General features: G+C 70.0%; 44 protein-coding genes and 1 pseudogene (2 of these 45 cut by a window edge). 22 read left to right on the forward strand and 23 right to left on the reverse strand.

Annotated features, from left to right (window positions below):
- Positions 1–603, forward strand: partial view of a phytase gene (locus OG230_RS03025; RefSeq protein WP_328908561.1) — the 3' portion only. Its footprint begins 714 nt before the window's first position; 603 of the gene's 1317 nt are visible here — the last part of the coding sequence; the start codon falls outside the window, past its left edge; the stop codon is at positions 601–603.
- A 60-nt stretch (positions 604–663) separates the two neighbouring features.
- Here OG230_RS03025 and OG230_RS03030 read toward each other — a convergent pair whose 3' ends face one another.
- Positions 664–1257 (reverse strand): TetR family transcriptional regulator, encoded by a 594-nt coding sequence (locus tag OG230_RS03030; RefSeq protein WP_328908562.1) that lies wholly within the window; start codon positions 1255–1257, stop codon positions 664–666.
- Positions 1258–1378: 121 nt separating this feature from the next.
- On the opposite strand from OG230_RS03030, the gene OG230_RS03035 reads away from it, so the two are divergent.
- The 3 genes from OG230_RS03035 to OG230_RS03045 are packed head-to-tail and all read left to right on the forward strand — an operon-like array spanning position 1379 to position 2903.
- Complete coding sequence (locus tag OG230_RS03035) at positions 1379–2548, forward strand: alkane 1-monooxygenase (protein WP_328908563.1); 1170 nt, start codon at positions 1379–1381, stop codon at positions 2546–2548.
- Positions 2545–2733, forward strand: coding sequence for a rubredoxin (locus tag OG230_RS03040; RefSeq protein WP_328908564.1), 189 nt, complete (start codon positions 2545–2547; stop codon positions 2731–2733). Before OG230_RS03035 ends, OG230_RS03040 begins: the two co-directional genes overlap by 4 nt.
- Positions 2730–2903, forward strand: a complete 174-nt coding sequence (locus OG230_RS03045; RefSeq protein ID WP_328908565.1) for a rubredoxin — start codon at positions 2730–2732, stop codon at positions 2901–2903. The genes OG230_RS03040 and OG230_RS03045 overlap by 4 nt, the downstream gene beginning before the upstream one ends.
- A 19-nt stretch (positions 2904–2922) precedes the next feature.
- Here OG230_RS03045 and OG230_RS03050 read toward each other — a convergent pair whose 3' ends face one another.
- Positions 2923–6420, reverse strand: a complete 3498-nt coding sequence (locus tag OG230_RS03050; RefSeq protein WP_328908566.1) for a hypothetical protein — start codon at positions 6418–6420, stop codon at positions 2923–2925.
- A gap of 358 nt (positions 6421–6778) precedes the next feature.
- Between OG230_RS03050 and OG230_RS03055 the strand changes: the two genes are divergently transcribed.
- Entirely contained in the window at positions 6779–7741 is a 963-nt protein-coding gene (locus OG230_RS03055; RefSeq protein ID WP_328908567.1) for an LLM class flavin-dependent oxidoreductase, read from the forward strand.
- Positions 7742–7834: 93 nt separating this feature from the next.
- On the opposite strand, the gene OG230_RS03060 is transcribed toward OG230_RS03055, so the two are convergent.
- Together OG230_RS03060 and OG230_RS03065 are read right to left on the reverse strand one after the other, a co-directional pair.
- Positions 7835–9208: a ricin-type beta-trefoil lectin domain protein gene (locus OG230_RS03060; RefSeq protein ID WP_328908568.1), complete on the reverse strand. Its 1374-nt coding sequence runs from the start codon at positions 9206–9208 to the stop codon at positions 7835–7837.
- Positions 9205–10476 carry a ricin-type beta-trefoil lectin domain protein gene (locus tag OG230_RS03065; protein ID WP_328908569.1) on the reverse strand — a complete coding sequence of 424 codons (1272 nt, stop codon included), beginning with the start codon at positions 10474–10476 and terminating at the stop codon, positions 9205–9207. Before OG230_RS03065 ends, OG230_RS03060 begins: the two co-directional genes overlap by 4 nt.
- A gap of 386 nt (positions 10477–10862) precedes the next feature.
- On the opposite strand from OG230_RS03065, the gene OG230_RS03070 reads away from it, so the two are divergent.
- From OG230_RS03070 to OG230_RS03115, 10 genes are all read left to right on the forward strand, one after another.
- Complete coding sequence (locus OG230_RS03070) at positions 10863–11990, forward strand: ricin-type beta-trefoil lectin domain protein (RefSeq protein WP_328908570.1); 1128 nt, start codon at positions 10863–10865, stop codon at positions 11988–11990.
- A gap of 514 nt (positions 11991–12504) precedes the next feature.
- Positions 12505–13689, forward strand: coding sequence for an ATP-binding protein (locus OG230_RS03075; RefSeq protein ID WP_328908571.1), 1185 nt, complete (start codon positions 12505–12507; stop codon positions 13687–13689).
- A complete protein-coding gene (locus tag OG230_RS03080) occupies positions 13686–14531 on the forward strand; it encodes a roadblock/LC7 domain-containing protein (RefSeq protein ID WP_328908572.1) in 846 nt (281 codons plus the stop codon). The genes OG230_RS03075 and OG230_RS03080 overlap by 4 nt, the downstream gene beginning before the upstream one ends.
- Entirely contained in the window at positions 14524–14907 is a 384-nt protein-coding gene (locus tag OG230_RS03085; protein ID WP_328908573.1) for a DUF742 domain-containing protein, read from the forward strand. The genes OG230_RS03080 and OG230_RS03085 overlap by 8 nt, the downstream gene beginning before the upstream one ends.
- Positions 14908–14910: 3 nt before the next feature.
- Positions 14911–15471 (forward strand): GTP-binding protein, encoded by a 561-nt coding sequence (locus tag OG230_RS03090; protein WP_328908574.1) that lies wholly within the window; start codon positions 14911–14913, stop codon positions 15469–15471.
- A 9-nt stretch (positions 15472–15480) separates the two neighbouring features.
- Positions 15481–16848, forward strand: a complete 1368-nt coding sequence (locus tag OG230_RS03095; protein WP_328908575.1) for a cytochrome P450 — start codon at positions 15481–15483, stop codon at positions 16846–16848.
- 93 nt (positions 16849–16941) lie between these two features.
- Positions 16942–18189, forward strand: coding sequence for a cytochrome P450 (locus OG230_RS03100; RefSeq protein WP_328908576.1), 1248 nt, complete (start codon positions 16942–16944; stop codon positions 18187–18189).
- Complete coding sequence (locus OG230_RS03105; RefSeq protein ID WP_328908577.1) at positions 18186–18983, forward strand: enoyl-CoA hydratase/isomerase family protein; 798 nt, start codon at positions 18186–18188, stop codon at positions 18981–18983. Before OG230_RS03100 ends, OG230_RS03105 begins: the two co-directional genes overlap by 4 nt.
- Before the next feature lie 173 nt (positions 18984–19156).
- Positions 19157–19915 (forward strand): hypothetical protein, encoded by a 759-nt coding sequence (locus tag OG230_RS03110; RefSeq protein ID WP_328908578.1) that lies wholly within the window; start codon positions 19157–19159, stop codon positions 19913–19915.
- Positions 19905–20540, forward strand: a complete 636-nt coding sequence (locus OG230_RS03115; protein ID WP_328908579.1) for a Fic family protein — start codon at positions 19905–19907, stop codon at positions 20538–20540. Before OG230_RS03110 ends, OG230_RS03115 begins: the two co-directional genes overlap by 11 nt.
- 891 nt (positions 20541–21431) lie before the next feature.
- Here the strand turns inward: OG230_RS03115 and OG230_RS03120 are convergent.
- Positions 21432–23042, reverse strand: a complete 1611-nt coding sequence (locus tag OG230_RS03120; protein ID WP_328908580.1) for an MFS transporter — start codon at positions 23040–23042, stop codon at positions 21432–21434.
- Positions 23043–24029: 987 nt separating this feature from the next.
- Between OG230_RS03120 and OG230_RS03125 the strand changes: the two genes are divergently transcribed.
- A complete protein-coding gene (locus OG230_RS03125) occupies positions 24030–26852 on the forward strand; it encodes an ATP-binding protein (RefSeq protein ID WP_328908581.1) in 2823 nt (940 codons plus the stop codon).
- A 314-nt stretch (positions 26853–27166) separates the two neighbouring features.
- On the opposite strand, the gene OG230_RS03130 is transcribed toward OG230_RS03125, so the two are convergent.
- Together OG230_RS03130 and OG230_RS03135 are read right to left on the reverse strand one after the other, a co-directional pair.
- On the reverse strand, positions 27167–27565 hold the full coding sequence (locus OG230_RS03130; RefSeq protein ID WP_328908582.1) for a hypothetical protein: 399 nt from the start codon (positions 27563–27565) through the stop codon (positions 27167–27169).
- Positions 27566–27675: 110 nt separating this feature from the next.
- On the reverse strand, positions 27676–28473 hold the full coding sequence (locus tag OG230_RS03135; protein WP_328908583.1) for a thioesterase II family protein: 798 nt from the start codon (positions 28471–28473) through the stop codon (positions 27676–27678).
- Between the two features lie 367 nt (positions 28474–28840).
- On the opposite strand from OG230_RS03135, the gene OG230_RS03140 reads away from it, so the two are divergent.
- Positions 28841–30079, forward strand: coding sequence for a beta-ketoacyl-[acyl-carrier-protein] synthase family protein (locus OG230_RS03140; protein ID WP_328908584.1), 1239 nt, complete (start codon positions 28841–28843; stop codon positions 30077–30079).
- A gap of 91 nt (positions 30080–30170) precedes the next feature.
- The gene (locus OG230_RS03145; protein WP_328908585.1) at positions 30171–31118 is read left to right on the forward strand and encodes an ACP S-malonyltransferase; all 948 of its coding nucleotides are present in this window, start codon (positions 30171–30173) and stop codon (positions 31116–31118) included.
- 46 nt (positions 31119–31164) lie between these two features.
- On the opposite strand, the gene OG230_RS03150 is transcribed toward OG230_RS03145, so the two are convergent.
- The gene (locus OG230_RS03150) at positions 31165–31422 is read right to left on the reverse strand and encodes a phosphopantetheine-binding protein (protein ID WP_328908586.1); all 258 of its coding nucleotides are present in this window, start codon (positions 31420–31422) and stop codon (positions 31165–31167) included.
- Between the two features lie 201 nt (positions 31423–31623).
- Here OG230_RS03150 and OG230_RS03155 point away from each other — a divergent pair, with 201 nt between their 5' ends.
- Positions 31624–33222, forward strand: a complete 1599-nt coding sequence (locus OG230_RS03155; RefSeq protein WP_328908587.1) for an AMP-binding protein — start codon at positions 31624–31626, stop codon at positions 33220–33222.
- A 189-nt stretch (positions 33223–33411) separates the two neighbouring features.
- Here the strand turns inward: OG230_RS03155 and OG230_RS03160 are convergent, their stop codons facing one another.
- The 10 genes and pseudogenes from OG230_RS03160 to OG230_RS03205 form a co-directional block, all read right to left on the reverse strand.
- Positions 33412–34326, reverse strand: a complete 915-nt coding sequence (locus tag OG230_RS03160) for a proline iminopeptidase-family hydrolase (RefSeq protein ID WP_328908588.1) — start codon at positions 34324–34326, stop codon at positions 33412–33414.
- 166 nt (positions 34327–34492) lie between these two features.
- A complete protein-coding gene (locus tag OG230_RS03165; RefSeq protein WP_328908589.1) occupies positions 34493–40633 on the reverse strand; it encodes a type I polyketide synthase in 6141 nt (2046 codons plus the stop codon).
- Between the two features lies 1 nt (position 40634).
- Entirely contained in the window at positions 40635–51515 is a 10881-nt protein-coding gene (locus tag OG230_RS03170) for a type I polyketide synthase (RefSeq protein ID WP_443051482.1), read from the reverse strand.
- Between the two features lie 37 nt (positions 51516–51552).
- Positions 51553–62058: pseudogene (locus OG230_RS03175) on the reverse strand (type I polyketide synthase); the annotation flags it as partial.
- Between the two features lie 447 nt (positions 62059–62505).
- On the reverse strand, positions 62506–73203 hold the full coding sequence (locus OG230_RS03180; RefSeq protein ID WP_443051483.1) for a type I polyketide synthase: 10698 nt from the start codon (positions 73201–73203) through the stop codon (positions 62506–62508).
- Between the two features lie 39 nt (positions 73204–73242).
- The gene (locus OG230_RS03185; RefSeq protein ID WP_443051573.1) at positions 73243–90129 is read right to left on the reverse strand and encodes a type I polyketide synthase; all 16887 of its coding nucleotides are present in this window, start codon (positions 90127–90129) and stop codon (positions 73243–73245) included.
- A gap of 425 nt (positions 90130–90554) precedes the next feature.
- Positions 90555–91862, reverse strand: coding sequence for a methylaspartate mutase (locus OG230_RS03190; RefSeq protein WP_328908592.1), 1308 nt, complete (start codon positions 91860–91862; stop codon positions 90555–90557).
- A 32-nt stretch (positions 91863–91894) separates the two neighbouring features.
- Entirely contained in the window at positions 91895–92407 is a 513-nt protein-coding gene (locus tag OG230_RS03195; RefSeq protein WP_328908593.1) for a cobalamin B12-binding domain-containing protein, read from the reverse strand.
- A complete protein-coding gene (locus OG230_RS03200) occupies positions 92400–93653 on the reverse strand; it encodes a type III PLP-dependent enzyme (protein WP_328908594.1) in 1254 nt (417 codons plus the stop codon). The genes OG230_RS03195 and OG230_RS03200 overlap by 8 nt, the downstream gene beginning before the upstream one ends.
- Entirely contained in the window at positions 93650–95290 is a 1641-nt protein-coding gene (locus OG230_RS03205; protein WP_328908595.1) for an AMP-binding protein, read from the reverse strand. Before OG230_RS03205 ends, OG230_RS03200 begins: the two co-directional genes overlap by 4 nt.
- Positions 95291–97137: 1847 nt before the next feature.
- Between OG230_RS03205 and OG230_RS03210 the strand changes: the two genes are divergently transcribed.
- The gene (locus tag OG230_RS03210; protein ID WP_443051574.1) at positions 97138–104349 is read left to right on the forward strand and encodes a DNRLRE domain-containing protein; all 7212 of its coding nucleotides are present in this window, start codon (positions 97138–97140) and stop codon (positions 104347–104349) included.
- Positions 104346–104612 (forward strand): hypothetical protein, encoded by a 267-nt coding sequence (locus tag OG230_RS03215; RefSeq protein WP_328908597.1) that lies wholly within the window; start codon positions 104346–104348, stop codon positions 104610–104612. Before OG230_RS03210 ends, OG230_RS03215 begins: the two co-directional genes overlap by 4 nt.
- 140 nt (positions 104613–104752) lie before the next feature.
- On the opposite strand, the gene OG230_RS03220 is transcribed toward OG230_RS03215, so the two are convergent.
- The 4 genes from OG230_RS03220 to OG230_RS03235 form a co-directional block, all read right to left on the reverse strand.
- The gene (locus OG230_RS03220) at positions 104753–105322 is read right to left on the reverse strand and encodes a DinB family protein (RefSeq protein WP_328908598.1); all 570 of its coding nucleotides are present in this window, start codon (positions 105320–105322) and stop codon (positions 104753–104755) included.
- 38 nt (positions 105323–105360) lie between these two features.
- Positions 105361–105735 (reverse strand): pentapeptide repeat-containing protein, encoded by a 375-nt coding sequence (locus tag OG230_RS03225; protein ID WP_328908599.1) that lies wholly within the window; start codon positions 105733–105735, stop codon positions 105361–105363.
- Positions 105736–105878: 143 nt separating this feature from the next.
- On the reverse strand, positions 105879–106448 hold the full coding sequence (locus OG230_RS03230) for a GNAT family N-acetyltransferase (RefSeq protein WP_328908600.1): 570 nt from the start codon (positions 106446–106448) through the stop codon (positions 105879–105881).
- Between the two features lie 183 nt (positions 106449–106631).
- On the reverse strand, positions 106632–110387 hold the full coding sequence (locus OG230_RS03235) for a S8 family serine peptidase (protein WP_328908601.1): 3756 nt from the start codon (positions 110385–110387) through the stop codon (positions 106632–106634).
- 208 nt (positions 110388–110595) lie between these two features.
- Between OG230_RS03235 and OG230_RS03240 the strand changes: the two genes are divergently transcribed.
- Positions 110596–111552 (forward strand): helix-turn-helix transcriptional regulator, encoded by a 957-nt coding sequence (locus tag OG230_RS03240; protein WP_328908602.1) that lies wholly within the window; start codon positions 110596–110598, stop codon positions 111550–111552.
- A gap of 51 nt (positions 111553–111603) precedes the next feature.
- On the opposite strand, the gene OG230_RS03245 is transcribed toward OG230_RS03240, so the two are convergent.
- On the reverse strand, positions 111604–115343 hold the 3' portion of the coding sequence (locus OG230_RS03245) for a S8 family serine peptidase (protein ID WP_328908603.1). Its footprint extends 376 nt past the window's final position; 3740 of the gene's 4116 nt are visible here — the last part of the coding sequence; its start codon lies off the right edge, out of view — the gene reads right to left on this strand; it ends in the stop codon at positions 111604–111606.

Consider the following 115343-nt stretch of genomic DNA (forward strand, 5'->3'; position numbering starts at 1 on the left):
CGCCCGCAGGTCGAAGGCATGGCGGTCGACCAGGAGGAGCACGTCCTCTACGCAGCGCAGGAAGCCGTGGGACTGTGGCGTATCGAACTCGACGACGAGGAGTTCGACACCCCGAAGATGATGGACCGCGTCCGTGAGTACGGCACGCCCTGGACGTACGACGCCGCAGAGGAGGAATGCGTCCTCGACACCGCGCACGATCCCGGCTTCGGCGGCAGGAACCTCAGCGCGGACGCCGAGGGCGTCACCGTCTACCACGCGGCCGACGGCGCCGGCTACGTGCTCGCCTCCAGCCAGGGCGACAACGCCTTCGCCGTGTACGAGCGGGAGGGCGGCAACCGCTACGTCGGCTCGTTCGCCGTCACGGACGGCGCCGCCACGGACGGGGTGCAGCACTCGGACGGATCCACCGTCGTCAACGTCCCTCTGGGCCCGGCCTTCCCGAAGGGTCTGCTGATCACCCATGACGGTGAGGCGACCCCGGCGGACGGAGACAGGGAGAGCACCAACTTCAAGCTGACTCCGTGGGACTTCGTCGCCCGGGCGTTCCCCGAGCCGCTGACGACCGACACCACGTCGTTCGACCCGCGCGACAGCGACTGAGGCAGGGACGCTCCGCCGCTCCCCGGAGCGGCGGAGCGTCCCGGGGAGCGGGCGGTGCGGTCAGGTCCGCGGGTACTGTGCGGCACGGACCGTGATCATCGCTATGCGGCGGGCGGACTCCTCCGGCGAGGCGCCGGGCTGCACGATATGACTGACCGTCAGACGCACGATCGTCTCCACCGCGAGACTGCGGGACTCCGCGTCGACCTCGGGCCAGGCGTCGGCCGCATAGGCGTCGAGCATGGCCGTCGCCGTGTTGAAGACCGGCTCGGGCCGGGTGGTCAGATAGGCCAGCAGGTCGTCCTCGCCGCCCCGGGCGCTGGTGAGGACCGCCTTGATCAACGCGTTGTCGGCCGCCTGGCGCAGCGTGTAGCCGACCCCGGCCGCCGCCGCCGCTTCCAGGTCGTCCCGGTGGGCGTCCAACTGCTGCTGGATGCCGAGCAGGAAGCGTTCCGCCTCTCGCTCGATGAGGGCCTGCCCGATGACCTCCTTCGAGCCGAACTCGTTGTAGAGCGTCTGCCGGCTCGTGCCTGCGATCCGGGCGATCGCCGCGAGGCGCAGCTTGCCCCAGCCCTCGGCGGTCACGAGCTCGTAGGCCGCGTTCAGTACCTGCTCACGGAGCAGCGATCGAACGTTCTCGCGAAACCTTGTCATCGTGGGCTCACTGTAGCCAGCCGCGCGCATCCCGTCCAAAAGGTTGACACTTCCTGTGCGAAGTGTCTGACTACTCGACGTTTGGTGGGTCAAGTGCCTTCCTACGGTGAGGAGTTCGCAGATGTCATCAACTTCGGGGGCCGCACGGTCGGCGGTGACCTGGCACGACCCCAAGCGCTACCTGTGGCTCATCGGACTGATCGTGCCGCTGCTCCCCTTCCTCAGCTGGGGGCTCGTGGCCGGGACCGGCCTCAGCGCCTTCTGGTGGACCGGTTTCGCCCTGCTCTACGTGATCGTCCCGGTCGTCGACCAGCTCTTCGGCAAGGACACCGCGAATCCGCCGGACAGCGCGCTGACCTGGCTGGAGCAGGACCGCTACTACCGCTGGTGCATCTTCCTCTACCTGCCCATGCAGTACGCCGGGCTCGTCGCCGGCTGCTGGCTGATCACCCACGGGGACCTCTCCGTGGTGAGCCGGATCGGCCTGACCCTCACGCTCGGCGGTGTGGCGGGCATCGGCATCAACACGGCCCACGAGCTGGGGCACAAGAAGGAGTCCGTCGAACGCCTGCTGTCCAAGGTCGCCCTGGCCCAGACGTGTTACGGGCACTTCTTCATCGAGCACAACCGTGGCCACCACGTCCGAGTGGCCACCCCCGAGGACCCGGCGAGCGCCCGTCTCGGCGAGAGCTTCTGGCGCTTCCTGCCGCGCACCGTGGCCGGCAGTCTGCAGTCGGCCTGGCGCCTGGAGAAGGCCCGCCTGAACCGCATGGGCACGTCCCCCTGGACGCCGCGCAACGACATCCTCAACGCCTGGGCGATGTCGCTCGTGCTCTTCGCCGCCCTGACAGCGGCGTTCGGCCCCGGCATCCTGCCGTACCTCGTCGGCCAGGCCGTCTTCGGGTTCTGCCTGCTCGAAGTCATCAACTACACCGAGCACTACGGCTTGCTGCGACAGCGCACCGCCTCGGGCCGCTTCGAACGCTGCGCGCCCCGGCACAGTTGGAACAGCGACAACGTCACCACCAACGTCTTCCTCTACCACCTCCAGCGGCACAGCGACCACCATGCCAATCCCACCCGGCGCTACCAGGCCCTGCGCCACTGCGACGAGGCGCCCGAACTGCCCGCCGGCTACGCGGGAATGATCGTGCTCGCCTATTTCCCTCCGCTGTGGCGCCGCGTGATGGACCACCGCGTCGTCGCCCACTACGACGGGGACGTCACGCGCGCGAACATCCAGCCGTCCAGGCAACGAGCCGTCCTCGCCCGCTACGGACGCGCGGTATGAGCGCGGCCGTGCCGGCAGACCGCTACGTCTGCCCCGTCTGCGCGTACGTCTACGACGAGCGGACCGGTGAGCCGCGCGAGGGCTTCCCCGCCGGCACACCCTGGAGCCGGGTACCCGACGACTGGTGCTGCCCCGACTGCGGCGTACGCGAGAAGATCGACTTCGAGCCCATGGAGACCTCATGAAGACGTGGCAGTGCCTGGTGTGCGGTTTGGTCTACGCGGAGGCCGAGGGCTGGCCGGAGGAGGACATCGCCCCCGGCACACGCTGGGAGGACATCCCCGACGACTGGTCGTGCCCCGACTGCGGCGCGGCCAAGGCCGACTTCGAGATGGTCGAGATCGTGGGTGCGTGACCACGGAGCGGGCAGGCCGTCACCGCACGGCGAGCACCGACGCCACCGTCGCACGGGGCGCCAGGTCCGGATGGTCCAGGTCCGGCTGGTCCCGGTCGGGCTGGTCCCGTCCCGTGAGCCGGGCGAAGGCGCGCTGCCACGCGTCGGTGTCGTCGCCGAGCCGCTCGCGCACCAGGCCGGCGACCTCCGCCACGGCGGTGGGCACGTCCGCGGGGGCGTCGGACCGGCGGCGTGCACGATGGAGGTAGTCCAGTACGACGGCCGCCGGCGCGGCCTCGTGGATCAGGTCCCGCGCGGTCAGCCGCCCTGTCCGCAGCAGATGGTCGAGCACGGCGTCCACCGGTTCGCGCCGGTGTCCGCCCACCCCGTGCCGGGCGCGTGCCACGGTCCGCTCCCGACCCGAGGGTGCGGACCTGAGTGACAGCTCCGGCAGATGTGCGGCGTTGCGGATGCCGAACTCGTGCGGTGCGTCGGGATGCCGGACCAGTTGCTCCCACCCGGGGATGGGCTCTCGGTCGTGCTCGGCCTGGAGCCCGTCCCAGTCCGGCAGGCCCGGCGTGGTGTCGAGGATCTCCCGGGTGACCCAGTGGCCCTGCGCGCGGCGCAGGCGTTTCGCCAGACGTTCCGCCGACAGCTCCCGCCCGGCGCGCGCTCTCAGGGGCGCGGCCGGGTCGTCGGCGGCGAGGGCCTTCTCGCACAGCCGCGTCGTGGTGGCCCCGAGGACTCCGCTCCCGGCCAGCGCGGCCAGCCGCCCGGGCCCACCGCTGCGCAGCAGGTTCAGACAGCCCACGAGTTGCTGGGCCAGGTTGAGCCGCTTGCCCGATCTGGTGAGGACCAGCTCCACGAGGTCGGGTTCGGCCGACTCCAGCCACACGGTGCCGCCGGGCGGGCCGGCGAGGGGATCGGAGCGCAGTTCGTCGACGAGGCGTGGCGCCAGCGGACCGGGCCGGGCGGCGATCCGGCGCCGTACACGCGGATCGGAGGTGGTGCGCAGCACGGCCAGGTCGGTCTCGGGATCGGCCAGGTCCACCAGGCGCGACACCTCATCGGCTCCCAGCCACCGGGACTGTTCGGAGAGAACCCGCAGGGCCGCACGGTCGCGAAGGTGGAGCAGATGGGTGAAGGGCACGTGCGGGGTCGGCCTGCGCCGCAGGAGGAACGCGGCGAGCAACCACGGCCCGTCCGGGCCGCAGCGGGGCAGCACCGCGGAAACGACGCCCGGTTCCGCCGCACACAGCAGCGTCCCCAGGGGCCAGGCCCACAGGTGGTTCCCCCGGGCGAGCAGCCGCACCGCGGCCTCGGGTGTGGTGGGCGCGACGGTGGGCGCGAACGTCGAGGCGGTGTCGACACCCGCGCACAGTGCTCTCAACCTCTCCGTCCCGTACGGGCCTTCGCGACGCGACCGGTCCAGCAACCGTGGCCAGGAGTCGGACCGCACCCCTCCACGGGGGTCGCCGTCGGTCGCCGCCGCGCCGCGTGCGGTCGCGGCGAGCCGCAGCCAGGCGTCCACGTCGTCACCGAGCTCGCGGGCGAGGAAGGCGGCGAGCGCCCGCTCCCAGGCCGCGGTGAAGGCGAACCCCTCCCAGCCGTGCGGCAGGTGCAGCATCCAGGCAGCCGGCAGATGGAACAGCAGGTCGTCGGCCTGCAGGACGCCGTGCAGATAGGCGCGTTCGGTCGACCGGGCGAGGGAGTCGGTGGTCCCTCCACCTTCGAACCGGGCCAGCGCCTCCTCGCGGTCCGGCGCCTCGCACCGGTGCGTCACGTCCTCCAGCCCCGGCGCGGTGCCGCCCGGGGCGAGCGACGCCAGGAGGTCCAGCGCACCGAGCTCGGTGCACCCGGGCTCCTCCAGGGACGTCGCGGGCGGCTCGTACGCGACGGCCGGCGCATCGTCGACGACGTGCTCCTCCGCCGCCGCCCCTCCCACGTCCACGAGCGGCCGTGCCGCAGCGCCGTCCCCTGTTGTCCGCGCGGACTCGTCGATGGCCTCCGCCAGTGTGCCGGGATGCTCCGCGAGCGCTTCCAGCAGCGCCGTCCAGGCATCGGGCCGGGCGTCGAGGCGGTCCCGGACACGGGCCGCGAGCGTGTCGCGGGCCTCTCCGCCCCACAGGCCGTGCCCGGCGAGGGCACCCATGGCCTCCACGGCCCGGGCTGCGGGCCGTGCCGTCGTGACCAGTTCGGCCGGGTCGAGGAGCCCGGCCCGCACGACGCCGACGGCCCAGTCGGCGGCTGCGTCGTCCAGCGTCTCCTCGGCCAGTCGCCGGGACGGCGGAGTGAGGTTCCCGGCGATCCGGCCGCCGGCCCGCCAGGGTTCGTTCAGCAGCGTCAGCCGGAAGTCGGCTCGCTCGGTGTCCGTGGCGTCCTCGTGGCGGACCAGCTCCTCCGCGGCCTTCGGCATGAACGGCGCCTGCCGGTTGGCGGCGGCGAGGGCGCGGAAGTCGTGCGCGTACGGCTCGTTGAGCAGGTCGCGCAGGGTGGTGGTGCCGCGGCTGGTGCTCAGCAGGTGCGGCAGCGTGGCCGGGTCCTCGTACGCGCGCGCCGCGGCCCGCAGCACGGCCTGCCCGTCCGGTGCGTCGAGCGCGGAGGCCACTTCGGTCCGGATGTCCGCGTGGACGTGGCGGACGACGTCGGGGTCGGCCAGCGCGGCGCGTACGGCGTCGGGTCCTCGGCACTCCCAGACGCGCAGAAGGGCGTAGCGCTGTGCCACCTTGCGCACGCCCCAGGCGAAGGCCCTGGCGGCCAGCTGGGGATCACCGCTGCTCAGCAGCGGCATCGCCCGGCTGCGCGAGGCGTGTCCCGTGGCGGACAGCAGCTCCGCCCGCAGCCCTTCGTCCAGCGGGACACGGTCCAGTGCGTGGATGACGGTCCTTCGCAGGGACGGTGTGCAGCGCGCGTTGCGGTACACCGCGGCGTTCACCACAGGGTCGTCCGCGGCCACGAGCGCCTTGAGGACGCGGGCGTCGATCCGGGGGTGGCGGGCGAGAGCGGTCCGGGCCCGGCTGTCGCCGAACCGCACGACGGCGGCCGACAGCTCCGCACCGGGCAGGGCGCCTCCCGACAGCAGCGTCTCCACCGTCCGGTCCGGCAGCGCGGTCAGCGCGGCGGCGGCGTGCCGGGGCGCCGTCCGCTCCAGGAGCAGTCCCAGGGTGTCGCAGACGGACTTCGGCGGCAGCGACGCCGGACCATCGGCCGGTGCGGGAAGCGCGGCGACCAGGTCCGGCAGGGTCTGACGGGACGTCGCGAGAGCGTCGTGCAGTCCGCGCCAGCGGTCGGGGTCACCGGTCAGGTGGTGCTCCGCCAGCCGGCCCAGCAGAGCCGCGGCGGCGCTGCCCGGACGCGGGACGCCGCCGAGCCGGCCGGCCAGTGTGCGGGCCGGGCGCGTCTGCCGTATCAACTCGACGGCGAGGCCGTCGTCCAGGACCTCGTCGTGCTCCCGACCGGGCCCGTCGTGCGTCAGCAGCTCCAGCACCGCGCGTCGCAGTCCGGCCGCCTCCGGACCTGCAGGACCTGCTTGAGACATCGCGCCCTTCCCCCCGTCCGGTTGTCTGCCAGGCGTCGGAAACATCTCAGCACACGCCACTGACACCGCCGTCGGGCGGCGTACGCCGGGTGAATGGGACCCGCGGGGGCCGTAACCGAACACGCCGGTGCTCGTTGGTAATGACGAAGCGCACATGGCATGGCGACTCCCCACGCGCCTGTGAGGCCCGAATCGTCGGCGATTCGGGCCTCACCTTTTTCCGGTCACGGACCCCCGCATGGGCGGTCGGCGATACCCGTTCCCGTCCCACGAGCAGCGGTCGGACTTCCATGATCTGCGAGGCTGTCGGTCACCACACCGTGACATCCGTCCGCCTCCGCCCTTCGAGGAGTTCACCATGAGCAGCCCTGAGCATTCCGTCGGCGTCATGCTGCCGCGCGATCTGCCCTCACGTGACTTCCTGCCCTTCGCACGCCGGGCCGAGGAGCTCGGCTTCCACGATCTGTGGGTCGTCGAGGACCTGGGCTTCCGGGGAGGCATCGCCCAGGCCACTGCCGTGCTGGCCGGCACGAACCGTATCCGTGTCGGCATCGGCCTGCTGCCCGTGGGAAGCCGCAATCCGGCCTTCGCCGCCATGGAGATCGCCACTCTGGCCCAGCTCTTTCCCGGCCGGCTCGACGTCGGCGTGGGACACGGCATGCCGCACTGGATGCGCAGCGTCGGCGCCTGGCCCGCCAGCCCGTTGACGCTGCTGACGGAGTACGTCACCGCCGTCAGGGAACTCCTGCGCGGCGGGCAGGTACGGAGCGAGGGCCGGTACGTCCGGCTGGACGACGTCCGTCTGGAGCCCTCCGCGCTCCCGTCCGTGGTTCCCGACGTGCTCGCCGGGGTCCGCGGGCCGAAGTCGCTGGCCGTGTCGGGGAAGGTCGCCGACGGCACCATCCTGGCCGAGCCCGCGGCGCCCGCGTACGTCCGGGAGTCCCTCGGCCACATCAGCCCTCACCGGCCGCATCGGGTCGTGGCCTACAACGTGGCTTCCGTCGACGACGATCCGCAGGCCGCGATCGCTGCCGCGCGCAGCGCCCTGGAGTGGATCGGTGAACCCGACTGGCGCGCCCATATCGCCGCGCTCCCCTTCGGCGACGAGCTCACGGAACTACGCTCCCGCTGTTCCTCCCGGGCCGAGTTCACCCGGCGCATGCCCGACGCGTGGGTCGCGGAGCTGACGGTGGCGGGCACACCCGAGCAGGCACGGGCGCGGCTCACCGCGCTCCGGGAGGCGGGCGTGACCAACTCGGTGCTCACCCCGGTCGGCGAGGACCCCCTGGCCGCGCTGTCGTCCCTTGCTGCGGCGCTCTGAGTTCGTGCGTGCGGTCACCGCGCCGACCGGCCGGAACGCCACCGCGCAGGGCGGGCTCCGGCCGGCGGCGGTACCGCCTCAGGAGGGGAACGGTCAGCCGGTGTACTGGGCGAGGACCCGGGTGAAGTCCCATGGCTGCTGAGAGACGCCCGAGCAGGTGTCGGCTCCGCCGCCGGTGCAGGGCCGGTCGCGGTTGACCGACCAGAACGTCAGCCGCGCCAGGTGCCGCTGCTGGGCGTAGCCGAGAAGGGTGCGGAAGTCGTCGACGGTCACGGTCTCGCCGTTGTCGGTGATGCCGTTCATCGAGGAGATGCCGGTGTGCCGGTACGCCTGGTCGTCGGTGTACCCGTAGGCCGTCTTGACCGCGTTCTTGAGTCCCTCGGCGGCGCGGACGCTGAGCTGGCCCATGTTCTGGCCGGCTCCGCCGAAGTTGAACGGCATGATCGTCCAGCTGTCCACGGTGAGGCCGGAGGCGGCGGCCCTGTTGATCAGGCTGCTGTCGGGGCCGTTCTGACCGGTGCCGAAGGTGACGTACACCTTGATCCCGGGGTTGTTGGCCCTGACGGTCCTGAGCGCGTCGACGGTGCGCTGCTGCACGGTCGGGCTGTCGTACGCGGCGGCCTCGATGTCGATGTCGATGGCCTTGAGGCCGTAGGCGTTGATGACCTTCTGGTACGCGGCGGCCAGCTCGCCCGCGCTGCCGCAGGAACTCTCCAACTTGTTGCCGCTCCAGCCGCCGAAGGACGGGATGACGTCCCCGCCGTTCGCCCGCACGGTGGTAATGGTCTGCTGGTCCACGCCTCCGCTCAGCGGACGGCTGCCGTCCCACTGCGGGTTGCAGTATCCGTTGCTGAGGACGAAGGCGAGCGTGAACCACTTGACGCCCGTCGCGTTCATCACGGTGGTCGGGCTCGGCGGGCTCCCCCAGCCGTTGTAGAGATACGGGGCGACGGCCATGGCGCCGACGGGTGCCGGCTCGCCCCCGCCGCCGCTCGGCGCCGTCCACTTCTGGTTGGCGGAACCCGTGCAGGTCCAGATCTGCAGCCGGGTGCCGTTGGCGGAGCTGTTGCCCGTCGCGTCCAGGCACTTGTCGGCCTGCGGGTTGACGATGTCGCGCGCGGCGGTGACGGTCCACTGCTGTGCGGCGCTGCCGTTGCAGTCCCACAGCTGGGTACGCGTGCCGTCGGCCGTGCTGCCCGATGCGACGTCCAGGCACTTGCCCAGCGCGCGGATCGTGCCGTCGCCGCCGACGTTCCACTGCTGCGCGGCACTGCCGTTGCAGGCGTAGAGCTGGACGGCCGTGCCGTTGGCCGTGGCGGCACCCGCGACGTCGACGCACGTACCGCCGATCCCGGTGATCTGCCCGGTGGCCGCCGCCGCACCGCTCGCGGGGGCACCGCTCAGGCCGGTGAGGAGCGCCGCGACGACAGTGATACCGAGCGCGCCACGGAGGAACCCCGGCGTCATCGGGTCACCGTCCACTTCTGGTTGGCGGAACCCGTGCAGGTCCAGATCTGCAGCCGGGTGCCGTTGGCGGAGCTGTTGCCGGTGGCGTCGAGACACTTGTTCGCCTGGGGGTTGACGACGTCGCGGGCCGCCGGCACCGCCCACTGCTGCGCGGCGCTGCCGTTGCAGTCCCACAGCTGGACGGGGGTGCCGTCCGCCGTACCGCCCGATGCGACGTCCAGGCACTTGCCCAGCGCGCGGATCGTGCCGTCGGCGCCGACGTTCCACTGCTGTGCGGCGCTGCCGTTGCAGTCGTAGAGCTGTACGGCCGTGCCGTTGGCGCTGTTGGCCCCGGCCACGTCCACGCACTTGTTGCCGATGCCGGTGATCGGGCCGCCACCGCCCGGCTGCGCGGTGTCGGTGCTGACCCGGACGTAGTCGACCAGAAGCTGCTGCGGGAAGACCGTGCTGCCGTCGGGGTCCCCGGGCCAGTAGCCGCCGACCGCGAGATTGAGGATCAGGAAGAAGGGCTTGTCGAAGACCCACTGGCGCCCGCCGAGGTCGGCGGGGGTGCGCCGCTGGTAGACCGTGCCGTCGACGGACCAGGTGATCGCGTTCGGACTCCAGTCGACGGTGAAGGTGTGGAAGGCGTCGGCGAACACCTGACCGCCCGGCAGGGTGTAGCCGGCGCCGATGCCGCCCGAGCCGGAGTAGCCGGGCCCGTGGAGCGTGCCGTGGACGGTGGACGGCTCGAAGCCGACGTTCTCCATGATGTCGATCTCGCCCGAGTTGGGCCAGCCCACCTGACCGATGTCGTTGCCCAGCATCCAGAACGCCGGCCAGATGCCCTGCCCGCGCGGGATCTTCATGCGGGCCTCGACGCGTCCGTACGTCGTGGTGAACCTGCCGGCCGTGTTCAGACGGGCGGAGGTGTACTCGCAACGCCCGTACCAACACTGGTAGTTGTCAGGATTCTCCCGGCGCGCGGTGATGACCAGATGACCCTGCCCGTCGAGGGCGGCGTTGCGGTTGCCCGCGGTGTAGAACTGCCGCTCGTGGTTGGCAACGTTGTCGCCTGTCTCGATCTGCCACTTCCCGCCGTCGACGGCTGCACCGGCCGGCCCGTCGAATTCGTCGGCGAAGGTGACGGCGGCAGCCGCGGCGGTACGCGCGGAGGGTTCCGCCGGGGGCGTGGGCGCGCCCTGCGCCAAGCCGGTGGACAGCGACGCGAGGGCGAGGACCGAGATGAGCGACACCAGCAGGCGCCGGGGTAAGCGCGAAGAATCCACGACTGTCCCTTTCATGGAGCACGGTGGGGGGTGCATGGCATGCATATGACAGGTCTGACAGGTGCGGGAATCCGGGCGACTGCCTCGCCGGGTGGGGTGGGGGGGTCCGGAACTCGCCTTGGGGGACGCTTAGTTCACTACGTGATTTAAGGAGTGAATGATAGACGTGTCAAGGGTTTGGTACGGACCAGCCCACGCACGGCGGCGACATCGCCCGCGGACAGGTCCGCGAACAGCTCGCGCTCCACGATGTCGAGCGCCGGTTCACGTACCCCCGGAAGAGTCCATGCGCACGCGAGGGAAGTCCATGCCGTGCGCGCCACCCACTCCCCCACTCTTGTCAGGTGCATGCCGTTCATTACGCTCACCCACCCCAAGGGGGCACCGTGCACCGCTTCAGAACGTTCGCATCCGCCTGCGTGACCGCCGTCCTCGCGGTCGCGGCCGGCCTGGGCCCGTCCGCACCCGCACACGCCGCGGGACAGACCCCCGGCACCTACACCAACTACGGCTTCCCCGCCGGCACGACCGCCCTCACCGAGGTCACCTGGGGCACCACGGTCGAGGCGGACCCGGGCCGAGGAAACGTCTACTGGGCCCACCAGTTCGGCTTCGACAACAGCGTCGGCGGGTACGTCGGCCAGCAGCGCTGGCGCACCGGCACCGGAATGTTCCTCTTCTCGCTGTGGGGCTCCACCGCGGCGAAGGCGGGTTCCGCCGGAACCTACTGCCAGACCTTCGACGAGTCGGGCACGGGCTACACCTGCCGCTCCAACCAGGCGTTCACCGCCGGCCACCACTACACGTACCGCGTCTCCCCCGACACGACGGACGGCTGGTACAAGGCGACCATCTCCGATGTCACGGCCGGCACCTCGTTCGTCCTGGGCAGCCTCCAGGTCGGCGCGGGCGCCCGGATCAGCACGGGCGGCATGGTCGACTGGGTCGAGTACTTCGACTGGAACAGCAACTCCGCGACCTGCGAGGACGAGCCCTACTCACGAGCCCGCTTCGATCTGCCCAAGGGGACGTCCACCGGCGGCTCCGCCGTCACGGGCTCGGTCGGCGCCACCTCCACCAGCAGCACCTGCGCCGCGTACGCGAAGGTCACCGAGGTCCCGGGCGGCAGCATGCACGACGACGCGGTCGGCAACTCCGCCTCCGGCGAGATCACGGGAACCGGCGGCTCGTGCGTGGACATCACCGGCGGCAGCAGCACCGACGGCACCCCGTTGGAACTGTGGACGTGCACCGGCGGCAACCACCAGAACTGGGTCCTCGCCCACGACGGAACCGTGCGCGCGCTCTACAAGTGCATGACGGCGAGCGGTGGTTCCGTCCAGCTCAGGACGTGCGACGGATCCACCGGCCAGCAGTGGCAGCGCTCCGGGGCCTCCCTCGTCAACCAGGGCAGGTGCCTGGACGCCGAGGGGGGCGCCGACGCGAACGGCACCGCACTGATCACCTACGCCTGCACGGGCGGAACCAACCAACGCTGGACCACCCCCGGCTGACCACTCGCGCCTCGCGAGCCGGACAGCGGAACCACCCAGTCCGGATGACTGGTGGTCACCGGACGGACACCTAAGCGGAGTTACGTGGCAGTTCGTCTCGCCAGCGGCGGCCGGGGCGCCCGGACGACGGCCCCCGGGGGCACCGGTCGCCAACGGCACAACGACATGTGAGAGATTGTCACTCCTCTTGTGAAGACCTTCGAACGACCCCGGGGCAGCCGGAAGTGAGAGGCGCGGGATCCAGCCGTACCGGGCGGTGAACGCGCTCCTCAACATGCCTGAATACAGGGCGTGTTGGCCAAATCCGGAGCCAGGGCCGACATCGGCCGGAGGAATGATCCGGTGATAGCATCCCGGCATCTGTGATCTTGATCCACTGGGTTCAGATGCTGATTTGCGATCGGTGGCCTGCTCCCCGCGCGACAGCGGCCGGACAGCGCCGAGCGGCTGTGTCGCGGCTCCTCGCGAGGTGTAGCCGCCGCCGTCCGCCTGCCGTGCGCCGGGAAAGGTTTCCATGATTCGAGACACACTTGTGTGGTGCTTGGTTGCGGTGGCGGCGATAGCCGTCGTCGCGGTCGTGGCACTCACCGCCCGCAACAGAGCCCTTGGGGCGAAGAAGCAGCAGTCGGAGGCCGAGCTGAGGCGCCAGCTGCACACATCCGACAGTCAGCTCCACCTCTCCCGAGCCGAGTTGCAGCGGTTCAGGAGCGAGCAGGACGGAACCCTCCGGGAAGCCAAGGAAGCAGCCGAGGAGAACACCAAGGCGGTCCTCAAGGGGGCCGCCAGCTTCCTGCAGAGCCTCGCGGCGGAGCAGACGACACTCCTGGACGGCATCCAGCGGACGTACGGTGGCCATGCCGTCCTCAGCGACCTGCTCGAAGTGAACCACGCCAACGCCCAGATGGCGCGCAAGGCGCAGGGCATCGCCGTCATGTGCGGTGCGCCGCTCGGCCGCCGCAACCGGCCCGCCAGCGTCTACGACGTGGTGCGCAGCGCCCAGGGGCAGATCCGCAACTTCCACCGGGTCGCGATCATGCAGCAGGCCGGTCTCGCGCTGAAGGCGTCCGCGGTCGCGCCGGTGGCGCTCGCGGTGGCCGAACTGCTCGACAACGCTGCCAGCTTCTCCCAGCAGGACGCACCGATCGAGGTGACGTTCCAGCGGGTCCAGAACAACCTGTGCATCGTCATCGACGACGCCGGTGTCAGCATGAACGACGAGGACCGGCAGCGCGCGACCGAGCTGCTGTCCGGTGACGTCGTCCCCCGTCTCTCGCAGCTGGGGAACCAGCCGAAGTTCGGTTTCCCGGTGATCGGCCTGATCGCGCGTCAGTACGGCTTCAAGGTGGATGTCACCGGAGTCTCCCGGTACGGCGGCGTCCGAGCCGTCGTCCTGTTGCCCGAGGAGCTGTGGACGATGGAGGAGACGGCGCCGGCCGAGGAGGCTCCCGTCAGCAGCATTCGCCGTGCCGAGGGACGGCCGCAGAGCGGCACCTCGCGTACGACGCACGGTCTACCGAAGCGCGGATCGCGCCAGGCGCCCATCGCCAGCGTGCCCGACCCCGAGGTCACCCGCCCGGCGGCACGGGCTCCCGAGGAGGCCGGCCGGGCCTCCGGACGCAGCCTGGGGGCCTTCCAGCGCGGCACGCTCTCGGGCCGCAACCTTGATGCCACGTCGCTCGAAGGGTCCGAAGACGCATGACCGCAGACCTGTCGTGGATGCTTGAGGACATCGTGCACAACGTGCCCCGGGCACGGCACGCCGTCCTGCTGTCCGCGGACGGCCTTCCCCGTGGGGCCACGGAGGGCCTGGCCGAGAAGGAGGTGCGTACCATCTCCGCCGCCATGGCCGGGATGCAGTCCCTCAGCCGGGCCACGGCTCACTTCGCCGGACCGGAGGAGGACCGGCAGTGGAATCAGACGATCATCGAGTTCTCCCACGGGTGGAGCTTTCTGATCGGCGCGGGACAGGGTGCCTATCTGGCCGCCGCCGCGGCGCCCGATGTGGACATGCAGCAGATCTCCTTCCGTATGCACCGCCTCGTCGCCCGGCTGGGCACCAACCTCACCACGCCGCCGCGGGTGAACGCGGAGGACGACGCGGGGACGCGGGGCACCGGAGGGGTCCGGCGTGAGGGCTCGGGCGATTCGGGCTTCGTACTCGCCGATCTCGACCGGGTCATCGCCGATGTGCAGGGCGCCCGTCACGCGGTACTGCTGGGTTCCGACGGTCTGCCCCGCGGGGCGACCAGCGGCCTGAACAGGGACCTGGCGGACACCATCTCCGCGGCGATGACGGGCATCCACGCCTACAGCCGGGTCACCTCGCAGTTCGCGGGCGTTCTGGAGGACGCCGAGTGGCGGCAGACGGTCATCGAGTTCCAGCACGGCTGGATCTTCCTGATATCCGCCGGCACCGGGGCGTTCCTGGCCGCCGCCGCCGAGCACGACTGCGACATCGAGGAGTTCACCACCCGCCTGCACGAAGTGATCCCGAAACTGACCACGCCGGCAGCACGGGGAGAGGGAGCAGGCCATGCCTGACGAGCCCGAGCAGGAGCTGGAACTGACGTCTCCGTTAGTCCCACTCTTCGTGATCACCAACGGACGGGCCCTGCCCCCGGATCACGAGTACGAGCACACCACCCTCGTCATGGCGGCGCAGGACACGTCGGCCGCCGCGCGGACGATCTCCCCGGAAGCCGGCCAGGTCCTGGACCTGGTGGCCGAGGGCTTCCTGGCCGTGGCCGAGGTGGCCGGGCACACGCACCTGCCGCTGGGCATCGTGCGCATCCTGCTGGCGCAGCTGGAGGAGGACGGCCTCATCCTCGTGAGACGGCCGATACCGCGCGCCGAACGTGTCGACAGAGAACTGGTCAGCGCCGTGCTCGAGGGCCTGAAGAATCGATTCGGAGCGTAACGCGTGTACCTGGATCCAGACGTCTCCCACGCGGTGAAGATCCTCATAGTGGGGCACTTCGGGGTCGGCAAGACCACCTGCATCGGAAGTCTCTCCGAGATCGAGCCGCTGCGGACCGAAGAGGAGATCACCGAGGCGAGCGAGGGTTTCGACGACCTGTCGGGCACGCCTCACAAGAAGACCACCACCGTGGCCATGGACTTCGGCCGCCTCACCCTCAGTGACACGCTGGTCCTCTACCTCTTCGGGACGCCCGGCCAGGAGCGTTTCAAGGAGATGTGGGAGGAGCTCTCCCGCGGCGCGCTGGGCGCGCTGGTCCTCGTGGACCCGGAGCGGCTGCACGAGTCCTTCCCTGTCCTGGACCTGGTCGAGAGCTTCGGCCTGACGTACGCCATCGGCGTCAACCACTTCGAGGGCACCACGGACTACCCGCTCGACGAAGTCCGCGAGGCACTGAACCTGACGGCCGAAACCCCCGTCGTGAAGTGCGACGTGCGCGACGAGAGCACCTCGGCGCAGGCCCTCATCACCCTCGTCAAACACCTCATGTCCCTACTCGGCTAGGAGCGCGGAATGCCACAGCCTTTTGACGCACAGGAGATACCTCCCGGATGCCCCGCGCACGGGAACGTACCGCTGTACGGTCCCTCGTTCGGAGCCGACCCCGACGGCCACTACGCGCATCTGCGGTCGTTCGGCCCGAGCGCACCCGTGGACATCGCTCCGGACGTCGAGGTCGAGCTGATCACCAGCTACGACGCGGCCCTCTACGTCCTGCAGAACCCCGCGTCGTTCGTCCGCGACTCCCGCCGCTGGAACGCGCTGAACGAAGGGCGCGTCCCGGCGGACAGCCCGGCTCTGCCCATGATGAGTTACCGCCCCAACGCGCTCTTCAGCGACGGCGCGGCACACGCCCGTCTGCGCCAGGCGGTCACCGACAGCCTCGCCACGGTCAACGAGCGCCAGCTCATCAGGCAGACGCAGCAGTCCGCCGAGTACCTGATCAGCCGCTTCAGTTCCGAGCCCCGCGGCCAGGCGGAGCTGATCGCCGACTACGCCCAGCCGCTGCCGCTGCTGGTCTTCAGCGACCTGTTCGGCTGCCCTCCCGAGATCGGCGACCGCGTGATCGCCGGGATCAGCGGCATCTTCGAGGGCACTCCGGGTGCCGACGAGGTGCTGGGCGGGGCGCTGGCCGAGCTGATCGCCCTCAAGCGGCGCCGGCCGGCCGCGGACCTGACGACACGTCTGATGGAGCACTCGGCGCAGCTGAGCGACGAGGAGGTGCTGCACCAGCTCGTGACGCTGCTCTCCGGCGGCACGGCGCCGCTGACCGCCGCCATCGGGACCAGCAGCGCGCTGTACCTGGGTGAGGAGTGGCAGACCGGCCTTCCGGTCGAGGACGCCGTCGCCCAGACGCTGTGGAACTACGCGCCGATCGCCAACTACGCGGCCCATTACCCGACCCACGACGTCGAACTGGCCGGCCGGGTGCTCCGGGCCAACGACCCGGTGCTGATCTCGTTCGCCGCGGCCAACACCGACCCGAAGCTGACCGAGCACCGCCAGCAGCTGAGCGCGAAGGCGCACCTGGCCTTCGGGGCGGGCCCGCACGCGTGCCCGGCCAAGGACCCGGCGTTCATGATCGCGGTCACCGCCGTGGAGACCCTCCTCAACCGGCTGCCCGACGTCGAGATGCGTGTTCCGTTCAAGACCCTCGCCTGGGCGCCGACTCCGTGGAGCCGCTCGCTGGTGACGCTCCCGATCCGCTTCAGCCCGCGGACGATGCCGACGGCCGCCGCCGAGCCCGCCCACCCGCAGACGGTCCAGGCCCCCCAGCAGACGGCTCCCGCCGACCGCGCATCCCGGCCGCCGACGGCCGAGTCTCCGCAGAACAAGGGGGGACTGTTCAGCCGATTCCTGGCATGGACGCGAGGGGAGTGATTTAAGTTACCTCCTGAGACCCCTGTGTTATTGGATGCTTCAATGATCTTGTGGGTATGCATGGCGGCTGGTTCTCAGAAAGGAGCCGCCATCATGGGAGTTGCCACAACTCCGTCGTATGACCGCAGGGCGTCCGCCTCCCTCTTCTCGCGTCTGCGGACGTCAAGGGGGCAGGCCGATCCCTTCCCGATATACGAGGAGTTCCTGTCGAGGGGCGAGGTCTTCCCCGCCCCTTGGGGCGGCTCCGTCGTCACCAGCTTCGCCGTCTGCGATCAGGTGCTGCGCAGCCGCGACTGGCTCGAACCCGACAAGCGGTGGCGCGACCAACAGGGGGCGGGAACCCGCTGGAACGCCCCCTCCTCCCAGGAGATGAGCAACACGCTGGCCGCGCTCAACCCCCCGGACCACACGCGGGTGCGCCGGGCGGCCGGCACGTTCGACAAGTCCGAGGTGGAGCGGATCAGCCGGACGGTCGGCCGGACGACGGACCGGCTCCTGGACACCCTGGCGGAGCAGCTGCGCGACGGGGAGGCGGACTTCTCGGCCCTGGTGGGCGAGGAACTGCCGGTCGCCACCATAGGCGACTGGCTCGGGCTCCCGGCCGCGGACGGGGCGCGGCTGCGCCAGCTGACCCACGACCAGGTCTTCACCCAGGAGCTGCTGCCCTCGGCGAGTCAGCTGGCCGCGTCCGACGCGGCCACGGCCGAACTGCGCGCCTACTTCATGGACCTGGTACGCGACCGGCGCGCCCACCCGGGCGACGATCCGGTCTCCCGCTGGATACAGACGTGGGACGCCATGGAACCCGACCGCGACAAGGCGGACGAGGCGGTCTACTTCCTGGTGCTGTTCGTTCTCCTGGCCGCCCTGGAGACCACCTCGACCCTCCTCACGACCATGACGCTCCTGCTCGTGGAGAGCCCGGACCGCTGGCAACAGATCGCCGACCGCCCCGACCTGGTGCCGGCGTTCGTCGAGGAGACGCTGCGCTACGACCCGCCCACCCACGTCATCAGCCGGGTCGCCGCCGAGGACTGCTTCCTCGGCGGAATGGAGATACGCAAGGACGAGATGGTCCACCTCATGGTGGGGGCCGCGGGTCGGGATCCGGCGAAGCACGCGGCCCCCGACCGGTTCGACCCCCTGCGCAAGCCCGCCCACCTGGCCTTCAGCGGAGGCATCCACTACTGCCTCGGTGCCCCGCTGGCCCGGCTCGAAGCCCAGACCCTGCTCCGTCAACTCGTCCGGCGCCTCCCCCGCCTCACCCTCGTGCGCCGCCCGTCGATGGCCCCCCGGGTGGCGTTCCGGCGCCTGCTGAACTTGGATGTCGCCCTCGCATGACCGAGACAACGCGCACTCTCCCCCGCCCGTCCCGCAAGGCGATACGCGTCGACCAGGACGGCCCCGTGCTCCATGTCCGACTCAACCCCTGGGACCAGGACGACACCCTGGGCATCGCCGCCCTCGACGATCTGCTCCTCCTGCTCGACGATCTCCACGAACGCCCGGACATCCGCATCCTGATCCTGTCGTCCATGGGCCAGGACTTCTGCCTGGGCGCCGACCGCAGCGAGTACGAGGAGGCGCTCGCAGCGGATCCGACCGGAGCCGGTCTGCGACGCATCGGAGACAAGGCCCAACGCCTGTGCCAGGCGCTGGAGAACACCCACGCGGTCACCATCGCCCGGGTCCACGGCCGGGTCATCGGCGCGGGGCTCGCGCTCGCCTCGTTCTGCGACCTGCGCGCAGGCGCCGACAGCTGTCGCTTCCGCATGCCGGAGGTGGGCATCGGACTCCCGCCCGCCTGGGGAGGAGCGATGGGCCGCCTGGTCTCCGAGGCCGGAGCCTCCAGGATCCGCGAACTCTTCCTCACCTGCGACGTGTTCGACGCGGACACCGCCCACCGGCTCGGTCTCCTCCACAAGACCGCCCCCCTGGACCGGCTGGACGAGGTCGTCGGCGCCTGGACGAGACCGCTCGTCCGACGCTCCCCCGAGGCCCTCGTACTGACCAAACGCATGCTCGCCGGATACACGCGGGCGGACCGCACGGCGGACGTCTCCCTGCTCGACTCCCACCTCCTGACGGCCCAGATCAGCCAGAACCGAGGAGCTGGTCCGGCCGGAGCCCGGTGACACCTCCCCGTACGTTGACGTGGCACCGCACCCCCGTGTGATCCGCATTCGCGCAGGTCGCACACGGCGCGGTGCCGTCTCGGCACAGGGAGGGCCGAAGCGCTTGCGGGGCAGGATGTGGGAGCGCGGACGGTACGCCCGAGCACGTCCGCCCGGCGGCGCAGGAAACTCGTATGACAAAGCCGTCAGCACTTGGCACGATCGGTCGGTCGTCCTGCCCAGACCGGTTCCGGAGGAACGCCACGGCCATCGACTACGCGCTCGCCCCGGGCTGGTTGCCGTGGCCCGCCGCCGACCCCGATCTGCATCCCTTCGAGTGGGACGAGAGCGAGGAATCCCGGATCGGCGGGGTGATCGCCTCGATGGTGCCTCCTGCCGGTGCCGGGTGGCAGGAGCGCTATCGCTTCACCGACGAGGTCACCGCGCTCCTGGCGGCCCGGTACGGCCGGTGGGTCTGCGGGTGGCACTGGGCGGTCGGCGAAGGCGGGGGCGGCGGCGTGGTCATCAGCTGGTGCTGCGCCTCCCATTCCGTACGCGAACCCGAAGCGACCGCTGCCCGTGTGATCGCTTCGCTGCTGGAGTGGCGCGACTGGCTGGAGGAACTGGCCGAGCGCTTCGCACGGTTGGCACCGCCTGCCGGAGCGGATGCCGAGGATCGCAGTTGGCACCTGGAACGGGCGGCCGTCCGCCTGGTGACGGTGGTCGTGGACCGCACCGGTGCCGAATGCGGCTGGTACGGGCTCTGCCACACGGTGCTGGCGTGGTTCCTCACGTCCACGGGCATGAGCCCCGAGGCGGCGAAGGTCGCGGTCGACGCCGCGATCGGCGGACGGTTCAGAAGCTGGACGGAACCGTCGCGGACCCTGATCGACACGGTGGGCGACGACCTTGCCGTACGTCTGACCGGAGAGCATCCCTACCGTGACCACTGACTCCTTGGCGGCCTGGTGCGGAGTCAGGGACCGGATCGACTGGGCATCCGCGGCCGGTGAGACGCCGTCCCCGGTCGGGCCGGCCGTGGACGGCCTCGCCGCCTGGTGCCGCGAAGGGGGCCGTTCCTCGGATCCGGCCCGGGGCGACCGGCTGCTCGCCGCGCTGGCCCGATCGCGCGCGGACGCTTCGCACGGGCGCCCCCTCACCTGCACGCTGCTGACCGAATGGCAGCGACTGGTCCTCGGCCTCCCCGAGGTCTCGTTCCGGCAGGGGGACGCCTTCGCCAAGGGCGGCCGCGAACGCTACGCACTGACGCCGCGCACCCAGCGGGACTTCGCAACATGTCTGCGTGACAGCGCCGACCCCGGAGTCCCCCCGGCCTCGCGCGCGGCCAGGGCCTATCTGGACGTGGCGTTCTTCCACCCCTTCCCGGACGGCAACGCCCGCCTCGCCCTGCTCACCCTCGCCTACGTCCTGGAGCTGGAGGGAGTCCGGCTGGATCACGTCGGCCCCTTGCAGACCACGCGTTACGCGGACGACGCCGCCGGGGCTGCGGACCTGGCCGACCTGGTCTCCGTCCTCATCCGCGCGACTCATCGCCGGACCGTCGGGCACCGCCGCTGAGCGCGCTTCGCTGTACGAGGTCCTCTTGATCATTCCGACCGGGGGCGAGCCCCTGCATCCGCATGCGGCGGAGCGCATTGATGTGACGGCGCGGCTCCACCCTTGCCCCGATTCGCCGCAAAGTCGCTTTCCTCCGCTCCGCGTCGGGTACTTCACGGGCGAGCTCGTGCACCGCATGCGGTGTGGCATCCCGTGCCACGTGTCCCCGGTTTCCGATGTGAGGCATATTCATCTGGGGCCCACAACCGGAAGGTGCACTTCGGTAGTCGCGGTTCCACATAGCCTGCGGGAACGGCCCACCGGTGCCGGTGAGATGACCTCCAGTGCACCCGCCAAAGGGCGGCGCGTACGTACCGGAGTCGAAGCGTCACGCTGATCGGTGTACGAGGAAATCGGGTAGGCCCACGTCGCCCGTTGCCTGACACGGGCCGCCAGGAGCGGGCAGACGGGGGTGCGGCCCACCGCAGCGGCACCGGCTCTCACCTCTCGGAAATGCGCGCGCCGAGCACACTCGCCCACCACCCAAAACTGATTCTTATTTCAACGAGTTCATACGGGAGTCACACTCCATGGACGAGCCAAACGCATTCCGCTTCGCGAGGGAGATTCCCACGGCGGAATCGCCTGATCCCGTACCGCGCATTATCCGAATTCCCCTGTCGACCCTTCACGCATGCGGGAATGCAGGCATCGCGTCATCGTGCCATCAGGATTCACGGAGCCCACGCGTCACCGCACGGAAGAACGACTGCTGACGATCGGTCGAATGCCCCGACCACGGCACACTGTCCCTACCGGCGGGCTCAATCGAACATCGAACTGCATTCCCACGAAAAGACGGCCGCCGCCCCACACTCGGTGGGACAGCGGCCGTAGGACCTGCTCCTCGTTTCAGCTCTTCGTTCCCACAGGGTTCGCGGCCTCGGGAGAAGCGACCGGCCCGTCCGGCCCGTCCGCGGCCTCGGACGGTCCCGCCACGGCCGCCACGGCGGGCCCTGCGGCACCCCGCAGCAGCAACACGACCAGCAAGGACGCGAGGAGCAGGACGCCCGCGCCGGCCAGCGCCGCCGCGTTCAGACCGTCGGTGAAGGACTCGCGCGCCGCGGTGAGCAGCGCCCCGCCCATGTCGTCGGGGAGTTCGCCGGCGACCAGGACTGCCGCCGCGAGGGTTTCCCTCGCCGCGTCCTGCGCCGCGGCAGGCAGCCCGTCGGGGACCGAGCCGTCCAGACTGCTGCGGTACACCGCGCTGCCGAGCGTGCCCAGGGTCGCCAGACCCACCGCGCCGCCCAGTTCCTGTCCGGTCTGGAGCGTGGCGGAGGCGATGCCCGCCTTCTCCGGCGGAGCGGAGCCCACGACCATGCCGGTGAGCAGGGGCATCGTGGCGGCGACACCGGCGGACAGCCCGCCCGCCCCGACCAGCACCATCCACAGCGGGGAGTCGGCACGGACCTGGGTGAGGAAGAGCAGACCGCCGGCGGTGAGGACGAACGCACCGCCCACGATGAACGCGTGGTCCACGCGCTGCGCCAGGCCCGTGGACACTCCGGTGGCGAGGAAGATTCCGGCCGACGGGGTGAGGCTCCACAGGGCGGCCTCCAGCGCCGACATCCCCTGGACCGACTGCAGATACTGGGTGGTGAAGATCGCGAAGCCGATCATCACCCAGGCGGCGACCATCGCGAAGGCCACTCCGCCGCGGAAGGCGCGGGTCCGCAGCAGCGAGAGGTCCAGCAGCGGTGTGGCGGCCGTGCGTTGGCGCAGGACGAAGAGGAAGGCGACGACCAGGCCGGCCGCGATCGCGACCACCGGCACGACCTCGACGCCGTCCGTCCCGAGCTCCTTGATCCCGTAGATGACCGGGAGGATCGCACCCAGCGACAGCAGACAGCTGACGGCGTCGAACGGTCCCGGCTGCGGGTCCTTGAACTCCGGCAGCAGCCGGGGCGCCAGGACCAGGAGCAGCACCATCACCGGAGCGTTGATGAGGAACACCGATCCCCACCAGAAGAACTCCAGCATCACCCCGGAGAGCACCGGGCCGAGGGAGACACCGGAGATCAGCACGGCCGACCAGACACCGAGGGCCTTGGCCCGCTGCGTCGCGTCGGTGAAGATGCTGCGGATCAGCGAGAGCGTGGACGGCAGCAGGCAGGCGCCGCCGACACCGAGGAGGGCGCGGGCGCCGATCAGCATGCCCGCGCTGGAGGCGTAGGCGGCGATCAGCGAGGCACCGCCGAAGAAGACCGTGCCGGTCATGAGCAGCTTGCGCCGGCCCATCCGGTCGCCGACCGAGCCCATCGTGATGAGGAGCCCGGCCAGGACGAAGGCGTAGATGTCGAAGACCCACAGCAGTTGCGTGCCGGTGGGCGACAGGTCGGCGCTGATCGCCGGCACGGCGAAGAAGAGGATGGAGATGTCCATCGACACCAACAGCAGCGGCAGCGCCAGGACGGCGAGCGCCAGCCATTCTTTGCGTCCTGCGAGGGCAGGATCGGTCGTCATCGCTGTACCTTCCTGATGAAAACAGGTAGGTACAATCGTCTTGTCCGCACCCACGGCCCAACACCCCTAGGGCCCCCTAGGGGCGCGGCAGGACAGGGCTCCCCGGATGCTCGGGTTGCCGTACCCACGAGTTCCCCCTACTGCCCCGCAGCGGGGCTCCTCGAAGCGCCCGTGCGCCGTATGCGCCATTGCGCGACACGTCCGACGGCTTGAAACGAACGCAATTTGGCTGGCAGTCGGCGTCCGATTCGAGGAATTCCGCCGGAAATCCCATTCGTTACACCCCGGCATTTTCGGCCAGCGTCCGCGATCCGGCCATTCCCGCCCGGTCCGGGCCGCGCCACGAGGGCCTGCCGCCCATGGCTACGAGATGTCCGGGAGAAACCTGGCCCCGCCGGAGAGCGGGCCGCTCGCGACGAGCGCGGCGGCGGCCGGCCGGGCGCACCCGGACGGCGATCAAGGCTCCGACCTGGGACGCGTTACGGGGACGGTTCCAAGCCACCGCCGGAGGACGATCGCGCCGGGCCCGTACGTGGGCGGTTTCGCGCCGGGCCCGGCGTGGCAAGCCGTATACGTACTGGCTCCGCCTCCGCCCGTCCTTTCGAGACGCCGCGACCGCCGCGAGACCATCCCGAGGACCGGCCCCCGCGAGCACGGGAACTCGGCTGATCACCGCAGGACCGCCGCGCCACCCCTGGAAGAGTCGAATATTCGACGAGCGCAACAGACCCTTGGCGCGGCGGAACCGATTGGGCCCGGTAGCCATCAAGCGTAATGCGGCCTTCATTTTGCCGTCGTACAACAGCACTGAATGGGGTGCTATCGTCGGCCGCTGGGTGCCGGGGGGCCGTTATCCCAACTGACGGACAGTCCTTGCGCACGCAACACAGAACCTCGTATGCGAACCATTGAAGTCAATGGTGAAGGCGATAGGCAGCAGCCCGGGGGGACTTATCAAAGCTCGGGTGTGGAACGGGGGTACCACCGATGCTTCTTGAGTACGTCGACGCACTGCGCCACCTCGGCGACCAGCTCACGGATACCGCAGAGGGAAGGGGACGTCTGCTCATTGTCAACGGCGGACTGACGAGTGGTAAGGCCGAACTCCTTCAGGAGTTCGCGGCGCGCGCGGACCGTGTGGGCGCGCTCTGTCTGACCGCGACCGCCGCGCGCGGACTCCAGTCGCTCCAGGCCGATGTGGTCGACCAGTTGTTCCACTCCCGGGGGCTTCCCGCCGAGACCACCGAGCATGTCTCGGCGTTGCTCAGCCCGGCCGTGGTCGCCGCTCAGCCCGGGAGCCCGGACCTGGAGTCCTTATCCGGAGCCGGCGCGCGAGCCGTGCGCGACACCTGTGCCGAACTGCTGCGCCTTTCCCGGGAGCGCCCGTTGGTCATCGGTGTCGACGACGTACAGTTCGCCGACGCGTTCTCCCTCCAGCTGCTGCTCTACCTGAGCCGCCGCATGGAGTCGGCACGGATCATGATCGTGCTGAGCAAGTGGGACTGGGCGCAGCCCACCCTGCCGCGCTTCTACGCGGAGATCACCCGGCTTCCGCATGGCCTGATCCGGCTGGTGCCGCTCTCCGAGCACGGCATCGCCGGACTGATCACCCAGCGCACCGGGGAACAGCCCGACCCCGGGCTGGTCGCCGCCTACTACGAGCTGACCGGCGGCAACCCCAAGCTGGTGGACGCCCTGCTGGAGGACCAGCGGACAGCGGGCATCGAGTCCCCGGGCCGCGGCCCGGCAGGACTGGCGACGGTCGGGAGCCACTATCAGCAGGCGGTGCTCGCCTGCCTCTACCGATGGAATCCCCAACTCCTCGAAGTCGCCGAGGCATTGGCCGTGCTCGGTGACGAAGGCGCCGCCGGTCCGCTGAGCCGGCTCAGCGGTCTCAGCGTGGACACCACGGAACAGGTGCTGCACACACTCGTCGCGGAGGCGCTCCTCACCTCCGGTCCGACGCCGGGGAACTACCGGTTCCGTCATCCGGCGATCGCCAAGACGCTGCTCAACAGCCTCTCCACGACCGAGCGCACGCGTCTGCATCTCCAGGCGGCCAAGCTCCTGCACCAGCAGGGCATCGGCCCCCGTCCTGTCGCCCGGCACCTCGCCGAGGCCGGCATCGTGGTGGAGGGCTGGGCCACGGGAGTCCTGCGGGCGGCAGCGGAACAGGCGCTCGCCCACGACGACTCCGGCACCGCCGTCCAGTACCTGGAACTGGTGATGAACGCCTGCACGCCGGGGACCGAGCACGACAGCGCACGGCTCGCCCTGGCCCACGCGTCCTGGCGGACGAGCCCGGCGGTCTCCGCCCTGCACCTGGCCCTGCTTCCCGAGGGTCCCGACATGGAAGCACTCAGCCGCCGGGACACCGCCACACTGGTCCGGCACGCCCTGTGGCAGGGCGACACCGAAACCGCGGCGCTGGGGCTGAAGGTGCTGGAGGCATCCGGTGGAGCCGTCGACGACAGCACGATCGCCTGTCTCCGGCTGGCCGAACGCTGGGTCTACGGACCGGCGGTGGAGGAATGGCACCGCCCCGCCACCAGACCCGAGCACAGCGCGGAGCCGACCGGCGGTGGGTCCTCCAGCTGTGCGCATGCCGTATGGGATCTCGCCGCACTGTCCACCCGCACCGGCGCGGACCATGCCGCCGCCAAGGCCCGTCGTGTGCTGGAGAACTGCGCACTCGACGACGTCTCGCTGGAGACGGTCGTCGCGGCGATCCTCGCCCTGCTGCACGACGGCGAGACCGAATCGGCCGTGAGCTGGTGCGACGTCCTCCGCGAGGAGGCCACCCGCCGGCTCGCCCCCACCTGGCTCGCGGTGCTGGAGTGCCTCCGCGCCGCGATCGCCCTGCGGCAAGGCGATCTGGCTGCCGCGGCGAAGCTGGCCACCACCGGCTACGAACGTCTTCCCGCCTCCGCCTGGGGCGTGTTCATCGGCTATCCGCTGAGCATCCTGATGCAGATCGACACGGCTCTCGACAACCACGGCGCGGTCGCGGAGCACCTCCGCCAGGTCGTGCCGGAGGCAATGTTCGGCACCGTGTGGGGGGCACACTACCTACGGGCTCGCGGCCACCACTTCCTGGCCACCGACCGGGCGTTGTCCGCTGTCAGCGACTTCCGGGCCGCCGGGGGCCTCTCCGAACGGCTGGGCCTGGACTTCCCCGCGCTCTTCCCGTGGCGGGGCGACCTCGCCCTGGCCAATATGCGGCTCGGCCGCACGGTCCTCGCCCATCGGCTGCTCACCGAGGAACTGGAGCACCCCCGGCTGGACGTCCGCGCGAAGGGGGTCGCCCTGCGGCTGCTGGCGTCATGCAGCGATCCGGGCCGACGCCAGGGTCTGCTGGAACGCGCCATCGACCATCTGGAGCGATCCGAGGACCGGCTCGAACTGTCCCGTGCCCTCAAGGCGATGAGCCGGGTACTGCAGCAGTCCGGTCAGAACGAACAGGCGCGTTCCACCGCCCGCCGGGCGTCGCAGGAGGCCCGGATCTGCCGCACCGGAAGCGAGGAATCGGCGGAGCGGGAGAGCCCTGAGCCGGACCCGACGGTGCCGGGTCCCAGGGCAGCGACCTCGTCGGTCTGCGAGCAGCTGAGCGAGGCGGAGCGCAGGGTGGCCACGCTGGCCGCGCGCGGTCACACCAACCGGGAGATCAGCGGGCAGCTGTTCATCACGGTCAGCACGGTCGAGCAGCATCTGACCCGCATATACCGCAAGCTCGGGGTGACCAGGCGCAGCAATCTGCCGACTCACCTGGCCGACCGGCGCGGCGCCATGGAGGGCCGGGCCCAGGGCTGAACCCGGCGGCGCATGTCCTTGCTCTCAGGTCCCGTTCGCCGTACGGCGGACGGGACCGGTGTCATCGCGTGCGGCTGTGAGCAGTGCTGGTGACGGCCCAGGTGGAAGCCGCGCGGCAGGCAGCACTCCGCCCGCTTCTCACGGGAGATGTCCGTACGCACAGGAGATCGCGGGCACCGGGACGATTCCGCTCTGCCGTGTTCCCCATCCGGAGTCCGGCCACAGCACATGCCGGAGGATCGCTCACCACATGGCCGTGGTGAGCGATCCGTGGAACGACGGCCCCGCGCGGTTACCCGGCCGGGGCCGGATTCTCAGGTGGAGGACCGGACGCCCGGCAACGGACGTCCCTCGCCCTGCTGGGCGGGCGACGGCACCCGGCCGTCCGCGTCGACGCCGCTCCCGTCGCCTCCGGGGGCCGGCCTCTCGGCTCCGGGCACCCAGAAGCCGAAGCCGAGAAGCATCGGCAGGGTCGGCAGTTCGGGGAGGTCGGCGAACGCGGGCGCCGGCGCGCGGGGTGCGCGTGCCACCGCATCGTCGAACAGCGGGTGCGACGCCGGCCGGGTCGTCCTCCCGGCAGCCGCCGTCGAGTCGGCCACCGGCCCGCCGCGCCCGGCCGATCGGCGGGAGCGGCGCATTGCGGCGGCGGTCGCCAGGGATGCGGTTCCGCGCGGGGCGGACTGAGTGTTGGGAACAGTTTTCTCGGCGACCATGAGGGCCTCCAGAACCTCGGCGTCACGCTTCGGACCGTTGAGCTCGCCTTCCCGGCCGAATCCGGCCGCTCGGAAGGCGGCGCCGTACGTCGTTCTCTGCGTCTACCCGCTCATCGCAGCGGGAAGGCAGCGCCTCCGCCCGCACCCGCGGGCTTCACGGTGTCGGTGAACTCACGTATCTCCCGCAGGACTTCGGGAACCTGAGCAACGAGATAGAAGTGGCCGCCAGGGTAGGTGAGGAGTCGGAACGAAGCGTCGGTGTGACGCTCCCATGCCTGCGCCTCCTCCGGCGTCACCTGCGGGTCGTCCCCGCCGACGAGCACGGTGACCGGGCACTCCAGCGGTGGCCCCGGCCGGTGCCGGTACGTCTCCACCGCCCGGTAGTCGCTGCGCACCGCGGGCAGGATCATCCGCAGGACATCCTCGTCCGCGAAGACCTGCTCGTCCGTGCCCTGCATGCGCTTCATCTCCGCGACGATGCCCTCGTCGTCGGCGGCGTGGACGTTCTCGTCGCGATAGGTGGACGGCGCACGACGGCCGGAAGCGAGCAGACCCGCCGCGGGCGCCCCGCGCTCCTGGAGCCGGGTGGCCACCTCGTAGGCGACCATGGCCCCCATGCTGTGGCCGAACAGGACGAGCGGCCGGTCGGCCCAGCCCGAGAGCAGTTCGTCCGTCACCACGTCCGCGAGCGCGTGGATGGAGTCCACCGGCGGTTCCGTGTGCCGGTCCTGCCGGCCCGGGTACTGCACCGCCAGGACGTCCAGGGCCGGGCTCAGGGCACGGGCCACGGGGAAGTAGAACGTGGCGGACCCACCGGCGTGCGGAAAGCAGACCAGTCGGACGCCGGCGTCCGGGGCGGGGTGGTACCGCCGGACCCAGACATTGGATTGCGCCGGTGCTGCGGTCATGGCAGTCGGATTCCTCTCGGGCATGGACCGTTGCGACGGAAGCCGCGCGCTGACGCCACGAGTATGCCCTCGGCCCTTTCGAAGTGGCCAGAATCGACCACCCCTGAACTCCCGTGACACCCCCCTAATCTTGGCCCGCCATAGGTGAGCAGGTAATGCCCTGGTAACACTGTCCTGCGGGCCGGTTGCAGGCCGTCGCGCTTCCGGAACTGCGGACGTGCACCATGCTCGTACGCCCGGAGCCCCCAGGCTCGTGGCCAAGCCTCAGGAATCGAAGGGTATGTGTGATGGGCCAGAGATGACGCCGCCGATGTCATAGAGAATTCCCGCCCCGTGCCAATTGCGTCGCACAATTCCCGGAGGACAAATGAAAACCGACGACCGCCATCCGCCGCCGTTCCGGCACCGTGTCATGGTCACCGGAACCGGTGCGGTCACTCCGTTGGGCGAAGGAGTGGCGGCCCTCCACAACCGGGTGGTGAACGGAGAGTCCGGGCTGACCGACGGCGAGGGCCACTGTCAGACGTTCGACCCGCATGCGGTGCTGAGCCGTAAGGGGATCCACGCCACCGACCGCTTCAGCCAGCTCGCGCTCGTCGCCGCCGAGGAAGCGATACGGCAGGCCGGCTGGTCCAACGGCCTGCCCTACGCACCGGAACGCGTCATGTGCGTCATCGGCTCCGTCGCCGGTGGCGTGCTGACCTTCGAGGAGCAGCTGACCACCATGCGGCGCAACGGAACCGATGCCGTCTCGCGGCATGCCGTGCCGATGATGGCGCCTCATTCGGCCGCTGTCCAGATTGCCGTCCGGCACCGGCTGCGCGGTGAGACGTACTGCGTCACTTCGGGCTGCGCCTCAGGAACGCAGGCCATCGGCCGGGGCGTTCGGGCCATCCGCAGCGGCGCCGCGGACGCCGCGGTGGTGGGCGGCGCGGACGCGCCGCTGACCAATTTCATGCGCTCCGCCTACCTCAACGCCGGGATCATGTCTCCCACCGGGATCTCCGTCCCGTTCGACGAGGAACGCGACGGCTTCCTGATGGGTGAGGGCGCGGGCGTGCTGGTCCTGGAGTCCGCGGAGAGCGCCGAACGGCGCGGCCGGCCCGTCCTGGGCGAGATCCTGGGCTACGGCTCCAGCTGCGACGCGTTCCACGTGCTCTCCCCCGCCGAGGACGGCGTCGCCGCCATGGACGCCGTCCGGCACGCCCTCGACGACGCGGGCGTCACTCCTGACGCGCTGAGCTATCTCAACGCGCACGCCACCGGCAGCGCCCGCGACGACCGACTGGAGATCGCCGCGCTGCGCGGTGTGCTCGCCGACGCCCTGGAGACCCTGCCGATGTCCTCCACCAAGTCCGCCACCGGCCATCTGATGGGGGCGGCAGGCGCGGTCGAGGCGATCGCCACGCTGATGGCGCTCAACGCGAAGGTCGCACCACCCACCGTGGGGCTGCGGCGGCCCGACGCCGCGCTCGGGACACTGCGCCACGTCCTGCACGCCGTACCGCTGACCACCGCGCCGGGCCGCCGGCCCGTCGGGATGTCCACGACGTTCGGTTTCGGCGGGCACAACGCGGTCCTGGTACTCGAAGGGGCCACGGCCTGAACGGCGGGGAACACGGAGGGTGCCTCCCGTCCTGCGGCTTAGGGGCGGCTAGGGGTGCTGCGCCCTCGTCCGCAACGCCAACACTGTCGCCATGGACAAGGAGACTCGCACGGGCCATGCCGTGGTCTTCCCGGGGATGGGACCCACCCGGTTCGAGGACGTGGCCCGATTCATGGTGATCAACCCGCAGGCCAGGAAACTGGTGGCCGCGGCCGACGAACGGCTCGGCTACTCCCTCATCGACCGCTATCGCGACACGGAGGGCGACTACTCGGAATACGCCCAAGTCGCCTTCCTCGTCAACAGTCTGGCGCTCGCCCGGTGGGCCGAGGCCACCCTCGGCTGCGAGCCCACGGTATGCGTGGGGCCGAGCTTCGGCAACAAGGCAGCCGCCGTCCACTCCGGCGCTCTCGACTTCGCCGACGGTGTGACGATGACCGCCCGCTTCGCCCGGGTGCTGGACGACTACTTCGCGACGGAACACCGCGAAGCGGTCACGCTCTCCTTCGCCCGGACCCCGCCCGAGACGCTGCGCACCGTGCGCGACGAGCTGGACGCCATGGGCGAGTGGCACGACATCACCTGCCAGGTCGACGACGACTTCGCCATGCTGACGCTGTCGCGGTCCCGCCTGGAGTGGCTCCAGCTGCGGCTGCGCGCCCTGGGCGGGCTGCCGCTCTACGTGATGCACCCGCCCATGCACTCTCCGGCCTTCGGCGGGCTGCGCCGCCGCATCGAGGACGAGGCTCTGGCGGGGCTGGAGTTCAGCGATCCACGGCTGCCGGTGGTCTCCGACCACGACGGGAAGCTGCTGACCACCGGGGCCGAGGTGCGCGAGCTGATACTCGACGGCTGCGTCCGTGCGGTCCACTGGCCGGACGCCCTGACCGCGCTCCGCGACCGCGGTGTCGGCCGCCTGTTCGTCGCCGGCCAGGACGCGCTGTTCGGACGCGTCTCCGTCGCCACCCGCAACTTCGAGGTCACGGCGGTCGATCCGCGGCTGGCACTGCGCCCGCAACGCCGCGGCGGGGCCCGCTGAGGCGAAGCCCCGGCGAACCCCGCCGCTCACGCACGGCCGACTCCGGTCAGCCGTGCGTGAGCTGCACCAGCTCCGACATCTTGGCCCAGAGCACTCCGGGCGTCGCGAAGGTCTGCATGCTCAGTGCCTCGTCGACGAAGCGGACACCGTAGGAATTCTCAAGCGCATTGAGCAGCTCCACGGTTCCCATCGAGTCCAGACCGAGATCCCGCAGTCCGGCATCCTCCTCCAGCGGCTCGTCCGCCGAAAGAAATGGCAGATAGCTGCGGATGATTTCTTCGAATTCCTTGTCCCACGTACTCATGTGTTCGGGCCCCATTCCGGTTCCGGCTTTAACAGCGGACCTGCCTAAGGGTGGTGACGCTAATCGCCCGACGAGAACCCGAACAACCGCTACCAACCCCTGTCCCGCTTAACGCGTCCAGGGAAACCCCTGTCCGTGGGCCGGCAGCCGGGATCACGGTAATGCGCGGCCTGCGGGAAACGACCACCCACAGGAGGAAGTATGTCCGGCACCGTCGAGCACGCGCTCCATCACCGCTTTCTGCGCGGCCTGGGGATATCCCCTGACGGCACGGCACTTCGGCTCGGCAGCACGTCCGCACTCAGCTACCGCGAGGCCCATGACCTCGCCCTCACCTGGGCCGGCGCCCTGTGTGCCGGCGGCACCCCGCCCCGCGCGGTCGGGGTCCTGGCGGGCAAGACCGTCCCCGCCTACGTCGGCCTGCTCGCCGGGCTCTACACGGGCGCCACCGTGGTGCCGCTCAACCCCGAGTTCCCCACGGAACGCACCCGCCGGATGCTGGAACTGGCCGGGGTCGAGGCGATCGTCGTGGACGAGGAGGGCGCGGCAGCGCTGTCCAGACTCCAGCTCCAGGCCGCCGACCTCGACCCTGCCCTGCCCGCCCGCACCGCAGTGCTCGCGGCCACGGCGGACGGCACCGTCCTCACCGACGCCGATGCGGTGACTCCCTGGCGACGGATCACCGTGGACCCCGCGGCGGCGCTGAGCGCCCCGCGGACGGTCGCTGCCGAGGACACCGCATACATGCTCTTCACGTCCGGCTCCACCGGCAGCCCCAAGGGGGTGCCGATCAGCCACGGCAGCACGTACCACTACTTCCAACTACTGGACGAGCGGTACGACTTCACGGCGCAGGACGTCTTCTCGCAGACCTTCGACCTCAACTTCGACTGCGCGATGTTCGACCTGTTCTGCGCCTGGGGCGCCGGCGCCACCGTCGCCACCATCCCCCCGCACAGCTACCGCCGGCTCCCCGACCACCTGCGCGAGGAGGGCATCACGGTGTGGTTCTCCACACCCAGCGCGATTTCCCTCATCCGTCGTACGGGGCAGTTGTCCCCGGACTCGCTGCCCACCCTGCGGTGGAGCTTCTTCGCGGGCGAGGCGCTGCACTGCCAGGACGCCGCCGACTGGCACGAGGCCGCCTCGGGCTCGCTGCTGGAGAACATCTACGGACCCACCGAGCTGACGATCACCATCACCGGCCATCGCTGGGACCCGGTGGTCTCGGCCGAGCACGGCGTCAACGGCCTGGTCCCCATCGGCGCGGTCCACCCGGGCCATGACCACCTGCTGCTCGCGGACGACGGCTCCCTCGCCGAGGACGAGGGCGAACTCTGCGTCACCGGACCGCAGATGACCGTCGGCTACCTCGACCCGGCGGACAACGAGGGCCGCTTCCTGGAACGCGACGGCCGCCGTTGGTACCGCACCGGGGACCGGATGCGCCGGCTGCCCGGCAGCGACGAGCTGATCTACCTCGGACGGCTCGACTCACAGGTGCAGCTCCAGGGCTGGCGCGTGGAGCTGGCCGAGGTCGACCACGCCGTACGCTCCTGCCCCGGCGTGGAGGACGCCCTCACGGTGGTCCAGCAGGTGGAGGGCGGCACCGAGCTGGTGGTCTTCTACACCGGCACACGTACCTCCCCGGCGGTCCTGGCACGGGCCCTGCGGGAGATCCTGCCCGCCGGAATGCTCCCGCGCCGATACGAGCACCTCGGGGCGTTCCCCCTCAACTCCAACCGCAAGATCGACCGCAAGGCGCTCACCACACGCGCCACGGCACTGTTCGGCGCCTGACAGCACGACAGGCCGGGGTGCAGGAACGGGGACCGCCGATCGGCGGTCCCCGTTCCTGCACCCCGGCCCTTACGCCGATTCCTGGCCACGGCCCAGCGCTGAGGCCGTAGCCAGGCCCCTCGCGCCGGACCGTTGGTCAGGCCCCTCGCGCCGGCCCGTCGGTCAGATTCGCTCGCGCCGGCCCGTTGGTCAGCGTCGCTCGCGCAGATAGCCGAGCATCACCTCGACGAACCGCTCGGGCTCCTCCAGGTGGGGCAGGTGGCTGGAGTCCTCGAAGATCTCCCACCGCGCCTGCGGGATCAGCTCCGCGTAGGGCCGCACCGTGACGGGCGTCGCCTCGTCGTGGCGGCCGGAGAGCACGAGGGTCGGCACCTCGATGTCGGCGAGGCGGTCCTCCACGCCCCAGTCGCGCAGGGTGCCGATGACGTGGAACTCGCTCGGCCCGTTCATCGTGAAGTAGACCGTGGGGTCGTTGTAGACCTCGTAGAACGACGCCTGGTAGTCACGCGGCCACGGCTTGATACGGCAGACATGGCGGTCGTAGAACGGGCCCATGGCCTCGTAGTACTCGTTGGACCCGGTGGTCCCTGCCGCCTCGTGGCGCAGCAGCGTCTCGTTGACGCCGGGCGGCAGCTCGGCCCGCAGCACCTCCATCTCCTGGAGCCACAGCGGGTAGGAGGCCGGCGCGTTGGCAATGACCAGCCCACGCAGCCCGGCGGGCTTCCGGGCGGCGTGCTCGGCCACCAGCAGTCCGCCCCAGGACTGGCCGAAGAGGACGTAGTTGTCGGCGACACCCAGCTCGCCGAGCAGGTTGTCCAGCTCCGCGAGGAAGAGGTCCACGGTCCAGAAGTCGGCGCCGCGGTCGGGCAGATGGGTGGAGCCACCGTTGCCCAGCTGGTCGTAGTGGACGACGGGCCAGCCGTGGTCGGCGAACACCGCCATGTTCTGCAGGTAGTCATGGGTACTGCCCGGGCCGCCGTGCACCACGACGAGCGCGGGCTTGTCCGAGGTCACGTCCCCGGTGATGCGGTACCAGGTCCGGTACTCGCCGAACGGCACAGTGCCCTTGGTCACGGCCCGCTGGGACCCGGCGGCCACACTCATGTTCGATCACCCTTCATCGGTCGCTCGGTCGGAAACTCATCGATTGGTCGGGGAGCGAGCGGCGGAACGGATCGGCTGCCGCATGCTGCTCCCCTGCGGTCGGCGCGGCCTCCCGGGCGCCGTGACCAGGGAGGACCCGCGGTCACAGCGCCCGGACCGGCGTACGTCAGTCCAGCGTGCCGATCCAGTCCTCGATCGCCCGCGCGCAGTCCGCCGCGCCCTCTTCCAGCATGGTGAAGTGGTTGGCCCCCACTCCTCGTACCGTCTGGGTTCCGTTCCAGGGCGCGGCCTGCCAGGCGTCGCCAGGACCGTCCGTGTCCGCGCCGGGGAAGGGCCTGGCACATTGCAGGAAGAGCACCGGGGCCCGCAGCCCCTCCAGGGGGAACGAGCCGAGCATGTTGCTGTAGCGGCCCATGGAGGACAGCCGGGCGCTGTCGAACCCGTCGAAGGTCTGCTCCATCTCCAGCATGGTTTCCAGCAGGCCGTCGAGCAGCGCGTTGGAGACGTCGGGAAGATAGGAGTCCATGAGTACGACACCGGCGGGACGCACGCCGCGCTGTTCGAGATGCATCGCGGCAGCGTGGGCGAGGATGCCGCCCGCCGAGTAGCCGGCCAGCACGAACCGTTCGCCACCCGCGGCCTGGAGGGCGGCCTCCGCCAGCACCTCGGCGGCGGCGTCGTTCGTGGCAGGCAGGCTGTCGCCGCGTACGAAGCCCGGCAGCGGAATGCCGGCGACTCCGCGGATGCCCTTGAAGTGGTTGGCGATGTGCGCGTGCTGATAGACCCCACTGGTGGCCATGGGCGTACTCAGGCAGATCAGCCGGGTACGTCCGGCGGGCCCCTCCATCAGCCGGACAGGAACCGGGAGGGCGGGGATGTCCGAGGCCGAGGTGAAGGCGGGCCGCGTCTCCGCGACCGCGTTCAGCATGGTCATCGCCTTCTGGAGCGGGCCGTTCTGGAGGGCCTCGCGGAACAGCTGGCTGAGGGTGTCCGCCGCAGCGCCGGACGGGCGTCCTGCACCCGTCCCCGCCTGCGGCGCCCCGTCCGCGGACGCTACGCCGGAGACCGGACCGGCCGCGGAGATCTCGTCCAGGAGGAAGCGCGCCAGCGCCGCCGCGCTCTTGTGGTCGAAGACCACCATCGACGGAAGCCGCAGCCCGATCGCCTCGCTGAGCGCGGACCGCAGTTCCATCGCCATGAGCGAGTCGAAGCCCAGCTCCAGGAAGTCACGTTCGGGGTCGATGCCCCCGGCGTCCTGGTACCCGAGCAGGCCGGCGGCAAGTCCGGTGACCAGTTCCTGAAGCAGCTCGTGCTGCCCGTCCGCGTCCAGCGCGTCGAGCGTACGGCGCAGTGCGCCGGGATCGGCCTTGCCCGCGACAGAACGCCGCCGGGCAGGCGGGGCCAGGGCGTGAAGGAGCTCGGGGAGGTTGTCGGCGGCTTGTCGGAGGGTGGGCAGGTCGAGCTGGATCGGGACCAGAGCCGGATCATCGAGACCCAACGCCGTATCGAACAACTCCAGGCCACGCTCGGCCGTCAGCCCCTCGATACCGACCTGCTTCATCCGCCGCAGATCAGCCCCCGACAACTCACCCCCCATCCCATCCCCCGCAGACCACAACCCCCACGCCAAAGCCTTGCCCGGCAGACCCCGAGCTTGACGATGAGCCGCAAGAGCATCCAAGAACGTATTCGCCGCCGCATAGTTCGCCTGCCCCGCATTCCCCAGCACACCAGCCGCCGAAGAGAACATCACGAACGCCGACAGATCCATCCCCGCCGTCAACTCATGCAAATGCCACGCCGCATCCACCTTCGGCGCCAACACCCGACCCAACCGCTCCCGCGTCATCGCACCGATCACACCGTCATCCAACACACCCGCCAGATGCACCACACCCGACACCGGATGATCCGCCAACACCTTCGCCAGACCATCCCGATCCGACACATCACACGCCTTCAACACCACCCGCGCCCCAGCCGCCTCCAACTCCGCAACCAACGCACCAGCCCCCGCAGCACCACCACCACGACGACTCACCAACACCAACTCACGCACCCCGAACACCGACACCAACCGCCGGGCCACCAACCCACCCAACAACCCAGACGCACCCGTCACCAACACCGCACCCGAACCAAAACCACCCACCGACGAACCAACAACTTCCCCGGTCGCCGACGAACTCGCGCCTCCAGCCAGAGTTACCGACGTATCAACGGCCACCCGACCCAGCCGGGCCACCCGAGCCACACCCTCACGCACCACCACCTGCGGCTCACCAACCGAAGCCACCACCGCAAGACCATCCTCCAGACCCGTCCCCTCACCAAAATCAGCGAGAACGAACCGGTCCGGCGCACCCGCCTGCGCGGAACGCACCAACCCCCACACCGCAGCACCAGCCAGATCCGACACATCACCACCATCCACCGACACCGCACCCCGAGTGACGATCACCAGCCGGCTGTCAGCGAACCGCTCCCCCTCCAACCACTCCTGCACCACACCCAACACACCCGACACCACATCCCGCACCACACCAGGACCCGACCCCACACCACCACAGGGCAACACCACCACACCCGGCACCACCCCATCACCACCAACCACGTCCTCCCACAACGCCCAACCCCCAGAAACAGAAGCAGGGACGGAGGCAGGGACGGAGGCAGGGACGGTGGCCGGCAGCCAGTCGAGACGGAACAACCCGTCATGGAACGCACGCCCACCAGCAGCCAACTGCTCCGCGGAGACCCGACGCGACGCCAGCCTCCCCACCGAAGCAACCGGACGCCCCGCACCATCAGCAAGCCACACCGACACATCACTGCCACCCGAGCGCACCACCCGCACCCGCGCCTCGACAGCCCCCACCGCATGCAACGACACACCACTCCAGGAGAACGGCAACACCGGCTCCGACTCCCCCTCACCACCCGACAACAACACCGAATGAAGCGCAGCATCAAGAAGAGCAGGATGCAGACCAAACCGGCCGGCATCGTCATGGGCCTCGTCAGGAAGGGCGACCTCGGCAAAGATCTCCTCACCCCGCGTCCAGACAGCCTTCAGCCCCTGGAACACCGGACCGTACTCATACCCCAGACCCTCCAACCGCTCATACGCACCCTCCACCGACACCGACACCGCACCAGCCGGCGGCCACACCGCCAGATCGACATCGGGAGCGGGAGCCTGCGGGAACAGAACCCCTTCAGCATGCTGCGTCCACGGCACGTCCCGGTCGCCCTCCGGCCGCGAGTGCACACTCACCGCACGCGCACCGTCATCCGCAGCGGCCCCGACCACGACCTGAACCTGCAAGCCCTCAGAGTCGGGCAGGGTCAAGGGCGCCTGAAGAGTCAGCTCCTCCAACAGCCCGCACCCGACCTCGTCACCCGCGCGGAGGGCCAGCTCCACCAGGCCCGTCCCCGGCAACAGCACACTGCCCAGAACACTGTGATCAGCAAGCCAGAGATGGGAGTTGAGGGAAAGTCGGCCAGTGAACACCACTCCCCCGTCGGGCAGACCAACGGCCGCGCCCAGGACCGGGTGATCGGTTGAGACGAGCCCAAGGGACTCCGGGTTGGATTCCATCGCGTCGGGAAGCAGCCAGTAGTGCTGGTGCTGGAAGGCGTACGTGGGCAGGTCGACGCGGCAGGCACCGGTGGGTGCGTAGAACGCGGCCCAGTCGGGTGCGTGGCCGACGGTGTGCAGCCGCGCCAGCGCGGTCACCAGGGCCTCGGGCTCGCTCTGGTTGCGACGCAGGCCGGGCACGAACACCGCGTCGGTCGCGGAGTTCTGTGCCATCGCAGTGAGGACGGTGTCGGGACCGACCTCCAGGAACACCGAGACCCCCGCAGCCGACAGCGCACGAACACCGTCCCCGAAACGGACGGCCTCGCGGACGTGACGCACCCAGTACTCGGCAGTGCGCAGATCGTCCGAAGTGGCCAGCTCGCCGGTGACGTTGGAGACGACGGGGATACGGGCTTCGCCGTACTCGACGCTCTCCGCGACCGTCCGGAACTCCTTCAGCATCGGTTCCATCAGCGGCGAGTGGAAGGCGTGCGAGACCCGCAGTCGGCTCGTCTTACGGCCCAGCTCTTCAAAGCGAGCCGCAACCTCGAGGACCTCCTTCTCGGCTCCGGAGATCACCACCGCGTCCGGACCGTTCACCGCCGCGATGCTCACCGCGTCCGAGGTCAGATACGGAAGGACCTCGTCCTCCGACGCCCGGACAGCGACCATCGCGCCACCCTCCGGAAGCGCCTGCATCAGCCGCGCACGCGCCGCCACCAACCTCGACGCATCAGCCAGCGAGAGAACTCCCGCTATGTGCGCGGCGGTCAGCTCACCCACCGAGTGCCCGGCGACGAAGTCGGGACGCACACCCCACGACTCCAACAGACGGAACAACGCCGTCTCAAAAGCGAACAACGCCGGCTGAGTGAACTCCGTCCGCTCCAGAACACCCGCGTCCTCACCCCACACCACATCCCGCAACGACCCCGACAAGTGGCCGTCCAACTCCGCGACCACCGCATCGAAAGCCTCAGCAAACACGGAGAACGCGCCGTACAGCTCACGGCCCATCCCCACCCGCTGCGCACCCTGACCCGTGAACAAGAACGCCGTCTTCGGCCTGGACCTGGCCGCGCCGCGGAACACCGAACCATCCCGCCCGTCGCCGGCCAGCGCACGCAGCCCCTCAACCAGCTGCTCCCGCGTCCCGCCCACCACAGCAGCCCGATGCTCGAACCCCGCACGCGACGTCGCGAGCGAGTATCCGATGTCCACCGGACGTGTCTCTGATCCATTCACCACCTGCGCCAGCAGGCGCGCCGCCTGCGCCTTCAACGCCTCCGCTCCCATGGCCGAGAGCACCCAGGCGTGCACCGGAAGCTCCAGAACAGAAGCCGGAACCTCCTCCGCCCCGTTGCTCTCGGCGGGCTCCTCCTCCGGCGCCTGCTCGATGATCACGTGCGCGTTCGTGCCACTGATCCCGAACGACGACACCGCAGCCCGCCGCGGACCATCCGTCTCAGGCCACTCACGGGCCTCCGTCAGCAGCTCCACCGCACCCGCAGACCAATCCACCTGATCCGACGGACGATCCACATGCAACGTCTTCGGCAACACACCATGCCGCATCGCATGAACAACCTTAATAATCCCCGCCACACCAGCAGCAGCCTGCGTATGACCCATGTTCGACTTCACCGAACCCAGCCACAACGGCCGACCCTCAACCCGATCCTGCCCATACGTCGCCAACAACGCCTGAGCCTCAATCGGATCACCCAGCGTCGTACCCGTACCGTGCGCCTCCACCAAATCCACATCGGCACCCGTCAGACCCGCATTCGCGAGCGCCTGCCGAATGACGCGCATCTGGGACGGACCGTTCGGCGCGGTGAAGCCGTTGCTCGCACCGTCCTGGTTGATCGCCGAGCCGCGTACCACGGCGAGGACCGGGTGACCGTTGCGCCGGGCGTCTGAAAGGCGCTCCACCACCAGGACGCCGACGCCCTCGCCCCAGCCCGTGCCATCGGCCGCCGCCGCGAACGACTTGCACCGACCGTCCGCAGCCAACCCACGCTGACGACTGAACTCCACAAACGTCTCCGGCGTCGCCATCACCGTCACGCCACCCACCAACGCCAGCGAACTGTCCCCCGACCGCAGAGACTGCACCGCCGAATGCAACGCCACCAACGACGACGAACACGCCGTATCCATCGTCACCGCCGGCCCCTCAAGACCCAGCGTGTACGCCACCCGCCCGGAGACCATCGAGCCGGTCGAGCTGCTGTACGGATAGTCGTGGTACATCACACCGGCGAAGACACCGGTCCGACTCCCCCGCAGGGTGCCCGGGTCGATCGCGGCCCGCTCGAGCGCTTCCCACGACACCTCAAGCAGCAGTCGCCGGTGCGGGTCCATGATCAGCGCCTCGTTCGGACCGATCCCGAAGAAGGCCGAGTCGAAGCCGCCCGCGCCATGGAGGAAGCCACCTTCGCGGGCGTACACCTTCCCTTCGGCACCCGGTTCGGGGTCGTACAGCCCGGTGTCCCAGCCGCGGTCCTCGGGGAAGGCGCCCACCGCATCCCGACCCTCGGCGGCCATCTGCCAGAGGTCCTCGGCGGACTCCACACCGCCGGGATAGCGGCATGCCATGCCCACGATGGCGATCGGCTCATGCAGGGTCGACGAAAGCTTGCGGTTCTGGCCGCGAAGCCGTTCGACCTCCTTGAGTGACGCCCGCAGCGCGTCAACCAGCCGTGCGTCTGAAGTCGTCATCTCAGCTACCTGCTTCCGCGGTCGGGCCGTCCAGTTCGAACTCGTCGAGCGCCATGCTGATCAGGCTCTCGGCGTCCAGCTCATCGATCGATCCGCCGGCGTCGTCGCCGTCGCCCACCCCCTCGGGTGCCTGCACTCCACCCAGTTCCAGGAGGCTGCGCATCAGTCCGGCATCGCGGAGCCTGTTGATGGGGATGGTCTGCAGAATGCGGCGGACCTGCTCGTCCTCGTCGGTCTGGTCCGGGCCCGCTGCATCGGGGGCCAGTTCCGTGAGCAGGTGGGCGGTCACCACCTCCGGGCTTGGATAGTCGAAGATCAGCGTCGGTGGCAGTCTGAGCCCGGTGACCACGTTGAGTTGGTTACGGAACTCCACAGCGCTGAGGGAATCGAACCCGAGCTCCTGGAAGGCGCGTTCAGGGTGGATGGCTTCCGGCCCCGCGTGCCCGAGCACGGCCGCCGCCTCGGCGCGGACCACTTCCAGCACCAGTGCGGAACGTGCATCGGCATGCAGACCGGCCAGCCGTTCGGCCAGGGCAGGGCCGGCCTTGCTGACAGCCTCGCGCCTCTTCCGGCTGGTGGTGCTGCCCTGGGAGAGCACTCGGAAGATTTCGGGGAGGTTGTCGGCGGCTTGTCGGAGGGTGGGCAGGTCGAGCTGGATCGGGACCAGAGCCGGATCATCGAGACCCAACGCCGTATCGAACAACTCCAGGCCACGCTCGGCCGTCAGCCCCTCGATACCGACCTGCTTCATCCGCCGCAGATCAGCCCCCGACAACTCACCCCCCATCCCATCCCCCGCAGACCACAACCCCCACGCCAAAGCCTTGCCCGGCAGACCCCGCGCACGACGATGAGCCGCAAGAGCATCCAAGAACGTATTCGCCGCCGCATAGTTCGCCTGCCCCGCATTCCCCAGCACACCAGCCGCCGAAGAGAACATCACGAACGCCGACAGATCCATCCCCGCCGTCAACTCATGCAAATGCCACGCCGCATCCACCTTCGGCGCCAACACCCGACCCAACCGCTCCCGCGTCATCGCACCGATCACACCGTCATCCAACACACCCGCCAGATGCACCACACCCGACACCGGATGATCCGCCAACACCTTCGCCAGACCATCCCGATCCGACACATCACACGCCTTCAACACCACCCGCGCCCCAGCCGCCTCCAACTCCGCAACCAACGCACCAGCCCCCGCAGCACCACCACCACGACGACTCACCAACACCAACTCACGCACCCCGAACACCGACACCAACCGCCGGGCCACCAACCCACCCAACAACCCAGACGCACCCGTCACCAACACCGCACCCGAACCAAAACCACCCACCGACGAACCAACAACTTCCCCGGTCGCCGACGAACTCGCGCCTCCAGCCAGAGTTACCGACGTATCAACGGCCACCCGACCCAGCCGGGCCACCCGAGCCACACCCTCACGCACCACCACCTGCGGCTCACCAACCGAAGCCACCACCGCAAGACCATCCTCCAGACCCGTCCCCTCACCAAAATCAGCGAGAACGAACCGGTCCGGCGCACCCGCCTGCGCGGAACGCACCAACCCCCACACCGCAGCACCAGCCAGATCCGACACATCACCACCATCCACCGACACCGCACCCCGAGTGACGATCACCAGCCGGCTGTCAGCGAACCGCTCCCCCTCCAACCACTCCTGCACCACACCCAACACACCCGACACCACATCCCGCACCACACCAGGACCCGACCCCACACCACCACAGGGCAACACCACCACACCCGGCACCACCCCATCACCACCAACCACGTCCTCCCACAACGCCCAACCCCCAGAAACAGAAGCCGAAGCAGAAACAGGGACGGAGGTGGCGGTGGCGGTGGCGGGGAGCCAGTCGAGACGGAACAACCCGTCATGGAACGCACGCCCACCAGCAGCCAACTGCTCCGCGGAGACCCGACGCGACGCCAGCCTCCCCACCGAAGCAACCGGACGCCCCGCACCATCAGCAAGCCACACCGACACATCACTGCCACCCGAGCGCACCACCCGCACCCGCGCCTCGACAGCCCCCACCGCATGCAACGACACACCACTCCAGGAGAACGGCAACACCGGCTCCGACTCCCCCTCACCACCCGACAACAACACCGAATGAAGCGCAGCATCAAGAAGAGCAGGATGCAGACCGAACCGGCCGGCATCGTCATGGGCCTCGTCGGGAAGGGCGACCTCGGCGAAGATCTCCTCACCCCGCGTCCAGACAGCCTTCAGCCCCTGGAACACCGGACCGTACTCATAACCCAGACCCTCCAACCGCTCATACGCACCCTCCACCGGCACCGACACCGCACCAGCCGGCGGCCACACCGCCAGATCGAAGTCAGCGGTCGGCGGTTCCGGCAGGAGCACACCCTCAGCGTGCAAAGTCCACGGGATGTCTCGGTCGCCCTCCGGCCGCGAGTACACACTCACCGCGCGCGCACCGTCGTCGGCCGGAGCCCCGACCACGACCTGGACCTGGAGCCCTTCGCTGTCGGGCAGGGTCAAGGGCGCCTGAAGAGTCAGCTCCTCCAACAGCCCGCACCCGACCTCCTCACCCGCACGGACGGCCAGCTCCACCAAACCCGTCCCCGGCAGCAGCACACTGCCCAGAACACTGTGATCAGCCAGCCAAGGCGACGCGGCGAACGAGAGTCGCCCCGTCATGACGAGCCCACCGGAATCCGGAAGCATGACCGCGGCTCTCAGCAGCGGGTGATCAACCGTGCCGACTCCAGCGGACTCCAGCGAACCACCGCTCCCAGCCCATGCGTTCGACCAGTAGTCGACTGTGTCGAGCCAGTAGCTCTCGTGCTGGAAGGCGTACGTGGGCAGGTCGACGCGGCGAGCACCGGTGGGCGCGTAGAACGCGGCCCAATCCGGTGCGTGGCCGACGGTGTGCAGCCGCGCCAGCGCGGTCACCAGAGCCTCGGGCTCACTCTGCTGACGACGCAGGCCGGGCACGAACACCGCATCGGACGCGGAGTTCTGTGCCATCGCGGTCAGTACGGCGTCGGGACCAACCTCCAGGAACACCGAGACCCCCGCAGCCGACAGCGCACGAACACCATCACCGAACCGCACCGCCTCGCGGACGTGACGCACCCAGTACTCGGCAGAACCCAGATCACCCGAAGTAGCCAGCTCACCCGTGACGTTGGAGACCACCGGGATACGCGGCTCCCCGAACGTCACGCTCTCCGCGACCGTCCGGAACTCCTTCAGCATCGGCTCCATCAAAGGCGAGTGGAACGCGTGCGAGACCCGCAGTCGGCTCGTCTTACGGCCCAGCTCTTCAAAGCGAGCCGCAACCTCCAAGACCTCGTCCTCGGCTCCGGAGATCACCACCGCGTCCGGACCGTTCACCGCCGCGATACTCACGGCGTCCGACGTGAGGTACGGAAGGACCTCATCCTCCGAAGCCCGGACAGCGACCATCGCGCCACCCTCCGGAAGCGCCTGCATCAGCCGAGCCCGCGCGGCAACCAGCCTCGACGCATCAGCCAGCGAGAGAACTCCCGCTATGTGCGCGGCTGTCAGTTCACCCACCGAGTGACCGGCGACGAAGTCGGGACGCACACCCCACGACTCCAACAGACGGAACAACGCCGTCTCGAACGCGAACAACGCCGGCTGAGTGAACTCCGTCCGCTCCAGAACACCCGCGTCCTCACCCCACACCACATCCCGCAACGACCCCGACAAGTGGCCGTCCAACTCCGCGACCACCGCATCGAAAGCCTCAGCAAACACGGAGAACGCGCCGTACAGCTCACGGCCCATCCCCACCCGCTGCGCACCCTGACCCGTGAACAAGAACGCCGTCTTCGGCCTGGACCTGGCCGCGCCGCGGAACACCGAACCATCCCGCCCGTCGCCGGCCAGCGCACGCAGCCCCTCAACCAGCTGCTCCCGCGTCCCGCCCACGACAGCAGCCCGATGCTCGAACCCCGCACGCGAGGTCACCAACGAGAAGCCGACATCCACCGGACGTATCTCAGACGCACCCACCACCTGCGCCAGCAGACGCCCGGCCTGATCACGCAACGCCTCCGGACTCCGGCCCGACACCACCCACGGCACCACCGGACCATCCACCACCGGCACACCAACAACAGCGGCGGACTCCTCCACCACCTGCTCCAAAACCACATGCGCGTTCGTGCCACTGATCCCGAACGACGACACAGACGCCCGCCGCGGACCATCCGTCTCAGGCCACTCCCTGGCCTCCGTCAACAGCTCCACCGCACCCGCAGACCAATCCACCTGATCCGACGGACGATCCACATGCAACGTCTTCGGCAACACACCATGCCGCATCGCATGAACAACCTTGATAATCCCCGCCACACCAGCAGCAGCCTGCGTATGACCCATGTTCGACTTCACCGAACCCAGCCACAACGGCCGACCCTCAGCCCGATCCTGCCCATAGGTGGCCAGCAGCGCCTGCGCCTCGATCGGATCACCCAGCGTCGTACCCGTACCGTGCGCCTCCACCAAATCCACATCGGCACCCGTCAGACCCGCATTCGCGAGCGCCTGCCGAATCACCCGCACCTGCGACGGACCATTCGGAGCCGTCAGACCATTACTCGCACCATCCTGATTCAGCGCCGAACCCCGCACCACCGCAACCACCGGATGACCCAAGCGACGCGCATCGGAAAGCCGCTCCACAAGGAGCATCCCCGCACCCTCACCCCACGCCGTCCCATCCGCACCCGCAGCAAACGACTTCGCACGCCCATCCGCAGCCAACCCACGCTGACGACTGAACTCCACAAACGTCTCCGGAGTCGCCATCACCGCAACCCCACCCACCAACGCCAAATCACAATCCCCAGAACGCAAAGACTGCACCGCCGAATGCAACGCCACCAACGACGACGAACACGCCGTATCCACCGTCACCGCCGGCCCCTCAAGACCGAAGACGTAGGAGATGCGGCCCGACGCGATGGCGCCCGTCCCGCTGTTGGCCGCGTAGTCGTGGTACATCACACCCGCGAACACGCCCGTCCGCGAACCCGCCAGCGTCGACGGGACGATGCCCGCGTTCTCGAATGCCTCCCACGACACCTCCAGCAGCAACCGCTGCTGCGGGTCCATGATCAACGCCTCGTTCGGGCTGATCCCGAAGAAGTCCGGGTCGAACTCGGCAACCCTGTGGAGGAACCCGCCCTGACCCACATAGCTCGTGTTCGGCCGCGTGCCGGTCGGGTCGAGGAGCTCGTCGACCCGCCAGCCGCGGTCGGTCGGGAAGGACGTGATCCCGTCCCGGCCTTCGACGACGAGGTTCCACAGGTCCTCGGGGGACTCCACACCACCGGGGTAGCGGCAGGCCATGCCCACGATCACGATCGGATCGTCGTCCGTGACGGTGCCGACGCTGACGGCTCGCACGTCCTCCGTAACTCCGGAGAGTTCGCCCAGCAGGTAGCGGGCGAGCGACAGCGGGTTCGGATAGTCGAAGATCACCGTCGCCGGGAGCCGGAGACCGGTCTCCTCGCCGAGGCTGTTACGGAGTTCGAGTGCGCCGAGGGAGTCGATCCCGAGATCACGGAATGCCCGATCAGCTTCGACCGCTTGGGCCCCGGAGTAGCCAAGGGCGACCGCGGCGCGTTCCTGAACCAGGCCGAGCAGCAGGTCCTGCCGCTCCTGCGCCGACAGACCGGCCAGACGGCGCCGCAGCGAGTCCGAGCCTGCGCCGGCAGCTGCCGCGCTGCGCCGGGCCGTCGGTACCAGCGCGCGGAACAGGCCGGGCAGTGCATCGCCCTGGGCCCGCAGTCCGGGCAGGTCGAGGGCGGTCGGCACGACGAGGGCACGGTCCACCGAGGGGGCCGCGCCAAAGAGCGCCAGACCTTCGTCGGTGGTGAGAGGGGAGATCCCACCTCGGGAGATCTTGGCGCGGTCGGCGGTGTCCAGCTCACCGGCCATGCCTCCGGACAGCTCCCACAGCCCCCAGGCCAGCGACTGCGCAGGCAGGCCCTGGGCGCGACGGTGGACGGCCAGAGCGTCCAGGAAAGCATTGGCCGCCGCATAGCTGCCCTGCCCGGGTGCGCCGAGCAGTCCGGCGAAGGAGGAGAACAGGACGAACGCCGCAAGCGGCTGCCCTGCGGTGAGGTGGTGGAGGTGCAACGCGGCATCCACCTTGGGACGGAACACCGTGGTGATGCGCTCCGGATTGAGGGAGGCGACGACACCGTCGTCGAGCACTCCCGCCGCGTGCACCACACCGGTCAGCGTGACCTGCTCCAGGAGTGTGGCGACAGACGAGCGGTCCGCCACGTCACAGGCCGCGACGGTCACTTCCGCGCCGAGCGCGGTGAGTTCGTCCCGGAGCTCGGCAGCGCCCGGGGCGTCCGGGCCTCGCCGGCTGGTGAGCAGCAGGCTGCGTACACCGTGGTCCACCACCAGACGGCGGGCGACGAGTGCACCGATGCCTCCGGTGCCACCGGTCACGAGGACCGTGCCGTCCCCGAAGGCTCCACCGTCGGTGACGGGTGGCACGTCGGCGTCGGTCGGGGTGCCGGCCGACGCCGGGGTGGTTCCAGAGGTCGATCCGGTGCCCGCGGCGTTGGCCGTGGCCCGCGTCAGCCGTGCGGCGTGCAGAACGCCGTCGCGGATCGCGACGTTGTCCTCCCCCGCGGCGACGACGGCGGCGCCGATCGACTGGGGGGCCGCTGTGGCGTCCAGGTCGGCGAGCAGGATGCGGCCCGGGTTCTCCATCTGCGCGGAACGGACCAGCCCTGCGACCGCAGCGCCCATGAGACCGCCCAGTCCCAGCCCTGTGCCGGTGGTGCTGTCCGAGGCAGTGGCGTCGCCCGGCCCGCTCTCCGGGCCGGCGACGGAGACGGCTCCGCGGGTGACAACCAGGAGACGTGACGCGTCGAATCGCCCGTCGGCGTCGGCCAGCCACTCCTGAACGGCCGCCAGTACACGATGCGTTGTCGCGTGAACTGCATCGGCGGAGTCGGCAGAGCGTGCGGGGTCGGCGGTGGGTTCGGGGTCGGCGACGTCCGAGGCTTCCTCGACGGTCGCGGGTGCGGTGGCGTCCGGACGGACTGCCTCAAGTATCACGACATCCGGGACGGGGGCGCCGCGATCCAGCTCCTCCCAGGTCCCGATGGTGAGGGCCTGCGGCTCGGTGGCCGACGGCAGCCTCACCCAGTCCAGTTGATAGAGAGAGTCGTGGAACGTGGCTGCTGCGGCTGCCAGTTGTGCATCGGAGATGCGGCGCAGAGCCAACGAGCCGACGGTGGCAACCGGCCGACCCTCGACATCGGTGGTCTCGACACTCACCGCGACACTCCCGCCACCGGACTCACCCGGGACGAGCCGCACGCGCAGCGACGCAGCGCCAGAGGCGTGCAGGGCCACCTTCGACCAGGTGAACGGCAGGGTCGGGCCCTGGCCCACCGCGTCGGTCAGGGCGACCGCGTGGAGCGCCGCGTCGAGCAGAGCGGGGTGGAGACCGAAGCGCTCCGCCTCGCTGCGGGCGTGCTCGGGAAGCGTGGCCTCGGCGTAGATCTCGTTGCCGTGTCGCCAGGCGGCGGTGAGCCCCTGGAAGACCGGCCCGTACACCATTCCGGATTCGGCGAGCCCCTCGTACAGCCCGTCCAGATCCAGTGGTTCGGCACCGGCCGGCGGCCACTCCTGCAGCACGGACCCGTCGCTCGGGGCAGGGGCTGCGGCGGCGGACGCGAGCATCCCACTGGCATGGCGCATCCACGGAGCATCGGCGTCCGCGTCACCGGCACGCGAGTAGACACCCACCGAGCGACTGCCGTGGACGGCATCGGGAGCCCGGACGACCACCTGTACCTGCGCCGATCCATGGGCGGGCAGGACCAGCGGTGCCTCGATCACCAGCTCGTCGAGAACCGGCGAGCCGACCTGGTCCCCCGCTCGGATGGCCAGCTCGACGAACCCCGTTCCGGGGAAGAGGACCGACTCGCCGATCACGTGATCGGCCAGCCAGGGGTGCGAACCGACGGAGAGCCGGCCGGTGAACACGGCGCCGTCGGCGTCGGCAAGCATCACCATCGCACTGAGCAGGGGGTGCTCGGCCGCGTGCAGACCGGCAGCGGCGGCTCCCGCGACTGCACGGTCCGGCAGCCAGTAGTGCTGACGCTGGAAGGCGTACGTGGGCAGGTCGACGCGGGAGGCACCCGTGGGCGCGTAGTACGCGGCCCAGTCCGGAGCGTGGCCGACGGTGTGCAGCCGTGCCAGGGCCGTGACCAGCGCCTCGGGCTCGCTCTGCTGACGACGCAGACCGGGCACGAACACCGGGTCACCGTCTCCACTGTCGGCCAGGGCGTTCTGCGCCATCGCGGTGAGGACGGCGTCGGGGCCGACCTCCAGGAACACGGAGACCCCGGCAGCCGACAGCGTACGGACACCGTCCCCGAAACGGACAGCTTCGCGGACGTGGCGCACCCAGTACTCGGGCGATCGCAGATCGTCCGAAGTCGCGAGCTCACCCGTGACGTTGGAGACCACCGGGATGCGCGGCTCCTCGAACGTCACGCCCTGCGCAACCGCCCGGAACTCCTTCAGCATCGGTTCCATCAGCGGCGAGTGGAACGCGTGCGAGACCCGCAGACGACTCGTCTTGCGACCCTCCGACTCGAAACGAGCCGCAACCTCCAGGACGTCCTTCTCGGCTCCGGAGATCACCACCGCATCCGGACCGTTCACGGCCGCGATGCTCACCGCATCCGACGTCAGGTAGGGACGGACCTCGTCCTCCGACGCCCGGACGGCGACCATCGCACCACCAGCAGGCAGGGCCTGCATCAGCCGCGCCCTGGCAGCCACCAACTTCGCCGCATCAGCGAGGGACAGGACACCCGACACGTGCGCGGCGGTCAGCTCACCCACCGAATGCCCGGCGACGAAGTCGGGACGCACACCCCACGACTCCAGCAGACGGAACAGGGCGGTCTCGAAGGCGAACAGCGCCGGCTGCGTGAACTCCGTCCGCTCCAGCACCGCCGCATCCTCGCCCCACACCACATCACGCACCGGCTTGGGCAGGTGGCCGTCCAGCTCCGCGACCACCGCGTCGAACGCCTCAGCGAACACGGGGAACGCGCTGTGCAGTTCACGGCCCATACCGACCCGCTGCGCACCCTGACCCGTAAAGAGGGTGGCCAGAGCCCCAGCAGAACGTGAAGTCCCCCGCACCACACCCGGACCTTCACGACCGTCCGCCAACACACCCAAGGCGGCCAGCAGTTCACCGCGGTCGCGGCCGACGACCACAGCGCGGTGGTCCAGCACTGCGCGCGAAGTCGCGAGCGAGAAGCCGACATCCACCGGACGTATCCCGGGCGCCTCCACCACCTGTGCCAGCAGACGGGCGGCCTGCGCCTTCAACGCGTCCACGCCGGCGGCCGAGAGCGCCCAGGCATGCACCGGAAGCTCCAGAGCAGAGGCCGGCACCTCCTCCGCCCCGTCACTCTCGGCAGGCTCCTCTTCCGGCGCCTGCTCGATGATCACGTGCGCGTTCGTACCGCTGATCCCGAACGACGACACCGCAGCCCGCCGCGGGCCACCCGTCTCGGGCCAGTCCCGGGCCTCCGCCAGCAGCTCCACCGCGCCCGCGGACCAGTCCACCTTCGGCGACGGCTCCGCCACGTGCAGCGTCTTCGGCAGCACCCCGTGCTGCATCGCCTGGACCATCTTGATCAGACCGGCGACGCCGGCGGCGGCCTGGGCGTGACCGATGTTGGACTTGATTGAGCCCAACCAAAGCGGCCGGCCTTCCGGCCGGTCCTGGCCGTACGTCGCCAGCAACGCCTGGGCCTCGATCGGGTCACCCAGCGTCGTACCCGTACCGTGCGCTTCGACCGCGTCGATGTCGGAGGGTGTGAGCCCAGCCGAGTTCAGGGCGTCCTGGATGACGCGTCGCTGGGCGGGACCGTTGGGTGCGGTCATGCCGTTGCTGGCGCCGTCCTGGTTGACGGCCGAGCCGCGTACCACGGCGAGCACCGGGTGACCGTTGCGCCGGGCGTCCGACAGCCGCTCCACCAGGAGGACGCCGACGCCCTCGCCCCAACCCGTACCGTTCGCGTCGGCGGCGAAAGCGCGGCAGCGGCCGTCGGGCGACAGGCCGCGCTGCTCGCTGAAGTAGGCGAACACGTCAGGGGTGGACATCACGGTGACGCCCCCCGCGAGCGCGAGGGAGCACTCGCCGCGGCGCAGTGACTGGATCGCGAGGTGGAGCGCGACCAGTGAGGAGGAACAGGCCGTGTCGATCGAGACGGCCGGGCCCTCCAGGCCAAGGGTGTAGGCCACCCGGCCGGACACCAGGCTGCCGGCAGTCGTGACGCTGGCGTAGTCGTGGTAGACGACGCCGGCGAACACGCCGGTTCGGCTGCCCTTGAGCGAAGAGGGGTCGATCCCCGCGCGCTCGAGGCTTTCCCAGGAGGCTTCGAGCAGCAGCCGCTGCTGCGGATCCATGTCCTCCGCCTCGCGCGGGCTGATCTTGAACAGCTCCGGGTCGAACTCATCGGCGTCGTAGAGGAATCCGCCGGTCTTCGCGTAGCTCTTGCCCGGCTTTCCCGGCTCCGGGTCGTAGATGTCGTCGACGTTCCAGCCACGGTTGGCCGGGAAGTCGGCGATGGTGTCCGTACCTGCCGCGACCAGGTCCCACAGATCCTCGGGGGATCCGGCGCCGCCGGGGAAACGGCAGCTCATGGCAACGATGGCGATCGGCTCGTGTTCCCTGGTCTCGGCCTCCCGCAGCTTGCGGCGGACCTGGCGCAGGTCGGTGGTGGCTCGCCGGAGGTATTCCCGGAGCTTGGCGTCGTTCTCCATCGTCGTCATACCCAATCTCGGAGGAAGTTCATATGAGGACTGAGAAGAGCTCTCAGGAATGGCCGAGTTCGTTGTCGAGCAGGTCGAACAGCTCGTCGTCGGAAGCGGTGCTGAGATCCGGCTCGTCCTCGGCCGTCGCCGCATCGGGCTGGGCCGCGTTCCAGCGGCGCAGCAGGGTTTCCAGGCGCGCCGTGATCTGAGCGCGCCCACCGTCCATGAGCGAGGCGGCAGCGAGAGCAGCCTCCAGGCGCTCGACCTCGCCGATCAGCTGCTGGGAACCGTCGGCATCGCGGGGTGCCAGCGACTCCTGGAGCTGTACGGCCACGTCGCGGGCGGTCGGGTAGTCGAACACCAGGGTGGGGGGGAGCTCCAGTCCGGTGGCGATGTTGAGGCGGTTTCGGAATTCGACGGCTGTCAGTGAGTCGAAACCGAGTTCCTTGAAGGCCCGGTCCGCCTCGATGGCGTTGGCCGTGGCATGGCCGAGTACGCCGGCGACCTGTTCCCGCACCACGTCCAGGAGCAACCGCTCCCGCTCCTCCGGACCGAGTCCGGACAGCCGTCCTGCGAGGGTCGCGCCTCCGCCGACCGTGCTCCGGGAGGAGACACGAGCCATGTGGCGGAGGAGGTGGGGAACGGTGGCCGGCTGGGACCGCAACGCCACGAGATCCAACGGCAACGGCACCATCACCGCCCCACCCACACCCGAATCCACGCTCATCGCCGCGTCGAACAACTCCAGACCCTCAACCGCACCCAGCGCCGGGAAACCCTGCCGAGCCAACCGCTCCACATCACCGACCGACAACCGGTCAGCCATCCCACCAACACCGACCCACGGCCCCCACACCAACGACCGACCCGGCAAACCACCAGCCACCCGCACCACAGCCAACGCATCCAAAAACGCATTCGCCGCCGCATAATTCGCCTGCCCCGGGCCACCCAACAACCCAGCCACCGACGAGAACATCACAAACGCCGACAGGTCCATCCCCGCCGTCAGCTCATGCAGATGCCAAGCCGCAACAGCCTTCGGCGCCAACACCCCGTCCATACGCTCCGGCGTCATCGCACCGATCACACCGTCATCAAGCACACCAGCAACATGCACCACACCCGTCAGAACAACCCGATCCAGCACCGCTGCCAACGCAGCACGGTCCGCGACATCACAACCCGCCACCGACACACGCGCCCCAGCCGCCTCCAGATCCGCGACCAGCTCCTCAGCCCCCGGAGCCCGCAGCCCCCGACGACTCACCAACAACAAGTCGCTTACCCCATGAGCCGCCACGAGATGCCGGGCCACCAACGCACCCAACCCACCGGTGCCACCGGTCACCAGCACCGTGCCGTCACCGAACGACCCAGCACCATCAACCGACACCGGACCCGCAGCCGAACGCACCAGACGCGGAGCCCATACCCGGCCCTCACGCACCGCCACCTCGGGCTCACCACAACCAACCACCAACTCCACCGCACCAGCAGAACCATCCACATCACCCAGAACAATCCGCCCCGGATTCTCCGCCTGAGCCGCCCGAACCAGACCCCACACCCCAGCACCAGCCAGATCAGACACCCCACCACCATCCACCGACACCGCACCACGCGTAACAATCACCAACCGGCAATCAGCAAACCGCTCATCCGCCAACCACCCCTGCACCACACCCAAAACCCCACCAACAGCACCCCGCAACGCCCCCGGAACACCCTCCCCAGACACACCCGCTGGAGCCTCCGGGACGGCGAACACCACCGCATCCGCACCCACCTCACCACCACCCGCAACGTCCTCCCACCACACAAACGAACCCACACCATTGGCCACCGAACCCTCAGCAACCACACCCCACTCAACCGCCAGCAGGGAATCGGTCGTGGAAGCCTTGGTCCGCAGCTGCTTCAGGTCCAGTGGGCGAGTGGTGAGCGATGCTGCTGAGAACACAGGTGAGCCGGCGATGTCGGTGACATCCATCGCATAACCGGAGTCGTCACGTACCAGTCGAACGCGAAGCTCGTCCGCGCCCGTGGCATACAGGGCCACCTTGCTCCACTCGGACGGCATCCTCGGCGTGCCACCGGTCCCGGCCTCGCCCACCAGCAGGGCAGCCTGCAGGCCACCCTCCAGGAGAGCGGGGTGCAGCCCTGGCTGGCCACCGTCCTCCCGGGCTTCGTCGGGCACGGCGACCTCGGCGAAGATCTCCTCGCCCCGCGTCCAGACAGCCTTCAGCCCCTGGAGCCCCGGTCCGTACCCGTACCCCTGATCTGCCAGCTGCTCATACACCGCATCGAAAGGAACCGACACAGCACCGGGCGGCGGCCACACCACCAGGTCGACATCGGGAGCGGATGCCTGCGGCATCAGCGTCCCCTCCGCATGCACCGTCCACGTCGCATCCGGATCACCCTCCACACGGGAGTGAACGGCAATGCTGCGACGGTCGGTGGGTGCCTCGGCTGCGCCGACTGCCACCTGGAACTGCACGGCAGCGTTCTCGGGAACGACCAACGGTGCCTGAAGCCTCAGCTCCTCCAGCAGCGCGCACCCGACCTCGTCACCTGCGCGAAGCGCCAGCTCCACCCAACTGGTCCCCGGCACCAGCACGCTGCCCAGGATGTTGTACTCGGCAAGCCAGGGATGGGAGTTGAGGGAGAGGCGGCCGGTGAAGACAACTCCGCCGTCCGGCAAGGTCACCGCCGCGCCCAGCAGCGGATGCCCTCCCGCGCCGAGACCCAGCGACTCCGGATCACCCCCGCTGACTGCGGGGAGCGACCAGTAGTGCTGACGCTGGAAGGCGTAGGTGGGCAGGTCGACGCGGCGGGCACCGGTGGGCGCGTAGAACGCGGCCCAGTCCGGTGCGTGGCCGACGGTGTGCAGCCGCGCGAGCGCTGTCACCAGAGCCTCGGGCTCACTCTGGTTGCGACGCAGGCCGGGCACGAACACCGCGTCGGACGCGGAGTTCTGTGCCATCGCGGTCAGTACGGCGTCGGGACCGACCTCCAGGAACACCGAGACCCCAGCAGCCGACAGCGCACGAACACCATCGCCGAACCGCACGGCCTCGCGGACGTGACGCACCCAGTACTCGGCAGTGCGCAGATCGTCCGAAGTGGCCAGCTCGCCGGTGACGTTGGAGACGACGGGGATACGGGCCTCGCCGTACTCGACGCTCTCCGCGACCGTCCGGAACTCCTTCAGCATCGGTTCCATCAGCGGCGAGTGGAACGCGTGCGAGACCCGCAGACGACTCGTCTTACGACCCTCCGACTCGAAACGAGCCGCAACCTCCAGGACCTCGTCCTCGGCACCGGAGATCACCACCGCATCCGGACCATTGACCGCCGCGATACTCACGGCGTCCGAGGTCAGGTACGGAAGGACCTCGTCCTCCGACGCCCGGACAGCGACCATCGCGCCGCCCTCCGGAAGCGCCTGCATCAGCCGAGCCCGCGCGGCAACCAGCCTCGACGCATCTGCCAGTGAGAGAACTCCCGCTATGTGCGCGGCTGTCAGTTCACCGACGGAGTGCCCGGCGACGAAGTCGGGGCGCACACCCCACGACTCCAGCAGACGGAACAGGGCGGTCTCGAACGCGAACAACGCCGGCTGAGTGAACTCCGTCCGCTCCAGAACACCCGCGTCCTCACCCCACACCACATCCCGCAGCGGCTTCGACAGGTGGCCGTCCAACTCCGCGACCACCGCATCGAAAGCCTCAGCGAACACGGGGAACGCACCGTGGAGTTCACGGCCCATCCCCACCCGCTGCGCACCCTGACCCGTGAACAGGAACGCGGATCTACCGGTGCGCACAGCACCCACGGCAACGCCGTTCGAACCGCCCGCCGCAAGCGTCCGCAGCCCCTCGACCAGCTGCTCTCGCGTCCCGCCCACTACAGCAGCCCGATGCTCGAACCCCGCACGCGAGGTCACCAACGAGAAGCCGACATCCACCGGACGTATCTCAGACGCACCCACCACCTGATCCAGCAGACGCCCGGCCTGATCACGCAACGCCTCCGGACTCCGGCCCGACACCACCCACGGCACCACCGGACCATCCACCACCGGCACAACAGCAGCGGCGGACTCCTCCACCACCTGCTCCAAAACCACATGCGCGTTCGTGCCACTGATCCCGAACGACGACACAGCAGCCCGCCGCGGACCATCCGTCTCAGGCCACTCCCTGGCCTCCGTCAACAACTCCACCGCACCCGCAGACCAATCCACCTGATCCGACGGACGATCCACATGCAACGTCTTCGGCAACACACCATGCCGCATTGCCTGCACGGCCTTGATCACCTGGCTCACGCCGGCGGCGGCCTGGGTGTGGCCCATGTTGGACTTGATGGAGCTCAGCCACAGCGGTCGTCCTTCGGGCCGCTCCTGGCCGTACGTCGCCAGCAACGCCTGCGCCTCGATCGGATCACCCAGCGTCGTACCCGTACCGTGCGCCTCCACCAGATCCACATCGGCGCCGGTCAGACCCGCATTGGCGAGGGCCTGCCGAATGACGCGTACCTGCGACGGGCCGTTCGGGGCAGAGAATCCGTTGCTCGCCCCGTCCTGGTTCAGCGCCGAACCCCGCACCACCGCAACCACCGGATGACCCAGGCGACGCGCATCGGAAAGCCGCTCCACGAGGAGCATCCCCGCGCCCTCACCCCACGCCGTCCCATCCGCACCCGCAGCAAACGACTTCGCACGACCGTCCGCCGCCAGCCCACGCTGCTCACTGAAGTAGACGAACATCTGGGGCGTGGTCATGACGGTGACGCCGCCGGCGAGTGCCAGGTCGCAGTCGCCGGACCGAAGGGACTGGATCGCCGAGTGCAGGGCGACCAAGGAAGAGGAGCAGGCGGTGTCGACCGTCACGGCCGGGCCCTCCAGGCCCAGCGTGTAGGCGATCCGACCGGAGACGAGGCTTCCACCGGCACTGACGCCCGCGTAATCGTGGTACATCAGTCCGGCGAAGACACCGGTGCGCGATCCCTTGAGCGTGCCCGGATCGATTCCGGCGCGCTCGATGGCCTCCCACGACACCTCCAGCAGCAGCCGCTGCTGGGGGTCCATCTCGTACGCCTCACGGGGGCTGATCCCGAAGAACCCGGGGTCGAACTCGCCCGCTTCGTGGAGGAATCCGCCGTCCTTGGTGTACGTCTTCCCGAGCCTCCCGGGCTCGGGGTCGTACAGCCGTCCGGTGTCCCAGCCACGGTTGTCGGGGAATGCCGACACCACATCGCGGCCCCCGGCGACCACATCCCACAGGTCCTCGGGGGATTCCACACCGCCCGGGTAGCGGCAGGCCATCGCGACGATGACGATCGGGTCGTCGTCCAGGACCGTCGGGCGCAGGACCGCGGAGCCCGTCGCCTGTGCGCCTCCGCTCCCTGTCAGCTGGGTGTCGACGAACGCCGCCACCGACCGTGCGCTGGGGTAGTCGAAGACCAAGGTCGCCGGCAGCCGCAGGCCGGTAGCAGCGTTGACGCGGTTACGGAGCTCGATGGCCGTGAGCGAGTCGAAGCCCAGATCCTTGAAGGCGCGGTCCGCTTCGACGGCGTCGACAGTGGCGTGTCCGAGCACACCGGCGACCTGCTCCCGCACCACGTCCAGCAGCAGCCGTGCCCGCTCCTCGTGAGGCAGACCCGACAGTTGCGCAGCCAGACCGGACGGCAGGCCCCGGTCGCCGGCCGCACGCCGTACAGGAAGACGTACGAGCCCACGCAGCAGTGGAGGCAGCCCGTCTCCGCGCCGACGCAACACGGCCTGGTCCAGGGGCAACGGCACCACGAGCGGACCGCCCGCGGACAGACCGGCATCGAACAGTTCCAGCCCCTGCTCCACGCTGAGGGCGGGGAAGCCCTGGCGGGCCATGTGCTCAGCGGCCTCATCGGCCTGGTCGTTCATCCCGGTGTCGACGTTCCAGAGACCGAAGGCCATGGACACCGCTGCCAGACCCTGTGCCCGGCGAGCGGTCGCCAGTCCGTCGAGGAAGGAGTTCGCCGCAGCGTAGTTCGCCTGCCCTGCTGCCAGCACCAGGCCGCCGGCCGAGGAGAACAGCACGAACGCCGACAGGTCCATCCCCGCCGTCAGCTCATGCAGATGCCAAGCCGCGTCCGCCTTCGGTGCCAGCACCCCGTCCATACGCTCCGGAGTCATCGCACCGATCACACCGTCATCAAGCACACCAGCAACATGCACCACACCCGTCAGAACAACCCGGTCCAGCACCGCTGCCAGCGCAGCACGGTCCGCGACATCACAACCCGCCACCGACACACGCGCCCCGGCCGCCTCCAGATCCGCGACCAGTTCCTCAGCCCCCGGAGCCCGCAGCCCCCGACGACTCACCAGCAGCAGATCCCGTACCCCGTGCGCCGCGACGAGATGCCGGGCCACCAACGCACCCAACCCACCCGTACCACCAGTCACCAGCACCGTGCCGTCACCAAACGACCCAGCACCATCAACCGACACCGGACCCGTAGCCGAACGCACCAGACGCGGAGCCCATACCCGGCCCTCACGCACCGCCACCTCGGGCTCACCACAACCAACCACCAACTCCACCGCACCAGCAGAACCATCCACATCACCCAGAACAATCCGCCCCGGATTCTCCGCCTGAGCCGCCCGAACCAGACCCCACACCCCAGCACCAGCCAGATCAGACACCCCACCACCATCCACCGACACCGCACCACGCGTAACAATCACCAACCGGCAATCAGCAAACCGCTCATCCGCCAACCACCCCTGCACCACACCCAAAACCCCACCAACAGCACCCCGCAACGCCCCCGGAACACCCTCCCCAAGCGCATCCGCTGGAGCCTCCGGGACGGCGAACACCACCGCATCCGCACCCACCTCACCACCACCCGCAACGTCCTCCCACCACACAAACGAACCCACACCCACACCATTGGCCGCCGAACCCTCAGCAACCACACCCCACTCAACCGCCAGCAAAGAACCACCAGCAGCCCCACGCCCACCCGCACTCAACTGCTCGGCAGACACCTCACGCGCCACCAACGACCCCACCGACAGCACCGGCGCACCCGCACCATCAGCCACCTCCAACCCCAGCTGACCCTTACCACCCCGCACAATCCGCACCCGCACCACCGACGCACCCGCCGCGAACAGCGACACACCCGTCCACGAGAACGGCAGTACGGTCTCGCCCTCGCCGGTAAGGAGGACCGAGTGGAGGGCGGCGTCGAGCAGAGCGGGGTGCAGACCGAACCGGCCGGCATCGTCACGGGCCTCGTCGGGAAGGGCGACCTCGGCGAAGATCTCCTCACCCCGCGTCCAGACAGCCTTCAGCCCCTGGAACACCGGGCCATACCCATACCCCTGATCCGCCAGCCGCTCATACGCACCCACGACAGGCACCGACACGGCACCAGCCGGCGGCCACGCCACCAGATCGAAATCGGGTGCGGGTGCCTGCGGCAGGAGGGCACCCTCAGCGTGCAGAGTCCACGGGAGCTCCCGGTCGCCCTCCGGCCGAGAGTGCACACTCACCGCACGTGCACTGTCATCGGTCGGAGCCCCGACCACGACCTGGACCTGCAACGCCTCGGTGTCGGGCAGGGTCAAGGGCGCCTGAAGAGTCAGTTCCTCCAGCAGGCCGCACCCGACCTCCTCACCCGCACGGATGGCCAGCTCCACCAAACCCGTCCCCGGCACCAGCACACTGCCCAGCACACTGTGATCAGCAAGCCAGGGCTGGGTGGTGAGGGAGAGACGTCCGGTGAAGACCACTCCCCCGTCGGGCAGACCAACGGCCGCGCCCAGGACGGGGTGGTCCGCCGGCACGAGACCCAGCGATTCCGGATCACCCCCGGCGACTGCGGGGAGCGACCAGTAGTGCTGGTGCTGGAAGGCGTACGTGGGCAGGTCGACGCGGCGGGCGCCGGTGGGCGCGTAGAAAGCCGACCAGTCGACTGCGTGGCCGACGGTGTGCAGCCGCGCCAGCGCGGTGACCAATGCCTCGGACTCGCTCTGCTGACGACGCAGACCGGGCACGAACACCACGTCATCATCTGCGGTGTCGGCGAGGGCATTCTGTGCCATGGCAGTGAGGACGGCGTCGGGGCCGACCTCCAGGAATACGGAGACCCCTGACTCGGACAGCGTACGAATGCCGTCTCCGAAGCGCACGGCCTCGCGGACGTGACGCACCCAGTACTCGGCAGTGCGCAGATCGTCCGAAGTAGCAAGCTCACCGGTGACGTTGGAGACCACCGGGATACGAGGCACCCCGAACGTCACACTCTCGGCGACGGCGCGGAACTCGGCCAGCATCGGCTCCATCAACGGCGAGTGGAACGCGTGCGAGACCCGCAGACGACTCGTCTTACGCCCCAGCTCTTCAAAGCGAGCCGCAACCTCCAGCACCTCGTCCTCGGCACCGGAGATCACCACCGCGTCCGGACCGTTCACGGCCGCGATACTCACGGCGTCCGAGGTCAGATACGGAAGGACCTCGTCCTCCGACGCCCGGACGGCGACCATCGCGCCACCCTCCGGAAGCGCCTGCATCAGCCGCGCCCTGGCAGCCACCAGCCTCGCCGCATCAGCGAGGGACAGGACACCCGACACGTGCGCGGCTGTCAGCTCACCCACCGAATGCCCGGCAACGAAGTCGGGACGCACACCCCACGACTCCAGCAAACGGAACAGGGCGGTCTCGAAGGCGAACAACGCCGGCTGAGTGAACTCCGTCCGCTCCAGAACACCCGCATCCTCACCCCACACCACATCACGCAACGACCCCGACAGATGGCCATCGAGCTCCGCGACCACCGCATCAAACGCCTCAGCGAACACCGGGAACGCACCGTGGAGTTCACGTCCCATCCCCACCCGCTGCGCACCCTGACCCGTAAACAGGAAGGCGGACTTCCCCGCGCGCACAGCACCGACGGCAACGCCGTTCGAACCGCCCGCCGCCAGCGTCCGCAGCCCCTCGACCAGCTGCTCTCGCGTCCCGCCCACGACAGCAGCCCGATGCTCGAACCCCGCACGTGACGTCACCAACGAGAAGCCGACATCCACCGGACGTATCTCAGACGCACCCACCACCTGATCCAGCAGACGCCCGGCCTGATCACACAACGCCTCCGGACTCCGGCCCGACACCACCCACGGCACCACCGGACCATCCACCACCGGCACACCAACAACAGCGGCGGACTCCTCCACCACCTGCTCCAAAACCACATGCGCGTTCGTGCCACTGATCCCGAACGACGACACCGCAGCCCGCCGCGGACCATCCGTCTCAGGCCACTCACGGGCCTCCGTCAACAACTCCACCGCACCCGCAGACCAATCCACCTGATCCGACGGACGATCCACATGCAATGTCTTCGGCAACACACCATGCCGCATCGCATGAACAACCTTGATAATCCCCGCCACACCAGCAGCAGCCTGCGTATGACCCATGTTCGACTTCACCGAACCCAGCCACAACGGCCGACCCTCAGCCCGATCCTGCCCATAGGTGGCCAGCAGCGCCTGCGCCTCGATCGGATCACCCAAAGTCGTACCCGTACCGTGCGCCTCCACCAGATCCACATCTCTGGTGGTCAGTCGGGCGTTCCGCAGTGCTTCCTGGATGACGCGGCGCTGCGAGGGTCCGTTCGGGGCCGTAAGTGCGCTGCTGGCACCGTCCTGGTTGACGGCCGAGCCGCGTACGACCGCGAGCACCGGGTGACCGTTGCGCCGCGCATCGGAGAGGCGCTCCACCAGGAGGACGCCGACGCCCTCGCCCCAGCCCGTGCCATCGGCCGCCGCCGCGAACGACTTGCACCGACCGTCCGCAGCCAACCCACGCTGACGACTGAACTCCACAAACGTCTCCGGCGTCGCCATCACCGTCACGCCACCCACCAACGCCAGCGAACTGTCCCCCGACCGCAGAGACTGCACCGCCGAATGCAACGCCACCAACGACGACGAACACGCCGTATCCATCGTCACCGCCGGCCCCTCAAGACCCAGCGTGTACGCCACCCGCCCGGACACGATGGATCCGGTCGCGCCGACGTCCGTGTAGTCGTGGTACATCACGCCCGCGAACACACCCGTTCGCGAGCCCGCCAGCGTCGACGGAACGATGCCCGCCCGCTCGATCGCTTCCCACGACACCTCCAGCAGCAGCCGCTGCTGTGGGTCCATGTCGTGGGCTTCCCGGGGGCTGATCCCGAAGAAGGCCGGGTCGAAGCCGGCGGCCCCGTGCAGGAATCCGCCGTCCTTCGTGTAGGTCTTCCCCGGCTTGCCCTGCTCGGGGTCGTACAGATGATCGGTGTCCCAGCCACGGTCCTGCGGGAATGCGGATACCGCGTCCCGGCCTTCCGCCGCCAATCGCCACAGATCCTCGGGGGATTCCACACCGCCGGGATAGCGGCAGGCCATCCCCACGATAGCGATCGGCTCGGTGTCGTGCTGTTCCTTGTCCGTGAGGCGCTTTCGGACGTCCCGTAGCTCAGCAGTCGTTCGCTTGAGATAGTCGAGAAGTTTCTCCTCGCTGCTCACCAGTCACCCCACTGAATTGGTCCACGACCGAAAGAGTTCACGTTGGCTCAGGAATTCCGAATGCCAGGAAATGCAGCGAGCATCGCCAGGGAAAGCATCCGGCCATAAGAGCCGATTCACCGATAGCGACGTTACTGAGTGTGCCGAGGGGCGGCCAACCCCTAGCCGCCCCTAGGGGCGCGGCCCGCAATCCCACCTGGGCGGGACATGGAATGGCGCGCCACCGTGCACCGCCACGTCCGGTCCGCCGCTCGGTGGGGGGCACCGAGCGGCCGGAGGACGTGTACCGCCTGAGCTGGCAGACGATTCGGTACACGGTGGCGCGCAGCCGCCTTCGGTACGGGGGGAGGCACCGAAGGGGTTGAGGGGCGGCCCAGGGCAAGGGGTGCGCTGGGCCGCGGGTTATCCCGGAAGAGCTACAGCCGGAGGAATACCTCAGTTCCGGGCGTCGAGTTCGGAATCAAGAATGCCGAAGAGTTCGTCGGCGGTCACGGAGTCGAGGTCGACCCCGGTGTCCTCCGGTGCGGTGCCGTCCGCGGAGTTCTCCGCCCAGCCGGCGGCGATGCCGCGCAGGAGATCGGCGATGCGGGTGCGACCGTTCTCGTCCGCCGTGACTCCGGCCATCATCGATTCCAGTTTGCGGAGTTCGGCCTCCAGCAGATCGGTGCCGTTCTCCGCTTCTCCACCGAAGAGTTCGTCGAGCATATAGCCGACCACGGCGGAGACCGACGGATAGTCGAAGACGAAGGTTGCCGGAAGACGGCGACCGAGCAGCGCACCGATTCCGTTGCGAAGCTCCAGCGCCATCAACGAGTCGATACCGGCGTCCATGAATCCCCGGTTGACGTCGACGGCTTCGGAACGCTCATGACCCAGGACCCTCGCCACCTGCGACCGCACGAGGGTGAGCAGTTCCTGGCGCCGTTCCTCGGCATCCGCCCCGGCGAGCCGGCGGCGCAGCTCGTCGCCCGAACCCTCCTGCCGCGTCCCCGCGGCTGCCCCGGCACGCCGGGGCGGAGTGCCCACCAGGCGGTGGAACACGTTCGACAGCGTGTCCCGCCGGCGCCGCAGCTCCGGCAGGTCCAGGCGGGCCGCCACCAGCTGCGGCTCACCGGAGGACACAGCCGCGTCGAGCAGGGCGAGCCCGGCCTCGGCGGGCAGCGCGGCGACCCCCAGGCGGGACGTGTCGTCGGCGGCGAGATGTCCGGTCATTCCGCTGTCCTGTTCCCACAGTCCCCAGGCGAGCGACTGCGCGGGCAGGTCCTGTGCCCGGCGGTGGGCGGCCAGGCCGTCCAGGAAGGCGTTGGCCGCCGCGTAGTTGGCCTGCCCGGGGTTGCCGAGAGCGCCCGCGACGGAGGAGAACATGACGAACGCCGACAGGTCCAGGCCGGCTGTGAGCTCGTGCAGATGCCAGGCCGCGTCGGCCTTGGGCGCGAACACCCTGGAGAGGCGTTCCGGGGTGAGGCCGGTGAGGACACCGTCGTCCAGTACGCCCGCCGCGTGCACCACTCCGGTCAGCGGCTGCTCGGCGTCGAACTCCTTCAGCAGGGCGGCGAGCGCCTCCCGGTCGGAGACGTCGCAGGCCGCAACGGTCACCTGGGCGCCCGCGGCCTCGAGCTCCGCGGCCAGTTCCGCGGCGCCGGGGGCGTCAGCGCCCCGGCGGCTGACGAGCGCCAGGTGCCGCACCTGATGTACGGCCACGAGGTGGCGTGCCACCACCGCTCCGAGGCCACCTGTACCGCCGGTGACAAGCACCGTGCCGTCCCCGAACGACGCACGGCCGCCACCGGCGACCTCCTCGGCGTCACCGGGGGCCACGGCCTCGGAGACCGTACGGACCAGTCGGGGCACGCGTATCCGGCCGCCCCGCACGGCGACTTCGGACTCTCCCGAAGCGACGGCGAACTGCACCGCGCCCGGCAGCTCATCGGCCGATGCGGAGGAACCGGAACCATCCGCCGCCCCCTCCAGATCGGCCAGGACGATACGGCCGGGATTCTCCGCCTGGGCGGCACGGACCAGCCCCCAGACCGCGGAGGCGGCCACATCCGTCACCTGCTCGCCGTCTACGGAGACCGCGCCCCGTGTGGCGATCACCAGCCGCGCATCGGCGAGCTTCTCATCCGTCAGCCATCGCTGCAGAACCTCCAGAACGGTGCCGGTGACCTCACGCGCCGCAGTCGGAACAGCACGCGTGCGGTCACCCACCCCCTCGCCCATGGGGGTCACCGGGCAGGTGAACACCAGGATCTCGGGAACGTCCGCATCCGTCGGGACGGCCCGGTCGGCCACGTCGGCCCAGGGCGTCAGGGACGGGGCGCCTGCCGGCACCGCGAACTCTGCCGTCCAGTCCAGGCAGTGCAGCGGATCGGCGCCACCCGCGTCCGTCCCACGCAGCTGGTCGGGGTCGACAGCCCTGGCGGCCAGCGACTGCACCGACAGCACAGGACCGCCTTCACCGTCCGCCACTTCGATAAGGGACACGCTGCCCTGTTGCACCAACCGCACGCGCAGGTCGGCGGCTCCCACGGCGTGCAGCGCGACACCGCTCCAGGAGAAGGGCAGCATCGTCTTTCCGTCCTCCTCGGTGCCTTCCTCGTCGTTGCTCCCGCTCGAACCGGTGAGCAGTACGGCGTGGAGGGCGGCATCGAGAAGGGCGGGGTGGAACCCGAATCGGCCGGCGTCCGCGCGGGCCTCCTCGGGAAGGGTCACCTCGGCGAAGATCTCCTCGCCCCGCTGCCAGGCAGCCTTCAGCCCCTGGAACACCGGCCCGTACCCATAGCCCTGATCCGCCAGTCGCTCATACGCGCCGTCGACGGAAACGGGCTCGGCTCCTTGCGGCGGCCACGCCACGAGGTCGAACTCGGGAGCGGGCGCCTGCGGCAACAGGATCCCTTCCGCATGCTGCGTCCACGGGACGTCCCGGTCGTCCTCCGCACGGGAGTGCACACGCACCACACGCGCGCCGTCGTCCGCGGCAGCGCCCACCGCGACCTGGACCTGCAATCCGTCGGAGTCCGGCAGCACCAACGGTGACTGAAGCGTCAGCTCGTCCAGCAGCCCGCAGCCGACCTCGTCACCCGCACGGAGGGCCAGCTCCACCAGGCCCGTCCCCGGCAGCAGCACACTGCCCAGGATGCTGTGGTCGGCAAGCCAGGAATGGGAGGCGAGGGAGAGCCTGCCGGTGAACACCGCTCCCCCGTCGGGCAGAGCAACGGCCGCACCCAACAGCGGATGTCCCGCCGAGCCCAGCCCCAGCGACTCGGGGTCGCCTCCTGTACGGGTCGGGAGCGACCAGTAGTGCTGGTGCTGGAAGGCGTAGGTGGGCAGGTCGACGCGGCGGGCACCGGTGGGTGCGTAGAACGCGGCCCAATCCGGTGCGTGGCCGACGGTGTGCAGCCGCGCGAGCGCGTTGACCAGGGCCTCGGGCTCGCTCTGGTTGCGACGCAGGCCGGGCACGAACACCGCGTCGGTCGCGGAGTTCTGTGCCATCGCGGTCAGGACGGCGTCGGGACCGACCTCCAGGAACACCGAGACCCCGGCAGCCGACAGCGCACGAACACCGTCCCCGAAGCGGACGGCCTCGCGGACGTGACGTACCCAGTACTCGGCAGTGCGCAGATCGTCCGAAGTAGCAAGCTCACCGGTGACGTTGGAGACCACCGGGATACGCGGCTCCCCGAACGTCACGCTCTCGGCGACGGCGCGGAACTCCTTCAGCATCGGCTCCATCAGCGGCGAGTGGAACGCGTGCGAGACCCGCAGACGACTCGTCTTACGACCCTCCGACTCGAAACGAGCCGCAACCTCCAGGACCTCCTTCTCGGCTCCGGAGATCACCACCGCATCCGGACCGTTCACGGCCGCGATACTCACCGCGTCCGAGGTCAGATACGGAAGGACCTCGTCCTCCGACGCCCGGACGGCGACCATCGCGCCACCCTCCGGAAGCGCCTGCATCAGCCGCGCACGCGCCGCCACCAACCTCGCCGCATCGGCGAGGGACAGGACACCCGACACGTGCGCGGCTGTCAGCTCACCCACCGAATGCCCGGCGACGAAGTCGGGACGCACACCCCACGACTCCAGCAGACGGAACAGGGCGGTCTCGAAGGCGAACAACGCCGGCTGAGTGAACTCCGTCCGCTCCAGAACACCCGCGTCCTCACCCCACACCACATCCCGCAACGACCCCGACAGATGGCCGTCCAACTCCGCGACCACCGCATCAAACGCCTCAACGAACACCGGGAACGCGCCGTACAGCTCACGGCCCATCCCCACCCGCTGCGCACCCTGACCCGTAAACAGGAAGGCCGACGCACCTGCCGACTGGGCGACCCCTTGCACCACGCCGGGGACCTCATCGCCGTCCACCAACCTGCGCAGACCTGCGAGCAGTTCGTCCCTGTCGTGGCCCATCACCACAGCACGGTGGTCCAGCACCGCGCGCGAAGTCGCGAGCGAGAAGCCGACATCCACCGGACGTATCTCCGGCGCCTCCACCACCTGCGTCAGCAGACGGGCGGCCTGCGCCTTCAACGCGTCGACGCCGGCGGCCGAGAGGGGCCAGGCAAGCACCGGGAACTCTTCGGATCCTTCGCCCTGGGCGGGCTCCTGCTCCGGTGCCTGCTCGATGATCACGTGCGCGTTCGTGCCACTGATCCCGAACGACGACACCGCAGCCCGCCGCGGACCATCCGTCTCAGGCCACTCCCTGGCCTCCGTCAACAACTCCACCGCACCCGCAGACCAATCCACCTGATCCGACGGACGATCCACATGCAACGTCTTCGGCAACACACCATGCCGCATCGCATGAACAACCTTGATAATCCCCGCCACACCAGCAGCAGCCTGCGTATGACCCATATTCGACTTCACCGAACCCAGCCACAACGGCCGACCCTCAACCCGATCCTGCCCATAGGTGGCCAACAACGCCTGCGCCTCGATCGGATCACCCAGCGTCGTACCCGTACCGTGCGCCTCCACCAGATCCACATCGGCACCCGTCAGACCCGCATTCGCAAGCGCCTGCCGAATCACCCGCACCTGCGACGGACCATTCGGAGCCGTCAGACCATTACTCGCACCATCCTGATTCAGCGCCGAACCCCGCACCACCGCAACCACCGGATGACCCAAGCGACGCGCATCGGAAAGCCGCTCCACAAGGAGCATCCCCGCACCCTCACCCCACGCCGTCCCATCCGCACCCGCAGCAAACGACTTCGCACGCCCATCCGCAGCCAACCCACGCTGACGACTGAACTCCACAAACGTCTCCGGCGTCGCCATCACCGCAACCCCACCCACCAACGCCAAATCACAATCCCCAGAACGCAAAGACTGCACCGCCGAATGCAACGCCACCAACGACGACGAACACGCCGTATCCACCGTCACCGCCGATCCCTCAAGACCCAACGTGTAGGCGATGCGGCCGGAGACCAGGCTGCCTTCGTTGGCGCCCGCCGCGTAGTCGTGGTACATCACACCCGCGTACACGCTCGTCCGTGAACCTGCCAGCGTCGACGGAACGATGCCCGCCCGCTCGATGGCCTCCCACGACACCTCCAGCAGCAGCCGCTGCTGGGGATCCATCTCGTACGCCTCACGGGGACTGATCCCGAAGAAGTCGGCGTCGAACCGAGCCGCGTCGTGCAGGAATCCGCCCATGCGCGTGTACGACTTGCCCGGCGTGCCCGGCTCGGGGTCGTACAACCGTCCGGTGTCCCAGCCACGGTCCTCCGGGAACGACGAGACCGCGTCACGCCCCTCGGCCACCACGTCCCACAAGCCTTCGGGCGATTCCGCACCACCCGGGTAGCGGCAGGCCATCCCCACGATCACGATCGGATCGTCGTCGGCGATCACCTGGCGTACGACCACGTCACCGCCCGCCTGCGCTGCCCCGCTCTCCGACAACTCGGCATCGAGGTAGGAGGCCACGGCTCGCGCACTCGGGTAGTCGAACACCAGCGTCGCCGGCAGCCGCAGGCCTGTTGCGGCATTGAGGCGATTACGGAGCTCGACGGATGTCAGTGAGTCGAAACCGAGTTCCTTGAAGGCCCGGTCCGCTTCGACGGCATTGGCCGTGGCATGGCCGAGTACGCCAGCGACCTGCTCCCGCACCACGTCCAGGAGCAACCGCTCCCGCTCCTCGGCACTGAGGCCGGACAGCCGGGCTGTCAGCGCGCCCGATGAAGCACCGGAACGCACTACCTTGCGCGCGGCGGGCACCATGTGGCGGAGGAGGTGGGGGACGGTGGCCGGCTGGGACCGCAACGCCACCAGATCCAACGGCAACGGCACCATCACCGCCCCACCCACACCCGAATCCGAATCCACGCTCATCGCCGCGTCGAACAACTCCAGACCCTCAACCGCACCCAGCGCCGGGAAACCCTGCCGAGCCAACCGCTCCACATCACCGACCGACAACCGGTCAGCCATCCCACCAACACCGACCCACGGCCCCCACACCAACGACCGACCCGGCAAACCACCAGCCACCCGCACCACAGCCAACGCATCCAAAAACGCATTCGCCGCCGCATAATTCGCCTGCCCCGGGCCACCCAACAACCCAGCCACCGACGAGAACATCACAAACGCCTTCAACGGCATGTCCCGAGTCAGCTCATGCAGATGCCAGGCCGCATCCGCCTTCGGCGCCAACACCCCGTCCATACGCTCCGGCGTCATCGCACCGATCACACCGTCATCAAGCACACCAGCAACATGCACCACACCCGTCAGGGCAACCCGGTCCAGCACCGCTGCCAACGCACCGCGGTCCGCGACATCACAACCCGCCACCGACACACGCGCCCCAGCCGCCTCCAGATCCGCGACCAGCTCCTCAGCCCCCGGAGCCCGCAGCCCCCGACGACTCACCAACAACAAGTCGCGTACCCCATGAGCCGCCACGAGATGCCGGGCCACCAACGCACCCAACCCACCCGTACCACCGGTGACGAGTACCGTGCCGTCACCGAACGACCCAGCACCATCACCCGCTACCGGACCCGTAGCCGAACGCACCAGACGCGGAGCCCATACCCGGCCCTCACGCACCGCCACCTCGGGCTCACCACAACCAACCACCAGCTCCACCGCACCAGCAGAACCATCCACATCACCCAGAACAATCCGCCCCGGATTCTCCGCCTGAGCCGCCCGAACCAGACCCCACACCCCAGCACCAGCCAGATCAGACACCCCACCACCATCCACCGACACCGCACCACGCGTCACAATCACCAACCGGCAATCAGCAAACCGCTCATCCGCCAACCACCCCTGCACCACACCCAAAACCCCACCAACAGCACCCCGCAACGCCCCCGGAACACCCTCCCCAAGCGCATCCGCTGGAGCCTCCGGGACGGCGAACACCACCGCATCCGCACCCACCTCACCACCACCCGCAACGTCCTCCCACCACACAAACGAACCCACACCATTGGCCACCGAACCCTCAGCAACCACACCCCACTCAACCGCCAGCAAAGAACCACCAGCAGCCCCACGCCCACCGGCACTCAACTGCTCGGCAGACACCTCACGCGCCACCAACGACCCCACCGACAGCACCGGCGCACCCGCACCATCAGCCATCTCCAACCCCAGCTGACCCTTACCACCCCGCACAATCCGCACCCGCACCACCGACGCACCCGCCGCGAACAGCGACACACCCGTCCACGAGAACGGCAGGTGCGGAGCACCGTCGTCAGCGACCTCGGTGACCATCGCCGCGTGCAGGGCAGCATCGAGCAAGGCAGGATGCAGACCGAACCGGCCGGCATCCTCATGGGCTTCGTCGGGAAGGGCGACCTCGGCGAAGATCTCCTCGCCCCGCGTCCAGACAGCCTTCAGCCCCTGGAACACCGGGCCATACCCGTACCCCTGATCCGCAAGCCGCTCATACGCACCCACGACAGGCACCGACACGGCACCAGCCGGCGGCCACGCCACCAGATCGAAGTCAGCAGCAGGCGCGTCCGGGCGCAACATCCCCTCCGCGTGCAACGTCCAGGTTGCCTCGGAGTCGCCCTCCGGCCGCGAATGGACGCCCACCGGCCGCCCGCCGTCCTCGGTCGGAGCATCGACGACTACCTGGACCTGCACCCCGTCGCTGTCAGGGAGCATCAGGGGCGCCTGAAGAGTCAGCTCCTCCAGCAGGCCGCACCCGACCTCCTCACCCGCACGGACGGCCAGCTCCACCAAACCAGTCCCCGGCACCAGCACACTGCCCAGCACACTGTGATCAGCAAGCCAGAGCTGGGAGTTGGTGGAGAGGCGGCCCGTCAGGACCATCCCCCCGTCGGGCGTGCTCACGGCGGCTCGGAGCAGCGGGTGATCGAGGGGGGTCTGCCCCGCACCGGCAGCATCGCCCTTGCCGGCCGCGTTGGTGAAGCTCTCCTGCCAGTAGCGCTGCCGCTGGAAGGCGTACGTGGGCAGGTCGACGCGGCGGGCACCGGTGTTCTGGAGGCATGCGCTCCAGCCGACGGGCACGCCTCGAAGGTGTGCCGCGCCGAGTCCCGCCAACAGTTCGCGTTCCTCGGAACGGTTGCGCCGCTGTGTCGGGATGAGGGCGACGGCGTCCTGCTGCTCGCTGCCTCCGGAGACACAGTCCTGCGCCAGCGCTGTCAGTACGGTGTCGGGTCCGAGTTCGAGGAATGTCGTGACGTTCTTGGACTCCAGGCAGCGAATGCCGTCCGCGAAGCGCACGGCCTCCCGCACGTGCCGCACCCAGTACTCGGGCGAACGGAGTTCGGCGGCGGTGGCCAGTTCCCCGGTGACGTTCGACACGACCGGGAGAGTCGGGCTGTTGAAGGTGAGGGTGGCGGCAAGCTGGCCGAACACCTCCAGGATGGGCTCCATCAGCGGCGAGTGGAACGCGTGCGAGACCCGCAGACGACTCGTCTTACGACCCAGCTCTTCAAAGCGAGCCGCAACCTCCAGCACCTCCTTCTCCGCACCGGAGATCACCACCGCATCCGGACCGTTGACCGCCGCGATGCTCACGGCGTCCGAGGTCAGGTACGGAAGAACCTCATCCTCCGACGCCCGGAGCGCGACCATCGCGCCACCCTCCGGCAATGCCTGCATCAGCCGAGCCCGCGCCGCAACCAACCTCGACGCATCAGCCAGCGAGAGAACTCCCGCTATATGCGCGGCGGTCAGCTCACCCACCGAGTGCCCGGCAACATAATCGGGCCGCACGCCCCACGACTCCAGCAGACGGAACAACGCCGTCTCGAAGGCGAACAACGCCGGCTGAGTGAACTCCGTCCGCTCCAGCACCGCCGCGTCCTCGCCCCACATCACATCCCGCAGCGACCCCGCCAAGTGGCCATCCAGCTCCGCGACCACCGCATCGAAAGCCTCGGCGAACACCGGGAACGCGCCGTACAGCTCACGGCCCATCCCCACCCGCTGCGCACCCTGCCCCGTGAACAGGAAGGCGGTGCGGCCTCGGCGGCGCGGGGTGGCGGGGATTTCCCTCCGGGCGAAGGAGTCGAGTGCGGCGTCGAGTTCGGCACGGTTCTCGCCGATGAGCACCGCTCGGTGTTCGAGCGTGGCCCGGCCCGTGGCCAGGGAGTGGGCGATGTCGAGGGCCCGGGCTTCGGGGCGGGCCGCGAGGTGACCGCGCAGCCGGTCGGCCTGAGCCATGAGGGCCTGCGGGGTCTTCGCGGAGAGCACCCAGGGAATGACGGATGGAGTGCGTCGCGGGCTGTCGTCGGCGTCGGCGGGGGTGGCCTCGTCGACGGGCGGGGCCTGTTCGACGATGACGTGGGCGTTCGTACCGCTGATGCCGAAGGAGGAGACGGCGGCTCGTCGGGGACGGCCGGTCTCCGGCCACTCCCGGGCTTCGGTCAGCAGTTCCACGGCTCCCGCGGACCAGTCCACCTGAGGGGTGGGCTCGTCCAGATGGACGATGCCGGGCAGGAACCCTTCCTGCATGGCCAGGACCATCTTGATGACGCCGCCGACCCCGGCCGCGGCCTGGGTGTGTCCCAGGTTGGACTTCAGCGCGCCGAGGAGCAGCGGCTCTCCGCCCGGGGCGCGCTCACGGCCGTACGTGGCCATCAGGGCCTGCGCCTCGATGGGGTCTCCGAGGGTGGTGCCGGTGCCGTGGGTCTCCACGGTGTCGATGTCGGCGGCGGTCAGGCCGGCGTCGGCCAGGGCCTGCCGGATGACCCGCTGCTGGGAGGGACCGTTGGGCGTGGTGAGCCCGCTGGAGGCGCCGTCCTGGTTGAGGGCGGAGCCCCGGATCACCGCGAGCACCGGGTGTCCGTTGGCGCGGGCGTCGGAGAGGCGTTCGAGCAGGATGAGCGCGGCGCCTTCGGAGCACCCTGTGCCGTCCGCGCCCGCGGAGAAGGACTTGCAACGGCCGTCGGCCGCCAGGCCCCGCTGTTCGCTGAAGTACACGAACATGTCGGGTTCCGTCATCACGGTGACGCCGCCGGCGAGGGCGAGTGTGCACTCGCCCTTGCGGAGGGCCTGGGCGGCCCAGTGCAGGGCGACCAGCGAGGAGGAGCACGCCGTGTCCACGGTGACCGCCGGGCCCTCCAGCCCCAGGGTGTAGGCGACCCGGCCCGTGACCAGGCTGCCGTCGCTGCTGCCGGGTCCGTAGTCGTGGTACATCACGCCTGCGTAGACACCGGTCGCGGAGCCCTTGGCGGACGCCGGGTCGATGCCCGCGCTCTCGAACGCCTCCCAGGCGGTCTCGAGAAGCATCCGCTGCTGCGGGTCCATGCCCAGCGCCTCGCGGGGGCTGATCCCGAAGAACTCGGGGTCGAAGTCCACGGCGTCGTAGAGGAAGCCGCCTTCGCGGGCGATGGACTTGCCGGCGGCGCCGGGCTCCGGATCGTACAGAGCGTCGAGGTTCCAGCCCCGGTCGGTGGGGAACCCGGCGACGGCGTCCTTGCCGTCGCGGACCAGGCGCCACAGTTCTTCCGGGGTGCGCACGCCGCCGGGGTAGCGGCACGCCATGCCGACGATGGCGACGGGTTCGTCGGCACGGTCGGTGAGCTGCTGGTTCTGCTGTCGCAGCCGTTCGTTCTCCAGCATGGACGAGCGCAGTGCTTCGACGATCTGCTCAGCGGATGCTTCCACGTGATTGTCCCTGGTTTCTCGCTGGGTGACCGGATGCTGTCAGGACTTGTCGGTGCCGAGAGCGGCCCGTACCAGGTCCTCGATGTTCATGCTCTTGATCGCGTCGCTGCGGTTGCTGTCGCTGCCGCCGTTGCTGCCGGACTCCTCGGACCCGTTGCCGGGTGTCCCCGTCTCGGCCGAGAGCTGGAGCAGGGTGTCCAGCAGTCCGGCCTCGCGGAGGCGGGCGATGGAGACGGTCCCGATCCGCCGCTGGAGTTCGGCGTCGTCACCGGACACGGCCGGCCCCTGTGCGCCACCGCCCGTACCGTTCGCGGCCGGAGCGGAAGCGGGCGGCGCCAGTGCTTCGATGCCGGGCAGCAGCTCCTCCAGGAGGAACTTCGCCAGGGTCATCGGGTTCGGATAGTCGAACATCAGGGTGGCGGGGAGCCGCAGCCCGGTCGCCGAGCTGAGACGGTTGCGCAGCTCGATCGCGGCGAGCGAGTCGAGACCCAGCTCGGTGAAGCCCTTCTCCACATCGATCGCATCCGGTTCGTCGTGCCGGACGGCCGCGACGTGGGTACGCACGGTGTCCAGCAGGACCCGGTCGCGCTCCTGGCCCGGCAGTGCCGCCAGACGCTCTTCGAGCGACTGCGTGCTCTGCGTGTCCGGTGCGGAGCTCCGGGCACGCTGGGTGCCGCGGGTTCCCTGGCTGCCGCCGGCCGGGCGGGCGGTGCGCGCGGTGGAGCGCTGCACGACTTCCCGGAACACGGCCGGCACGGAGCCGGACGCGGTCATGGCCGCAGCGTCGATCCTCAGCGGCACCACGGTCGGTGCGGCCAGGCCGAGCGACTGGTCGAAGAGGACCAGCGCCTCCGCCGAGGAGAGCGCGGGCAGGCCCATGGCCGCCATCCGCTGTTCCTCGAGGTCCTCGTCGACTCCGGCACCACCGAGGTCGGTCCGGGTGGCCCACAGGCCCCAGGCCAGCGAGACCGCGGGAAGCCCCTGGGTCCTGCGGTGGGCGGCGAGAGCGTCCAGGAAGCGGTTGGCCGCGGCGTAGTTGCCCTGGCCCGCTCCCATGGCCAGGCCGGACACCGAGGAGAACAGGACGAACGCCTTCAGCGGCATGTCCCGCGTGAGTTCGTGCAGATGCCAGGCCGCGTCGACCTTGGGCCGGAACACCCCGGCGAGCTGCTCGGTGGTCAGCGCGTCGATCAGAGCGTTGTCCATTACTCCGGCCGCGTGCACCACCGCGGTCAGCGGCTGGTCCGCCGGGATCGCGGCGAGCAGGCCGGCCACGGCGTCACGGTCGGCCGTGTCACAGGCCGCGACAGTGATCTCGGCGCCCAGTGCGCCGAGTTCGTCGCGCAGGGCGGCGGCACGGGGCGACTCGGCGCCACGGCGGCCGGTGAGCACCAGGTGGCGGACGCCGTGGGCGCTGACCAGGTGCCTGGCGAGCACCGCTCCGAGGCCGCCGAGACCACCGGTGACCAGGACGGTGCCGGTCGGACCCCAGGTCTGCGGGGTGTCTCCCTCGGCCGCGGAGACCCGGGCCAGCCGCGGCACCTTCACCTCGCTGCCGCGTACCGCAGCTTCCGGTTCGCGGAGCGAAGCCACTGCGGGCAGCAGCCGGCGGGCGGTGTCCGAGCCGTCCAGGTCGACCAGGACCAGACGGTCCTGGTGTTCCTGCTGAGCGGACCGGATCAGGCCCCAGACGGGGGCTTGCGAGAGATCGTTCGGTGTTCCCTCGGCGGGTTCGGTCTCGGTGAGTACGCCGCCGTGGGTGACGAGCATGAGCCGCGAGTCGGCGAACCGGGGGTCGGCCAGCCAGTCCTGGACGAGGCCGAGGACTTCGGCCGCCGTCCGGTGGGTGCGCTCGGCCACGTCGTCGCCCTCCGCCGCGCCGGGGCAGCGGTGGAGGACCAGCTCGGGCGCCTTGGTGCCGGCGTCGACGACGGCGCGCAGTGCGGCGAGGTCGGCGTGGACCGGCAGGGCGCCGGGAGCGAGACCGAGGTCGGCGGCGAGACCGAGATCGTCCTCGCCGAGGACCGCCCAGTCGCCGACTGTGGCGTCGGAGTGTGCGCCGACCGGAAGTTGGCTCCAGCCCAGCCGGAACATCGACTCCAGGTGACGGGTTCCGGTGGATGCCGCGGCGGCTGCCGACACCCGGTCGGGCGTGACGGCCCGGACCACCAGGGACTCCACGGTCGCGACGGGCGTGCCGTGCTCGTCGGCGAGCTCCAGCCGCACCGCGTCGGAGCCGACGGACTCGTCGGACCCCGTCCAGTTGATCCGTACGCGGAAGCAGGCGGCGCCGCCCGAGTGCAGGGACACACCGGACCAGGAGAACGGCAGCATGGAGGCACCGACGTCCTGGGGCTTCCGGCCGCCGAGGAAGTCCGTGGCACTGAGCGCCGCGTCCAGCAGCGAGGGGTGCATGCGGTAGCGCGCCGCCTCGTCCCGCGCATAGTCCGGGAGGGCGACCTCCGCGAAGACCTCCTTGTCGCGCTGCCAGACCGCCTTGAGGCCGCGGAACATCGGACCGTAGTGGTAGCCCTGCGCGGTCAGGTAGTCGTAGACGTTGCTGACGTCGACCGGTTCGGCGCCGGCCGGCGGCCAGACCCCGTGGCCGACGTCGAACTCCTCGGGGGTGACCGGCTCACGGTTCTCGACGGCCAGATATCCGGAGACGTGTCGGGTCCACTCCACCTGCGGCGGAGCGTCCTCGACGCGCGAGTAGACGGCCAGCGAGCGGCGGTCCGCATCGTCGGGCGCGCCGACGACCACCTGCACCGCGACCCCGTCGCCGTTCTCCGGCAGCGGCATCAGCGCCTCGATGACGAGTTCCTCGACCAGGTCGCAGCCGACCTCCTCGGCGGCCCGGAGCGCCAGTTCGACGTAGCCGGTGCCGGGCAGCAGCACCGTGCCCAGCACGTCGTGATCGGCGATCCACGGGTGCGTGGTCACCGAGAGCCGGCCGGTGAGGACCACACTGCCGCCCTCGGGCGAGACCACCACGGACGTGAGCAGCGGATGCCCGGCGGCCACCTGACCGAGACCGGCAGCGTCAACGGCGGGCGCCTCGGCGGCGTCCAGCCAGAAGTGCCGCTTCTCGAAGGCGTACGTGGGCAGGTCGACCCGGCGCGCACTACTGGGCGCATAGAACGCGGCCCAGTCCGGTGCGTGGCCGACGGTGTGCAGCCGCGCCAGCGCGGTCACCAGAGCCTCGGGCTCGCTCTGGTTGCGACGCAGGCCGGGCACGAACACCGCGTCGGACGCGGAGTTCTGTGCCATCGCGGTCAGTACGGCGTCGGGACCGACCTCCAGGAACACCGAGACCCCGGCAGCAGACAGCGCACGAACACCGTCCCCGAACCGCACGGCCTCGCGGACGTGACGCACCCAGTACTCGGGAGTGCGCAGATCGTCCGAAGTGGCCAGCTCGCCGGTGACGTTGGAGACGACGGGGATACGGGCTTCGCCGTACTCGACGCTCTCCGCGACCGTCCGGAACTCGGCCAGCATCGGCTCCATCAGCGGCGAGTGGAACGCATGGGAGACCCGCAGACGACTCGTCTTACGACCCAGCTCTTCAAAGCGAGCCACAACCTCCAGGACCTCCTTCTCACCACCGGAGATCACCACCGCGTCCGGACCGTTCACCGCCGCGATACTCACCGCATCCGACGTCAGATACGGAAGAACCTCATCCTCCGACGCCCGGACAGCGACCATCGCGCCACCCTCCGGAAGCGCCTGCATCAGCCGAGCCCGCGCGGCAACCAGCCTCGACGCATCTGCCAGCGAGAGAACTCCCGCTATGTGTGCGGCGGTCAGTTCACCGACGGAGTGACCGGCGACGAAGTCGGGGCGCACACCCCACGACTCCAGCAGACGGAACAACGCCGTCTCGAACGCGAACAACGCCGGCTGAGTGAACTCCGTCCGCTCCAGAACACCCGCGTCCTCACCCCACACCACATCCCGCAACGACCCCGACAGATGGCCGTCCAACTCCGCGACCACCGCATCAAACGCCTCAACGAACACCGGGAACGCGCCGTACAGGTCACGGCCCATCCCCACCCGCTGCGCACCCTGACCCGTGAACAAGAGAGCCAATGCGCCGACCGACCGCGAAAGGCCCTGCACAAGAGCAGAGTTCTCGCGTCCCTCCTTCAACGCGACCAGACCGGCGAGCAGTTGCTCCGTGTCCCCCGCCAGCACCACCGCGCGGTGTTCCAGGACCGCACGTGAGGTCGCCAGGGAGAACCCGAGGTCGTGCAGGTCGAGTTCGGGGTGGTCGGACAGGTGGGTGTGGAGCTGCTCCGCCTGGGCGGCCAGCGACGTGGCGCTGGCCGCGGACAGGGCGAGCGGTACGGGTACGGCGTCCGGGACCGGATCCGCGAGGCGCTTCCGGGCCTGCGGGGCCGAGGGCTCCGCAGCCTGCTCCAGGATGATGTGGGCGTTGGTACCGCTGAGCCCGAAGGACGAGACAGCTGCCCTGCGGGGGCGGCCGGTCTCCGGCCAGTCACGGGCCTCGGTCAGCAGTTCCACGGCGCCCTCCGACCAGTCCACCTGGTCCGAGGGACGGTCCACGTGCAAAGTCGCGGGCATCTGGCCGTGGCGCAGTGCCATCACGGCCTTGATGATGCCGCTGACGCCGGCCGCGGCCTGGGCATGGCCGATGTTGGACTTGATGGAGCCCAGCCACAGCGGCTGCCCTTCCGGGCGCTCCTGGCCGTAGGTGGCCAGCAGGGCCTGGGCCTCGATCGGGTCGCCGAGACGAGTCCCGGTGCCGTGGCCTTCGACCATGTCGACGTCGGTCGTGGTGAGTCCGGCGGATGCCAGGGCCTGCTGGATGACGCGCTGCTGCGAGGGGCCGTTGGGGGCCGTGAGCCCGTTGCTCGCACCGTCCTGGTTGACGGCCGAGCCGCGTACCACTGCCAGCACCGGGTGCCCGTTGCGCCGGGCGTCCGACAGCCGCTCCACCAGGAGCAGGCCGAGTCCTTCGGACCAGCCGGTGCCGTCCGCGCCTGCGGAGAAGGACTTGCAGCGGCCGTCGGCCGCCAGGCCCCGCTGCTGGCTGAAGTCGACGAAGATGTCCGGGTTGGGCATCACGGTCACACCGCCTGCCAGTGCCATGTCGCAGTCACCGGAGCGCAGGGCCTGGATCGCCGAGTGCAGGGCGACGAGGGACGACGAGCAGGCGGTGTCGACCGTCACCGCCGGGCCTTCCAGGCCCAGGGCGTAGGAGACGCGCCCGGAGGCGATGGATCCGGCACTGCCGTTGCCCAGGTAGGGCGTCAGCTCGTCGGACACGGCGCCGGCCCGGGAGCCGTAGTCGTGGTACATGATGCCGACGTAGACGCCGGTGCGGGAGCCGCGCAGCGAGTCCGGAGCGATCCCGGCGCGCTCGATGGCCTCCCAGGCCCCCTGGAGCAGCACCCGCTGCTGGGGGTCCATGGCCAGGGCCTCGCGCGGCATGATGTCGAAGAACTCGGGGTCGAAGTCGGCGGCGTCGTGCAGGAATCCGCCGTCACGGGCGTAGGTCTTGCCGGGAGTGCCGGGCTCGGGGTCGTAGAGGGCGTCGGCGTCCCAGCCACGGTCGGCGGGGAATCCGGTGATGGCCGAGCGGCCCTCGGAGACCAGCTGCCACAGGTCCTCGGCGCTTCTGACGTCGCCGGGGAAGCGGCAGCTGATGCTGACGATGGCGATCGGGTCGTCGGCGGCAGCGGGCACGGCGGCCCGCACGGCGGGTGCCGCGGGGGCGGAGACGCCGTCCAGCCGCGCTCCGATGAAGTCGGCGACCGCGCGGGAGTTGGGGTGGTCGAAGACGAGGGTGGCCGGCAGCCGTACACCGGTGGCACCGGTGAGGGCGTTACGGAACTCCACCGCCGCGAGCGAGTCGAAGCCCATGTCCTTGAACGCCCGGTCCGGGCTGACGCCGTCGGCACCGCTGTGGCCGAGCACGGTGGCGGCTTCGGCCCTGACCAGTTCGAGCAGGGCCCGGGAGCGTTCCGCCGCGGTGCCGACGAGGAGTCCGCCGAGCCGGGCATCTGCCCCGGCGGCGCCGGTGGCAGCGGCGCGGCGGGGGGTGCGGCCGGGGCGGTGCGCCAGGTCCCGCAGGAGGGCGGGAAGTTCGCCGGAGCGGGCCGAGAGCGCGGCGGCGTCCACGGGCAGCGGGACGAGGGCGGGCAGTCCGGTGCCGAGCGCGGCGGAGAAGAGGGCGAGCCCCTCCTCGACGGCGAAGGCAGGGGTGCCGAGCCGGTTCATCCGGTCGAGGTCGGCCTCGGAGAGGGAGCCGCCGAGGCCGGTGTCCACGGCCCACATGCCGAACGCCAGGGAGGTGGCGGGCAGCCCCGCGGCCCTCCGGTGGACGGCGAGGGCGTCCAGGAACACGTTGGCCGCCGCGTAGTTGCCCTGCCCTGCGGCGAGGACCAGGCCGCCCGCGGAGGAGAACAGCACGAACTGCTTCAGCGGGAGGTCCTGGGTCAGCTCGTGCAGATGCCAGGCGCCGTCGGCCTTCGGCCGCAGCACGGCGTCCAGTCGCTCGGCCGTGAGGGTGCCGGTGAGTCCGTTGTCGGCGACCGCCGCCGCGTGCACCACACCGGTGAGGGGGTGGTCTGCGTCGATACCCGCGAGCAGCGCGGCCAGTGCGTCCCTGTCCCCGGTGTCGCACGCGGCGACCGTGACGACAGCACCCGACTCCTCCAGCTCGGCGGCCAGCTCGACCGCACCCGGAGCATCAGACCCACGACGGCTCGTCAGCACCAGACTGCGCACACCGTGCTCAGCCACCAGATGACGCGCCACCAGCGCACCGAGACCACCCGTACCACCCGTCACCAGCACCGTACCCGCACCGAAAGCACCAACTTCAGCACCCTCGGCGGAACCCTCGGCGCCATCGGCCACCGACGCGGCCTGCGCGACCGAGACCAGGCGAGGCACCGTGGCGGAACCGTCGCGCAGTGCCAGCTCGGGTTCGCCGGTGGCGAGCGCTGCGGGCAGCGCGGCGGCCGAGGCATCGGCGGCGTCCCAGTCGAGCAGGACGAACCGGCCGGGGTTCTCCGCCTCGGCGGCCCGCACCAGACCCCACAGCGGGGCCTGGGTCAGTGAGGCCGCGGCCTGGGCGTCGGCTGCCGCGCCGGGCGGCGCGGTGGCCGCACCACGGGTGACCACGACCAGCCGGGACAGGGCGAAGCGCTCGTCCGCGAGCCATTGCTGGACGGTGGTGAGCAGCCAGTGGGCCGTGGAGCGGACCGCGTCCGGCAGCGCGTGGTCGCCGGTGAGGTCGGGCACGGGGCAGAGCACGTGTTCCGGTGCCGGGGTGCCGCCGTCCAGAGCGGCCTTAAGCGCCGCCAGGTCCGCGTACTCGGTGACCGTTCCGGCCGCGAGCGGAGTGGCACCCAGAGATGCCGGCACAGGTGCCACGGTCGGCCCGCTCAGAGGCAGGGCGAGAGGCAGTGGCTTCCAGTCGATCCGACGGAGCGCGTCGGACCGGCCACCGGAGCCGTCCAGCTGGGCGGCGGAGACCGGCAGCGACACGAGCGACTCGACGGTCGCCACAGGCCGTCCGGAGGCGTCGGCCACCCGGAGCGCGGAGAGCTCGTCGCCGCGCAGCCGGCGCAGATGGACGCGCAGTTCGGTGGCGCCGGAAGCGTGGAGAGTGACGCCGTTCCAGGAGAACGGCAGCAGGGTGGCACCGTCCGCGGCGCCCTGCTCGTCCAGCAGGTCGGCGTGCATCGCGGCGTCCAGCAGCGCGGGGTGCAGGCCGAAGCGCCCGGCTTCGGTCCCCGCGTCCTCCGGCAGTGCGACCTCGGCGTAGACGTCCTCACCGTTGCGCCAGGCGGCCTTCAGCCCCTGGAAGACCGGACCGTAGCCGTAACCGCGTCCGACGAGGCGCTCGTAGGCGCCCTCCACGGGGATCGGCTCGGCGCCGGGCGGCGGCCACTGCACCAGATCGAAGTCCGGCACGGCCGGCGCGGCAGTGAGCACACCGGTGGCGTGCAACGTCCACGCGTGGGGCGCCGCCCCCTCCGGTCGGGAGTGGACGGTGACGGTACGGGCGCCCGCGAGGTCGTCCGTGTCCGCGCCGGCGGCACTGCCTGTCGCGCCGACAGTGACGCGCAGGTCCGTGGCGCCTCGGCGCGGAATGATCAGCGGTGCCTGGAGGGTGAGCTCGTCGACTCGGCCGTAGCCGAGCTCGTCACCGGCGCGTACGGCCAGTTCGACGAAGCCCGTGCCGGGCAGCAGGAGGCTTCCGAGCACCTCGTGATCGGCCAGCCAGGGATGCGTACCGGCGGCGAGCCGGCCGGTGAGAATCACACCGTCGGAGTCCGGCACGACCACCGCGGCACTGAGCAGCGGGTGGTTCACCGGCTCCAGCCCGGCGCCCCCGACGCCCGCCGCCGCCGTGCTGACGGTGGCATTCAGCCAGTAGCGCTTGCGCTGGAAGGCGTACGTGGGAAGGTCGACGACCCCTGAAGCCGGGCCGTATGCGGCGAACAGGGCGTCCCAGTCGAGCCGGGCGCCGTGGGCGGTGGCGCGGCCGAGACCGAGCAACAGCTCACGCGCTTCCGAGCGTTCACGACGCATGAGCGCGGTGAAGACCGGGGCATCGCCGGCTTCACTCTCGTCCGCGAGGGCGTTCTGTGCCATCGCGGTCAGGACGGCGTCGGGACCGACCTCCAGGAACACCGAGACCCCAGCAGCCGACAGCGCACGAACGCCATCGCCGAAGCGGACGGCCTCGCGGACGTGACGCACCCAGTACTCGGCAGTGCGCAGATCCTCCGGAGTCGCGAGCTCGCCGGTGACGTTGGAGACGACGGGGATACGGGCTTCGCCGTACTCGACGCTCTCCGCGACCGTCCGGAACTCCTTCAGCATCGGCTCCATCAGCGGCGAGTGGAACGCGTGCGAGACCCGCAGTCGGCTCGTCTTACGGCCCAGCTCTTCAAAGCGAGCCGCAACCTCCAGGACCTCCTTCTCGGCTCCGGAGATCACCACCGCGTCCGGACCGTTCACCGCCGCGATACTCACCGCATCCGACGTCAGATACGGAAGGACTTCATCCTCCGACGCCCGGACGGCGACCATCGCGCCACCCTCCGGAAGCGCCTGCATCAGCCGAGCCCGCGCCGCAACCAACCGCGACGCATCAGCCAGCGACAGGACACCCGCCACGTGCGCGGCAGTCAGCTCACCCACCGAGTGCCCGGCGACGAAGTCGGGACGCACACCCCACGACTCCAGCAGACGGAACAGGGCGGTCTCGAAGGCGAACAACGCCGGCTGAGTGAACTCCGTCCGCTCCAGAACACCCGCGTCCTCACCCCACACCACATCCCGCAACGACCCCGACAAGTGGCCGTCAAGCTCCGCGACCACCGCGTCGAACGCCTGCGCAAACACCGGGAAGGAATCGTGGAGTTCACGGCCCATCCCGACCCGCTGCGCACCCTGACCCGTAAACAGGAAGGCGGACTTGCCCGTGCGCACAGCACCCACGGCAACGCCGCTCGTGCCACCCGCCGCAAGCACCCGCAGCCCCTCGGCCAGCTCGTCCTTGGTGCCGCCGACGACCACCGCTCGGTGGTCCAGGGCAGCGCGGCCGATCGCGAGGGTGCGGCCGGCGGTGGCGAGTTCATCGTCCCGCAGCGCGTCCAGGTGTCGCAGCAGGCGTTCCGCCTGGGCGCTCAGCGCCTGCGGGGACGTGCCGGAGAGGGTCCAGGGCAGGACCGACGGAGCGGAGACCGTCGTCGCGGCGGTGGCCGGTGCGGCGCTGAGCGGCGCTTGTTCGACGATCACGTGGGCATTGGTGCCGCTGATGCCGAAGGAGGAGACAGCGGCCCGTCGGAGACGGCCTGTCGCCGGCCAGTCGCGCGACTCGGTCAGGAGCTCCACAGCGCCTTCCGACCAGTCCACCTCGTCGGAGGGACGGTCGACGTGCAGGGTCTTGGGCAGCTGGCCGTGGCGCATGGCCATGACCATCTTGATGATTCCGGCGACGCCCGCGGCGGCCTGGGTGTGGCCCACGTTGGACTTGACGGAGCCCAGCCACAGCGGTTCGGCGTCGTCCGGGCGCTCCTGCCCGTAGACGGCCAGGAGCGACTGGGCCTCGATCGGGTCGCCGAGCGTGGTGCCGGTTCCGTGGCCGTCCACCGCGTCGATCTCGGCCGGGGTGAGCCGGGCGTCGTGCAGGGCCCGCTGGATGACGCGTTGCTGCGAGGGGCCGTTGGGGGCCGTGAGTCCGTTGCTCGCACCGTCCTGGTTGACGGCCGAGCCGCGTACGACCGCGAGCACCGGGTGCCCGTTGCGCCGGGCGTCGGACAGCCGCTCCAGGAGCAGGAGGCCCGCGCCTTCGCCCCAGCCGGTGCCGTCAGCCGCGGCGGAGAAGGACTTGCAGCGGCCGTCGGATGCCAGCCCGCGCTGCCGGTTCATATCGATGAAGGTGTCAGGGGTCGACATCACGGTGACGCCGCCGGCCAGTGCGAGGGAGCATTCGCCGCGGCGCAGCCCCTGGAGGGCCCAGTGCAGGGCGACGAGGGAGGAGGAGCAGGCGGTGTCCACGGTGACGGCCGGGCCTTCGAGGCCCAGGGCGTAGGCGACGCGGCCGGACACGACACTCGCGAGGCCGCCGTTGCCGAGGTATCCGGCGACGTCCTCGGGAACGTCGGTGAGGCGTGTGCTCCAGTCGTGGTACATCACGCCGGCGAAGACGCCGGTGTCCGAGCCCCGCTTGCTGTGCGGATCGATGCCTGCGCGTTCGAACGCCTCCCAGGCCGTCTCCAGCAGCAGTCGCTGCTGGGGGTCCATGGCCTGGGCCTCGCGCGGGCTGATGCCGAAGAACTCGGGGTCGAAGTCCGCGGCGTCGTAGAGGAATCCGCCCTCGCGGGTGGAGGACTTGCCGGACGTGCCGGGCTCGGGGTCGTACAGACCGTCGGTGTCCCAGCCACGGTCGGCGGGGAAGAAGGAGACGCCGTCGCGGCCCTCGGAGACGAGGTTCCAGAGCTCTTCCGGAGAGGTGACTCCTCCGGGGAAGCGGCAGGCCATGCTGACGATGGCGATGGGCTCGTCGGCGGGGGTGCGGGGCGCGACCGGGGCCTTGGGGGCGGCGGTTTCGACGGCGAGCAGCTTGCTGCCGATGTGTTCGGCGAGACCGCGCGGTGTGGGGTAGTCGAAGATCAGGGTGGCCGGCAGGCGCAGGCCCGTGGCGGAGTTGAGGCGGTTACGGAGTTCGACGGCGCCGAGGGAGTCGAAGCCGATGTCGCTGAACGCGCGCTGCGGGCTGATCGCGTCGGCGTCGCTGTGGCGGAGTACGCCTGCGACGTGGGTGCGGACGAGGCCGAGGACGGCGTCGGCGCGGTCGGGGGCGGGAAGCGTCGCCAGGTGCTGGGCGAGGGTCTGCTCGACCGGGACGGCGCCGGGCCCGCTGTCGGCCGAGGTGCGGCGGGCGGGGGTACGGACCAGGCCGCGGAGTACGGCGGGGAGGGACTCTCCCCGGCGCTGGAGCGCCCGCGTGTCGATGCGTACGGGCACGACGGAAACGGCGGTCTCGTCGCTCACCGCGGTGTCGAGCAGCGCGAGGTTCTCCTCCGCGCTCAGGGGGGTGAGGCCGAGGTCGGCGATGCGCTGCACGGAGGCGTGGTCGAGGCCCGCGCCCATGCCGTGGTCTCCGGTCCACAGGCCCCAGTTGAGTGCGGTGGCGGGCAGTCCGGCGGCCCGGCGGTGGGCGGCCAGGGCGTCCAGGAACACGTTGGCCGCCGCGTAGTTGCCCTGTCCTGCGGCGTCGAGGAACGCGGCGGTCGAGGAGAACAGCACGAACTGCTGGAGCGGCAGGTCCCGGGTCAGCTCGTGGAGGTACCAGGCGCCGTCGGCCTTCGGCCGCAGCACGGCGTCGATGCGTTCGGGGGTGAGGGACTCGGTGAGACCGTCGTCGAGGACCGCGGCGAGGTGGACGACACCCGTGAGGGGGTGGTCTGCGTCGACGCCGGCGAGCAGCCCGGCCAGTGCGTCCCTGTCCCCGGTGTCGCACGCGGCGACCGTGACGACAGCACCCGACTCCTCCAGCTCGGCGGCCAGCTCGACCGCACCCGGAGCATCAGACCCACGACGGCTCGTCAGCACCAGACTGCGCACACCGTGCTCAGCCACCAGATGACGCGCCACCAGCGCGCCCAGACCACCCGTACCACCCGTCACCAGCACCGTACCCGCACCGAAAGCACCGGCCTCAGCACGCTCGGCGGAACCTTCGGCGCCATCGGCCGCCGACGCGACCTGAGCGGCCTGCGCGACCGAGACCAGGCGCGGTGTGAGCAGGCGACCCGCGCGCACCGCGAGCTCGGGTTCGCCGGTGGCGAGCGCCGCAGGCAGCGCGGCGGCCGAGGCATCGGCGGCGTCCCAGTCGAGCAGGACGAACCGGCCGGGGTTCTCCGCCTCGGCGGCCCGCACCAGACCCCACAGGGGTGCGGTGTCGAGGGCGGGCGGGGTGTCGTCGTCCGTGGCTGCGACGGCGCCCTGGGTGAGCAGCACGAGCCGCGAGCCGGCGAACCGCTCGTCGGTGAGGAAGTTCTTGACGGTGTCGAGGAGCTGGGCGAGGGCCGTACGGCCGGTCGCCAGCGGGTCCGTGTCGGTGGCCGTGGCCTCCGTGCGGTGGGTGACCAGGACGACGTCGGGGACGGTCCCGCCGCCGTCGGCCGCCGCGCCGAGCTCGGCGAGTGCGGGGTGGACGGGAACGCCGAGGGTGTCGGCCAGCCGCAGCGGGTCCGCCCCGGCGATCGCCCAGTTCTGTACGTCGGCGGGTGAACCGGCGGCCGTCTCCACCCAGTTGATGCGCTTGAGGCTGTCGGTGCGTGCTGCGGCGGCGAGTTGCGCGGTGTCGACCGCACGTACCAGATAGCCGTCGACGACGGCCACGGGTGCACCCGTGGTGTCGGCCAGATGCAGCAGGACGGAGTCGGTGCCGGTGGCGGCGATCCGGACCCGGACGGCGGACGCACCGGTGGCGTAGAGCGTCACGCCGTGCCAGGCGAAGGGCAGACGGGTGATGTCGTCCGCGGTTCCGTCGTCGGTGAAGTCGGTGGCGTGCAGGGCCGCGTCGAGCAGCGCGGGGTGGAGCGCGAACGCGCCGGCGTCGCCGTGGACGCCCTCGGGGAGGGCGACCTCGGCGTAGACCTCGCCGTTGCGCCGCCAGGCCGCGCGGAGTCCCTGGAAGGTCGGGCCGTAACCGTAGCCCTTCGTGGCCATGTCCTCGTAGAGACCCGTGATGTCGACGGGCTCTGCGCCGTTCGGGGGCCACTCCGCGAGACCGAAGCCGGCGCGGTCGGCGGCGGGGGCACCGAGGGGGGCGAGCAGTCCGTCGGCGTGCTGGGACCACGGCTCGTCGTCGGTGGCGTCCTCGGGCCGCGAGAAGAACGTGATGGCGCGGCGTCCGCTGCCGTCGGGGGCGGCGACCTGGATCTGCAGAGCGATGCCGGTGCCGTCCGCGGGGACGGTGAGCGGGGCCGCGAGGGTCAGTTCCTCGATGGCGTCGCAGCCGACCTGGTCACCGGCGCGGACGGCCAGTTCCACGAAGGCCGTGCCGGGCAGCAGGACGGTGCCCGCGATGGCGTGGTCGGCGAGCCAGGGGTGGGAGCGCAGCGAGACGCGGCCGGTGAGGATGATGCCGTCCTCGCCCGCGCGGCTGATGACGGCGCCGAGCAGGGGGTGGCGGGCGGCGACCTGGCCGAGACCCGTGGGGTCGCCGGAGTCGGTGATGCCGCGGGTGAGCCAGTAGCGGCGGCGCTGGAAGGCGTACGTGGGCAGCTCGACGCGGGGTGCGCCGTCCGGCGCGCAGGCGGCGCCCCATTCCACGTCGAAGCCGCGGACGTGGACGGCGCCGAGGGCGGTCAGCAGTTCCCGCTGCTCGTCGTGGCCGCGGCGCAGCAGGCAGTGGAAGGCGGGCGCGTCGTCGGAGGACGTGGTGTCACCGGCGTCGGTCAGTGCTTCCTGCGCCATGGCGGTGAGTACGGCGTCGGGGCCCAGCTCCAGGAAGGTGGTGACTCCGGCGGCGGCGAGGGTGTCGATCCCGTCGGCGAAGCGGACGGCCCGGCGGACGTGGCCCACCCAGTACTCGGGGTCGCAGAGTTCGGCACTGGTGGCGATCTCGCCCGTGACGTTGGAGACGATCGGTACCAGGGGTGCCCGGTACTCCAGCAGTCGGGCGATCCCCCGGAACTCCTCCAGCATCGGCTCCATGAGGGGCGAGTGGAAGGCGTGGGAGACGCGCAGCCGCTTGGTCTTGGCGCCGCCTGCAGCGAGGCGTTCGGCCAGGGCGAGGGTGGCCTGCTCGGCGCCGGAGACGACGACGGAGTTCGGGCCGTTGACGGCGGCGAGGGAGACCGTGCCGTCGCCGTCCGCGAGGGCTGCGACGACCTCCGCCTCGGTGGCCTGGACCGCGACCATGGCACCGCCCGCGGGCAGTTCCTGCATCAGGCGTGCGCGCGCGGCGACCAGGGTCGCGGCGTCCTCCAGGGAGAGCACTCCGGCGGCGTGCGCGGCGGACAGCTCGCCCAGGGAGTGCCCGGCGAGGTAGTCGGGCCGCAGGCCCCAGGACTCCAGCAGCCGGAACAGTGCGGTCTCCAGCGCGAAGAGACCGGTCTGGGCGTACTGGGTCTGGTTCAGCAGTGCGGCGTCCTCGGTGCCCTCGTCGGCGAAGAGGACGTCCCAGAGGGAGTGCTCCAGCTGGACGTTGAGATGGCCGATGGCCTCGTCGAGGGCTTCCGCGAACACCGTGTACCGCTCGTACAGTTCACGCCCCATGGCGGCGCGCTGGCTGCCCTGGCCGGTGAAGAGGAACGCGAGCCGGCCGGTGGCGGGTTCGCCGCGCACCACGTCGGGGTGGGCGGTGTCCTCGGCGAGGGCGCGCAGCGCGCTGTCGAGCCCGGTGTGGTCGGTGACGGTGACGACGGCCCGGAGGCTGAGCGCGGCGCGGGTGGTCGCGAGGGAGTGGCCGAGGTGCGGCAGCGGAGTGCCGGGGTGTGCGTCGAGGTGGGAGCGGAGCAGGTCGGCCTGGGCGCGCAGCGCGGGCTCGCTGTGGGCGGAGAGGGACAGCGGCAGGAGCCCGGCGACGGTCTCCGCCGCGTCGATGTCGAGGGCGTCGATGTCGAGGGCGTCGTCGCGGGTGCTGCCGGTGTCGGTGCCGGGGGCTTCCACGGAGCCGGACGCGAGAGCCGCAGCGGCCTTCTCGTCCGTGGGTTCCTCAAGGATGACGTGGGCGTTGGTGCCGCTGATACCGAATGCGGAGACACCGGCGCGGCGGGGGCGGTCGCCGGTGCGCCACTCCACCGGTTCGGTGAGCAGCCGGACGTCGCCGGCCTCCCAGCGGATGTGCGGGGACGGCTCGTCGACGTGGAGCGTCTTGGGAAGCACCCCGTGCTGCATGGCGAGGATCATCTTGATGATGCTCGCCACGCCGCCCGCGGCCTGGGTGTGGCCGAGGTTGGACTTGACCGAGCCCAGCCACAGCGGGCTGCCCTCCGGGCGCCCCTGTCCGTACGTGGCGATGATCGCCTGGGCCTCGATCGGGTCGCCGAGCGTGGTGCCGGTGCCGTGCGCGTCGACGGCGTCGACGTCGGCGGCGGTCAGTCCGGCGGTGGCCAGGGCGTCGCGGATCAGCCGCTGCTGCGACAGGCCGTTCGGCGCGGTGAGGCCGTTGCTGGCGCCGTCCTGGTTGACCGCGGTAGCGCGGACGACGGCGAGCACCTGGTGGCCGTGGCGGCGGGCGTCGGAGAGCCGCTCGACGGCCAGCAGGCCGATGCCTTCGGAGAAGCCGGTGCCGTCGGCGGCGGAGGCGAACGCCTTGACGCGCCCGTCGGGGGCCAGGCCGCGCTGGCGACTGAACGCGGTGAACATGCCGGGGCTGCCCATCACGGTGACGCCGCCGACGATGGCGAGGGAGCACTCGTCGCGGCGCAGCGCCTGCGCGGCGAGGTGCAGGGAGACGATGGAGCCGGAGCAGGCGGTGTCGATGGTGATCGCCGGGCCTTCGAAACCGAAGGTGTAGGCGACGCGCCCGGACGCCAGGCTCGGGGCGTTTCCGGTCATCAGATAGCCGTCGAGACCGTCCGGGGCCTCGTGCACGCGGACACCGTACTCGTGGACCTCGGCTCCGACGAAGACGCCGGTGCGCGTACCGCGCAGGCGGTGCGGGTCGATGCCGGAGCGCTCCAGCACCTCCCAGGTGGTCTCCATCATCAGCCGCTGCTGCGGGTCCATGGCCAGGGCCTCGCGGGGGCTGATCCCGAAGAAGTCCGCGTCGAAGTCGGTGGCGTCGGCGAGGAAGCCGCCGTGCTTGACGTAGCTCTTGCCCTGCGCCTGCGGGTCCGGGTCGTACATGCCGTCGACGTCCCAGCCGCGGTTGCGGGGGAACTCACCGAGTACCTCTCCGCCCTCCTGGAGCAGCTGCCACAGCAGTTCGGGGCTGGTGACCCCGCCGGGGAATCGGCAGGCGACTCCGATGACGACGATGGGGTCGTCGTCGTCCACGGGTCCGGCGGCCGGGCGGTCGACGACCGCGGCGGTGGCGGGCAGTCCGAGTGCCTCGGTGCGCAGGTGTTCGGCGAGGAGCGCGGGCGTGGGGTGGTCGAAGCCGACCGTGGGCGGCAGCGCCAGTCCCGTCGCGGTGTTGACCCCGGTGTGGAGCGCGACCAGACCGAGGGAGTCCAGGCCCTGTTCGCGGAAGGGGCGGCGCGCGTCGACAGCCACCCGCTTCTCGTCCGGGCGCAGGCGCCGGAGCACCGCCACGGCCTCGCGGCAGATCAGGTCGGTCAGCTGCCGCGTCTGCTCGGCGACCGGAAGCGCCTCGAGCCGGCGGACCAGTTCGGAATGGTCACCCGCTTCGGCGTGCGACGTATTCGCCTTGTCGGCAGAAGAGGAAAGGGAACCGGGCTCGGTCATCAGCGCACTCCACGGTCATCACTGGTTCGCGCGCGGTTGACGGCGCGCGAATATGCCTACACCCGGCCTTGTTACGGTGTGCCGGCCATTACGGAAATCGTGTCTTCGGATTCGTTCGTCGTTATTGCTGGTGCTAAAGCTGTTGTTAAAGCTGGCGCTATGGCTGTTGCTATCGCTGCCATGAGCGACGGTCCGGTCCGGATATTCCGACCGGATATCGCCAACGTAGGGGGGCGGGGTTCCGGCTGACACCCCTAGTGACCCCGGTTGCCGGTGGTGGCGCCCGGTAATGGGCCTCTTCCGGCGGGGCAGGCCATTGCCCGGCGCGACGGTGCCCCGCGGATATCGCGGCCGTCGTCGCGCACACGGCCGCAATTCCCGTCGCGGAGTCCCGCCGGGCGCTCAGCCTGCCGCCCCTTCCGGAACCGTCAGTTGCCGTCGAGCAGAACCGGCGGAAGCCGAGCTTCGTCGAAGGTGCTGCGTACGTAGGAGAGGTCGCCGAGAAGACCCGGCGCGGTGACGCGCCCCGCACGCAGGCCGGTCACCAGATGTCCCAGCGGCAGGGACCCGATGTCCGCCCAGCGCAGCCGGCCCTCGCTGTCCAGGTAGCTGCGCGTGCGACCGCAGTTGTCGGGGTGCACGCAGTAGGGGATGTCGAGGTAGCCGTGCTGGAAGGCGCGCATCAGGGCGGTGCCGATGTCGGTATGGAGGGACAGCACCGCTTCCACCAGGGCCCGGGCCTCCTGGTACGTCTGGGAGTCCGTCTCCACCGGAGAGCCGGCGATCGCTGCGGGCCTGGGGGTGCGTTCGGCCACGGCCGCGGCGTACTCCAGCGCCTGGACGTTCTCGACGATCGTGGGGATGCGCCGGGCTTCCGCGACGGTCTTCACGATGAGGCGTTCGCAGCCCGTGGTGACGGCGAGTTCGGCGGCCTGGCCGAGCAGCCGCAGCGCGCCGTTGTCGGTCTGCGGGTAGACCCCCATGTACGCGTACACGACCACGTGCCAGTCGTCGGTGCGCAGATGTTCCCGGCACAGGCGGCGCAGGGCGGCGACCGCTTCCTGGTCCTGGCCGAGATGGGTCTGCTGGGCATAGCTGAGGGAGACGCTGCGCACCCCGTGCTGGACGAAGAACATCGCCTCCAGGAGGCTGATGGCGACCAGCTGGCTGGGTGGGCAGAGCTGACCCAGCATGCATCCGCCGAAGGTCTCGATGTGCGGTTCGGCACCGCTGCCGCTGAGTTCGGCGAACAGTTCGCTGCACACGGTCCATTCCCGGACCGCCTCGGCGAGCGGGGTGCGCCCGTAGGGAAGGCAGTAGGAGACGGGTCCGCCCTCGGTGGCGGTCAGGCCGAGGGCGGCGATGGCGGCGAAGATGTCCCGGGGGACGGCGGAGCCGTGCCGTACCTGTACGGGGAAGTCGGGGCCGCGGATGCCGTCCAGGACCCGTTCGGTCGTCTCGGCCGGGTGGCTGACCACCGGGTAGCCGTTGAGGTCGAAGCCGGCGCGCAGCGCCTCCTCGACGGCCTGCAGATGACCGACGCGGGTGTGGCTGTCCAGGGTGATGGTGCCCACGGTGTGGGCGTCGGCTCGGCGGGTGGCGAGCAGCCCGGCCCGCATGCGGGCCGGGTCGCCGAACCCCATGCGGGGCTGCACCACGAGCCGGCCGCGCGCCCCGTGCGCCCGCACGAAGGCGCCGAAGTCGGCGGACTGCTGCCCGGGCTCCGTCGTCGGCACGGGACGGGAGTGCGTCGGCCGCCGGGCTGGCTTCACGCGGTGATCCGGGGCCCGGGCAAGGCCCGGTTCCCGGCGGTCCGGGCGGAACTCTCCAGGACCTCGATGAAGGAGCGGAAGGCGATCACCGGGTCGGCGTCGTCGGGGAACACGGCGTCGAAACCGGCCTCGGTGAGCTGCTCGGAGAGCGCGTCGGCCTCGTCGGTGATGCCGAGCTTGCCGCCGATCACGGCCGGGGTCGCGGCGAGTTCGGGCTGCTCGCGCAGCCGGCGGATCATCCGCATCCCCTCCTGATGGCCGTGGCCGTTGACCGAGCTGACGACCAGCAGGTCGGGGGCGGTCTCCAGGCATTCCCGCACCAACAGGTCGTCGGGTACGCACGGGCCCAGGTTGATCACCCGGTAGCCGAGCTCCTCGATGAGCAGCTGGAGGTAGACCAGGTTCCAGGTGTGGGAGTCGGAGGCGACCGTGGTGACCACGACGGTGCCCTTGCTGCCCTGCGCGGGCAGCGTGCGTTCGGCGGGGGCCACCGCCGCCCCGTCAGACATCCGTCGGCTCCTCTTCGCGGCTGCGGCGGACATGCTCGATGCGCGAGACGGAGACCACCCCGTCCCGGTCGAGCACGACTTCGGTGGGCGCCGGGCGTCCCAGGAACATCAGCAGGCTGGCGGTCGGCCCGTAGGCGCCCGCGTTGGGCACGGTGACGATGTCGCCCTCGGTGAGCAGCGGCACCTCGACCTGCCGGCCGAGAAGGTCGCCGGGGGTGCACAACGGTCCTGCCAGGGTGGCGCGTTCGGTTTCGGCGCCGACGGCGACCTGGACCGTGACCGGCAGGAGCCGGCCGAGTCCCGACATCCCGCCGAAGCTGTTGATCCCGGTGTCCAGGATGACGAACTTCTGACCGCGGCTGACCTTCACGTTGCTGACGCCCGCGACCAGCGTGCCGCTGTCGCCGACCAGGTAACGGCCGGACTCGACGGCGACCTTGGGACTGTCCTCGCGCCAGGCGGGGAACGCCTCGTCCAGGGCCTCGGCGAGACCGGCGGCCAGGCCCGGGTAGCGGGCGCGCTCACCGGCCGTGGCGTACGGCACGGAGAATCCGCCGCCGATGTCCAGCAGCCGCAGGGGGACGCCGAGTTCCTCCTGGATGCGGGCCGCGGCGGTGATGGTGTGCCGGAACTCTCCGAGCAGCGCCTCCTCGTCGGCCGCGTTGCTCTGGGAGAACAGGTGCAGGCCGACGATGTCGGTTCCCGGCACGTCCCGCAGCTGCTCCGCCAGTTCCGGGACGGTCTCGCTGTCGATGCCGAACTGGGTGGGCTTGCCGGTCATCCGGATGCCCGTGCCGGCCGACCCGGTGGCGCTGTTGATACGCAGCAGGCAGTCGGCGGTCACACCGAGTTCGCAGGCCGCCGCGCCGATGTGCCGCAGGTCGCCCAGCGACTCGGCGGAGAACAGGCGTACGCCGCTCTCCAGGGCCGTGCGCAGTTCCTCGTAGGTCTTGCCGGGCCCGGTGTAGAGGACGTCTCTACCCGCGTAGCCCGCTTCCAGAGCTGCGGCGAGTTCGCCGGTGGAGCTGATCTCGGCGCGGCAGGAGGGGCCGTCGCCCTCGCGCAGGGTGCGTACGAGATCGACGTGCGGGTTGGCCTTGAAGGCGTAGTAGACCTCGAAGCCCTCAGGCAGTGACTGGAAGAGATCGTGGCGGGCGGCCCGTACCTTCTCCAGGTCGTAGATGTACAGGGGGGTGCCGTAGCGTTTGGCCAGATCCTCCGGATCCGGACCGGTGGGGGCGTTCACTTGTCTCTCCCGTCGAGCAGCCGGGCCAGTTCCTGTCGGGCGTTCTTGCCGTGCTGGGTCAGCGGGAACTCGGCCAGCGCACGGCAGATCGCCGGTACCTTGGCCGGCTCCAGACGGACCGCGAGTTCCTTGATGACGACCCTGGGGTCGAGTTCGGTCTCCACGAAGAGCGCGAGATCGTGCCGGTCGCCGGGCGGGACCGCCGCGGCGGCCCGGACACCGGGGATGTCCATGGCGGCGGCTTCGATCTCCAGCGTGCTCATGCGGAAGCCCTTGCGCTTGAACATGTCGTCGCGCCGGCCGCGGAAGTAGAGGTAGCCGTCGGCGTCGAGGCTGCCGTAGTCGCCGGTGTGCAGCCGCAGCTGCCCGGACTCCGCGTCGCGACGGAAGGTCCGTGCGCTCAGCTCGGGGGCGCCCCAGTAGCCGGGCATCACATGACCGCCCTCGGCCACGATCTCGCCGGTCTCGCCGACCGGCACCGGACGACCTTGCTCGTCCAGGATCAGGACCCGCGTGCCGGGCAGGGGCAGCCCGACGGCGTCGGGTCGCTCCTGGTCCTCCTCGGGGGGCATCACGGTGATCCGCTTGGCCTCGGTCTGGCCGTACTGGCGGACCACCCGTGAGCCGGGAAAGAGGTCCCGCAGCTCGTCGATGACCGAGGGCGGCAGCGCGGCTCCGGTGTTGGTGAACATCCGGACCGGGGGCACCTGACCGTCGGCACGGCGTCCCAGCTTGACGATCATGCTGGCGAGAGAGGGCACGGTGGGGACCACGGTCGCGCCGACCTCGCGCATCCGGCGCAGCAGGAGCAGGTCCTCCGCCCGGTCGGCGAGCACGATCTCGCTGCCGACGGCGCAGCTCATCAGGACCTTGTACAGGCCGTAGTCCCAGGACATCGGGAAGCGGCAGAACACCACGTCGTCCGCGCGGTAGCCGAGGGAGCTCACCAGCGCCCGGGTGGCGAAGGTGACCTGGGCGTGCGGACAGATCACCGCCTTCGGTGCCGCGGTGCTGCCCGAGGTGTAGATGAGGGCCGCCGGGTCCTCGGACCGCAGCGGGACCGGGGCCGTGCGGACCCCGCTGTCACGCAGCGCGGCGATCTCCGGCCAGATCTCCTCGAACAGGGTGCGGGACACCGGCCCGGCGGGGGCGTCGCCCTCGGCGGGGAGGATGAGTTCGCCCGCGCGGGCATCGCCGTCGTGGTCCGTGACGAACAGGGCCGGGCGGCAGTTCGCCACCACGGACCGCAGGTGGAACGGCTTCATCGCGGGGTTGAGCGGCACGAAGATGACTCCGCGGCGGGAGGCGCCGTAGAACATCGCCGCAAGTTCCCGGCCGGTGGGCAGCTGAACGACGAGCCGGTCCCCCGCTCCGAGACCGTGCCGCTCCAGCCAGACGGCCACGGCATGGCTCGCCTCGTCCAGTTCGGCGTAGCTCCACCGCCCGTCCGCGTCCCGGACAGCCGGTGCGTGGGGGGTGGCGGCTACGGCTTTGTCGAGCAGTTCATGGACGAATTCACCACCAGGGCCGTCGGCCGCCTCCGCGGCTCCGCCCACGGCTGGTATCTCGTCCGCACCTTCGATATCCGTGGCAGTGCCCGCCGACCGGCTGCCGCCCACGTGCGCATGGCTGTCCATTTCCAGACCCCGTCTCATAGCCCCGAAAACTGGCGACGGGGCAAACCGTAGAGACATTCGAACCGCGCTCCACACCCCTAGCCGCCCTTAATCACCCCTGGGTAACTGCGTCACCACGACGCCCGGTGATGCGGTGAATGCGAGGTGACCGCAGCAGACGAAAAGCACGTCTCCGCACGTGGCGAGGGATGCCACGGGGCACCCGGTCGAGCCATGACCGGGCTCCCGCAGACCGCTACGGGGCCTGGTCGGACCACTGGGGTACGCGAAGGGACCACGGCCGCGGACACTCCACGGCAGCCGATGTCCGTACGCCGGGTCGTCGCGTCGTTGATTCGTCGCGTCGTCGGGATCACTCACGGCCTCGGCACGGCGCGGGCGGGTCAGCACGCATGCGATAGCGCGGCAGCCATTACCCGGATGGCTGCGGTAAGACGAATTCCCTGCGCTCTTCAGGGCTCAGAAACCGCCGGTCCCACTCACGCGCCCGAACATCGTCCCCATGGCCGGATCTGCACGCCGAGTCCACCTTCTCGCGCGCATTACACCATCGGACCAGTCGATCGCCAGGCGGCACAGAAATGGGGCATGTCGACCCCTCATCAGCGGGCCGCCATCAGTGAAATGACCTATATGCGTAATCGGTTGACGAAGTATCAGCCCCATGATGCAAGATCACCCCGCCACGATTGGTTGCTTCCGGCGAGGCCAATTTCCGCATGCGGAAATTGGCCTGATTCGGCATTTCCTGAGGTGCCCCGGTCGAACTCAGGTCCACACGACCGGCGGCGCAGTGGCCACGCCGGCGTGCCAGAGCTCCCCTTTCGCGTGCGCGCGGGAGGGGCGCTGATGAAGGGAATGGCGTGAAAGTCAGATTCGGGCGGGCTGCTGCCTGCCTTGTGGTGTCGGCGGTCGCTTCGACGTTGTTGCCGCAAGTCGCTTATGCGGCTGAGGTGTCGGGCGATGACGGCAGCGGAATCGTCGATGCCGTCAAGGGCTGGTTCTCCGACAGTGAGGGCGAGAACGAGCCAGAGGCGCCCAGGACGGGTGGAAGTCCTCTTCTGCCGAGCCGGGAGAAGCTGCCGGTGGGGAAGGCGGCTCCGAAGGCGAAGCGGGTTGCGGAGCTGACGGACCGGCGGACGGCGAATCAGCGGTTCTGGCGGTTGTCGGACGGCCGGGTGCAGACCGAGGTGTCGGTCGAGCCGACCGGCTACCGCTCGGGGAAGTCGTTCAAGAACATTGATCCGACGGTCACCGAGACCGACGCCAAGGGCTTCGCGCTGGCGAACACGACGAACGCGGCGCGCAGTTGGTTCGGTACGGACGCGGGGAAGCTGCTGCGTTTCGAGGCCGACGGCCATGCGGTGACGCTGGGCCTTCAGGGTGCGGGAAAGCTCGCACCGGTGGCCGACGGCAACACCGTGACGTACAAGAACGCGGTGCCGGGCGCGGACCTGTCCTATGTGGTGGGTCCGGGCCGGGTGAAGGAGAACATCGTTCTCGCGGAGCGGCCCACGGGTCCGGTGTCGTTCACGTTCACGCTGGACGCGGGCGGGCTGACGCCGAAGTCGGGCAAGGACGGCTCGGTCGAGTTCTACGGCGAGGCTCCGAATCCGGTTCTCGTGATTCCCGCCGCGTTCATGACGGACGCGAAGAAGACCGCGACCGCCCCCTACGGTGCCGGTTACAGCCCCGCCGTGGAGCAGAAGCTCACCAAGTCCGGTAAGGACTGGAAGCTGACGGTCACACCGGATGCGAAGTGGCTGGCCGCGAAGGAGCGGCAGTACCCGGTCACGGTCGATCCGACGATCACGATTGCGCCGACGCCGTCTTCGGCGCAGGACGTGATGATTTCCTCGGACGGCCCGGCGTCGAACTACGACGACAACTGGCGCCTGTCGGTCGGTAATACGAGTACGGGCTCCTCGCGGGCCCTGATCCGCTTCCCCCTCGGCACCGTCCCGGCGGGTACCAAGCTGGATTCGGCCGATCTGAAGCTGTACTACGACCAGACGCACACCGCGGGTGACACCGAGGTGCAGCTGGAGGCGCACCGGGCCACGCAGCCGTGGTCCGAGGCGGACGCGACGTGGAACAGCGCGAACACCTTCACCGGTGAGCTGTCCGGTACCTCGGTGCTCGTCGATGACGGTGACGCGGGGCGGACCGCTGCGGTGGGTGCCTGGCCGGCGTCGGCGAACACGGCGTACACGCAGTACGCGACGAACCAGGACTACCTCTACAACAAGGACACGGTCGCCGGGGACACCTACACCTGGCAGCCGAGCCTTCCGGAGGACGGTGACTACCAGGTCGAGACGCACTACGTCCCGGCCACCGACCGTGCCACCAACACCCCCTACACCGTGACCTACAACGGTGGGACCAAGGCGTACACGGTCAATCAGCAGGCCGGCACCGCCGGTGTGTGGAAGACCCTGGGTACGCACCCGTTCAAGGCGGGCACCCTCGGCAAGATCGTCCTCGGTGACGGTCCCGCCTCCACGACGACGACCGTTCTGGCCGACGCCGTCCGCTTCACGAAGGGCGGTGTGGTCACGAAGAAGCCCAATGAGCTCAACGCGTGGCACACCTTCCCGGTGACCAAGACGGTCCAGTCGTGGATCGACGGGACGAACACCAACAACGGTTTCGTCATCAAGGCCGGTGACGAGAGCGCGAACGGCCCCAAGGGCGGGCCGCGTTACGAGGGCAGCGAGTTCGGCTACGCGGGCGAGTCCGCGAACTACCCCAAGCTCGTGCTGACCTACGGCCGCCAGGGCGTCGACCTCGCCGCCCCGACGACCATCCACGACACCGGCGCGGAGCTGAACTGGTCGACGTACGTCGACCCGTCCGCCGCGAACACGGATGACGACCTGGTCGAGTACCAGGTCCACCGCTCGATCAACCAGACGTTCACCCCGTCCGCCGCCACGATGGTCGCTCCCGTCGCACCGGGTACCACGGCCTTCACCGACACGTCCGCCGTGCCGACCAAGGCCGACGATCCGGATCCGTTCGGTCGTGCGTACTACTACATGATCGCGGTGAAGACGAAGGACCGTCAGGTCCTGCCCGCGCAGACGCAGTTGGTCAGGCTCCCCAAGGCGGGGCGCACGACCAAGGTGCTGGAAGCGTCCGCGGACACCACTCTCTCCTCGGCTGAGCCCGCGCTCGCGCATGACACGCTCACCGAGGGTGGTCCGCAGACCTGGATCTCGGCGGGGAACAACTCCCTCACCTACGGTGACACCCGTGCGCTGCTGAAGTTCCCGGCGCTGGGCATCCCCGCGACCGCACGCGTCCTGGATGCGACGGTACGGCTCTGGGGTACTCAGACCAGCCAGGAAAACGCTGGTGCGATCTACGAACTGAAGCCCCTGACGAAGGACTTCGACGAGACCGCCACCTGGACCAAGGCGAACGCGACGACCAACTGGACCGCTCCGGGCGGTGACGTCGGTGCGACCGTGTCGGACACCGGGTCGATGACGAACGACCCGGCCCGCCACGACTGGAACGTCACCTCGCTCGCCCAGTCCTGGGTGACCACCCCGGCGTCCCAGAAGGGCGTCGCCATCAAGATGGCCGACGAGTCCCTCCAGCAGGAACGCACCCTGTTCCTGTCCTCCGAGGGCGCCGAGGCCAAGCTCCACCCGAAGATCGTCGTCACGTACATCGACTCGACGACCGCCTCGACGTACTTCGCGCCGCAGACCCCGGCCCGGATGACGCCGAACACCACCTACACGGTCGACTTCAACCTCACCAACACCACGTCCTCGGCGTGGGCGGCCGGTGAGCGGGAGCTGTCCTACACCTGGAAGCTGCCCGACGGCACGGACGTGACCAACGGTGGCAACCAGATCGCCACGCCGGTCCCGGCACTGGATCCCGGCGAGTCCGCCGCCCTCCAGGCTCAGGTGAAGACCCCGATCAACTCGGACTCCGGGAACAAGCGCACCGACTACGTCCTGGGCTGGGACGTCCGCAAGATATCCGACGGCTCCTGGCTGTCGGCCGGTACCGGTGCCATTCCGTCCCTGGTGCAGAACGTCGCGGTCGAGGATCCCACCTCCAACACCCTCGGGATGGAGAAGTTCTACTCCTACACCGGCAAGAACACCGGTGCCGGCTCGACGGTGATGAACAACCTCTCGGCCGGTAACAGCGTCTGGTCGTACAACGCGTTCACCAACCCCGGTCGCGGGCTCACGACCTTCGCGCGGTTCGCCTACAACTCCCTCGACACATCCGACACCGTTCTCGGTGCGGGCTGGTCGGGGCAGGCCGCCGGTCCCATCCGGATGGGTGCACCGCTGGAGTTCCACCCCAAGCCCCACCCGACCGAGATCAGGCTCCCCGACGGCGACGGCACCACCCACGTCTTCCGTGAGCAGCCCGACGGCAGCTGGAAGGCCCCGGCCGGTGTCCACTACAAGCTGGCCGCCAAGCCGGGACTGGACTGCACCCCGCTGAAGGACCCGGTTCCCGACGCGTGGACGCTGACGCGCCCCGACGGCACTCGGTTCATTTTCGGCTGCGACGGCTACATGACGTCGACCGTCGACAACAACGGCAACGCGCAGACTCACACGTACGAAGAGCGCAAGTCCAACAACAAGCCGACCAAGTTCCTGACCTACATCACGGACCCGGCCGGCCGTCAGTCGCTCACCGTCGAGTACTACAAGAAGGGTGACGCGTCCTACGACTACATCAACGACTCGGGCGCGAAGGTCACCGGCTCGAACCTGACCAACTCCAAGATCTACGACCACGTGAAGTCCATGACGGACATCTCGGGCCGCAAGATCTCCTTCTACTACACCGACAAGGGCCTGCTCGGCCAGCTCACCGACGGTGTCGGCTCCAGCCAGCCGAAGAACTTCAAGTTCACCTACGACGCCACCCAGGGCAACAAGAACGTCAAGCTGGTCAAGGCCGTCGACCCGCGGGGCAATGGCACCTCGCTGGCCTACAACACACCGCAGGCCGGTGACGACCCGAAGTTCCACTGGTGGACCAAGAGTGTCACCGACCGGCTGAACAACGCCTCGACGTACGTCTACCAGGCGAACGCCTCGAACGCGAAGTTCATCGACGCCAAGGTCACCGACGCCGAGGGCCGCGCCACCAACTATGTGCTCGACGACTTCGGCCGTCAGGTGCAGGTCACGAACGCCAAGTCCGAGACCACCAAGATGAACTGGGACGCGGACAACAGCGTCACGTACATCGAGGAGGCCAACGGAGCCAAGTCGGCCTTCTGCTACGACCAGAAGACCGGCTACCCGCTGCGTGAGTGGGACGCCGAGACGACCAAGAGCTGGACGTCCGCGCAGCTGGTCGCCACCTACTACTGCGACCCGGCCAACGAGGGCAGCCTGCCCGGCGCGGCCAAGTTCGCCTACACCACCCGCCTGGACGGCTACTCGGCGGACCTGACCGTCAAGACGTCCCCGGAGGGCCGCAAGTGGAACTTCGGCTATGACTCCTTCGGCAACCTGACGGCGGTCACCGACCCCAAGGGTGTCGCCACCACGACGGTGGGCGACTACACCACGAAGTACGAGTACGACGTCTACGGCCAGCAGACCAGGACCGTCGACGCCAACGGCAACTCGAGCGTGAACGCGGACTTCGAACCCAGTGGGTATCCGAAGACGATCACGGACGCGGAGAACCACGCCACGACGTTCGTCTACGACGAGCGGGGCCAGGTCACCACGGTCACCGACGCCCTGCAGAAGACCACCACGCAGACCTACGACACCTTCGGCCGACCGATGGTCAGCAAGGTGCCGAAGGACCAGGCGGCCGGGGTCTACATCACCACGCTGGCGCCCGACTACGACGCCAACGACAACGTCACCCGGTCCACCGACCCGGCGGGTGTGCCCACCACCGCGGTGTACGACGCAGGGGACCAGCTCAAGGAATCCACGGGCCCCGACAACAACGTCATCGGCCGCAAGACCGCCTACACCTACGACAAGGTCGGCAACCTCAAGACGACGACCGAGCCCAAGGGCGTGGCCACCACCACGGACGCCACGGACTTCGTCACCACCAACCACTACGACGCCGCCTACCAGCTCACCAGCGTGGTGGACTCCAAGGGCGACAAGCTCTCCTACGAGTACGACAACGTCGGCAACATGGTGACGGTCGTCGACCCGAAGAAGAACGCCACCGCCGACACCACCGACTACACGTCCAAGTCCACGTACGACCTCAACCACCGGGTCGTCAAGGGAACCGACTCGGCGGGCAAGTACACCACCACGGTGTACGACAAGGACTCGCTGGTGGTCGCGGCCACGGACAAGGAGCGCAACAAGACCGAGCTCCTCTACGACGAGCGTTCCATGCCCGTCGAGAAGAAGGAGCCCTACGAGGGCACCACGGTCCGCAGCACCAAGTTCGAGTACGACCAGGTCGGCAACCGGACCAAGGTCATCACCCCGCGCGGCGTGAACACCTCCAACACCGAGGACTTCACCCTCCGCACGGAGTACGACAAACTCAGCCGGGCGGTCAAGGAGTTCCAGCCCTACGACCCGGCCGATGCCCGCTTCAACAGCCCGAACGTCTACACCCAGACGGTGTTCGACGCTGTCGGCCAGGTGACCAAGGTGTCGGCGCCGCCGTCGTCGGGCGAGACGGCCCGTAACGAGACCACCTACACCTACTTCGACAACGGCTCGGTCAGAACGTCCACCGACACGTGGGACATCCGGACCGCGTACGAGTACGACACCAGCGGCCGGCAGACCACGCGCACCCTGACCGGTGCGGGCGGCTCGCCCTCGCGGACCATGACCACCGGCTACTGGCCGGACGGGTCCATGAAGACCCGTACGGACGCGCCTTCCGCGGGCGCGGAGCGCAAGTCCTTCGCCTACGCCTACGACGCCAACGGCAACACCACGTCGATCAACGACACCTCCGCTGGTGCCGGGATCGACGCGTACACGATGACCTACACCGGCCTCAACCAGGTCGAGAAGGTCACCGAGGCGCTGGCCGGTGAGGCGAAGAAGACCACGTCGTACGTGTACGACGCGAACGGCCAGCCGGACAGCGTGACGCATCCGGACCAGTACTCCCAGTTCACGTACGACCCGCGCGAGCTCGTCAAGTCGGTGAAGGTCGGCGAAACGCCGACCGACGCCACGCCGGAGCTGACCGAGTACACCTACACCGACCGCGGCAAGATGCTGCGAGAGACCAAGGCCAACAAGAACACGGTCGACTACGCCTACTTCCTCAACGGGGCGCTCAAGAGCACCACGGAGAAGAAGTCCGGCGGCGCGCTGGTCGCCTCGCACGTCTACACCTACGACGCCAACGGCAACAAGGCGCAGGACGTCGCGAAGAAGATGAACGCCGACAACCACTCGGCGTACCTCGACAGCACCAGCGACTTCGTCTACGACCCGGCCGACCGGATCGGGAAGGTCACCAAGACGGGTAGCGGTGCCGGCACCGAGACCTACGTCCACGACAACAACGCCAACGTCATCAGCCAGACGGTGAAGGGCGTCTCGACGACCTTCGACTACGACCGCAACCGGCTGACCACCGCCACCTCCGGCGGGATCGCGGCGACGTACAACTACGACGCCTACGGCCGGCTGGACACCGTCGTCTCCGGCGGCAAGACCGTGGAGGACAACACCTACGACGGCTTCGACCACGTCACGGAGCACACCAAGCTCCAGCCTGACGGCTCGTCGAAGACGACGAAGTACAAGTTCGACCCGCTGGACCGCAAGACGGCCAAGACCGAGGGCACCAAGACCACCGACTACAACTACCTCGGTACCGGTGGCGAGGTGCTCGACGAGCGGGTGGCGGGTGAGATCACCAAGTCCTACCAGTACAGCCCGTGGGGCAAGCGCCTGTCGCAGATCAAGCACGGCAGCGACGGCACCGAGGAGCTCGGGGTCTACGGCTACAACAGCCACACCGATGCCGAGATCCTCACGGACAGCACGGGTGACACCAAGGCGACGTACGGCTACACCGCCTACGGCAAGGACGACGAGGCCGAGTTCACCGGCATCGACAAGCCCGAGGCGGCCCAGCCGGACAAGGAGGCGTACAACCCCTATCGCTTCAACTCCAAGCGGTGGGACGCCGCTTCGGGTACGTACGACATGGGCTTCAGGGATTACAACCCGGGCCTGAACCGCTTCACCACGCGGGACATGTACAACGGTGCCCTTGCCGACATGCGGCTCGGCAGCGACCCGTACACCGGAAACCGGTACGCCTTCTCGGGCGGTAACCCGGTCAGCAATGTCGAGCTCGACGGGCACTGCTTCGGAATCGACTGGTGCGAGAGCGCGGTCGACGCCACCGGGGACGCCATCGCGGACACCGCGAGCGGTATCTACATGGGCACCGGTGAGGTCTTCTACGGACTGGTGTCGAACATTCCGGACACGGCGTCGTACGCCGGCTGGATGGTCGACGGCGACTGCTGGAACGGCGGGGCCGGTGCGCCCGGCTGCGACTACGGCGCCACGTTCGACAACTGGGCCGCGAGTCAGGGCTACAACACCGACAAGTGGACGTACACCCTGCCCAGCATGGTGGCGGATCTGGTCGGCAGGAAGCCCTCCATGACGCCGTCGCCGGGGGCCATGCCCAAGAAGAAGACGCCGCCCGCGCCGAAGCCCAAGACGCCGACCACGCCGAAGCAGGAGAAGTACGGCGACAGGGACGGTTACATCTCGCTCTTCAAGGCGCCGCAGAGCGGGAAGGGAGCGGGTCAGTACAAGAACGGATACCAGGCGGCGGACTTCCCTGATTCGGCTAAGGAGAAGGGTGCGGCGTACTTCGGAAGGAAGTACAGCCTGGTGGACGAGAAGTACGCTCGGTACTACGGGGACGGCATCATCGAGATCCGCATCCCCGAGGACGACTACAATCGCTACTTCAAGGGCTACGAGAAGGCGTACGAAGGCGGCGACGAAGTAGAGGTGCCGGTACCTACCGAGATGTTCGGTCGGCTGAACTCGTACGAAAGACTGTGGCACAGGTGACAGAAGACGAATGGGACGCCGCCAAGCGGAAGTTCCCCTATGGGTCCACGGTCAACGGCACCGTCAACCAGGTCGCGCCCTTCGGAATCTTCATTTCGGTGGAGGGTCTGCACCTGAGTGAGGCTTTCGCGGATGTAGCGGGAATGCATCACGGGGGCGCCGACGGTTCTACGGTGCTCTGGCCCGAGGTGGGTGATTCGGTCACCGGCGTCGTGGTCGAGCACACAGAACGCAACCATCAGCTCAAACTTCATCTGAGGTAATCGAGCCGAAGGCTCGAAGCGTCGAGATGAGAGGAACGGCCCGCCGGTTCATCCGGCGGGCCGTTTCCGTGTCGTTCTCGGGTGACCACGTGCGCGTGACGCACGGGAACTTCGGCGGCGGGTTCAGTCCCCAGCCCGCGTCACTGCCCCACTCTTCCGTCGATGCACTCGCGCAACAGGTCGGCCTGCCCGCAGTGACGGGCGTACTCCTCGATCCTGTGCACCATCAGCTCCCGAACCGCGATCCCGTCCTTCCCCAGACGCTCGCCCAGGTCCGGGTGCTCGGCCAGTGCCGCATCGGTCGCGGCCTGCTCGCGCGCCAGGGTGGCGTACGCGGCGTCGACCTCGGCCTGCTCGCCGACGGCTCCGTCGAAGTCCGCGTCCCGCACGCCGTACAGCTTCGGCAGCGGATCACCGTCGCTGATCCAGTTGCGCCAGTCCAGTTCCACCTCGGCGAGGTGCCGCAGCAGACCGAGCAACGACATCGTCGACGGCGGGACCGACCGACGGGCCAGCTGCTCGGCGTCCAGGCCCTCGCACTTCATCCGCAGGGTCATGCGGTAGCTCGTGAGGAAGTCCTGGAGCGTCGCGAGCTCACCGTCCGGACTGACTCCTTCGCTGTTGCGGGGGTCGTCGTCCGGGTCCGCCCACATATCGGGGTAGACGGTTGCCTGGGTCCATCGTTCGGGCTGATCACTCATGTGGTCCATGGTCGTCCGTGGGGACTCGCAGCCGCCAGCCCTTTTCCTCACCGTCGGCGCACGCGGGGCGGCCATCCGATGACCTCGTCCGCCCGGACGTTCCGCAGGGACGCTCCCTCGAACCGGGCCCCGGTGACGTCGGTCAGCCCGAACGGGGGCCTGCCGGTGTTCACGCTGCCGAACCCGGCATCGGACAGATCGGTGTCGCGCAGGTCAGCGCCCCGGAGATCGCATCCGGCCAGGCCGACCTGGCGCAGCGAGGCCCCTCGCAGATCCGCACCGCCGAAGTCGCAGAACGTGAACCGGCACCCGTCCAGGGTGGCGTGGCGCAGATCGGCCCCGACGAACGAGCAGCGGGTGAACCGCAGCTGGGACGTGCGGACGGAAGCGAGGTCCAGGCGCGTGAAGTCCTCTCCGTTCACGGCCGCATACCTGTGGAGCCCGGCAAGTCGGTGTCTCGCGGTCGGCGGCGTGGTCATGTGCGCCAGCGTGTCAGCCGGACGGGCGGGAGTCGCCCGGATTTCCTGAGGGCAGCGGTTCGCCGCTCACGGTCGGCAGGCCGGCGCTACGACTCCGAGCCACCGTGGCGGGTGGGTGCGTCGGCCGGCCGGTCGATCCGGTAGACGTAGTGGGCCCGGCTGTCAGCCGGGTTGTCGGGGTCCAGCTCGGCGGTGCCGATCCTGTGCAGCCCGGCCTTCTCCAAGGCCCGCCACGACGCCCGGTTGTCCGCATGGACGGGGACGACGACGGCGGACACGTCCGGCCAGTCGGTCCAGGTGGCCGCCACGATCGCCCGGATGACGCGCGGGCCCAGCCCCACCCCCACCCTCGCGGGGTCACCGAGCAGGTAGTCGATCGTGACCGCCGCCTCGGGCACGTCGATCTGCCCGGCCAGCTCCGCGCGGTATGCGGGGTAGTCCGCGAACCGACACCGCTGAACCAGCGCCACCGGGGTGCCGTCCAGCATGACGACGAGGTCGTCGGACGGCTCCTCCCCCCGGGCCGCCGGCCCGAAGTCCCGCGCGACCGCCTCCGGTGACGTGTCGTGGTGCCACCACCGGGCCACGTGCGGCTGGGCCAGCCATTCCCGCAACAGCCCGAAGTCCGCCTCGGCCACCCTTCGCCACGTGATCACAGTGCCTCCTCGGCCGAGCCGGGTTCTGCTGCCATGGCGGAACGGTATCCGGCAGGCCCGCTGCCCTCGGCAGGAGCAGAGGACACCGCGGAAGCCCCCCCCCAGGACGCGGACGTACCTCGGCCGCCGATCCCGAGCCGTGAGCAGGCGGCGGGGATCAGCGGCCGAGGAGAACGGGGCCTGTCAGCGCAGTTCGTACGCCCGGATCACGGTCTGGCTCACCTCCGCCCCGTGGCCGTCGGCGAGGGTGACACGCAGGTGCGCGAACGTGCCCGCGGGGGCGTCGGCCGGGAGGTGGGCCTGCCACCTTCCGCCGGCGCGCACCACGCGCGCCGGGTGCCAGTCGGTGACCGCGTCGACGGTGGTCTGGTCGCCGTAGGCGTACTCCAGGCGGACATCGTCCAGGTCGACCGGGCGGGCCGCTCCGTCGGCGACGGCGCTCAGGCCGATGAGGGTCTCCTCGGCCGCGGGCCGCGCGTTGCGCAGGTCGGACGGGACGTCGAGTACCGGGATCAGCAGACGCTGGGTTCCCTGGTCCTCCGGACCTGTGCGGAACGTCCACTCGGTGCCGTAGGCGAGGCCCGTACGGTCCGCGGCCGACGCCAGGCGGCGCCACTGCTGGCGGAACGTCACTTCGGCGGGATCCTGCGGAAGGGTGTACATACCGGAGACCGGGATCTGCGGCTCGCCGTTCACGAGCAGCTGGCGGGTGCCGAAGTCGTTGCGGGCGAGGGTGGAATCGTGGCCGCCGGCGTCACCCACCGGCGCGATGACCCAGCTGAGACGGTCGCCGTCGCGTGTCATCAGCGCCCGGTCGTAGGTGTTGAGCACCGGGCCGTAGGGCGACTTGTACCACTCGGCGGTCGTGCGGCCCTTTTCGGCCGCGCGCGGGCCGTCGTAGGCGGTGCCGCCGTACGGGCCGAGGTCCCGGCGCATCAGCGTCGTCCAGGTCGGGCCGCCTCCGTCGTCGGACGGCGTGAAGAACTCGGTGCGGCGCTGGGGTGCGTGCACCGGCAGTGTGGTGCCGCCGGCCCAGACGGCGGGCATACCGGGCAGGCCGACCTGGACGTCCGACCAGTAGGTCGTGTCGGCGCTGCTCTGGACGTGGTAGCGGGTGTCGGTCCGGGCCAGGCGGGAGTCGTGGACCCGCTTCTTCCCTGGGACGACCGAACCGTGGGCGGAGTACGCCAGGTTGTAGACGTAAGGACTGCGGGTGGTCGCCGTGCCGGACCAGGAGACGGTGGGTGCTCCCTGCGCCGACTCGGCCTGGATCGCCAGGGAGTCGTCCCAGGTGATGGTGGCCAGGGGCACGCCTTCGGAGCCGATGAGCTGGAAGCGGCCCTCCGTGTCCGGGGACGCCGCCAGCACTCCGACGGCTCCGGCCTGCGCGGCGGCCTTCTCCCAGGTGTACGCGTTTCCTCCGCCGGTACCCGCGTCGACGAGGGCGATCCGGCCCTTGAGCTCGTGGGCGGCGAAGTTGGCGTCCGTCCCCTTGCCGATGTGGACCACCTCGGCCGAGCCCCGGCCGTCGAACTCCGTGGCCTTCTGCACGGGGAGGCTGTCGAGGGTGCGTCCACCGGCGGTGGTGAGCCGCGCGAGGGGCGCGGTCAGCCGCGCCGAGGCGAGGAAGGTGAGCCGGTCGTCACGGCGTACGGGCTGGGCGTACACCGCCTTCACGTACGACGGAACGGCCGTCAGGTACCCGGCCTTGAGCTGCCGCGCGTCGTCGAGGCCGAACCCCACGCCCAGAGCGAAGCCGTTCGCCTGGCCGGGCCGGTCCGTGTCCCAGGAGATCCGCTCCGCGTCGCGGGCGTCGAGGGTGACGGTGGTGTCGCCCGAGACGGTGACCTGCGGGCGGTACAGCTGGGACACGGAGTCCACGCTGCCGATGTTCCCGGGTTCGTCGCGCGTCATCACGACCCCGCCGAGCGCGTAGGTACCGAGCGGCACGCGGATCGTGGTGCTGCCCGCCTCCGGGTAGCCGAGGGTGTAACGGGCCGCCGTGTCGCGGTGGTCGTCGAACACCTGGAACGTCGACGGGGAGACGGCCGGCTCACCGTGCCGGTCCAGGCCCTTGACGGTGAGGTCGGCCGACGGCGCCTCCATGTGCACGCCGAACGGGACGACGACTCGGACGCCGCCGCGTGCGGTGCCGACCAGGCGGCCGGTGAGGGTGCCGTACTGTCCGGCCGCCAGGTGGACGGACGGGTCGATACGGAGCGGTACGTCGGCCGTGCCGCCCGCGGGGACGGTGACCGAGGTGCGGGCGGGCCGGGCGAACCCGTTCACCCTGTCGCCGTCGTCGCCCCGGACGTCGTCGACGGCCAGGTCGAGCCTGACGTCGGAGTCGCCGAGGTTGGTCAGGGTGACCTGCTTCTCCACGGGGGCGAGGCCCGCCTGCGGGTACGCGAAGTCACCGAGCAGCGGCGCGGGCGCGCCGACGACCGGCTGGGTCACGGCGCGTGCCACGTCCATGGGGCCCGCGCCCTGTTCCAGGACGGGTACGTCGGTGGCCTTGGCGGACGAGGTCAGGGTGGCCTTGAGCAGGGCCGGGGTCAGCTCGGGGTTCTGCTGGAGCAGCAGCGCCGCGCCGCCCGCGACGTGCGGGGTGGCCATCGAGGTGCCGGACATCTTCTGGTACGCCTGGCCGTCGCGGCCTCCCGACCGGGCGGCGACGACGCCGACGCCCTGCGAGGCGATGTCGGGCTTCGCGGAGACGCCGTCCACCGAGGGGCCGCGGCTGGAGAAGGAGGCCGTGTCGTCTTCGCGGTCGACCGCGCCGACGGTGAGGGCGCTCGGCGCGCAGCCGGGCGTGGACACGGTGCCGCGCAGGGACGCGTTGCCCGCCGCGACGACGAAGAGGGCCCGGTCGCTGAGGCGTTCGACGGCCTCCACGCCCGGTCCCGAGCAGCTCGACGAGCCGGAGGAGCCCAGCGACATGGAGACGACCTGCGCGCCGCGTTCCACGGCCCACTCCATGCCGTCGACGATGCCGCTGAGGGTGCCGGAGCCGTCGTCGCCGAGGACCTTGCCGATGAGGAGACCGGCCTTGGGGGCCATTCCCGCGTACGTGCCGTCGGACGCGGCGCCGGTTCCGGCGACGGTCGAGGCGGTGTGGGTGCCGTGACCGGTGCGGTCCTCGGTGTCCTGGCCGCCGACGAAGGACTTGGTTTCGAGGAGGCGGCCGGCGAGGTCGGGGTGGTCGGCGTCCACCCCGGTGTCCAGGACCGCGACCTTGACGCCGCTGCCGTCGAGCCCGGCGCGGTGCGCGGCCCCGGCGCCGGTGAGGGGGACGGTCGGGGTGCCGAGGCCGGAGACGGCGGTGCCCTCGACCTTGGCGTCGAGCCAGATCTTGGTGACGCCGGTCGCGGACCGGGACCGGCCCGCCGTGGGGGCGAGGTCCTGCCAGGCGTCGGCCGCCCGCGTCTTCGCGACGGTGAGTCCGGCCCCTCCGAGGGATTCGAGCCGGGCGGTGACCTCGGTGCCGACGGCGATGCCGCGGGGGGTGCGGCCACCGGCGTACTCGACGACGACGGGTACGGCGTCGCTGTGCGCGTCGTCGTAGCCGTCGGCGACGAGCCTGCCTATGTCGAAGAGTGCCGCGTCGACCAGTCCCGCGTCCACGAGTTGTTCGACACCCTGCGGGAAGACGTGGACGCTCTCGCCGTCCTGCCAGACGGCGGCGGCGTGGTCGTTGGCGCCGTTGGTGCGCGGGGCCGCGGACAGGACCCGGCCGTCGCGGCCGACGCGGGCGTCGACGATGTCACCGGTGATCAGGGTGACGGTCACGGAGCGGCCCCGGTCGCCGGCGGTCGCCGTGGCGAGGGAGACCGTGCCGTCGCCCGCGGTGTCGGCCGAAGCCGCCGGGGATCCGGCGGCGAGCAGGGCGACGGCGGCGAGACCGCCCGCCGTTCTGCGCCATGGTCCGGTGCGTCGCATAGGTGTGCTCCAGGAAGGAAGGGATCTTGGTGATGAGCAGCCTGACCAATTCCCCGGCGCCACGGGGGCGTGTGGGCTGGCGACTGGGCGTCATGACGCAATCCCGTCAGGGCGCGCGGGCGTCGTACGGGGCGCGGCCGTGCCCTGCCGCGCGGGCGCCGGAGGGGGGTGGTGTGAGGCCGGTTCGTGCCATGACGACACTGGAGTCATGTCCTCCGATCCCGGAATACCCTCGTGGCCGGCTGCCGGGCGTCCGTCGCCCTCCCCGACGTACCCCCCGGGCGCCGACGATCCCGACCCTTCGCTGCGTTCCTCTTTCGTCCGGTTGCAGGAGGATCTGCGCAGGGCCGAAGCGTCGTTGACGCGGATGCTCGACGAGCGGCTGCCCGAGCAGATCGGTGAGCAGGGGCAGCGGATCGAGTTCTGGGAGGGGCGCGAGGCGCAGGCGCGCGGACTGTACGCGTTGGAGTACGGGGCGCGTACCTCGCTGCTCGTCTTCCAGTCGGGGGCGAACACGGTTGCCCCCGTACCGACAACGCTGTCGGAGGACGAGGCTTCCGACGCGGCCGAGCAGCTTTCCGGACGGGACACCGGAGGGACGGCCGGGCTGACGCCGCTCGCCCCGCAGCCCGACGCGAAAGCCGACGCGGACACCGATGGGGCTCCCGAGGCCGAGGAGGCGTGGGTGCCGCTCCATACCGGCAATCCCCACGCCACCTACCGCGTCGTCGTGGACAGCGCGTTTCTCACGGAGCCCGCTGCGCTGCGCGCGCTGGACGAACGGCTGGCGGCGGGTCATCAGGTCCGTGTGGTCGACCATCCGTTGCGGAAGATGGTCGTCGCCGACGGCGAGACGGGCGTGATGCAGGTGGAGCCGGGCCGCTCCATGGTGCTGAGGGCTCCGATGGTGCTGCTCGCGACCGAGCTGTTCGAGTCGGTATGGCGCCGTTCCCGGCCCTACCTGCCCGAGGAGGGCGACCTGGATCCGATGGACCGGAGGATCCTGCAGTTGATGCTGTCCGGGCTGACCGACGCCGCGGCGGCGCACCAGCTCGGTACCTCGCCGCGCACGCTCCAGCGCCGCCTCCGCTCCCTGATGGACGCGTCCGGGGTCTCCTCACGCGTCCAGCTCGGCTGGTACGCGATGCGCAACAACTGGGTATGACGACGGCCTGCCCCCGCGCGGTGTGGGCGGGGGCAGGCCGGGCCGGGGTCGTCACATCCGGCTGACGAAGTCGTCCAGCGTCAGGCCGCGCAGCCGCTTCACCGGGTCGGTGTAGCGGTCGGCCATGGAGTTCTGGCGGAGGTAGTTCCGCACCACCCAGTTCAGGTCCTGGGCGTCGACCGTGCCGTCGTGGTCGATGTCGGCCGAGCGGGTGTCCGTACCGCGGGCCTCGTACACGGCGGCTGCGTCGCGGACGTCGATGACGTCGTCGCCGTTGACGTCACCGGCGACCAGCGTCGCCGGCGAGCCGGCGCCCGTCCCCGCCAAGCCCCAACTCCCGCGCAGGGCGAGGTCGATGTCCTCGGTCCATCCGAAGTGTCCGGGAACGGCCACCTGGAACCGGTACGGCCGCTCGTCGGGCTCGAGGCCACCGGCCGACATCCTGGCCGCCTTGTCGGCCGTCAGCGTCTGCCGCGTGCCGTCGGGGGCGGTGAGGCTCGCCTCGATGCCGTCGAGGCCGTAGTCCCGGGCCGCGTCGTAGCTGTAGCCCTCGGTCAGCAGCGCCTCGGCGGCGGGGCGTGCGCTGAAGGTGGACTTCGGGTTGAGCATCCGGACGGAGCCGTAGAACTGGATGTTCAGCGGCACGGTGGTGCCCGCGGTGTCCACGGCACGGGTGGTGCCGGTGTTGAGGCCGGCCGACGCCGTCCAGTGGTCGCCCGTCACCTCGTACGTCACCTTCAGCAGCGGCATCGAGTCACCGGTCAGGCCCTCGGCGTCGGAGACGTCGAAGGAGACCGTGCGGTACGAGGAGGCTCCGGCCGAGACGTCGGTGGTCCGGATCTCGGACGGCCCGTGGGCGGCGAGCTCGGCGGTCGGCTCGATGCCGACGAGCTTCACGTTCCGGTCGTCGTAGCGGATCTGGGAGGTGTACGACTTCCACCGGTCCAGGTGGTGCGCGGTCAGGGTGTAGGTGACCCGGTCCCCGGCCCGCGCGGCGGGCCGGTCCGCCGCGCCCACGACGTACGGCAGGCCCTTCTTCATCAGGTTCAGCACCCGCACGTCGCCGATGTTGCCCGCGGCGTCGGTGGGCCAGAGCTTGAGGTACGTGGTGGGCGGGCCCGCGGGCAGATCGAACCGGGCGCTCACGGTGCCCTCGGCGTCTGCGGCCGTGTGACCCGTGGGGGCGTTGGGGCTGTAGACGGAGTGGTAAAGGATGTTGTCGTCCTGGCCGATGTCGAGGCCCGCGGCACGGATCGCGTCGGTCTCACCGTCGCGAAGGGTGCCGCCGACGGTGAACGACGTGGCATCGGCGGGGCGTTCGACGACCACGGGGCGGGACGGGTCCCATGCGCCGTACGCGTCCTCGTAGGAGGGCGCCTTGGAATCGACGTAGACGTCCCGCATCTCGGTGTGCGCGGTGCCCTGGGCGTCGGTGCCCACGATGCGCAGCTTGTAGGCGCCGTCGTCCATCCAGCGGCCACGCGGGTCGACGGGAGTGCCGGAGCTGCCGGTCAGCGGGTAGTACCAGGCTCCGACGGTGACCGGACCGTAGAGGACGCCTTCGGTCAGGCCGGACGTGTTGACACCGCCGACGTACCCGAGGTCCTTGCCGTCCTTGTCGGCGAGGAACACCTCGACGGTGCGCAGCTGCCCGGCCATCGTGAAGTCGAACTGTGCCGCGCCGCCTCCGACGGCGCCCTCGGCCGAGAAGCGGGCCGTGGAGAGCACCGGCTTCGTCATGTCGACCTCGGAGAAGCCCGAGGCGGCCACGCGCATCCCGAAGGGCACGCGCAGAGGATGAAGCCCCGTGCCCCGGACGGGAGTCAGGGTCAGGTGACCCTCGTAGTAACCGGCGGGGGCGTTCGCGGGGACGTGCAGGGCCGTGCGGACCGTCGCCTTTCCGCGAGCCCCGACGGTGACACGCCCGTCCGTCGTCAGCGTGATACCGGCGGCTTCGGCGTCCCCTGACGTGCCGGATCCACGGGTGAACTCGGCGGCAGCGGTGTACGTGGCGGGCGCGCCGCTGTCGTTGACCAGGCGCAGCCCGTGGGTGCGCCTGGAGTCCTCGCCGAGCGGCAGCACGCCGATGTCGAAGGCGCCGGTGGTGTGGTCGAGTTCGGACGGTGTGCCGTCGAGTTCGACGTACGGCGTCCGCGCGGGGACCCGGACCGAGACGCCTGCGTGCACGGCCGCGTAAGGGTCGATGCCTCCGGCGCCCTCTTCGAAGACGCTGACCTTGCCCGGCAGCGGGTGCGCGGTGTTCATCAGCGACGTCTTGATGTCGTCGGGGGTGAGGCGGGGGTCGCTCTGGAGCAGCAGGGCGGCGGCTCCGGCCACGTACGGCGCGGCCATGGAGGTGCCGCTGAGGCGGGCGTAGGCGTAGGTGTAGTCGCCGGTCTCCGGTGCCACAGTGTCGGCCGGCACGGAGGACAGCACGCTGACCCCGGGGGCGGTGACCTCGGGCTTGATCGCACCGGTGCCGTACGCGGGGCCGCGCGAGCTGAAGTCGGCCAGGGAGCCGTCGCCGAGGGCGAACGACCCGGCCGGAGCGAAGGATAGGCGAGCGGTGCCGTCGGCGGTTCCGGCGGCCAGTTCGGCGCCGTCGGCCGCGGTGAGCGAGAAGGCGGGAACGTAGGCCGCGTTCTCGCCGATGTAGTGCGGGATGTGGCCTTCGTCGGCGTTGTCGTTGACGAGGAGGACGGCCACGGCTCCCTTGGTCCGCGCGCGCCGCACCTTCTCGTCGAGGCTGATGCCGCCGCGGCGCATCAGGACGGCCTTGCCGGTGACGTCCTTGCCGGTGTACCCGGCGGCGCTGCCGGTGCCGACGTCGGCCACGGCGTAGGTGTCCCGTACGAGGGTGTCGAGTGCGTCGCCGTAGGGCTGGGCGAGCAGTCTGCCCTCGGTTCTCGCCGTGCCTGCGGCCAGCGTGTACGACGGGAGTGTCATCGGGTCGGCGTGCGCGCCGACGGTGAGCGGCAGGGCGGCGGCGCCGGGGGTGCCGAGGGTGTTCGCCTTCGGCCCGCTGTTGCCCGCGGCGATGACGGTGGTGACGCCGGCGAGGACGAGGTTGTCGGCGGCGACCGACTGGGGGGTGAGCGGGTCGTTGACCGCTGCGCCGAGCGACATGTTGACGACGTCCATGCCGTCGGCTGCGGCCCGGTCCATCGCGGCGATGATGTCGCTGGTGTTCCCCCGGCCGTAGGGGCCGAGCACCCGGTACGCGTACACGGAGGCGTCCGGCGCGAGCCCGTGTGCGGCGCGCTCCTTCGACGTCGCGCCGCGGCCGGCGACGATGCCCGCGACATGGGTGCCGTGCTCGGTGTAGTACGTCGCGCCCTGGTTGGTCTCGGCCTGGCCGGACGCCTTCCAGTCGGCGTACGTGGTCTCCATCGGATCGGCGTCGTCGTCGACGAAGTCGTGGCCGCCGGCGTAGGCCGTCCTGAGGTCGGGGTGGCGGTAGTCGATGCCGGTGTCGATGACGCCGACCTTGACGCCCTTGCCGGTGACACCTTCGTCGTGCAGGCGAGCGATGCCGGTCGCGACGGCACCGCTGTCAGCGGGACGTGGGGCGGTCTGCACCGTGCCCTCGGCGACAGTGGCGCCGGCCGCTTCCGGGTCGGCGAGCGCCTTCACCTCGGCGTCCGGCCACACGGCCTCGACCTCGTCGTGCTCCAGCAGCTCGGCGACCCGGTTGCCGGGCAGACTCAGGCTCACGCCGTCGAAGCTGCGGGTGTAACTGCGGCGCACGCGCGGCGCGGCAGGCCCGTCGCCGGACTTCTTCCCCGCGGTGC

Source organism: Streptomyces sp. NBC_00234 (assembly GCF_036195325.1).
Lineage (GTDB): Bacteria > Actinomycetota > Actinomycetes > Streptomycetales > Streptomycetaceae > Streptomyces.

Excerpts from the sequence above, each read along its gene's own strand:
- OG230_RS03030 (WP_328908562.1), bottom strand. The coding sequence starts at position 1,257 with ATGACAAGGTTTCGCGAGAACGTTCGATCGCTGCTCCGTGAGCAGGTA.
- OG230_RS03035 (WP_328908563.1), top strand. The coding sequence starts at position 1,379 with ATGTCATCAACTTCGGGGGCCGCACGGTCGGCGGTGACCTGGCACGAC.
- OG230_RS03040 (WP_328908564.1), top strand. The coding sequence starts at position 2,545 with ATGAGCGCGGCCGTGCCGGCAGACCGCTACGTCTGCCCCGTCTGCGCG.
- OG230_RS03045 (WP_328908565.1), top strand. The coding sequence starts at position 2,730 with ATGAAGACGTGGCAGTGCCTGGTGTGCGGTTTGGTCTACGCGGAGGCC.
- OG230_RS03050 (WP_328908566.1), bottom strand. The coding sequence starts at position 6,420 with ATGTCTCAAGCAGGTCCTGCAGGTCCGGAGGCGGCCGGACTGCGACGC.
- OG230_RS03055 (WP_328908567.1), top strand. The coding sequence starts at position 6,779 with ATGAGCAGCCCTGAGCATTCCGTCGGCGTCATGCTGCCGCGCGATCTG.
- OG230_RS03060 (WP_328908568.1), bottom strand. The coding sequence starts at position 9,208 with ATGACGCCGGGGTTCCTCCGTGGCGCGCTCGGTATCACTGTCGTCGCG.
- OG230_RS03075 (WP_328908571.1), top strand. The coding sequence starts at position 12,505 with ATGATTCGAGACACACTTGTGTGGTGCTTGGTTGCGGTGGCGGCGATA.
- OG230_RS03080 (WP_328908572.1), top strand. The coding sequence starts at position 13,686 with ATGACCGCAGACCTGTCGTGGATGCTTGAGGACATCGTGCACAACGTG.
- OG230_RS03085 (WP_328908573.1), top strand. The coding sequence starts at position 14,524 with ATGCCTGACGAGCCCGAGCAGGAGCTGGAACTGACGTCTCCGTTAGTC.
- OG230_RS03095 (WP_328908575.1), top strand. The coding sequence starts at position 15,481 with ATGCCACAGCCTTTTGACGCACAGGAGATACCTCCCGGATGCCCCGCG.
- OG230_RS03100 (WP_328908576.1), top strand. The coding sequence starts at position 16,942 with ATGGGAGTTGCCACAACTCCGTCGTATGACCGCAGGGCGTCCGCCTCC.
- OG230_RS03105 (WP_328908577.1), top strand. The coding sequence starts at position 18,186 with ATGACCGAGACAACGCGCACTCTCCCCCGCCCGTCCCGCAAGGCGATA.
- OG230_RS03110 (WP_328908578.1), top strand. The coding sequence starts at position 19,157 with ATGACAAAGCCGTCAGCACTTGGCACGATCGGTCGGTCGTCCTGCCCA.
- OG230_RS03120 (WP_328908580.1), bottom strand. The coding sequence starts at position 23,042 with ATGACGACCGATCCTGCCCTCGCAGGACGCAAAGAATGGCTGGCGCTC.
- OG230_RS03125 (WP_328908581.1), top strand. The coding sequence starts at position 24,030 with ATGCTTCTTGAGTACGTCGACGCACTGCGCCACCTCGGCGACCAGCTC.
- OG230_RS03130 (WP_328908582.1), bottom strand. The coding sequence starts at position 27,565 with ATGGTCGCCGAGAAAACTGTTCCCAACACTCAGTCCGCCCCGCGCGGA.
- OG230_RS03135 (WP_328908583.1), bottom strand. The coding sequence starts at position 28,473 with ATGACCGCAGCACCGGCGCAATCCAATGTCTGGGTCCGGCGGTACCAC.
- OG230_RS03140 (WP_328908584.1), top strand. The coding sequence starts at position 28,841 with ATGAAAACCGACGACCGCCATCCGCCGCCGTTCCGGCACCGTGTCATG.
- OG230_RS03145 (WP_328908585.1), top strand. The coding sequence starts at position 30,171 with ATGGACAAGGAGACTCGCACGGGCCATGCCGTGGTCTTCCCGGGGATG.
- OG230_RS03150 (WP_328908586.1), bottom strand. The coding sequence starts at position 31,422 with ATGAGTACGTGGGACAAGGAATTCGAAGAAATCATCCGCAGCTATCTG.
- OG230_RS03155 (WP_328908587.1), top strand. The coding sequence starts at position 31,624 with ATGTCCGGCACCGTCGAGCACGCGCTCCATCACCGCTTTCTGCGCGGC.
- OG230_RS03160 (WP_328908588.1), bottom strand. The coding sequence starts at position 34,326 with ATGAGTGTGGCCGCCGGGTCCCAGCGGGCCGTGACCAAGGGCACTGTG.
- OG230_RS03165 (WP_328908589.1), bottom strand. The coding sequence starts at position 40,633 with ATGACGACTTCAGACGCACGGCTGGTTGACGCGCTGCGGGCGTCACTC.
- OG230_RS03195 (WP_328908593.1), bottom strand. The coding sequence starts at position 92,407 with ATGTCTGACGGGGCGGCGGTGGCCCCCGCCGAACGCACGCTGCCCGCG.
- OG230_RS03205 (WP_328908595.1), bottom strand. The coding sequence starts at position 95,290 with ATGGACAGCCATGCGCACGTGGGCGGCAGCCGGTCGGCGGGCACTGCC.
- OG230_RS03210 (WP_443051574.1), top strand. The coding sequence starts at position 97,138 with ATGATTTCCTCGGACGGCCCGGCGTCGAACTACGACGACAACTGGCGC.
- OG230_RS03220 (WP_328908598.1), bottom strand. The coding sequence starts at position 105,322 with ATGGACCACATGAGTGATCAGCCCGAACGATGGACCCAGGCAACCGTC.
- OG230_RS03235 (WP_328908601.1), bottom strand. The coding sequence starts at position 110,387 with ATGCGACGCACCGGACCATGGCGCAGAACGGCGGGCGGTCTCGCCGCC.
- OG230_RS03240 (WP_328908602.1), top strand. The coding sequence starts at position 110,596 with ATGTCCTCCGATCCCGGAATACCCTCGTGGCCGGCTGCCGGGCGTCCG.